The organism is Kutzneria buriramensis, assembly GCF_003387475.1.
Classification (GTDB): Bacteria; Actinomycetota; Actinomycetes; order Mycobacteriales; family Pseudonocardiaceae; genus Kutzneria; species Kutzneria buriramensis.
The window spans coordinates 1-115,343 of the sequence record NZ_QUNO01000013.1 but is presented as its reverse complement, the minus strand read 5'-3'; the positions used below and the strand labels follow the sequence as shown (position 1 = coordinate 115,343).

Sequence of the window (115,343 nt, the reverse complement as noted above, 5' to 3'; positions counted from 1 at the left end):
GGATCGGTGAGCACCCAGGCCTGCACGTCCCGATCCGTGGGCAGCGTCAACGACGCCGCGGCGGCCGGGGTGAGCACCACGTCGCCGAGCGGGCTGATCCGCTGCGTGGCGGGCGTGAGGTCGCCCGGCACCCGGTACGTCGCGACGGGCGTGGACGGGCCGTGCGCGTTGACGAGGCTCCATACCTGCCCGGCCTTGGCGTAGTTGGAACCTTTCGCGTAGGTACCGACGTAGCCGTCGCCGTCGCGGCAGCCGTGTACGTCGAGGATGCCTTCGATGGCCGTGCACGAGGCGACGGCGATGGTGTGGCGGTCCCCGTCGGCATCGAGCGCGCTGACCAGCTGCACCATGCCGACCTGCTTCGCCGCCGGCACCTTGGCCAGGTCGGCGGCGACGCGATCGGCGGCGGCCGGGGTCGTGTCGACGGTGACCCAGCCGTTCGCCGGGGGCTGGTAGTTCTGACCGGAGGTCGCGAGCAGCATGAGCTGCAACGACACAGCGCTGGCCAGCACCACCGCGATGCCGCTGACCACACGGGCCGGCGTGCCGCTGTCGAGCTGCAGCCGGCGGATGGCCAGCTGCCAGGACGGGGCGCCGCCGTGCACGCGGTCCACGACGCGTTCGATCAGCCACGGCAGGATCGCCGGCACGCCGATCAGCAGCGACGAGGCGCCGACGACGATCAGCGTGATCCACGCGTCCGAGAACTGCTGGGCGAAGGGCTTGGCCACCAGCAGCAGGCCGATGCCGACCACGATGAGCCCGAGCCGCCACCACAGCTGCCGGCGGATCGGCCTGGACTCCCGGACGACGCCGAGCGGCTCGATGATCACCCGCCGCAGCGCGAACAGCACGGTGCCGACGGCCAGCGCCGGCACCAGCAGGACGATCACCACCACCAGCGACGCCGACGGCACCACGTCGGTGACGAACGTGCTCCACCCGAGAAGATCGAACTGCGGCGCCAGCTGCCGTAGACCGAGGAACGCCAACGCGCCCACCGCGAGGCCGGCGGCCGCGCCGACCAGCGACTCGGCCGCGGCGACGCGGCGGACCTGACGGTCGCTCGAACCGACCAGCCGCAGCGCGGCCAGCCGCCGGTCGCGCTGCGCGCCGGCGATGCGGCTGCTCACCGAGACGAAGATCAGGATCGGGATGAGCACCGCGACCCCGCCGAGGATCGCCACCACCAGCAGCGTCGGATCGTCCAGGCGCGAGCCGCTGGGCGCGCCGAAGGCGTAGACCCGCTGCGGCGCGGACAGGCCGGGGCCGGTGTCCGGCAGCGGATCGGTGCCGGCGTAGAACATGAGCTCGGCCGGTCCGCGCAGGCCGGCGTCGCCGATCGTGCCGACGATCTTCTGCGGGAAGCGGGGGCGCAGGTTCGGCTGCGTGCGCAGCAGGTCGGCGAGGGCGGGGGAGACCGCGACCTCGTTCGGGCCGGGCAGCGTGCTCAGGCCGGGCGGGACCGGCGAGTCCGGCGCGGTGCCGTGCAGGTAATTGCCGTTGATCGAGACGCCGTGGAACGACATGTCGTCGTAGAAGAGCTGCGTGGGGTGCTTGCCGGCGATCGGAACGGTGCTCGGCGTGCGCGCGGCGATGCGCGCATTGGCGTTGCCCAGCATGTGGCCGACCGACGCGAACAGCAGCAGCACAGTGGTGGCGAGACCGATGCCGATCGTGCCGAGAACCACTCGCGACCACGAGGTCCGGCCGCCCCCGACGGCCAGCCGCACCCCGAGGCCGAAGTCGTGCAGCCACCTCACCGGTTCGCCTCCACTTTCCCAACTATACACTCCGTTTATAGCACGGTCGGAGCAGGTCGGCGAGTCGAGCGCGCAAACACCGCCGGATCGAGTGCGTCCGGCGCAACGTTGTCCGGAATTGTCATAAGGAATTCGGTCAAGTGTTATCGCGTAATCGAAAAATCGTCGGATTTCGCTCGGCTGGAGCACGGCGCGTGGGCGGTTATGGGCCGTAGATTGCGCGAATATCCCTGCCACCTCACCCGTTGGGGGTTCGATCTCCGATGAGTAAATCCGGATTGGGCACGGCGCTCGCGCTCCTGACCGCGGCGGCCCTGTCGATCACCGGCGCCACCGCCGCGGCGGCGAAGGCGCCCGCGAAGACCGGGCCGACCACCGTGGCCTACATCGAGGTCAACAACAACAGCATGGTCAACGTCGGCAAGTACGCGTTGGCCAAGGGCGGCAACGTCTTCGACATCGGCGTGATCTTCGCCGCCAACATCAACTACAACACGTCAACCCGGTCGGCCTACCTGTACTTCAACCCCCAGGTGCAGAGCGTGCTGGACAACGTGGCCACCCAGGTGCGGCCGCTGCAGGCCAAGGGCATCAAGGTGATGCTGTCGATCCTGGGCAACCACCAGGGCGCCGGCTTCGCCAACTTCCCGAGCCAGGCGGCGGCGGCCGCGTTCGCCAAGCAGCTGTCCGACGCCGTCGCCAAGTACGGCCTCGACGGCATCGACTTCGACGACGAGTACGCCGAATACGGCAACAACGGCACCGGACAGCCCAACGCCAGCTCGTTCGTCTACCTCGTCTCGGCGCTGCGGGCGAACATGCCGAACAAGCTCATCTCGCTGTACAACATCGGCCCGGCCGCGGGCAGCCTGTCCTACGGCGGCGTCGACATCACCTCGAAGTTCAACTACGCCTGGAACCCGTACTACGGGACGTGGGGTGTGCCGGCCATCAAGCTGCCGAAGGCCGACCTGTCGCCGGCCGCCGTCGAGATCGGCGGGACGTCCACCAGCACCGCCGCCAGCCTGGCCAAGCAGACCGTTTCGCAGGGCTACGGCGTGTACCTGACGTACAACCTCGACGGCAGCGACCGCCACACGTACATCTCCAGCTTCACGCAGCAGCTGTACGGCAGCGCGGCGGTGTACACCGGCTGATCGTGGGTGGCTCACTCGGCTCCCTGTGCCGAGTGAGCCACGCACGTGCGTTCAGGCGGCGGTGTGGGCGAGCCAGTGGTCGATCAAGGCGCGGTCGCCCGTGACGGTGACGTGCTCGGCGGGGAGGCGGCGGGTCAGCACCAGCAGCAGGTCGGCGACGGGGCCGCTCAGGGCGACGTTCTGCCCGAAACCCGCATTCGGTGTGTCTGGCTGTGCTTGATTTCCGGGGCGAACTCGCGGGCCGTCGGGGGTGCGGGTGAGGAGCCAGCCGGGGGCGTCGGAGGGGTGGAAGGCGAGGGTCTGGCCGGTGCCGTTGAGTTCGGCGATCTCGGGGCGGATGGTCGGCGTCAGCGGGTTGGTGAGCACGTCGAACCACTCGGTGACGGCCTCGGTCGCCAGGTCGGGGGCCACCTCGAACGCCGCGCCGGTGACGAAGGCGGCGTCGGCGTGGTGGACGATCGTGTCGTGGAGCATCCGGCGCAGCCAGAACGCCGCCGGCCCGGGGCCGAAGAACGTCCACACCTGACGGTCGCCGGCGGCCAGCACCGCGTCGGTGAGCCCGTTGGCGCCGTCGGTCAGCCACGCGGACCAGTCCGTGCCGGGATCGGCCTCGAACGGGTCCGGTCTGGGGGACTGCTTGCCGCGGGCGGTCTCCGCCGCCCAGCGGTGGGCCTGGCCGATGTGACCGACGAGCACCCGCAGCGGCCATTCCGGGCAGGTCGGGACCTTGGCCTCCGGGTCCGCGCCGGCCACCGCCTTGGCGAAGTCGGCCGTGACCGTGTGCAGTCCCTCGACGAGTCGTGCGACATCCATGGCCTTACCGTAGAAACTCCACTCGGCTGGAGGTTCGACCGAACGTGACCGGCGACACACTCGGCATCGGCGATCTGGCGCGCCGCACCGGCGTGCCCGTCCGCACGATCCGGTTCTACTGCGACGAGGGAATCCTCGAGCCGCTGCGCAGCGTCGGCGGCCACCGGCGGTTCGACGCGGCGGCGATCGACCGGCTCGGCCTGGTCCGCCGGCTGCGTGGACTCGGCCTGGGCCTGCGGTCGATCACCGACGTCCTCGCCGGCCGGCGTTCCCTCGACGAGGCGGTGGCCGCGGAGCGGGCGGAGCTCGACCGCGAGGTGGCGACGCTGGCCTGGCGGCGCGCCGCGCTCCGTGCCGTCGAGGAGGCCGCGCCGACCGACCGCGGCGCCCGGCTGGACCTGCTGTCCGCCGTCGAGGACGGGTTCTCCGCGCGCGACACCCTCGTTCGGCTCTGGCATCCGATGACCACGGGCCCGATCCCGCCCGACAGCGTCCAGATGTTCCTCGACGTCAGCGCCCCACCGCCGCCGGAGCTGCCGACCCCGGCCCAGGTCGTCGCCTACGCCGAGCTGGTGCTGCTCGCCGCCGACCCCGCGCTGCCCAGCCACCTTCGGGCCAGCACGCTCGTCAACCACGACCGGATCGCCGACCTCGCCGAGCTCCACGCCGCCGTCGGCGACGCCTGCAAGCTGGCGTCCAGGCAGGTCGCGGCCGGTGCACGTCCCAAGGCGGGTCCTGCGCTCGACCGATTCGTCGCGGCACACGCCGCCGCGCTCGGCACCGCTGACAGCCCTCGGTTCCGGCTGGCGCTCAACCGGCGCACCGCCCCGGACCGGGACCCGCGGATCCGCCGCTACTGGCGGCTCGCCGGCCAGATCACCGGCGAGCCCGCGCCGATGGGCGTCACCCACACCTGGCTGCTCGACGCCCTCGACGGCTCGGTGTGACGACTCTCGGCGTTCAGGCAACGGCGGCCGTCTGCGGCGCCGCGCCGGCGTTCGGTGCGGCGATCCCGATCACGAAGGTGGATTTCACGCCGCAGGACCGCACGAATGCGTTGGCGCACTGGACACCCGAGCGGATGAAGCAGCTCGGCGTGGACCCCAGACCGGAAACCCGGCTCGCAGATCGTCAACGCGGCTACCCCGACTCCCATCCGCGGCTGGGGAGCAGGTGATGCACTGCGCCGGCAAGTCCGAAGTGGACAGCCGCGCCACCGATCCGACGGACCCGCAGCTGATCATGCGCCGCGACATGACCGGAGGCCCCTGCCTGGCCGACTTCGATGCCACGACCGGCGTGGGCGTGGTGGTCCCGGTGAACAGCAGCTCCGACCCGCAGGTTCCGGACACCGAGGGAGGAAAGGTGTTCGGCGCGGAGACCAAGGAGCCGCTTGCGCAGGCCGGCCGCGGCTAGCCGGACGTGTCGTCGAACCGGAGCGTGGACGTGATCCGGTAGCGGTCGCCCCGGTACACCGAGCGGGTCACCTCCACCACGCGCCCACCGTCGTCACGGGTGGTCCGCTCGATCTGGAGCAGTGGCGTGTACACCGGCACGTCCAGCAGTTCCGCCTGCTCGGGGTTGGTGAACGACGGCTCGATGCTCTGCACGGCCTCGGCCACCCGCACCCCGAACCGCTCCCGCAGCAGCCGGTAGAAGTTGCCGGACTCCATGTCCGACGGCTCCAGCCCGGGCACGACCGCGGCCGGCAGCTCCAGCCGTTCGATGGCGATGGGCTCGCCGCCGACCAGGCGCACCCGCGTCACGCGCAGCACCGGGTCGCCGGGCTCGAGCTCCAGCCGGGCAGCGGTCGGCGGCAGCGCCGCGTCCACGTCGAAGGTGACGACCCAGCTGGTCCAGTCGCCCTCGGCCGGCGGCGCGGACATGCCGGCGGCCAGCTCCTGGGTGACCTTGTGCGGCCCGGTGAAGGTGCCGCGCCCGCGCTGCCGGACCAGCAGGCCGTCCCGGGTGAGCTCGTCCAGCGCCGCCCGCACGGTCGGCCGGGACACACCCAGCTGCTGGGCCAGCTCTCGCTCGGACGCCAGGCCGGTGCCCGGCCGGGTGTTCTCGATCAGGCTCAGGATGTGCTGGCGGACGACGTCCCGCTTGGGCGAGGACTTGCGGGGGTCGAACTGCTCGGCTGCGGTCACGGTGTGGTCGTCTCGATGCTGGCGGGTAGGGCGTCGATGGCGCGCAGCAGGTCGAGCTGGCCGGCCAGCCGGCGCCGGAAGTCATCGTAGTCGGGCGGCCCGCTGTGCCAGGCCATGTCGGCGAACGCGCAGAGTCGCGGGAACGCCAGCCGCCGCACGTCGTCCGGGGTCGGCGCGAGCTCCGTCCACAGCTGGGCCTGCGTGCCGAGCACCCCGGGCGAGTTCCCGCTGGCCACGGGCAGGCCGCCGGCCAGGGGATCGAACCGGTACACGTCGGCGACCGTGGTGACGATGCCCGACCGGCCGGGCGGTTCGGTCTCGCGGTAGTCGAGGTACGTGGCGCGGTGCGGGGCCATGATCACCTGGTGCCCGCCGCGTACCGCCTGCGCCCCGTGCTCGGCGTCCCGCCACGCGGCCAGCACCAGGCCCGGCGGCAGGCCGCCCGCGTGCTGACCGGCCTCGGCCCAGCAGATCGCCGTCCGCCCCAGGTCACGCAGCGTGTCGCGCATCTGGCCCAGGAACCAGCCGTGCAGCCGTCCCCGGTCGTCGAAGCCCAGCTCGGCGGCCCGGGCCAGCGCCGAGGGCGCGGTCGCCCACTGCGTCGTCGGGCACTCGTCGCCGCCGATGTGGACGTACGGGGACGGGAACACGTCGACGACCTGCCGGAGCACCTCGCGGCAGAACTCCAGCGCGGTGTCGTGCACGCCGAGGATGTCCTCGCTGATGCCCCAGCTCGTCCACACCGGCAGCGGCCGCTCGGGGAAGTTGCCCAACTCCGGGTACGCGGCCAGCGCCGCCCGCACGTGACCGGGCATCTCGATCTCCGGCACGACCGTCACGCCCCGGGCGGCCGCGCACCGCACCAGTTCCCGCAGCTCGGCCTGGGTGTAGTAGCCGCCGTGCGGCACGCCGTCGGCCATGCTCTCCGACCGCCAAGCGCCGACGTCGATCAGCCGCGGCCAGCCGTCGATCTCCATCCGCCAGCCCTGGTCGTCGGTCAGGTGCAGGTGCAGCACGTTGAGCTTGTGCAGCGCCAGCACGTCGACGAACTGGTGCAGGAACTCCAGCGGCATGTGGTGCCGGGCGACGTCGAGCATCACCCCGCGCCACGGCAGCCGCGGCTCGTCCTTGATCCGCAGGCAGGGGAGGTACTCGTCCCGGGCCAGCGCACGCAGCGTCTGCACGCCGTTGAGCAGGCCCTGTTCGCTCGTGGCGGCGAGAAACACCTGGTGCGGCTGGATGTTCAGGTCGTAGCCCTCGACACCGCCGGCGGTCGTCCGCAGCTCCAGCCAGATCGACGGCGCCCCGCTGCCGCCGCGCACGCCGAGGTAGCCGGCGAGCAGGTCGCCGGCGGCCTCGGCGCCGGGGCCGCAGCTGATGCGGAGATCCGGCCGCAGGTAGAACCAGTCCGGCAGCGGCTCGATGTGGTTCGGACGGGGGATGAGCAAGGTCGCAGCTCCTATCCTTTGACCGCGCCGGCGGTCATGCCCTCCACCAGCCGGCGCTGGACCAGGGCGAAGAACACCACCACGGGCAGGGCGAACAGGGTGGACGCGGCGATCAGGCCGCCGTAGTCGGTGCCGGTGCTCGTGCTGAACGACACCAGCCACACCGGCAGCGTGTAGCCGGACTGGTCCTTCATGACCACATAGGCGAACAGAAAGTCGTTCCACGCCGTGATGAACGCGAACACGCTGGTCGCGACGATGCCGGGCAGCACCAGCGGCAGCAGGATCCGGCGGATCACCGTGCCGCGGCCCGCGCCGTCGACCATCGCCGCCTCCTCCAGCTCGACCGGGATGCCGTGCAGGAAGCCGCGCAGCGTCCAGATGGTGAAGGGCAGCACCAGGGCGACGTAGGTGAGTCCGAGACCGAGGAAGGTGTTGAGCAGATGCACGGACTTCAGGCTCAGGAACAGCGGGATCACCAGCGCCGGGACGGGAACCATCTGCACCACGAGCACGCCGATCAGGAAGCCGCGGCGGCCGGGGAAACGGAAGCGGGTCAGGGCCGTCGCGGCGAGGAAGGCGACGACGATCGCCACGGCCACCACTGCGGCGGTGATCAGAACGCTGTTGCCCAGATCCCTGAGGAAGCCGGACTTCGTCACCGCGTCCACGAAGTTGGCCGGGGTGAACGGGAACGGCAGGAACCTCGGCGTGGTGCTGAGGATGTCGCCGTACGGCTTGAACGCGGTGTTCACCATCCAGTACACGGGGAACAGCCACACCACGCAGAACAGCGTGGCGGCGGTGTTACGAGCGATCCTCATATCGTCTCCCCGGAACGGACGAGCCGACGCACGTACACGGCGGTCATCGCGATCAGCAGCACCACCGACACCACGGCGATCGCGCCGCCCTGGCCGAAGGAGTTCTTGCTGAACGCCGTGGTGAACGTCCAGATGCCGAGGGTCGTGGTCCGACCGCTCGGGCCGCCCTGCGTGAGGATCCAGATCTGGTTGAACACGGTGAAGTCCCAGATCACCGACAGGATCGTGACCAGGCCCAGGATCGGCCGCAGGAACGGCAGCGTGATGGTGGTGAAGACGCGTAGCGGCCCCGCCCCGTCGATCGCCGCGGCTTCGTAGTAGGAGCGGGGGATCTGGGTCAGGCCGGCGTGCAGGGTCAGCGCCACGAACGGCACCGACTGCCACACCACCAACAGCCACACCAGCGTGAACGCGGAGAACGCGGACGTGGTCCAGTCGTGCTGGGTGAGGTCGCCGAGCACGCCGACGCGGGTGAGCAGCCAATTCACCACGCCGTACACCGGCTGGAACAGCCACTGCCAGATCAGCGTGGACGCCACGTTCGGGATGGCCCAGGCGGCGATCAGCGCGAACATCACTGCCGCCCGCATGCGGCGGCCGAGCTGCCGCATCAGCAGTGCCACGCCGAGCCCGATGACCAGCGTGCCGATCACCAGCGCGGCGCAGAAACCGATGCTGCGCGCCAGAACCGGGGTCAGGTCCGGGGACTGGAGTACCGCGATGTAGTTCGCCGTGCCGGCCCAGCCGACGACGCCGGTGAACAGGGACCGCAATCCGTAGTCCTGCAACGAGATCAGCACCAGCCGGAGCAGCGGGTAGCCGAGCGTCAGGGCCAGGATCGCGGCCGCCGGGAGCAGCAGCCCGTACGGCAGGAGGGGGCGTCGCCGGCGCCGGGGCGGTGGTTCGGCGCCGGCGACTGTCATCGCCGCTGCTGCCGGCGGCGACGTCTTGAGGGAGGTCCCGAGGTTGATCATCATTGCGACGCGTTCAGGGCTTGGTCGAGGTGGGCGTCGAAGTCCCTGGCCGCGTCCGCCGTCGACTTGCGGCCGGTCGCGATGTCGGCGAAGAACGTGTTGATCGACTTGTCGCTCTCCACGGTCGCCCAGCCGGCGGTGGCCGGCGTCGCGCCGGAGGACTTGGCGGCGGCGAAGAAGGCGGCGCTCAGCGGCGGCAGCGAGGGCGTGACCTGGTCGATGATCTGGGTGGAGACCGGCGTCCAGCCGTCGATGCCGGCGATCGCCGACTTCTGCACGTTCGGGTCGGCGGCCGTCTTCAGGTACTTGAGCGCGAGGTCCTGGTTGTGGGACTTGGCCGCGATGCCGAGGTCCGAGCCGCCGAGGAAAACCGGCTGCGTCCTGCCGGGGGCGGCGCCGGGGAACGGGAAGGTGCCGATGTCGTCCTTGATCGACGGATTGTCCTTGAGGATGGTGTTCACGCTCGTGTCGAGGATCGCGGAGGTGTTGCCCTGGGCGAACATCGCCGCCTGGTCCGGGGCCTTCGTGTCGACGTTGCGCGAGGCCGCGCCGGAGTAGGTGTTCTGGAACTGCTGCCACGCCTTGAGCCCCTGCTGCGCGGCCGGCTTCTCCAGCGCGCCGGTCCACTTAGGACCGTCCTGTGTGGCCAGCTGGCCGCCCGCGTCCCAGACGAACTGCAGTGCGCCGTACCAGTACTGGCCGGGGAAGTTGAAGGCGGAGAACGCCGGGTCGGGGTTGGCCGCCTTGACCTTGTCCAGGTCGGCGGTGAGCTCGGCATACGTGGTCGGCGGTGTCGTGACGCCGGCCTTGGCCCAGATCGACTTGCGGTAGACGACCGCGCGGTTGCCCGCGAACAGCGGCGCCGCGTAGATCTTGCCGTCCACGGTGGCGGGACCGGCAAGTCCCGGCAGCCAGTCCTGACCGGCGGACAGGTCCGCCTTGTGGTCGGTGAGGTCGGCCAGCGCGCCGTTGGCCGCGAACAGCGGGACGTCGGTGTTGCCGATCTCCAGCACGTCCGGGGTGCTGTCCTGGGCCAGCGCGGTGCTGATCTTGGTGTTGATGTTGTCCCACTCCTGGACCTGCACCGTCACCGTGGCCCCGGTGGCCTTCTCGAAGGCCGTGTTGATCGCCGCGACCGCCTTGTCGCTGAGGTCGCCGTCCATCAGCCAGACCGTGATGGCCTTGCCCTGGGCGGAGTTCGTGTCGGCCGGTCCGCCGCACGCGGCGAGGGCGAGGGCGGCGGCCAGGGGTAAGGCGGCGAGGCTGCGTCTGGGCATCGGGGTCCTCCGGGCGGGGAGTGGGGAGGCGGTGGCTCGTTGGCCTGTTGGCGACGGAGAGTTCCGCATGACCATTGGTCATGTCAAGACTCTTGACATCGCGCTTTCGCGGGCTCACCGTGTACGGCAACCGGCTGGCCAATGGGTTACCAAAGGTCAGTCGATGTCGATCGGGGCCGCCACGCGTCGTTCGACCGAGGAGAACCGATGGACCACAGCCCTGCCCGGCCGCGGGTCCGCCGCCGTGCCGTCATCGCCGCGACCGCGGCGGTGTGCGCGGCGGCCAGCCTCTACGCCATCCATCCCGCGCTGGGGGCGACGCCCGCGCTCAGCGTGCAGTACAAGACCTCCACGCCGGCCAGCGCCGGCGAGGCCGAACCCTGGTTCAAGATCGTCAACACCGGGAGCGCGCCGCTCGCGCTGAACCAGGTCACCCTGCGCTACTACTTCACCGCCGACACCACCAGCCCGTACGTCTTCGCGTGCGCGTGGGCGGTCGTCGGCTGCTCATCCATCACCGGCACCATCGGGATGTTGCCGACCCCGACCGCCACCGCCGACCACTACCTCCAGATCAGCTTCAGCGGCGGCTCGGTGGCGGCCGGAGCCGACAGCGGTGACATCCAGCTCCGGCTGTACCGTCAGGACTGGCAGAACGTCAACCAGGCCAACGACTATTCGTTCAACGGGGCGGACACCGGTTACACGGTGAACACCAACGTGGCCGCGTACGTGGGCGGCTCGTTGGCGTTCGGCAGCGCGCCGGCCGGCGGTGGGCCGACCACCACGACCACGACTTCGCCCGGCGGACCGCCGCCGAGCGGGCCGGCGATGTTCGACGACTTCCACTACAGCAGTTCCTCCGACCCGGCGCTGTCGGCTCACGGCTGGAGCGTGCGTACAGGTGCGGGTGGTCCGGGCGTGCAGAACACCTGGTCCGCTGGAGCCATCACGTTCCCGTCCGACTCGAGTGCGGTCGGCGGCAAGGTGATGCAGTTGGAGGCCAAGACCGACGGCACCGCCGGCAACACGACGCAGGCGGAGATCGACACCACCCAGCGGAAGTTCCTCGAAGGCACCTACGCCGCTCGGGTGTACTTCACCGACGCGCCGACCAGTGGTCAGAACGGCGACCACGTCAACGAGACCTTCTACACGATCACGCCGGACGAGTCGCTGTACAGCGAGTTGGACAACGAGTACCTGCCGAACGGCGGCTGGGGTGCGCCCGGGCCCACCTTGTACACGACTACCTGGTACAGCGCCGACGCGATGGACCGGGTCACCCACAACGTGATCTCCAGCCTGGCGGGATGGCACACACTGGTGATGACCGTCGCCGGCGGGGTCGTCACGTACTATGTGGACGGTCAGGTCTACTTCACCAGCAGCGGGAAGTACTACCCGCGGGACAAGATGACCATCGACTTCAACGAGTGGTTCATCGACCTGCCGTTTACCGGGCAGCGGACGTGGGACGAGAAGGTCAACTGGGTGTACTTCAACGGGGGCGGGGCGATGAGCCCGTCCCAGGTGGACAGCGCGGTGTCGGCGTACGAGTCGGCGGGAACCCACTTCACGGACAACGTTCCCGGCTGAGTTGAGGGTGGCGGTGCCGCCGGCGGCACCGCCACCACCCGAACCGGACTAGCGGCGGGGGCCGAACCAGCGGCCCAGCGCCGGCTCCAGCTCTTCCGGGTCGCCGGCCCAACACACGTAGCCGTCCGGGCGGACGAGCATGGGCTCGCCGGCACGGACGCGATCCACGCGGTCGGACCAGAGGTCGGCGACCTTGGCGAACTGGTCGGACGGGTCGAGCAGGAGACCGCGGCCGGTGCGGAGGAACTCGTGCGACGAGGCGGGGGCGGGGCGGCCGACGAGGTGGTGGGAGCCGGGCATGGGATACCGGATGGCCATGCCGGAGAGGACGTCGCCGAGGTGGCGTTGGACGGACGGCAGCCGCGCCAGGTCGGCGAAGACGTCGCGGGCGGCCAGGACGTCCGGGTCGCGGGTGCCGGCCCAGTCCATGAGAAGGCTCTGTGCCTGGACGTTTCGCAGCACGCCGACACCGACCAGGTGGCGCTCGGTGTGATAGGTGTCCAGCAGGTCGGCGGGGGCCCAGCCGTGCACGGCGGCGGCGAGCTTCCAACCGAGGTTGAAGGCGTCCTGCAGGCCGGTGTTCATGCCTTGCGCACCGAGCGGAAGGTGCACGTGGGCGGCGTCGCCCGCGAGGAACACGCGGCCATGCCGGTACTGGGCGACCTGGCGGGCGGCGTTGGTGATGCGGCGGGCGTACACCACCTCCTCCAGCTGGACGGTCGAGCCGAAGACGGTGTCCAGGCCGTCGCGGAGCTCGTCGTCGGTGATGGGGACGTCCCGGGGCAGCGAGCGGTTGGGGCCGCCCAAGGCGAGGCGCAGCAGGGGGCGGCCCTGGGGGTCGGTGCCGAGGGGGAACAGCGCGGCCCAGGTGCCGTCGGCACCCCAGGTGTGCGACATCTTCTGACCGGCACCGCTCAGCCGGACGTCGGCGGCGACGACGGTCATGGTGCCCGGACGGCCGGGGAAGTCGGCGCGCAGCAACGAACGCACGGTGCTGTGGCCACCGTCGGCGGCGACGAGATAGCGGCTGCGGATGGTCGTGCCGTCGGCGAAAGTCGCGGTGACGCCGTCATCGTCCTGGTCCAGGCCGACGAGATCGTGATCGCGGCGGACGTGCAGGCCCTGGGTGGCAAGGTGGTCCTCGAAGAACGCCTCGATCGCCACCTGTGGCACGGAGCGCCACAGGAGGCGGTCCTCGAAGTGGGCGGGCGAGAAGTGGATGCCGGCGAAGTGGCCGGCGCCGGTGGGGTAGTCGCCGGTGGCCAGCAGCGGTTCGAGCAGGCCACGCTGGTCGAGAGCGTCCAGAGTGCGGGCCTGCACGCCGCCGGCCCGCGACAACTCGCTGCGCCGAGGCAGTTTGTCGACCACCACGGCCGCCACCCCCGCCACCAGCAGCTCGCTGGCCGTCATCAGGCCGGTCGGCCCCGCGCCGACGACCAGTACCTCGGTGTCCATGGAAATCCTCCCCTTGGGTTGGTATGGCCAACCCTCGGCTCGGTGGGGTCCACCGAGCCAGAAACGGGGCCGATTGCGGCGATATCCGACGTTCGATACTGTCGCAACGGTGGAATCCGACTACGACGAGCTGGACCGGCAGCTGGTGCACGCCCTCCAGGTCAACGGGCGAGCGCCGTTCAGCCTGATCGGCGAAGTGCTGGGTGTGTCGGATCGCACCATCGCCCGCCGCTACGCCAGGTTGCGGTCGTCCGGCGCGCTACGGGTGATCGGCGCGGTCGACTCGATCGCGCTCGGCGCGATGGACTGGTTCCTCCGGGTCCGCTGCTCGCCGTCGGCGGCCGTCCAGGTTGCGGAGGCGCTGGCGCGGCGACCGGACACGTCCTGGGTGAGCCTGACCTCGGGCGGCACGGAGATCACCTGCACGGTCCGTACGGAGAGCGAAGCCGACAGCGAAACCCTGCTGCTGGCCAAGCTTCCCCGCACCCCGCGCGTGGAGGGCGTCACCGCACACTCCGTGCTGCACGCCTTCTACGGCGGCCCCGACAGCCTGGTCGCCAAGCTCGGGTCGCTCGACGAGGAGGCGATCGAGCGGCTGACGCCGCCGCCGATCGAGCGCCGGCCGGGGCCGGTACGGCTCGATGACGGCGACCGGAAGCTGCTGGCCGCGCTGGCGGCCGACGGCAGGGCCGAGATCGAGCAGTTGGCGACGGTCACGGGCTGGTCGCCGACGACGGTCCGGCGGCGGATGACCGAGCTGCGCGAACGAGGCGTGCTGTACCTGGACATCGACGTCGACGGGCGCATGTTCGGGGTGGGGCCGCGAACCGTGCTCTGGCTGTCGGTCGCCCCGGCGTACCTGACGGAGGCCGGCGAGGCGCTGGCCGCGCACCCGGAGATCGCCTTCGCGGCCGCCACGACCGGCCCGACGAATCTCTGCGCGAGCGTGGTGTGCGCGAACCAGCGCGAGCTCTACCGATACCTGACCACACGGGTGGCGGCGCTGCCCGCGATTGCGCACGTCGAGACAGCGCCCGTGATCAGGACCGTCAAACGGGCGGCTACCGAATCCGTAGCCGTCGCATCATCTTCAGGCTGGAGAGCATCCCCTTGATGTACTTCTCGTAGTCCTGGCCCGGCTTCGCGCCCATGACCTGCTTCTTCAACACGGCCATGTTCTGCACCTCGGTGTACTTGAGCAGGCCCTGATCGCCGTGCCGCACACCGACGCCGGACTTCTTGAAGCCGCCCGACGGCGTGCCCTTGGCGGCGAAAGCCGTGGCGAGGATGTCGTTGATGTTGACGTTGCCGGACTCGATCCGCGCTGCCACCAAGCGCGCGGCGGCGACGTCGCGACCCCAGACGGAGGCGTTGAGGCCGTACTCGGTGTCGTTGGCCAGGGCTACGGCCTCGTCAATCGTACGGTACTTGTGCAGCGCCACCACGGGTCCGAAGGTTTCCGTCACGCCGCACACCATGTCCTGGGTGACGCCCTCGAGGATCGTCGGCTCGAAGAACGCCGGCCCGAGGTCGGGGCGGGGCTTGCCGCCGCAGAGCACGGTGGCGCCCTTGGCCACGGCATCGTCGACATGGGACTTGACGCGCTGCATCTGGTCGACGGAGACGAGCGATCCCATGTCGGGGCCGAAGTCGTAGGCGGCGCGGACGTCCAATGCCTTGGCCTTGGCCAGGAACGCGCTCTTGAACTCGTCGTACCGCGACTCCGGCAGGTAGATCCGCTCGATGTGCATGCAGATCTGGCCGGTGTTGCCGAACGCCCCGAACACCGCGCCCTGCACGGTCTCGGCCATGTCGGCGTCGTCGAGCACGATCATCGGGTTCTTGCCGCCGAGTTCGAGGCAGCAGCCGATGAGGTTGCGGCCGGCCCGCTCGCCGATCACCTTGCCGGTGGCGGTGGAGCCGGTGAACATGACGTAGTTGGCGTGGTCGATGAGCGACGGGCCGACGTCGGGGCCCTCGCCGCACACCACCTGGAACAGGCCCTCGGGAAGCCCGGCCTCCTCCAGCATCTGCACGCCGTACAGCGGCGACAGCGCGGTCTTGTTGTCCGGCTTCAACACCACCCCGTTGCCGGCCATCAGCGCCGGCAGGGCGTCGGAGATGCCGGTGGCGTAAGGGAAGTTCCACGGCGCGATGATGCCGACGACACCTTTGGGCTGCCGGATCTCCGTCGAGTTGGACAGCATCGGCACGGGGCCGCCGCGCCGCTTCGGTGCCAGCAGCCTGGCGGCCCGCTTCAGGTAGTGGCTCATCACCATCGGCGGATCGCAGGTCTCCTCGATCGCCATCCGCCGGTTCTTGCCGCTCTCGACCTGGATCAGGTCGGCGACCGTCCGCGCGTTGTCGACGAAGATCGTGTGGGCCCGCTTGAACACGGCCAGCCGGTCCCGCACCGACGTGGCCGCCCACTTCCGTTGCGCCGCCCGGGAAACCGCGAACGCCCGCGCGACCTCATCGGGCGAGGACTGCGGCAGCTCGACGAGCACCTCGCCGGTGTAGACCTCGGTGAGCGGCCAGGGCGCACGGTCCTGGCCCGGCACGCGGGCGACCAGCCGGCTCAGGAAGGCGTCGGTCACCGTGGCCGGGCGGGTGAGTTCGAGCGGGGTGAGGGTCATGGGTCCGCTCCTTCTCACGTGCCCTGGAGGACGAGTCGCGCGCCCATCTCGCCGATCATGATGCAGGGCGCGTTGGTGTTGCCGCCGGTGATCGACGGCATGATCGATGCGTCGCACACCCGCAGCCCGTCGACGCCGCGGACCTTCAGGTCCGGGCCGACGACCGCGAGCTCGTCGACACCCATCCGGCAGGTGCCGACCCCGTGGTACACCGAGGTGGCGCGGTTGAGGATGGCGTCGCGCAGCGCCTGGCCCTTGAGTTGCGTGCCGGGGTGGATCTCCTCCCTGGCCGCGCCCTGGAACGCCGGCGAGCCGAAGATCTCCCGCACCATCTCGGAGCCCTCGCCGAGCACCTCCAGGTCGCCGGGATCGGCCAGGTACTGGAAGTCGATCAGCGGCGTCGCGGTCGGATCTGCCGACGCCAGGCGGAGCGTGCCGCGGCTGCGCGGGTAGATCAGCGTCGTCAGCACGGTGAGCGCGGGCCGCTTGTCCACGTCGTGCCGGATCGGCGCGTCCTGATTGGGGGAGACGTACGCCCACGGCAGTACCTGGAGCTGGAGGTCGGGGATCCCGTCGGCCTGCGACGTCTTGAGGAACGCGACCGCCTCGAACACCGTGTTGGCCAGGAAACTGGTGCCGGGCCGCGTCAACTCCTTGAGCAGGCCACGCGCGTAGTACGGGCCGGTGCCCCTGTTCCGGCTCGACGTCACGTGATACGTCAGCGCGTGGAACATGTGGTCGTGCAGGTTGTCGCCGACGGGCAGGTCGGCGATCACCGTGATGCCGTTGTCCTTCAGGTGTTCGGCGTGGCCGACGCCGGAGAGCATGAGCAGCTGGGCGGAGCCGATGAAGCCGGCGGCGAGGATGACCTCCTTGCCGGCGCGAACGGAACGCTGCGTGCCGTCGGCGTCGGTGACCTCGACGCCGACCGCGCGTCCGTTCTCGATGATCACCTTCCGCACCAGCACGCGGGACTGGAGCTCCAGCGTGGGCGGCGCGAGATGGTGGATGTAGCCGCGCGAGGCGCTGTAGCGCAGGCCGTGCGCGGCGTTCTGCTGCATCCGGCTGACGCCCTCTTGGGACTCGGCGTTGTAGTCGTCCACGACCGGGCAGCCGAGAGCGCCGGCGGTGGCCTCGACGAACTGGAGCGACGCCTCCTGCGGCATGCTGCTGCGGGTGATCCGGATCGGCCCGCCCGCGCCCCGGAACTCGTTCTCGGCGTCCTCGAAGTCCTCCATCCGCTTGTACGCCGCGTTCACGCTGTCGGCGTCCCAGCCGGTGTTGCCCTCGGCCGCCCAGGCGTCGAAGTTGGCGCGGTTGCCGCGCACGTACACCATGCCGTTGATCGAACTGGAGCCGCCGACCACCTTGCCGCGGGGCACCGGCATTCGCCGATCGAGAACGTGTTTCTGCGGCACCGAGTAGTAGCCCCAGTCGACGAGCTTCTTCAGCTGCGGCACCGCGTGCATCGGGCCGACCAGCCCGGGCTTGCGGACCAGCAGCTGCTCGTCGCTCTTGCCGGCCTCCAGCACGATCACGCTCGCGCCGGACTCCGCCAGGCGGCCCGCGATCGCGGCCCCCGAGCTGCCGGACCCCACGACCACGTAGTCGGCCTCGTTGCCGCGCGGCCTGTTCGCCATGTCCGCTCCTAGCCCGCCACCCGAAAACTGTAACGTGTTCTAGTTCGGACCCCACCGTATTGCCTGATCGCCGGGAAGGCAACGCCCGACTCGTCGAGTACGGTGGGCGGGCGAGCCGGGGAGGGTGGCATGAGCGCGTTCGGGTCCGAGGCGCGGATCGTCCGGGAGATCATCGAGGAGAACCGCTACCTGGTGCTGGCGACGGCGGACGCGGCGGGGCGGCCGTGGAGCTCGCCCGTGTACTTCGCGCACCGGGACTTCACCGAGTTCTTCTGGATCTCCAGGCCCGACACGCAGCACTCCCGCAACATCGAGGTGCGGCCCGAGGTGGGCATCTCGGTCTTCGACTCACAGGTCGCGATCGGCGCCGGCCAGGGCGTGTACATGTCCGGCACGGCCGCGCAGGTCGAGGACGATGCGACCGCGCCCGGCATGGGGGTGTTCTCGCAACGCTCCGTCGGCCACGGCGGGCACGTGTGGACGAGCGAGGACGTGCGCGGCGACAGCGGTATGCGGCTCTACCGGGCGGTTGTCGACTCGCACTGGGTGCTGGCCAAGGACGGCCAGCCGGACTACCGCGTGCCGGCGTCGCTGACGCATGGCGGCCGGTAGCCGTCCACGCGCAGTCCGGTGAAGGCGAGGACGTTCGGCGTCTTGCCGACGAACACCAGCCCCCGCGCCTCGGTCAGCGCCGACGCGAACGAGTAGGCCGGCTGGCCCAGTTCGGGTAGCCAGGTCCACTTGTCCGGGGCGAAGCTGAAGAACCGGCTCACGAGCCGGCCGCCGGTGGACGGGATGCGGGTGAGCCACTTGTCGCCGCCGCTCCAGTGCGACGCCGGCCGCAGCTGGACGTAGAGGTCGTCGGTGGCGCGGTAGGTGAGCCAGAAGCCGGCCGACCGCGACAGGTCGGCCTGCGCGTCGAACTGGTTGCCGAGCCACACGACGATCACGTGCCACTCGGCGTTCAGGAACGTCACCCTTGCGGCGTAACCGTGATCGTCGGGGACGAGCAGGCTGCCGGTCGTCGGCACGGTGGTTCCCTCGCCGGAGGCGAGCCACTGCTGGTACCGATCGATGGACGGGGTGGCGCACTCGCAGCTGGTGGCCGCCGCGGGCGCGGCGGTGAGCACGAGGGCCAGCGCCGCGACGAGAGCGGTGATCAGTTTCGGCATCGTCGCCGAAGCTAGCAGGGCGCGGGACGTCATGGGGTGGCCGCGAATGTCCGATTTTCGACAGGTTCGAGAGTGTGAATGTGTGTTTAGTCTTGACCGACTCTGCTGGATTGCTTAGCTTTCGTGCTGCTTTCCGTGCGAAGTGGCACCCCAGGAGGTCCGTCATGCGCTTACGCCGTCGTCCACCGTCCTGGAGACGATCACTGCTGGCCTTGCTCAGCGGTGTCGCGCTCGCGCTGACCGGCCTCGTGACGGCCGGGGGACCCGTCTCGGCGGCGCCGGCCGCCCGAGCCACGCACACCGTCACGTACGACGGCTACTCGTTCATGATCGACGGCAACCGGACCTACCTGTGGTCCGGCGAGTTCCACTACTACCGGCTGCCCAGCCCGGACCTGTGGCTGGACATCTTCCAGAAGATGAAGGCGGCCGGCTTCAACGCCACCTCGCTGTACTTCGACTGGGGCTACCAGTCCTCGGCGCAGGGCGTGTACGACTACAGCGGCGTCCGCGACATCGACGAAGTCCTGGACATGGCCCAGCGCGCCGGCCTCTACGTGATCGCGCGGCCCGGGCCGTACATCAACGCCGAGGTCGACGGCGGCGGCTTCCCGACCTGGCTGTCCACCACGCCGGGGCACACCCGCTCGGCCGACCCGACCTACCTGGCCTACTCCGACGAGTGGCAGTCGCAGATCGACGGCATCCTCAAGCGCCATCAGCTCACCGACGGCGGCGGCAGCGTGATCGCCTACCAGGTGGAGAACGAGTACTACAACGGCAGCGACGCCGGCCGCGCGTACATGAAGCACCTGGAGGACAAGGCCCGCGCCGACGGCATCACGGTTCCGCTGACCGGCAACAACAACGGCACCTTCAACTCGGGCGCGGCCGCGCTGGACGTGGACGGCCCCGACTCGTACCCGCAGGGCTTCGACTGCTCGAACCCGACCAAGTGGAACGGCGTGCCGGACATCAGCTACGACCACCCGGCCGGAAAGCCTTTGTACACGCCCGAGTTCCAGGGCGGCGCGTTCGACCCGTGGGGCGGGCCGGGCTACGCCAAGTGCGGGCAGCTGATCAACGACCAGTTCGCGAACGTGTTCTACAAGCAGAACATCGCCGCCGGCGCGACCGCGCAGAGCTTCTACATGCTCTACGGCGGCACGTCCTGGGGCTGGAGCGCGATCCCGCAGAACTACACGTCCTACGACTACGGCGCGGCAATCACCGAGAGCCGGCAGCTGGACCCGAAGTACTACGAGGACAAGCTGATCGGCGAGTTCACGCAGTCCGTGGCGCCGCTGACCAAGACCGACGGGCTCGGCTCGGCGACGCTGACGGACCCGGCCCTGACCGACACCGCCCGGATCAACCCGGACACCCGCACGCAGTTCCACACGTTGCGGCACGGCGATTCCACGTCGAACGCCACGGACAACACGCACCTCGCGTTGGACCTCGCCGCGCATTCCGGCTACACGTATGACGACCCGGCGTCCGCCCTGGCGTACACGGGCTCGTGGAGCCATGTCGGCCCCGAGCAGAACTACACCGGCGGCGACTACCAGCACACCGAGTCGTTCTCCGACACGACCGGCGACAGCGTGAGCATTCCCTTCACCGGCCCCGGAATCCGCTGGATCACGTCCAAGGACGGCAACCACGGCATCGCCGACGTCTACCTGGACGGCGCCAAGGTCGGCACCGTGGACCTGTACTCGGCGTCCAAGCAGAACCAGCTGACCGGCTACGAGGTGCGTGGCCTGGCCGCCGGTCCGCACACGCTGAAGATCGTCGTCACCGGGCAGAAGAACCCGTCGGCGTCCGGGACGTTCGTGGTGGTCGACGCGGTCGACCTGCTGTCCGCCGGGACCGCCGACTACTACCCGTCGGTGCCGCAACAGGGCGACATCACTCTGAACGGCCGCGAGTCGAAGATCATCGTCGCCGGCTACGACCTCGGGCAGTCGCACCTGCAGTACTCGACGTCCGAGATCATGACCAACGCCACCATCGGCGGCCAGGACGTCGCGGTGCTGTACGGGGACGCCGGTCAGTCCGGGGAAACCGTGCTGCGGTACGCGAAGCAGCCGACGGTGAAGGTGCTGGACGGCTCCGCCACCAGTGCTTGGGACGCCAGCCGTGGGGATCTTCGACTGGACTACGTCCACAATGGCCTCACGCGGGTGCTGGTCACCGAGCCGGGCGCGCGGCCGCTGCTGCTTCTGCTGGGGGACAAGACAACCGCCGAGACCTTCTGGCGCCAGGACACCGCTTCGGGTCCAGTGCTGGTGCGTGGCACCCATCTGCTGCGGACGGCTACCGCTCACGGCCGCGCGCTGGATCTGACCGGCGACACCGACACCAACGGTGCGGTCGAGGTGTTCAGCACTGCCTCGGACATCACGTGGAACGGCCGCTCGGTGCAGTCCCACGTGACGTCCAGCGGCAGCCGCACGGCGGTGCTGCCGGTGGCCAAGCCGGTGACGTTGCCGGCGCTGACCGACTGGAAGCACCAGCAGGAGTCGCCGGAGAGTCAGCCCGGCTTCGACGACTCGCGCTGGCCGGTCGCGGACAAGATGACCACCAACAGCAGCACCGCGCTGGGCTCGCTGCCGGTGCTGTTCGCCGACGACTACGGCTTCCACACCGGAAACACCTGGTATCGCGGCAGGTTCACCGGTGACGGCACCCAGTCCGGGATCACGCTGTCGTCGCAGAGCGGCGGCAACGCCGGCGCGGTCTCGGTGTGGCTGAACGGGACCTTCGTCGGCAGCTCGACCGACACCCAGCACACCTTCACCTTCCCGGCCGGAGTCGCTCGCAAGGGCGACAACGAGGTGTCGGTGCTGACCGTCGACATGGGACACGACGAGGACTACGGGGCGTCGAATGGGAACAAGGCCGCCCGCGGCCTCATCGGCGCCCGGATCACCGGCTCGCCGCTGACGTCCATCACCTGGCGGTTGCAGGGCGCGAACGGCCTGGACCAGGTGCGGGGGCCGCTCAACACCGGCGGCCTGTACGGCGAGCGCACCGGCGAGTCGCTGCCCGGCTACCCGGACCGCTCGTGGCAGACGGTGTCGTTGCCGGCCAAGGACACCACGCCCGGGGTTTCCTGGTACCGCACCGATGTCCGGCTCGATCTGCCGCGGGGTCAGGACACCTCGGTGGGCATCAACATCACCGACGACCCGTCCCGCCAGTACCGGGCGCTGATCTTCGTCAACGGCTGGCAGATGGGGCAGTACATCAACTACCTCGGGCCCGAGCACAGCTTCCCGATCCCCAACGGCGTGCTCAATCCCAATGGGGACAACACGATCGCCATCGCGGTGTGGGACCTCGACGGCAGCACCGGCGGGCTCGGCCAGGTGTCGCTGACCGACTACGGCAGCTACGCCTCGCCGCTCACCGTGCGGCAGAACTACTCGCCGGGCTACGACCCGCGGAAGTACGCCGTCCCACCGGCGCCGCGCTCGTCGGTTGCCCTGCACGTGCCGGACACCGCGTCCAGCGGCCAGCAGTTCACCGCCACCGCGACCGTCCAGGGATGTGGTCGCGATGTGTCGGCGACTCTGACGGCACCGAGCGGCTGGACCGTCGGTGCGGTCAGCCGCAACGGCGACACCTTCTCGTGGCCGGTGACCGCGACGTCCGGGACGCTGACCCCGGCGGCGTTGAAGGTGACCGCCAAGTGGGGCCGCGAATCCGTCAGCGATGAGCGGATCGTCGGGGCGGTGCCCGCGCCGCCGCCGAGCGGCCAGGTCGCCGTGAGCAGCCTGCCGTTCCTGGCCGCCACCAACGGCTGGGGTCCGGTCGAGCGGGACACCAGCAACGGCGAGGCCGCCGCCGGCGACGGAAAGCCCATCACCGTCGGCGGCGTGGTGTACGCCAAGGGCCTTGGCACCAACGCGGTGAGCGACGTGCAGGTCTACTTGGCCGGCAAGTGCACCCGGTTGACGGGGTTCGTCGGAGTCGACGCCGAGGCCGGCAACAACGGGACGGTGACGTTCGCGGTGGTGGTGGACGGCAAGACACTGGTGACCACGCCCGTGATGAAGGGAGGCCAGCCGGCGGCGGCGATCGACGTGCCGGTGACCGGCGGCCAGGTGCTCGACCTCCAGGTCGGCGACGGCGGCGACGGCAATGGACTGGATCATGCCGACTGGGCGGTGCCCACGCTGACCTGCACCTGAGCCTGTGATTCCATGGTGGCGTGGGGGATGAGAAGCCACGCCGCCGCTGGCTCCGACGTGCACTGTGGATCGGGACGGCCGCCCTCGTGGCGGCCGTCCTGCTCACCGGCACGGGCGTGACCTGGACATACGTCGCCTCCGGCGGGCATCGGTTCGACGTGGCGGATGCCCCCGACGCGCCGGTGGCGGTGGTGTTCGGCGCGGAGACGAAGACCCCGTACCTCACGGGGCGGCTGGAGACCACGATCGCCCTGGTCAAGGCCGGCAAGGTGCGGTCGGTGCTGGTGTCCGGCAACGCCGCGGGGAGCTCCGGCAACGAGACCAGGGCCATGACGTCGTACCTGCTCACCCACGGCGTGCCGATGGCCGAGGTCGTCGTCGATCCGTACGGCGTGGACACGTACGACACCTGCGCCCGCGCCGTGCAGGTGTACGGCCTGCGGCGGGCGTTGCTGGTGACGCAGCCTTACCACCTGCCGCGGGCGGTGTCGCTGTGCCGGAGCCTCGGCATGGACGCCGACGGCGTGAACGCGCAGTGCGCCTGCGGTGGGGTCAACCTGTTCGTGAACGAGGCCCGGGAGTGGTTCGCCACCGTCCTCGCGCTGAAGAATGCGATCTGGCACCGGGCGCCCGGCGTGGCGTCGTTGCCGCACTAGTCGTCGGTACGGTGGGATGCTGGACCCGTGACGGAAGGGCCGGCATGACTATCCGACGCGTCGCCGCACTCGCACTGGCCGCGATTCTGCTGTTGAGCGCCTGCTCGGGCTCGAGTGCCGGGCCGGCGCCGTCGGCCGCCGCGCCGGCGAGCCTCGTCCGGGTGAACCTCACGGTGCCGGCCGGATTGGACACCGCGCCGTTCGACACGCAGCGGCAGGTGCTCGTGCCGCAGGGCTGGACGATGTCGGTGTTCGCGCGGGTGCCGTACGCGCGGCTCGAGGCGTGGGCGCCGGACGGCGACCTGCTCGTGTCGGTCCCGGGGAACGGCACGGTGGTGCGGTTGACGTCCGACGGGAAGCAGTCCGTGCTGCTGAGCGGACTGAACCAGCCGCACGGGCTGACGTTCGTCGGGTCGAAGCTGTACCTCGCCCAGAGCGATCGCGTGGACGTCTACACGTACGCTTCGGGTGTCGCGAAGGATCCGAAGCCGATTCTGACCGGTTTGCCGGATGCCAAGAGCCCGGAGTTGGGCGGTGCTTACGCCCACGCGTTGAAGACCGTCGTGGTGGGGCATGACGGCTCGGTGTACGTGTCCGTCGGTTCGACGGGCAATGTGTCGCCCGACGATCTCACCGCGAATCCCCCGCGGGCGTCGATTCTGCGGGTTCCGCCCGGCGGCGGGCCGGCGGAGCCGTTCGCGGTCGGTGTCCGGAACGGCACCGGGCTGGCGATCGCGCCGGACGGGGCGGTGTGGACGGCCGTGAACAACCGGGACAACATCGCGTATCCGTTCGACCAGCCGTATGGGGGCTCGGACGGGCCGTCGCAGGGGGAGGTGATCCCCGACTACGTGCGTGATCACCCCGTCGAGCCGCTCGCGAAGCTCACCCAGGGGCGCAATCTGGGGTGGCCGTACTGCAATCCCGACGCCGATGTGAATCCCGGCGTGAAGGGCAGCCCGCAGAATCCGTCGAACGTGCCGTTCACGCGGGACGTGGAGACGAACAAGGACGGTTCGAGGCTCGACTGCACCAAGCTGCCGCGGCTGGAGCAGTCGCTCGGCGCGCACTCCGCGCCGTTGGGGATGTCCTTTGTGGATGGTGGACTGCCCGGGGAGTACGCCCACGGGGCGCTGATCGGCGTGCACGGCTCGTGGAACGCCTCGCCGCCGCGGGCGCCGGAGGTGTCGTTCTTCCCGTGGGCGAACGGGGATCTGGGCAAGCAGCAGACCCTGGTCGGGGGCTTCCAGGCCGTCGACGGGTCGCGGTGGGGGCGGCCGGTGGATGCGGTGCTCGGGCCGGATCACGCCGTGTACGTCAGCGACGATCAGGCGGGCGCTATCTACCGGTTGGTGCCGCCGCATTCTTGATCTGCGGCAGGTCGCGGGTGATGGGTCGGAAGCCGACGCCGTAGTACATGGCGCGGGCGGCGGTGTTCGTCGGCTCGCCGGCACAGGCGACGAACATCCGGGTCGCGCCGGCGTTCTTGGCGAGTTGCATGCCGTACAGCTGCAAGGCGGTGCCCAGGCCCTTGCGGCGGAAGTTCTGGTGTGTGCCAACCGGTTCGAACTCGGCCGTTCGCGTCGTTTCGTCGAACCAGGTGATGGCCGATGCGGCGAGGGTGCCGTCGGGGGCCTCGATCAGGACGTGCAGATCGGGGCGGTAGGGCCAGGTCTCCTGGACTTTCGCGAAGGCTTTGTCGGTGAGGCGGGACTTCGGCCACGCGTTCATGTGTGCCTGGACCGCGTCGGTGATCGGGACGTCCGCGGCGGTTCGGAACCGGTAGTTCTCGGGTAGGACGGGTTGCGGCACGTCGGTGAGGTCGCGGGTGTTCCACTGCACCCAGGACTTGTCGTCCTCGTCGAGGGTGTAGCCGTGAGCGGCGACGTGGTTCTGCGCGTGGGTGTCCGCCTGCTGGATCGTCAGGTGTCTTACGACGTCGCCGGCGGTGGCGTCGTACCAGTCGAGGATCTCGGGGAGGAGTTCCGGGTGATCGGGGTGCGTCTGCCAGAGCAGGTTCGCCGTTGTCGTGCCGTCGTGGGGGAGCCATGCCCACCCCCAAGCTGTGAGTTGCCCGTTCGTGTGCCAGAAGCGGTGACGCCAGGAGTGGCCGAGGGCGTCGACGTCCTTGGCCCAGACCCAGGCCAGCTCGCCGATCGTCGCGTCGCCGTTGAGCAGGTCGGGGCGCAGGGCCGTGACCTGCTGGGCGAGGTGCTGCATCTGGCGGAGTTCGGCGGGGCCGAGGTCGGCGGGCATGGGGGGACTGTGGCAGGGGAGGGGGAAACTGTCGAGGGATTTCCTCCGCCCACTAACCGCCGTTCGGCATTCCCGCCGGAGCGGCCGCCAGCGCGGGGAACGTGAAGACATACCCGCCCCCGGGCCCGGACGCCGTCGCGAACGCCTTCCGCGTCCCGGGCTGGATCGCCACATGCGTCACCTTCGGCGCACTCTCCGGGAACACCACCTTGCCGACCTGAACGCCGGCAGCGTTGAACTCCAGCACCTCCCCGGTGCCGTAGACCGCCATGTACACGTTGCCCTGGCCATCCACCGTCAGCGAATCCGCGTACGCATTGGCGCCAAGACTCAGGTACGCCGCCTTGTGCAGCGTGGCCGCCAGTGTCGTCGACGCCGGCGACGACAGCTGCCAGGCGACGTGGTCGAGGGTGCCGGACAGATCCTCGTCGATCCACAACGCGGTGTGGTCGCCGTTCATGGTGATGCCGTTGGGATGGTTCAGGCCGGTCACCGGGGCCTTGGCGCCGTTCGCGTCGACCTGGATGATCCGGCCGGTCGTGTCCTGGTAGTCGGTGACGTACATGGTGCCCGCCGGATCGAACGTCAGGTCGTTGGGCACGAACGGGGTGCCGCCCACCGACGTCAGCACATCGGTCAACGCATGGCTGGCGCGATCGAAGCTGACGACCTTCTGCCCCTTGAGGTCACACAGGTACATCGTCCCGTGCGGGTCGAAGCCGATGCAGTTGAGCATGCTGGTCGAATCGGTGTACAGGGTGCTGACCTTGCGGGTGGCCAGGTCCAGACCCATCAGCTTCGGCTCACCGGGCGACGCCGTGGTGTTGACGAAGTAGAAGTGCCCGTCCTTGTCGAAGGCGGCGCCTTCCAGGCTGGTGCCGAACGGCCCGGAGCCGGGACCGGCGACGGTGGCGAACAACTGCGCGGTGGTGTCGTACGACCCGACCGCCACGGTCGGCGCCCCCTGGCTGACGCCGACCCACACCGACCCGGCCACCACGCAGCTGATCGCGACGGCCAACCACTTCGCGCGCGCCGAAACAGTCATGGCCCGCACCATGGCACACCGCCCACACGGGCAAGGGCAGTTCGACACGAAAGGCCCGGCTCTACCTACGAAATGACGTCGTCCCCACTACGCCGAGGAGTTGCAGCCGCTGGGCGGTTTCGCCGCCGACCCGGGGCGAGTACCAGACACGCCGGTGCCGGCCGTCCTCGCCGAGGAGTTGCAGCCGCTGGGCGGTTTCGCCGCCGACCCGGGGCGAGTACCAGACACGCCGGTGCCGGCCGTCCTCGCTGAGCATGCCGGTGCACTCCAGCTCGATGAGCCCGACGCTGGGGTGCAGCACCTGATGCTCGCCGGACCGCCGAACCCGCACCGCGGCGGAGTCCCACAGATCGGAGAATTCGATGCTACGGCTACGAAGTCGCGAGATGAACCGGGTGACACGCTGGTATCGGCCGCTCGCGGCTCGCAGATCGGCGACGTAGAAACGGGACACGCCCGGTTGGGCGTCGACCGGGTAGCGCGCACGGGCCGCTGGGTCGAGGGACCACCGGCAGACCTGGCTGTCGTCGGGCCCGCCACCCGACAGCGGCTCGTCGAGCAGGGCGACGGCGAGGTCGTTCTGGGCCACCAGCTCGAAAAGGTCGGTGAACAGCTGCGCCGGCACGTCCCCGAGCTTGCCCAGCAGGTCGAGCATCGCCGCCTCGACGCGGGCGGTCACGCCGTCGTGCTGTACCGGCAGTCCGGCTCGGGCATCGCCCGGCCGCAGATCGCCACCGGGAAGGCCTGGGGCGCCCTCGGCCTCGGCTTCAGCTCGCGGGGCGTCGCCGGCGCGGCGGCACGGTTCCCCGAGTTCTTCAACGCCCTGGCCGCCGCCACCGACGGCAAGGTGGTGCCCGCCCCCGGCGGGGTCCTGCTCCGCGACGAGCGGGGCGTGATCGTCGGCTCGACACCGGCGGGCGCAGCGCCGTCGAGGGCTTCGCCGGCTGCGCAGCTCGTACCCGCCTTTCTGATCTCGTAACCGCCCTCAAGTCTCTGACCTGCACAAATGCAACTATAAACTGTATGTATACTCCGAGTGTATAGCTGGCGGTGCGGCACTCGGGAGGCACGATGAGCCAGGCAACGCTCGACGTTCGAACACCGGTGCGGGGCGCTCCGCCCTGGCCCGCCCCGACGCGGACGGCCTGGCCGGGCGTCGTCGCGGTGGCGGTGGGCGTGTTGGTCACGCTGATCGCCTGCGCATCGCGCTACGGCTACTACCGCGACGAGTTGTACTTCCGGATGCTGAGCGCGCACCCCGCGGTCGGCTACGTCGACCAGCCGCCACTGACGCCGCTGCTCGCCGGCCTCTCGACGCACCTCCTCGGCGACACGCCGGTAGGCATCAGGGTGCCGGCCGCGCTGTGCGCCGCGGCGGTGGTCATCCTCACCGCGATGATTACCGCGGAGCTGGGCGGCTCGACGCGAGCGCAGGTCGTCGCCGCCCTGGGCGCGGCCGGCTCGTCCTTCGTCCTGCTGGTCGGGCACACCCTGCTCACGTCGAGCCTCGACCTCGTCGCTTGGGAGGTCGTCACGCTGTTCGTGCTGCGCGCGCTGCTCCGCAGGGCCGGCCGCTGGTGGGTCTTCGCCGGCATTGCGGTCGGACTCGCGCTGTACAACAAGTACCTGGTGCTGCTCCTGTGCGGCGGCCTGTTGGTCGGCCTGGCCCTCGTCGGACCGCGCCGGCTGCTCGTCAACCGTTGGCTGCTCGCGGCGGTGGCCATCGCGCTGGTAATCGGCGCGCCCAACATCATCTACCAGGCGACGCACGGCTGGCCCCAGCTCAGCATGGCCAAAGCGCTCAGCGCCGACGGCAACGGCGACCGCAACCGACTCTTCCTGCTGCCGGGACAGCTGGCCGTGCTGGGCCTGCCGCTGGCGCCGATCTGGCTGGCCGGCCTGGTCGGCTTGCTCCGCCGCCCTGGGTGGCGGCCGGTCCGTGCGGTGGCCGTGAGCTACCCGGTCGTGCTTGCGGTCGTCTTCGTGACCGGCGGCCGCCTGGACTACCCGGCGGCGCTGGTGCTGGTGCTGTTCGCCGCCGGCTGCGTCCAGCTGGACTCGTTCCGGCGGCGCACGGTCGGCTGGGCGCTGGCCCTGAATGCGGCGATCTCCGTGGTGCTGATGCTGCCCGTGGTGCCGGCGTCGCTGGTGGCGCGGACGCCGATCCCGGTCGTCGACATCGAGACCCGGGACAGCATGGGCTGGCCCGATCTCGCACGTCAGGTGGCCGGCGTGGTGTCGGCGCTGCCGCCGGACCAGCGGCAGTCGGCGGTGCTGCTGGCCCAGGACTACGGCGAGGCCGGCGCCCTCGCGCGCTGGCAGCACGAGTACGGCCTGCCCGATGTGTACAGCGGGCACAACGAGTTGGCGACCTGGATGCCGCCGTCGTCGGCGAACATCGTTGTGGCGGTGGGGATCCGCCCCGAGCTGCTGGCCCCGGGCTTCGCCCGCTGCACGACGGTCGGCGCCGTCCAGATGGGGTCGGACGTCGTCAACCAGGCCCAGCGCGACCCGATCGTCGTGTGCGAGGGGCTGACGATGTCATGGCCGCAGCTGTGGCCGCGACTCACGCACCTGGGATGAGCACGGTGCGTTCCGTGCTGCGCCACGCGTTCTCGACGTCCGTCAGCGGTACCGGTTTCGCGTCGATCTGGAGTTTCCCGTTGCCGATTTCCTCGATGAGGGCGGGAAGTTCGGCGAGGTATTCGCGCTTGCCGAGGGAGCCCTGGCCGCTGCCGACGATCTGCAACCGCGCGGCGCGCAGCGCGGCGGACGGGATCGGCGCGGTGGCACCGGCGACGGCGCCGATCTGGACCCAGGACAGCGGCCGGCCGCGGTCGGGGCGGGCGGTGATCAGGGCGGTCATGGCGTCGGCGGCGGGCTGGCCCCAGACGAAGTCCAGCACCACGTCGACATCGGCGGCGACCTTGCCGAGTTGGTCGGCGTCGGCCAGCGAAACCGTGTCGGTGGCGGGGAGTTCGGCGAGGCGCCGGCGATCGCGGCCGGCGGCGACGACACTGTCCGCGCCGAGCAGCTTGGCGACCTGCACGGCCATCCGGCCGGCGTTGCCGGTGGCGCCGAGGATCAGCACGTGCTGGCCCGGCTTGCTCTCGATCCGCCGGCGCAGCGCCATCCACGACGCCAGCGCGGGATTCGCGGCGGCGGCAACCGAGACGGGGTCGGCGCCCTCGGGTAGCGCGATGCTGCGGCTGACGTCGATCACCGTCTGCTCGGCCATCGAGCCGACGGTCGTGTCGCCGAGCAGGAAGTAGCGCAGCGTCCCGTCCGCGCAGCGGCCGACGCCGTCGACGCCGGGCACGAACGGCAGTTCGCCGGTGCTGGTGTAGTGCGTGCCGTCGGCCTGCGACCGCACACGCGGGTGCAACCCGGCGGCGAGCACGTCGACCAGCTGCTCGTGCGGGCCGGCGGCGGTCGGCATGGGGAAGTCGGCGTAGCGCGGCGGCTGGTCGAATGCGGTGACAACAGCGGCTTTCATGGTGGTCCCCCCGTCGCAGGTAGTTTGTAGTACCATCTAAATTAGTTGGTACTACCACCGAAGTCAACTAGGCTGTCGCCATGTCGGAAACGGAAGCCGGGACGCGTTCGCTGCAGCCGGACGAGCTGGTCGACACGCTGGTGCAGAGCGCCTTCGCGACGATGGGCGTGCTGAACCGCATCTGCGCCGAGCACGATCTGTCGCTGACCCTGCTGCGTGTGCTGGCGATCCTCTGGGACCGCCGGCTGCGGGTCACGGCGCTCGCCGACTACCTCGGGCTCGACAAGTCGAGCACGACCGGAATGGTCGGCCGCGCGGAGAAACGCGGCCTGCTCAGGCGCGCCCCGAGTCCGCACGACGGCCGCGCCGTCGACGTCTTCATCACGCCGGCCGGGGCCGAGTTGGCCGAACGCATCCGCTCCGACGTCGCACGGGCGCTCGCGCCCATGACCGACGAGCTGACCCACGCCGAACAGCGCCGCCTGCAGGCGCTCCTCCAGCGCGTGACGCCGTGATCACCATCTCGTGTGACTTGGCGGGCCCCGGAACGCGCGTTGAACAGTCGCCGAACGCGTTCACACGCAAGGGTTTCGGCCGCGCCCGAGAGTGGACATAGCCGCCAATAGGGATCTTCGGATTCACAGAACGGTCAGTGCACTGTCAATTGCGGAAGGTTGGCCCGGCGGCGGAACGTGAATACCGTTCAGGCGGACCAGCCGCAGTACCTCTCAGGTTTCACTGCGGCGTTTTCCCCTGCACACAAGGAGGATCTGTGCGCGCCAACCACCGACCGCACATGACCTGGACGAAGCGCCTCACCCTGGCCGCGACGACCCTGACCGCCATGCTGGGCCTGGCCGTCGTCACCACGCCGGCCGCCCAGGCGACGGTGTACAGCTCCTGCCACATCTCCGGCTGCTCGGCCGCCGCGTCGGCCAACTCGACCTGGTCGGACATGGGCTACCCCAGCCAGCGCGGGTGGTACGACTGGCCGAACGGCCAGTGCAGCTACGCCGGCGGCACGTACTACAACGACGACAACCAGCTGCCCAGCGGCGATTCCTTCCAGGAGTTCGACGTCTACCCGCGCTCCTGCGGCGCGCACCGGGACGCGGCGCGCATCGTCGTCGACATGGACTCCGGCCAGGTGTGGTTCTCGCCGGACCACTACAGCGACTTCTACGCGCTCTGAGCAAAGCCCGGAGCCCCCGTGCCACCTCGGTGGCACGGGGGCTCCGCGTCGGTCAGCCCTTGGCGGCCAGCGCCGGGGCGCGGTCGAAGACGCTGACCACGTGCGCGATCTTGCCGTCCTTCACGGTGATGTACTCCATGCCGCGGAAGTCCTTGGCGAACGGCGTTTCCACCACGTAGACGGTGGCCGCGTGCTCCTCGTCGGCCAGCACGTCGATCAGCTCGCCGCTGACGAGCGCCGTTACGAACGGCGTCAGGAAGTTGCGGTAGCCCTCGGCGCCGGTGATCCGGCCGCTCGGGGCCTCGCACACGATGTCGTCGGCGATGAAGCTCAGCGCCTTCTCGGCGTCGCCGGCGAGCCAGGCGCGGGCGTACTCGGTGGCGATGGTGCTGGCAGTGGTCATGACAGGTGGTTCCTTCCACGTTCGGTGCCTGACGAGGACCACCTTGGCGTGGCTATATGACATCCTGTGTCATATACGTATGAGATCCGACCGGCTGCTCTCGATCCTGCTGCTCCTGCAGACCCACGGGCAGCTGCCCGCCGCGGATCTCGCCGAGCGCCTCGAGGTCTCGGTCCGCACGATCATGCGTGACGTCGAGGCGCTGTCCACCTCGGGCGTGCCCGTCTACACCGTCCGCGGCCCGCAGGGCGGCATCGCGCTGCTGCCCGGCTACCGGACCGATGTCACCGGACTGACCGCCGAGGAGTCAAAAGCCCTTTTTGTCCTGCTTTCCGGCTCGGCTCACGCCGATCTCGGGCTGGGGCAGGCCCTCGGCTCCGCGCTGCGCAAGGTCATGGCGGCGCTGCCCGCGCCGCACCGGCCCGACGCCGATCTGACCAGCCGCCGCATCCTCATCGACCCCGTGCGCTGGCTCGGCAATTCGGGGCAGCTCGATCTGACCCCGTTCCAGGAGGCCGTGTTCGGTGACCGGCGACTGCGGCTGCGGTATCGGCGCGGGCGGGACAACAGCGTGCGGACCTACATCCTCGACCCGTACGGGCTGGTCAACAAGGCGGGCGTCTGGTACCTGGTCGCCGACCACGAGGGCGAGCCCCGCCTCTTCCGCACGGACCGGACCCGATCCGCGATTGTCCTCAACGAACAAGTGCAGCGTCGTCCCGGCGTAGAACTTGCGGCGGTGTGGGACATCCTGCGCCGGGCCATCGACGAGGTGCCCAAGCCGCTGGCCGTCACCGTGCGCGTCCGCGACGAGATCCTGGCGATGTTCCTCCGCGTGCAGGCCACCGACCTCGCGCCCGTCGACCCGAGGCCGGCCGACGGGCCGGGATGGACGGTGGTCGAGCTGAGCTTCCGGTCGCCGCTCGCCGCCCAGGCGTTGCTGGCCTTCAGCGCCGACGTGGAAGTCGTTGCCCCGCAAGAACTTCGCGGTTACCTGGCGGAGAAGGCGGCGGCGACCGTCGCCCTCTACGGCTGAGGGTTCGGCGGGGCCGCGCGGGCGGGCCAACCCCCGCAGGCGGCCCGCCCGCGCGCCACAATCGTATATTATAGTTAACCGCTGTTTATTGACATCGGTTTTGTCCGACATCCGTTAGTAGGGTGCGGCGGGACGGTTAACATCGCATCCCTGCGACGAGGGGAGGGACCGTGGATGTGAGCAGCGAGGGCGCGCCCCTGCCGGAATCCGCGCTGGCCCGTCGGCTGAACCAGCTGTTCGACACCACGATCAAGTCCCTGGACCGGCGCGGCCGTCCGGTGCGGTACTCCACGCCCGAGGTGGCGCGGGCGATCACCGACGACCCGACGCACAACGTGTCCATCTCCCGGGTGACGCTGTGGAAGGTGCGCGAGGGCCGGGCCAATCCGACCATGGAGAAGGTCCGCGCGATCGCCAAGTTCTTCGACGACCACCGCCCCGACGGCGCGTCCCGGGTCACCGCGGCCTGGCTGCTGGCCGAGGCCGACGACGCCGCCGGGCAGCGCCCGGAGGAACTGCCGGAGCGGGCCGAGCAGGTGCGCAAGATCGCCATGCGGGCCGGCCGGATGAGCCCGGAACGGCTGCGCATGCTGGTGGAGATGATCGAGGTGATCGATCCGGACGGCGACGGGGAGCCCCGGCCGCCGGACGGCGACCACGGTCCGTGACCGCCGACGAGTAGACAACACGGGATGGGGAGCCGAGGTAAGCCTCATGGGTCCATGGGCACGGCGCCGTCGGACGAAGGAGTCCGTCGCGAGCGAGCGTGAGCTGCGGCGACGCTGTCGGCGGCTGCTGCGCGAGCTCGACATCCAGCCGCCGCTGGACATCCGCGACTTCTGCGCGCGGCTGGCGAAGCTGCGCGGCAGACCCATCAAGCTGGTGCCGTACCCGATCTGGGCCGACGGCCCGTTCGGCGTGTGGCTCAAGGCCGAGCGCACCGACTACATCTTCTACCAGCGCGACACCACCGAGTCGCACCAGCGGCACATCATCCTGCACGAGGTCGGGCACCTGCTCGCCGACCACCCGTCCGACGACGAGGGCGGCGACCTGAGCGAGGTGCTCGGGCTGCCCGACGGGCAGCTGCCGGTCATCGCCGGCCGCGCGCGCTACCGCACCTCCTACGACGACCAGGAGGAGCGGGAGGCGGAGACCATCGCCACCATCATCCTGGAGTGGGCGGCGGTGCTCGACGCCGCCGGGATTCCGCCGACGTCCGGGCCGACCGAGGCCGTGGACGCGGCGCTGAGCGACCGGTTGGGGTGGCTGTGAACCCGGACGGCCTGGTGGCCATCAACGTCGTCGTCGGCCTGTGGAAGGCGTCGCAGCTGGTCCGGTCGCCGCACCGGATCCAGCTGCGCTGGGTCGTCGCGTGTTTCTGCATCTCCACCACCGCGTTCGCGGTGGCTCCACTGACCGGGGCCGGCCAGTGGGGCAGCGTCTCGGGCGCGGGCCCGATGGTGTGGATGTGGCTCACCTACTCGCTGATGCTGTCGATGCTGTACTGCCTGATCGGCGTGTTCGTGTACTCCGCCGGGCAGGGGCGGCCGGCGTTCCGGCAGGCCGTGCGGGAGGCCGTGGTGCTGACGGTCACGCTGATCGTGCTGACGGTGCTGGCATCCACCGTTCCCTCGTCGCTGGCCCCGGCGGACTATCCGCAGACGACACTGATCTGGTTCCGGTTGGTGGCCAACGCCTACTGCTTCTACGGGATCGTGGTCTGCGTCGTGCAGATGCGCCGCTACGCGCGGCTGGCCCGACCCTGGCTGGCGTGGGGGCTGATCGTCGCGGCGGGCGGCCTGGTGCTCATCGGGATCGGCGCCGGCCTCGTCGCCACGACGATGGTGCTGCGCCTGTTCGGTCTGCCGGACTGGCTGGTCATGCCGCAGGCCGGCGTGCTGGCCGGCAATCTCCTGTACCTCGCGGGAATCGTGGCCCCGGGCGCCCAGGTCCGGTCGGCCGCGGCGAGGGTGTGGTGGCGGCACCTGCGCGACTACCACCGGATGCGTCCACTGTGGACGATGTTGCACCAGGCCTTCCCGGAGGAGACGCTCGGCCGGGTGCCGGCCAGCCGGTGGGGCGACACGCTGAGCCTGCGGGCGGTGAATCGCCGCTTCTACCGCCGGGTCATCGAATGCCGTGACGGATTGGTGCGCGCCAGCGGCTGGCTCACCGTCGACAGTGACCAGACCGAGCCGGCGGCCGTCGCGGCGTGGCTGCGGGAGGCGCTGGCCGCCGGCCCGAGGGGCGATGCCGACGGGCTCACCGCTCACCCCGTCGCGATGCCGACCGAGGGCGGTCTCGAGGCCGACGTCCGCGAACTCGTTGCCCTGTCCAGGGAACTGCGCTGAGATGATCTGCTCCGGGGCGGCGCCGCCCGGTGGGGCGGCGCCACGGTCTCACGGGGCCACGAGCTGGATCTCGCGGTGCAGCTTGCCGTCGACGTCGGGGTAGAGGCTGACCTCGCCGTCGATCCAGCGGACGAGGATCGCGTTGCCGCGGCCGGCGGTGACGGTCGCGTCGGTCCACAGCCCGTTCGGCGCCTCGACCTGGTGCTCCTGGCCGAGCCCGGCGCTGGCGACGTCGCCATAGATGGTGAACTCGCCGTCGACCCAGCGCACCAGCAGGTCCGGAGTGCCGGAGCCGACCCAGTTGCCGCCGGAGATCGACCGCGCGTTGGTCCAGGTTCCGTTGGGCGCGGCGAGTTGGCGCTCCGAGTGGATGCCGTTGGCGGCGATGCCCTGGTACAGCGTGGTTTCGCCGTCGTTCCAGACGACGACGAGGTCACCGCCCAGCCCGGCGATGTACGAGGCGTGGTCGCGCCAGAGGGCGTTGGGCGCGGCGAGCTGCACCTCGTTGGCGAAGCCGCCCTTGCTGGCCGAGCCGTAGTACGTGACCTCGCCGTCGTCCCACGTCACGACCACGCCGTTGTTCACGGTGGCGAGGCCCTTGGCGTGCGTCCAGATCGTGCCGGGCTTGGCCAGCTGCGTCTCGCCGACGAACGGCTTCTGCGGATCGGTGGTGGATCCGCCCTGGTAGAGCGTCACCTCGCCGTCGCTCCACTTGACGATCGTGTCGAGCTGGGCGCTGCCGGTGAAGTCGCCGCTGGTGATCAGGTCCGCGTGCTTCCACAGCGGGCCGTCGCCGAGCGGGTAGCCCAGGTTGCCGTTGCCTGGCGGCACCGCGGCGGCGATCGCCTTGTCGTACAACGCCTTCACGCGGCTGTCGAAGCGGACGCTGTAGTTGCGGGGATCGCTGGCCGGCAGGTTCTGGCCCTTGCCGCCGATCACGCCGATCAGGTCCCGGCCGCCGACGATCCACGGGCCGCCGCTGAAGCCACTGGGAATCCCGGTGCACTGGAGGGTTTCCCAGTACTCGCCGTCCTTGGACACCGTGCTGTCGCCGACGTACGGCTTGTCCTGGTAGCCCTGCCCGCCGGACGGGTAGCCGAACACCGAGACCGGCGACGGCAGCGTCTGGTCGATCTTGAGGTTCAGCGACGCGCCGGTCACCTCGGCGACGTTCTTGCCGTTGCGGGGCTGGAGCACGATGAAGGCGTAGTCGTACGGCGAGCCGGCGCCGTCGATGTCGTGGCTGGTGTTCCAGCCGGGGTCGATGTAGGTCGCGGCCGACTCCCATGTGCCGTAAGGGGCCTGGCCGTCGTGGTAGCCGGGCGTGAAGTACACGCGGGACTTGCCGGCCACGCAGTGCGCGGCGGTGACGATCACGTTGCCCTTCGGGCTGGCGACGATGCTCGCCGAGCAGAAGTGGTTGGTGGGGGTGGGGCCCGCCGAGAGCGCCCCGATCTCCGGTCGCGGACTCGCGACGACGGTGTGTGGCGGGGTCGCCGCGGCGGCGACGCCCGAGGGCAGCAGGGCCGCCAGCGCGACGGCCGCTGCCCACTGGATCTTCGACATGGGCGCGAGGCTACGACGTGACCGTGTCGACGCGCGGCGGTTTTGCAGGTACCGGCAGCGCGACTGTGAGCGTCACTCCCATTGCCGCCACCGCCGGGCGTCCGTCGCGAACCGGACGCCCGGCGTTAACGTTACCGTCCTGTGAATGCGACCCGTGCATGTTCCCGTGAATTGGGACGGCGTTCGGCCGTACTTGCGGGACCTTTTTCGGGGTTGTGATGTGGATCGCACTCCGTATTTTCCAGGGCAATTCGGCCGATCGGGTGACCCTTGGGCCGATCGGCTAGCGGGCCTTCATTTCCTCGACGCGGTCGAGCCAGTCGGTCACGAGCGCGTGGAAAAGCGGCTCGTTGTCGACGGGAAGGCCGTGATCGGCCCGGTCAATGACGGCCATGGTGGCCCGCGGGAAGTTCTCCAGCACGCGCCAGGCGTCGCGATAACCGGCGATCGTGTCCTGCCTTCCGGTCAGCACGAGCGCCGGCCGATCGAACGGAACGGGCATTTCGGTCACGTCGAAGGAGAATCCGTACCGGCTCGGGTCGCCGCCGATCGCGTCCAGGAACGGCTCGTCCGCCCTGGCCAGCGCGGGCAGGATCTTGTCCCGCAGCGCCGCGCCGGCGGCCCGCACGTAGCGCGGGGTCTGCACCAGCGCACCCGCCGCGACCTCGGCGTCAGCCGGGTCGAGCGTGGCCACGAAGTCGGGGTCGGCCAGCAGCGTCCGCTGGGCGGGCAGGTCGCGGGCGCCGCGGTCCATCTCCACCACCGGCACCCGTAGCAGCAGCCCGTCCACCAGTTCCGGCCGGCGGTGCACCACGCCCATCGCCAGGTAGCCGCCGGCCGAGGTGCCGGCCAGCGTCACCGGACCGTCGGGGGAGACGTGCTCGATGAACCGCAGCACGACCTCGAGGAAGTCGTCCTGGCTCTTGATCCAGTCGCGCGCCGGCGTCGCGCCCATGCCCGGCAGGTCGGGGTAGATCCGCCGCCAGCCCGGACGGCCCGCGAACACCGGCTCGTAGTCGGTCGCCTCATAGCCGTGGTCCATGCCCCAGCCGTGCAGCAGGACGATCGGCCGGCCTTCGCCGTGGGTCTCGTAGTTCACGGCGAGGTCGTCGAGTTGGAAATGCATTGTTGCGGTCCTTCGTCGTCGGGTTGTCACCACAGGTGCGCGATCGGGAACGGCCTGTAGTCATACTAGGTTGTTCGCCGGTTGGGAATGCCTGGTTGGTCCTTGTGTGGACAACTGAAAGTCGCGAGTATCTTGGTGCTCGCGACAGAGAACTGTCGAATAACGGGGGTTTCGGCAGCATGATGGTACTGGGGAACGTTGCTTTCGTGGCGGCGCCGGATGGCGTCGTCGCCGAGCATGTCTCGATTTGGGGGAGACGTGATCGACTACACTCTGGGGACGTCCGAATCGCACGATTCGGATCTCACACTGGACGACACGGCGGCGGTCGTCTATCGGTGTTTCGTCGCCGGGCCGGCGAGCGTGCGTGACTGCGCCGCGACGACCGGACTGGACGCGGCGACGGTCGGCGAGCAGGTCCTCGCGCTGGAGCGCTGGAACCTGCTGCGCCGGAGCACCGACGGCGAGGCGGTGCGGTGGGAGGCCGTGCCGCCGGAGATCGCGGCCGCGAGCATGCTGCGGCCGATGCGCACGCTGCGGGACCGGGTCACCGACGCCACCGACGGCCTGACCCGCACGCTGGGCATGCTGGTGGCCAACTACCGCGCCGCGGCGCGGGACGTGCCGGTGACAGATCTGTTGCCGGCCGGCCGGGAGACGTTCGCGGACGCCGACTCCGCCCGGCAGCGGCTCACCGAGCTGGCCGCGGCCACGGAGTTCCTGGTGCTCAGCATGAGCACCTCGGCCGACACGCTCGACGTGCTCACCGACGACCCCGAGCTGGACGAGGCGCTGATCGGGCGCGGGGTCGACTACCGGGTGCTGTGGCCGCACGCGATCCGGCGAAGACCGCGGGCAGCCGACCAACTGGCCCGGCTCGCCGAGGGCGGGGCCCAGGTCCGCACGGCCGCGGCCGTGCCGTACCGGGCGGTGGTGCTGGACCGGTCCTCGGTGTTCGTGGCGGTCGGGCCGGGCGGCGTGCTGGTCCGCGACCCGATGGTGATCGAGCTGGTCGAGCGGACGTTCTGGCACAGCTGGGAGACCGCGCTGCCGGTGCGCGACGGCACGGGCGAGGACGAGCTCATCGAGGACATCGAGCGCACGATCCTCGCCGGCCTGGCCGAGGGCCGGACCGACGAGGCGATCGCGCGCAAGCTGAGCATCTCCACCCGGACGCTGCGCCGCTACCTGAGCCTGCTCAGCGAGCGCCTGGGCGTGGAGACGCGGTTCCAGCTGGGGGCTCGGTCGGCCGCGCTGTCCAGGCTGCTGGACGCGCAGGTCGACGCGTGAGGCCGGGGTGGGCCTCACGCCGCCTGAAGTCGGGCGGCCAGCTCGGCGACCGCGTCGCCGAGGCTGCGCTCGAACAGCAGGCGGAGGCTGAGGCCCGCCCCGTACCGGTCGGCGATCCGCTCGTTGAGCCGCAGCGCGAGCATGGAGTGCCCGCCGAGGTCGAGGAAGTTGTCCTCCAACGACACGTCCGACTCGTCGAGCAGCTCCACCACCCACGCGTGCGTGCTGTCCCGCAGTTCGGTCTCGATCACCGGTCACGCTCCCTGTTCCCGCGACCGGGCGATCTTCGCCCGGTCGAGCTTTCCGTTGACGGTCCTCGGCAGCTCGTCGATCTCCTGGTACGCCGAGGGATGCATGTACGAGGGCAGCAGCGCCTTGACGTGCGCACGCAGCTCCCGGTGCTTGACCGGGTCGGTCGTCGGCAGGTATGCGCACACCAGCCGGAGGTCGCCGTCGCCGAAGTCGTGCACGAAGGCCACCGCCTCCGTGACGCCTTCGTGCGAGCGGACCGCCTCCTCGATGTCGCCGAGTTCGATGCGATGACCGCGCAGCTTCACCTGAAGGTCCTTGCGGCCGTGGTACTCCAGCGTGCCGTCCGGCCGTTGGGCGACGAGGTCGCCGGAGCGGTAGCAGGCCGGGCCGCCGGGGACGGCCGGGCCGAACCGCTCGGCGGTCAGCTCGGGACGGTCGAGGTAGCGGCCGGCCACCTGCGGTCCGGTCAGCCACAACTCGCCGACCTCGCCCGCCGCGACCGGCGTGCCGTCGTCATCGACGACGAGGGCCTCGAAGCCCGGCAGCGGCCGCCCGATCGGCGAGCCCGTGTCGTCGAGGTCGTCGGCGGTGAGCTCGTGGAACGTCGTGTGCACAGTGGTCTCGGTGATGCCGTACATGTTGACCAGCCGCGGATTCTTGACGCCGTGGCGCGCCACCCAGTCCGACAGCGTCCTGGGCAGCAGCTTCTCGCCGCCGAAGACGACGTAGCGCAGTCCCGACAGCGTGATGTCCCGGCGCTGCGCGGTGGCGGCCAGTGAAGCGAAGGCGGTCGGCGTCTGGTTGAGCACCGTCACCTCGTTCGCCACGAGCACGTCCACCACCGCGGCGGGGTCGCGGGCCGTCCAGTGCGGCAGCACCACCAGGCCGGCGCCGGTGGACAGGGCGCCCCAGATCTCCCAGACGGAGAAGTCGAACGCCACTGAGTGGAACAGCAGCCAGCGGTCGTCGCGGTCGAACTCGAACAGCGGCGCCGTCGCGTCCAGCAACGCAACCACATTGCCGTGCCGGATCGGGACACCCTTGGGGGTGCCGGTCGTGCCGGACGTGTAGATCACGTACGCGACGTCCTCAGTGGACACCTCCGCGTCGACCGGGGCCGCCGGCCGTGAGGCCAGCGCCGCAAGGGTTTCGGTGTCCAGGTGCGGAAGATTCGTGTCTGTCTCAGACAGATCGCCGACGAACGCCACCGCACCCGCGTCGGCCAGCACGAACTCGCTGCGGGAGCGCGGGTTTCGGATGTCCAGCGGCACATAGGCCGCACCGCACTTCACGATGCCGAGGATGGCGGCGACCACGTCCGCGCATGGCGCCAGTCGCAGCGCGACCCGGTCGCCGGGGCGAACCCCGTTGTCCCGCAACCACTGCGCGATGCCGTTCGACCATTCGTCCAAGCGGCCGTAGGTGTGTTCCGTGTCCTCGTAGACGAGCGCGACACGGTCCGGATTGGCTCTGACGCTGCGGTCGAACACCTCGACCAGGGTCGTCGCGTGCACGGTTGTCGGCCTTTCTCCCGGGTACGGCTCAATAATGCCGGCCGCGCCGCCGCCGCGACGCCGTTGGCCGGATGCGGAAGCGCCGTGGCCGAACCCGGACACCCATCCCGCTGGACTCGCGGGTTTCGCTCGACTTCACTTGCGGCAGGACAGATCCAGCCACCCCGTACTCGACCCAGGAGGGCGTGCGCCGACGTGAAGACGTACCTGACGGTGTTGCGAATCGCCGACTACCGCAAACTGTGGATCGGCGCGGTGGTGAGCCTGCTCGGCGACGGCGCCAGCTGGACGGCGTTGGCCTGGCTGGGAGTTTCCCGGGGCGGCGCCGAGGCGCTGACCGTGCTGGGCGTGTGCTACACCGCGCCGATCATCGTCGGCGGCCTGCTCGCCGGCAAGCTCGTGGACCGCTTCTCCCGCCGGAACCTGCTGGTGCTGGACAGTGTCGTGCGCGGCGGCGCGATGGCGGCCATCCCGATCCTCGCGCTGACCGGAAGCCTCCAGCTGTGGCACGCCTACGTGGTGGCCGCCGTCTACGGCCTGTTCAAGATCCTGCCGATCGGCATCGTGCCCGCGGTGCTGCCGGAACTGGTGCCGGAGGACAAGCTGCCGACGGCCATCGCCATGGAGGCGATCGCCACCGGCGCGGCCGGCCTGATCGGCCCGGCGATCGGCGGCGCGCTGATTCCCCTTGTGGGAGTTCAGGGTGTGCTGGCCATCGACGCCGCCAGCTACCTGGCGTTCGCGCTGTTCGTGCTGAGCATGAAGGCCAAGCTGCCGCGGCCGGTGGCCGACGCCGGCAGCGGCGCCAAGCGCGGCTCCTGGGGGCCGGTGCTGGCGTTCCTGCGCGGCGACCGCGTGATGGTCGTGATCACGGTGGCGTTCACCGCGTTCAACGTGGCCATGGGCATGCTGATCGTGACCCAGCCGTGGTTGGCGCACGAGAAGCTGGCCGGCGGCGCGACCATGCTCGGCCTGCTGGTGGGCGTGCTGGCCGGGGCGGAGATGCTGGGCTCGCTGATCGCCGGCGCGATCAAGCCGGCGGTGCGGCCGATGGTCCGCATCGGCTCGCTGCAACTCGTCGCCGGCGGCGGGCTTCTTCTGCTGCTGGGCGCGAATCCGGTGCTGGTGCTGATCGGCCAGGTCGTCTGCGGCGCGCCGGCCGCGCTGCTGACCGTGTCCTCCCAGACCGTGCGCTACAAGCGGACGCCCGAGGAGCTGCGAGCCCGCACCATGACCCTGATGCGGACGCTGATGCTCGGCGCGGTGCCGGTCGGCTCGGTGATCGCCGGCCCGCTGCTGGCCGCCGGCCAGTACAGCGGCATGGTCGTGCTGATGGCCGTGATCGCCGGCGCGCCCGGCCTGCTGAGCCTGCTGATCGTGCCGTCCGCGGTGGTCAACCGCCCCGAAGTCGCGGCCGCGGCCGCAGCTTAGGGGATGTCCCGTGAATCACGACCGCGACAGCCGCGCCGACGCGGCCCCTGACGACACCGCGAAAACGTCCGAATACGCCCGGTATGAGGCCGTTTTCGCAGCGCCGCCAGGAACCACCTCGATCCCGACTCTCATCGACCACGATCCACGGGACACCCCCTAAACCCGGAGAAACAACGATGACCACGTTGTCCCCGTTCCGTTTCCTGCCCGGCCTGGACGACTACCTAGACGCGCTGCGCACCTACCTGCCCGGCGCGGAGGTCCCGGTGCTGGGCGACCCCGGCGAGCCGCACGAGGCCGTCGCCGACATCAGCACCGCCGCCATGAGCCGCCCGGTCGACCAGCACGGCGACGTGCTCGTGGCCTGGCGCACCGGGTCCAAGGCGGCCGAGGTCGGCGCCGCGCTGGCCACCTGTGTCGGCGGCAGCGGCGTCGAGCTGACCGATCCCGGGGACATCGGCCCGGCCAGCGGCGACGCCCGCTACATCGTCTACATCGGACTCGCCGAGGAGATCGACGAGCGGTCGCTGATCCGCGTGCACGACAGCCTGTGGGAGCACCGGTCGCGCGGCGAGGGTGGGCACCTGGGCCTGGTCGTCGGCGAGGACCTGGACGACCTGAGCTGGCTGATCGCCAAGGGATTGGCGATGCCGCACCGGATCCGGCCGGCCGAGGAGCACGTCCGGATCTGGCCGGCGGTGCAGAAGACGCCCAAGCGCTACGGCACCGGCACCTGGGTGCTCCAGGAGGAGGCGCGCGCTGAGCGGATCCGGCCGCTGCTGCTGGACTCCTACACCGCCGCGGTGTCGGTGATCGCCCACGGCCGCGACGACGTCGTGCACTTCAACGACACGGTGATCTGCCCGATCGGCCCGATCCAGATCGACGTGCACTCGGCCGCCGCCTCGCACGCGCCGGTCTGTGCCTTCACGGGGCACTGCTACCGGCCGGAAGTGTCCACCGAGGACGTGATCAAGTCGGGGCGGATCGTGGCCGACGCGGTGTTCACCAACTCGTGCATGGGCATGCGGGTCAACGAAGGCCTCTACCCGTCGGACTACCTGCTGCCGCACGGGTTCGTGCGCGGCATCGCGGCGGCGTACCTGTCGACCGGGCAGGTGATCAACGGCCTGCTCAAGCTCAACGACGTCTTCCACACCGCGTGCGCCACCGGCCGCAGCCTCGGCGAGGCGGCGACGCTGATCAACGATCACCTCCGCTACGAGCGGGTGGACCTGCCGTACTACTCGCTGCTCGGGCTGCCCTGGCTGACCGTCGCCGAGGCCGGCGACGACAACCCGTGGCAGGACTACCTTGTCGTGGAAGGTAAAGACCGCGCGGACAGCGGCGGCATCCGGGCCGCGGCGGTCGCGCTCGCGGCCGAAGAGGCACGCGGCTCCAGCGCGCACGTGATCCAGGTGTCGCCGCGCGGGGCGGCGGTGCTGAAGGGTGCCGTCACGGAGCACCTCGACGAGGAGAAGGTGCCCGCGCTCAAGGCGTCGTTGCAGGCCATGGGCCGCGCGATGACCAGCCTGGAGGACGTGCCGTTCACCGGGTTGAAGTACTCGCGGCAGGGCAACATGCTCGTCAACGTCCGCGATCAGGTGGCGTCGGTGGCGGCGTCGCTGCACGGGGCCGCGCTGACCGGTGACGTGGCGCGGATCCGCCGCCGGATCAGTGCCATCGCGACCGGCGTGGAGCGGGCCGAACTGACGCTGGCCGAGGCGGTCTTCGAGCGCGGCGTGCAGAGTTTCCAGCACTACAACGACATCTGGGGCGAGACGCTCGAACTGCACGCGCCCGTGCTGACCGACGAGGAATGCCCCTACTGCGAACGGCTTCTGGTGCAGCAGGGGGCGACGCACCCGATCATCGAGCGGATCGGCCGCGACGCGCGGGTCTGCCCCCGGTGCGGCATGATCCGCGACGCGGACAGCCGGTCGCCGGTGTCGGACATGGTGGTCGAGACCGCCGAGCTGTGGCACGTCGGCGAATCGCCGTCGATCCGGCTGCGGTTCAAGGTGGCCGGCGACGCGACGAAGGTGGCGGCCGGGGTGTTCATGGCCAACGCCGCCAAGAACGGCATGGCGTTCCCGCAGCCCAAGTTCGTCGACCTCGACGCGCAGGGGTGGGGCGAGCTGGCGGTGCGGATCGACGTGCCGCAAGAGGCTCGCAAGCATCAGGAGTACGTCCGGGGTCTGGTCGTCGCCGAGGGGACGATCTCGCTGATGACCAGGCCGGTATGGGTGCGTCCGGGAAGGGGGGAGTGACGATGTCCGAGAGCACACCGGCCTCCTACGCGCAGGAAGGCCTCTGGCTGCTGGAGCAGGTCGGCGCCGGCGCGGCCGTGAACAACCTGCCGATGGCGTGGCGCGTGCAGGGCGAGTTCGACGTCGAGGCGTTCGAGGCGGCGCTGAACCTGGTCGCCACGCGCAATCCGGTGCTGTTGACCGAGCCGCGCTGGGACGACGAGACGAACTCGTTGGTGTCACGACAGGTCCACACCGAGCTGCCGGTGCATTTCCGGCGGACCGGCGAGCAGCGGGCCTATGCCGAGCTGCGCGACGAGGCGTTGCGGCCGTTCCCGGCCGGCACCCCCTTGGTGCGGGCGCACGTCTGGGACCTCGGCATGGAATCCCTGGTGCTGCTGGTGTTGAGCCACCTGGTGTTCGACGGCGGCTCCGAGGCGTCGTTCTTCGCCGAGCTCGACCACGCCTACCGCCACGTCACCATCGGCACCGAGCTGCCCGACGCGCCGGAGCCCTTCGACCGCTTCGCCAAATACCAGCGTGACCGGTTCCAGGGCCAGGACGACCGCATCGCCGGCATCGCCGTGCGGCGGCCGGTGCCGCAGCCGGTGGCGTTGCCGAGCACGGTCGATGGCAAGGTGCCGGCGGATGCCACCGAGGGCGTGCGCCACTACGCGCACCTCGACGGCGAGGCGATGGACCGGATCCGTCGGCTGGGTCGCCAGCACGGCGCGTCCGAGGTCATGGTGCTGCTGACGGCGTTCTTCGCGACGACGGCCCGGTTGAGCGGCCAGGAGTCGTGCAGCGTCCTGATGCCGTACGCGAACCGTGCGCAGTCCTGGGCCGGCAACGTGATCGGGCCCTGCCTGAACAGCCTCTACATCACGGTCGAAACCACCCTGGACAAGAGCTTCGCGGAGCTGATCGACACCGTTCGCGGCGCGAGCCTGGACGCGTACGAGACGCACGACGTGCCGGCGGAGGCCTTGCGCGCCAAGTGGGCGGAGGCCGGCGCGGAGCCGCGCACGAACCTGATGCTCAACGTGTTCGCCGACGCACGCCCCGAGCTGACGCTGGCCGGCTGCACGACGGTCAGGCTGAGCTGGGAGCAGGTGCCGGTGCGATCGCGGGCCGACCTGTGCCTCTACGGCTGGCCCGAGGACGACGGTCTGCGGCTGGAGTTCCTGTACCGCACGGCCGCCCTCACGGAGGCGGACGTCGCCTCGCTCGCGGCGTCGATGACCGGGCTGCTGGCGGCGGCGCTGGACGACCCGGACCGGTCCGTGCGTTCGCTGCCGATGGACCGGTCCTTCGACACGGCGGAAATGCTTGCCGGGGAGCTGATCGCGAGCCCGCAACTGTCCGTTGTGGACCAGGTGTGGGCGGCGGCGTCGAACTGGCCCGAAGAGATCGCCATCGACGCCCCCGAGGGCGAGTGGACCTATCGGGACCTCGTCACCCTCGCCGACCGCTGCGCCGCCGGGCTGCTGGAACGCGGCCTCGACCCCGGCGATGTCGTTGCGGTGCCCGGGACCTACGACCGCGACGTCGTGGTGGCCGCGCTCGGCGTGCTACGCGCCGGCGGCGTGCTGCTCCTGTTGCAGTCCGACCTGCCGGACGCCCGGCTGGCGGCCATCCGCGCGGCGGCCAGACCGGCGCTGGAGATCACCGACCCGCCGTTCGGTGAGTCCGAAGTGGATGTTCCCATCGGGCAGGACGATCCCGCGTACATCTTCTTCACCTCGGGCAGCACGGGCGTGCCGAAGGGTGTGCTCGGCCGGCACGGCGGCCTGGGGCACTTCCTGGCCTGGGAGCGCGGACTCCTCGACGCGGAGCCCGGCGACCGGCTGGGCTGGCGGACCAACCTCGGCTTCGACGTGGTGCTGCGGGACCTGTTCCTGCCCCTGGTGTCCGGCGCGACGCTGGTCGTGCCGCGGCCGGCCGACCTGGACGACCCGGTGAGCACCCTGGCCTGGCTGGACCGCGAGGCCATCACCCTGCTGCACATCACCCCGAGCCTGTCGGAGCTGCTGTCCGACCCGGCCACCGCGACGAGACTCCCGGCCCTGCGCGCCGCGATGTTCGCGGGCGAGCCCCTGACGGACAAGGCCGTCGACCGCTGGCGCGCCAACGTCAGCCCCCGGGCCCGGGTGGTCAACCTCTACGGACCCACCGAGACGACCCTGGCCAAGTGCTGGTTCGACGTGCCGGCGACACCCTCCCCGGGTGTCCAGCCCATCGGCCGGACGCAGCCGGAGACCCAGGTGGCGATCCTCGGCCCGGACGGCACGCCGGCCGGCGTGGGGGAGCCCGGCGAGATCGTCATCCGGACGCCGCACCGATCGCTGGGCTATCTGAGCGGGAACGCCTTCCGCCGCAACCCGTTCGGCGACGACCTGCTCTACCACAGCGGCGACCTCGGCCGCCGCCGACCGGACGGCCTGCTGGAGATCCTCGGCCGCGCCGACGACGAGGTGAAGGTGCACGGCGTGCGGGTGCAGCCAGCCGAGGTGACCGCCGCGCTGCGCGGCCACCCGGACGTCGAGCAGGCGGTCGTGGTGAAGGCCCCGGACGGGCACGGTCTCGTCGCCTACGTCGTGCCGAAGCCGGGCGTGACGCTGTCGCCACCGGCGGTCCTCCGGCACGTCGCCGCCACGCTGCCGCCGGCCTTCGTGCCGGGACAGCTGGTGGAGCTGGAACGGCTTCCGCTGCTGTCCAACGGAAAGGTGGACAAGCGGTCGCTGCCGGCCCCGCCGGTGCGGACCCGCGCCGTCACCACCGAGCCCCGGACGCCGGCCGAACACACCGTCGTGGCGGTCTTCCGCGAGGTCCTCGGCCTGGACGAGGTCGGCGCCGACGACGGGTTCGTCGAGCTCGGCGGCCACTCGCTGCTGGCAATGCGTGCCTCCGCCCTGCTGCGCCGGCGCTTCGGCGTCCGGGTGCCGGCGACGGCCGTGCTGCAACGGTCGACGCCCACGGCGCTGGCGGCCTGGCTCACCGAGCAGGCCCCGGCGGTGGCCGCCACAGCCGTCCAAAAGGACGAGCCCTACCAGGCGGGTCTCGGCCAGGAACGCATGTTCTTCCTGGAGGAGCTCACCGCCGCCGAACCGGGCGTCTACAACATCCCCTGGTGCTTCCGGCTGACCGGTGCACTCGACCGGAGCCGCCTCGAATCGGCGGTGGTCAAGGTCGTCGAGCGGCACGCTCCGCTGCGCACGGGATTCCAGCCCACCGTGGACGGCCTACTCGCCGAGCCGCACCCGGCGAGCGAGGTCTTCGACTTCCGGACCGCGGCACTGGACGGCCCGGAGGCGCTGCCCGACTTCGTGCAGCGCGAGCTCACCCGGCCCCTCGACCTGCGCGCCGGCCAGTGCCTGCGCGCGACGCTGGTCGAACTCGGCGCCGACGACTTCGCCCTCGTGCTGATCGTGCACCACGTCGCTGCCGACGGCTGGTCGCTGTCGGTGCTCCAGAACGAGCTTTCGGCGCTGTACCAAGGCACTGAGCTGCCGCCGGCGGCGAACTACGCCGACTTCGCAACCCGGCAGCGGGAGCTGCCGTCCAACCTGGCCGGCGTCGCCGAGCACCTGCAAGGCGCGCCCGAACGCTACGGCCTGCCCACCGACCGGCCGCGGGGCAGCCGACAGACCTTCCGCGGGGACCGGGTGACCCTCGACCTGCCGGCGGGCCTGCGGGAGGCGGCGAGACGACGTGCGGTGACCCCGTTCGCGCTGATCGCCGCCGCCTACGCGGCCGCGCTCGCGGCCCGGGGCGCCGACACCGAGATCGTGCTCGGCGCGGCCGTGGCCAACCGGCCGGAGCCCGAGCACCAGGACCTGATCGGCTGCTTCATCAACTCCGTGCCGCTGCGGATCGCGCTGCCGGCCAGCGGCCTGGTCGAGGACCTGATCACCGTCACGGCGGCCGAGGCGCAGCGCGCGCTGACCGACGCGGACGTGCCGTTCGAGAGGCTGCTCGGTGAGCTGGGCGTGCCGCGCACGGTCAGCTTCCCGCCGGTGTTCCAGGCGATGCTGGTGATGCAGCAGGCCGAGCCGGCGACGCTGCGGCTGCCGGGCGTCGAGGTCACCGAGATCGCCGACGTGCGGCCCACGGCCAAGACCGACCTGAGCCTGATCGCGCTGCTCGACGGCCACCTCACCCTGGAGTACAACACCGACCTGTTCGACCGGGCCACCGCGGAGAGCCTGCTCCGGCACATCGAGTACCTGCTGCTGAACCTCGACGGCCGGTTCGACACGGCCCCGCCGTGGGAGCAGGCGCAGGAGCTGGCGGCCGCCGCCGGCCCGATGGTCCCGACCAGCGACGACACGCTGCTGACGTGGATCCGCCGCACGGCCGCGGAGCACCCGGACGCGCCGGCGGTCGCCTTCGGCGACACGACGCTGACGTATCGGCGGCTGCTGGAGCTGGCCGACGTTCACGGCCGGCGGCTGCGTGAGGCCGGCGTGCAGACCGGCGAGCTGGTCGCGGTGCAGATGGAGCGGTCGGCGGAGCTGGTGGTCGCGCTGCTCGGCGTGCTGGCGGCCGGCGCGGCGTACCTGCCGCTGGACACCGCCGCGCCGGTCGAGCGGCTGGCGATGATCACCGCCACGGCCGGCGTCCAGGTCACATTGACCGCCGACGACATCGACCTGGCGGCGGAACCCGTTGCGCCGCTGGACATCTCGGTGCCGAAGGGCGAGGCGGCGTACTGCATCTTCACCTCCGGCTCCACCGGCGCGCCGAAGGGCGTGGTGGTCGGACACGAGGCGATCGTGAACCGGCTGCGGTGGATGCAGGACGCGTACCGGCTCGACGGCTCGGACGTGGTGCTGCAGAAGACCCCGTACACCTTCGACGTGTCGGTGTGGGAGTTCTTCCTGCCGCTGCTGGCCGGTGCGAAGCTCGTGATGGCCAAGCCCGGCGGCCACCGCGACCCCGGTTACCTGATCGACGAGATCCGCCGCGAGGGCGTCACGGTCCTGCACTTCGTGCCGCCGATGCTGGCCGCGCTGCTGGAACAGCCCGGCGCGGCGGCGGTCGCCGACACCGTGCGGCTGGTGGTGTGCAGCGGCGAGGCGCTGGAGGCCGGCACCCGCGACCGTTTCTACGAGGTCATGGGCGTCGGGCCGCGGCTGGAGAACCTGTACGGGCCGACCGAGGCCGCGGTGGACGTCTCCCGCTACAGCTGCCGACCCGGCGACGGCCCGGTGGTGCCGATCGGCTGGCCCATCGACAACATCCAGCTGCACGTCTTGGACCGCGCCATGCGCCAGGTGCCCACCGGCGGCGTCGGCGAGCTGCACATCGGCGGCATCGGCCTGGCCCACGGCTACGTCGGCCGGCCCGACCTGACCGCCGACCGGTTCGTGCCCGACCCGTTCGGCCGCGGCCGGCTCTACCGCACCGGCGACCTGGTCCGCCGGCGGGCCGACGGGGCGCTGGAATACCTGGGGCGCACCGACTTCCAGGTCAAGATCCGCGGCGTGCGGATCGAGCTCGGCGAGATCGAGGCGCGGCTGGTGGCCCAGCCGGAGGTCGCGGACGCGGTCGTCGTCGTGAACGAGGGCGCCGGCGGCGGCAAGGAGCTCATCGGCTACGTCACGTCACGGTCCGATGTGGACGGTGATGCGCTGATCGACCGACTGCGGCTGGTGCTGCCGGACTACATGTGCCCGGCTCTTGTCGTCGTGCTGGAGGAGTTCCCGCTCGGCACGACCGGCAAGGTGGACCGTCGCGCGCTGCCCGACCCGGCCGGCCTGCGCCCGCGAACCTCGACCTATCGCGAACCCGGCACCGAGTCGGAGCGGGCGGTCGCGCAGGTGTGGTCGGACGTGCTCAAGGCGACCGACCCGGTCGGCCTGGACGACAACTTCTTCGCGCTGGGCGGGGACTCGCTCAGCGCGGTCCGGGTCGTCGGCGTCGCCGCCGAACGAGGCTGGAAGCTCGCGCTCGACGCCGTCTTCGCCGCCCGCACGCTGGGCGAGCTGGCGGCGTCGGCACTCCGACAGGAAGCGGCCGATGCCAGGCCGCGCAACGACTTCGCCATGCTCAGCGCGGCCGACCTGGCCCTGCTCGACCGGCTCTGAGGGGAACCCGGAATGACGAGTACCACCACCCGGCGCGGGGTCACCGACGCCTACCCGCTCTCCCGACTCCAGGCGGGCATGATCTACCACGCCGAGCTGGCCGGCGACGCGTCCTACTACCACGACATCTACTCGCTGCGGGTGCACGGCCCGTGGGACGAGGACGCGTTCCGCCACGCGCTGCACGGCCTGGTCGCCGCGCACGAGACGCTACGAACCTCCTTCGAGCTGACCAAGTTCAGCGAGCCGCTGCAACTCGTGCACGCCGAGGCCGAGGTCCCGTTCGAGGTCATCGACCTGCGCGGCCACCAGGACCTCGACGGGACGCTGGAACGCTGGCGGCGGACGGAGGTCGGCAACGCGTTCGACCTCAGCAGCGCCCCGCTGTTCCGGTTCGTCGTGCACCTGGTCGGCGAGAACGAGTTCCACTTCTGGTGGAGCTTCCACCACGCGATCATGGACGGCTGGAGCCTGCACTCGGCCGTCGCCGAGCTCTTCGCCGGCTACGCGGCGGCTCGCCAGGGCCGGGACCCGCAGTTCGCCACGCCGCGCACCCGGTTCCGCGACTTCGTCGCCCTGGAGCTGGACGCGCTGGACGACGAGGACGCCGAGGAGTTCTGGCAGGGCGAGCTGGCCGGCGCCGAGCCCGCGCTGCTGCCGACCCCGACCAAGCGCGCGGACGCCATCGGCACCGTCGAGGTGAGCTGGCACGACGCGCCCGACAAGACGGTCGTCGGCGTCACCGAGCTGGCCGAGCGGCTGCGCGTCCCCGTGCGGACCGTGCTGCTGGCGGCGCACCTGCGCGTGTCGGCGGCGCTGCTCGGCCGGCACGACGTGATCACCGGCGTGATCGGCAACGGCCGCCCCGAGACCAGCGACGCCGAGCAGGTCAAGGGCCTGTTCATCGGCACCTACCCGTTCCGCCTGGAACTGGCCGACTCCTGGAGCGGGTTCGTCGCCTCGGTGTTCGCCAAGGAGACGGCGATCCTGCCGCACCGCCGGTACCCGCTGGCGGCGATGGTCGAGCACACCGGCTGGAACCCGTTCGACATCGTCTTCGACTTCCGGCGGTTCCGCAGCTACGAGGGCCTGTCCAGCCAGGACGACCTGTCCTTCGACATCGGCGCCTACTACGAGCACACCAACTTCCCGATCACCTCCGGCTTCGTGATGACCCCGGACGGCTCCTCGCTGCGGCTCCAGATCCGCTACGACGCCGGGCGCTTCGACCCGGCCGACGTGGACCGGATCAGCCGCGGCTACCTGGCCGTGCTGGAGCGGATCGCCACCGACCCGGAGTCCTCGGTGGTGGCGACCTCGGCGCTGGCCGACGAGGACCTCGACGCCCTGGCCGCGCACGCCGCCGGTCCCAAGCTGGCGCTGGACGGTCCGGCCGGCCTGTACCAGCGCATCGAGACCGGCTCGGAGCTGGCGGTGCGCGCGGTCGACGGCGAGCTCGACTACGACGAGCTGCACGACCTCGCCGGCCGCATCGGCGGCTACCTGGCCGCGGCGGGCGTGAAGCGCGGCGACCCGGTCGGCGTGTGTATGAACCGGAACCGCCTGCTGCTGCCGGCTCTGCTGGGCGTGCTGCGGATCGGCGCGAACTACGTGCCGCTCGACCCGGAGTACCCGATCGACCGGCTGCGGTACATCGCCGAGCACAGCGAGTCGGCGGTGCTGCTGTACGACGAGGCGTCCGCCGCCGTCGCCGCCGAGCTGAAGCCGCAGGCGCTGTCCGTGGAGGCGGCGGCCGAGCACGACGGCGCCGCCGCGCCGGTCGAGGTGTCCGGCGACGACATCGCGTACACGATCTACACCTCCGGTTCCACGGGTCTGCCCAAGGGCGTGCAGGTGCGCCACCGGGCCGTGATCAACCTGCTGGAGTCGCTGGGCGAGGTGCTCGACGCCGACGAGGACATGGTGCACCTGGCCACCACCTCGATCAGCTTCGACATCCACGTCAACGAGGTGTTCCTGCCGCTGATCCGCGGCGGCTCGGTGCTGCTGGCCGCCCGCGAGCAGGTCTCCGACGGCACGGAGCTCCGCTCGCTCATCGAGTCCGAGCCGGGGCTGGCCGCCCAGGGGCCGCCGGCGATGTGGCGGATGCTGCTCGACGCCGGCTGGCGCCCGTACGGCATGAGCCACGTGCTCTGCGGCGGCGAGGCGTTCCCCCGCGAGCTCGCCGACCGGCTCACCGCCGACGGCGTGCCGGTGTGGAACGTCTACGGGCCGACGGAGACCACCGTGTGGTCGGCCGTGCAGCGGGTCGCGGCGACCGGCTCGATGGTGCCGATCGGCCGCCCGCTCGGCAACACCACCATGTGGATCCTGGACAAGCAGATGGCGCCGGTGTTCCCGGGCGTGCCCGGCGAGCTGCACATCGGCGGCGACGGCGTGGCCCGCGCCTACCACCGGCGGCCCGACCTGACCGCGGACCGGTTCGTGCCGGATCCCTTCTCCGGCAACGGTTCCCGGCTCTACCGGACCGGCGACCTGGTGCGGACGCTGGACGACGGCACGTACGAGTACCTGGAGCGGGTCGACCTCCAGGTGAAGGTGCGCGGCTACCGGATCGAGCTGGAGGAGATCGAGGCCCGCATCGACACCCACCCGGACGTGTCGATGGGTGTCGCGGCCGCCCCGATGGGGTCCGACGGCGAGCGCATCCTCGTCGGCTACGTCGTCGCTCGCAACGAGATCGACGGCGCCAAGCTGCGGGAGTGGTGCTCGCAGGCGCTGCCGCACTACATGGTGCCGCAGGCCTGGGTGTTCCTCGACGAGCTGCCGAAGACCCCGAACGGCAAGGTCGACCGCAAGGCGCTGCCGGCCATCGGCGGCGAGGCCAGCGTCGGCGGCGACACCACCGAGCCCGGCACCGAGACCGAGCGGGTGCTGGCCGAGATCTGGCGCGAGGTGCTGGAGCTGCCGGCCGTCGGCGTGCACGCCAACTTCTTCGACCTGGGCGGGCATTCGCTGCGGGCGCTGCGCGTCGTGCTGAAGGTGCGCGAGCGGCTCCAGGTCGAGCTGCCGGTCGCCGCGATGATCCACGCCAGCACGATCCACCGGCTGGCGGCGCTGATCGACCGGGACAAGCCCGGGCAGAACCCGTTGGTGATGCCGCTCAACGAGACCGGCCGCCCGACGTTGTTCCTGTTCCACCCCCTCGGCGGCCACGTCTTCGGCTACGCGCCGCTCAGCCGCGAGCTGGACGGCAAGGTCACCGTGCAGGCGGTGCGGGCCTCGGGCATGGAGCCGGGCGAGCCGCTGCGCGACTCGCTGGCCGACCTGGTCGACGCCTACCTGACCGAGCTGCGGGCCATCCAGCCGCACGGCCCGTACAACCTGGCCGGCTGGTGCATGGGCGCGTCGGTGGCCGTGGAGACCGCGCGTCGGCTCCGGTCCGAGGGGGAGCAGGTGGACTTCCTCGGGCTGATCGTGGCCAACCCGTTCGACCCGGCGCCGCGCATCCTGCTCAACGACTCGACGGCGCTGGTGCAGCACATGCTCGGCGAGGGTCTCGACCTCGACTACGACGAGCTGGCCGCGCTGGGTGACACCGACCGGCAGGTGGACTACGTGCTCAACCGCGGCTCCAGCCGGGCGGACGTGTCCAGTGTGGACGACGCCAAGCGGCTGCTCGCGGTGTACCAGGCCAACGCGCGGGCGATCACCGCCCGCACGCTGCCCGACTACGACGGCGAGGCGCACGTGTTCGTGCTACCCGCCGAGAACCCGACGCCGCCGGACATGGGCTGGTCCAAGATCCTCACCGGCCCGGTCCGCCAGCACGAACTGCCCGGCGGGGCGACGACATTCCTCGACCCCGACCAGGTCAGCCAGCTCGCCGCGATCCTCGCGGCCGAAGTGGGGAGCGCCCGATGAGCACCGAACTGTTCGCCGTCGTCCGCAACGACGAGGAGCAGCACTCCGTCTGGTTCGCCGGGCGGCAGGTCCCGGCCGGCTGGTGGCCCGTCGGCTTCGAGGGCAGCCGGCAGGAGTGCCTCGACCACATCGCCCAGATCTGGACGGATCTGCGGCCGCTCAGCCTCCGGAGCGCTCAGTGATCACCGTCTACACCACCTGCCCGTCCTCGCACGAGATCACGCCGGAGGCGTTCCGGCGGCGGATCGTGGACGTGGCGCGGTGGACCGAGGACGCCGACTGCCGGGGTCTGCTGGTGTACACCGACAACACGCTGGTGGACCCGTGGGCGACGGCGCAGGCGATGATCGCCGCCACCGAGCGGCTGGTGCCGCTGGTGGCCGTGCAGCCGCTGTACATGCACCCGTACAGCGTGGCCCGCATGATCAGCAGCATCGCCTTCCTGTACGGCCGGTCGGTCGACCTCAACCTGGTCACCGGCGGGTTCGCCGGGCACCTGCGGGAGCTCGGCGACCTGATCGACCACGACGAGCGCTACGACCGGCTCGTCGAGTACGCCAAGATCGTCAAGAAGCTGCTGGTCGGCAAGCGGCCGGTGACCCACCTGGGCCGGCACTACAGTCTCAATGCGGCGTCGATCGAGCCGGCGATGGATCCCGCGCTGATGCCGGGAATCCTGGTGTCCGGCACCTCCGAGGCGTGTGAGAGGGCCCAGGAGGCGTTGGGGGCCACCAGGCTCGCCTACCCGCGGGCCGTCGACACCTACGACGCCTCAGCGCAACCCTTGGCCGGCAACGGAATTCGGCTCGGCATCATCGCGCGGGACAGCGCCGTCGACGCCTGGCGGATCGCGCACGAGCGCTTCCCGTCCGACGAGCTGGGGGAGCAGCTGCACCGCGTCGCCGCCGAGCAGGTCGAATCCCAGTGGCACATCGGCCTTTCCCGGGACGCCCTTTCCTCCACGGGACCGCTCGGCTGCTACTGGCTGCACCCGTTCAAGGTCTACAAGACGTTCTGTCCGTACCTGGTCGGCACCTACGAGGACGTGGCCGCGCTCCTGGCGCGGTACTTCGACCTCGGCGTGCGCACGATCGTGCTCGACGTGCCGCGTGAAGCCGACGACCTGCACCACGCCCGGACCGCCCTGCGGCTGGCCGAACAGCTCGCCGCGAACCCCGTCCCCAGTTAGGAGAAACCATGGTCAAGAGCACCGTCATCGGTGCCGTGGCCGCCGTCCTCGCCACGCTGTGTCCCCCCGGGCAGTCCGTGCACTACGGCGGCACCCTCACCCTCGCCGGCAGCGCCGACATCGACCACCTCGACACCGCCAGCGGCTACTACGGCCCCACCTTCGTCCTGGAGCGCGCCTACTCGCGGCAGCTGGTGACCGCGCCGGCCAGCCGGGACGTGTCGCAGGCCTCCGCCATCGTGGCCGACATCGCCGCCGAGGTGCCGACGCAGGCCAACGGCGGCGTCAGCAAGGACGGCAAGACCTACACGTTCCACATCAAGCCGGGCGTGGACTGGGACGCGCCGTCCGGCCGCCGGCAGGTGACCGCGCAGGACGAGGTGCTCGGCATCAAGCGGCTGTGCAACCCGGCGGTCGGCGCCGGCGCGTTGCAGTACTTCACCGACACCATCGTCGGCATGAAGGCCTTCTGCGACGGGTTCGCGAAGGTGACCCCGGACATCCCGTCCATCGCGAGGTACATCCAGGGCAACACCATCGCCGGCGTGCGGGCGGTCAACGACCGCACGGTGGTGTTCCAGCTGGTGCAGGCCATCCCGGACTTCCTGGACATCATGGCGCTGACGTTCGCCTCGCCGGCGCCGCGTGAGTACCTGAAGTACCTGCCGGACAGCGCCGACTTCCGGCAGCACGTGATCTCCGACGGCCCGTACCGGATCACCGGCTACACCGCCAACAAGGAGATCACCCTGGGCCGCAACCCCGCCTGGAACCCGCGGACCGACCAGGTGCGCAAGGCCTACGTCGACGGCATCCACGTCGAGGAGGGCCTGAACCAGCAGCAGACCTTCGACGCCATCACCGGCGGCGCGGCCGACAGCCAGTGGGACGTGCCGCCGCCGTCGGCCCAGCTGGGCGCGCTGGCCGCCGCGCACGACCCGCGGCTGGAGGTCATGGACGTCGGCCTGCTGGAGCCGTACGTGGCGATCAACATCATCAGCCCCAACAACAACGGCGCCACCAGCAACGTGCTGGTGCGGCAGGCGCTGGAGTACGCGGTGAACAAGGCCGACGAGATCAACGTCATCGGCGGCCCGAACATCGCCCAGACCACGTGCCAGATCCTGGCCCCGTCCAGCGGCGCGTACCAGCCGTTCTGCCTGTACCCCAGCACGAACGACCAGGGCGACCCGGACAAGGCAAAGCAGCTGCTGGCCCAGGCCGGCTACCCGAACGGCCTGACCCTGAAGATGATCCACGGTGACGCCGGCACCCAGCCCGCCGTCGCGAAGTCGCTCCAGACCGCGCTGGCCCGCGCCGGCATCACCCTGCAGCTGACCCAGGTGCCGCGCAGCGACTTCTACCCGAAGTACATGTCCAACGCCGACTACGCCCGCCAGGGCGCGTGGGACATCGCCGCCGTCAACTGGCGTCCGGACTGGCTGGGCGACAACGCCCGGACGTACCTGAGTCCGCTGCTGGACGGCTCCGGCTACACCGCCAACTCGCCGACCTTCGGCAACGACTACGGGTTCTACAACAGCTCGGTCACCAACGGCCTGCTCCAGCAGGCGTTCTCCAGCCCGGACCGGACCACGGCCAACAACCTGTTCCACCAGGCCGAGGTGCAGGCGCTGACCGACGCCGCGGTGATCCCGATGGGCCACCAGTTCGCCGTGTACCTGCACACCACGGCCCTGCACAACGCCAACTGGTACCCCAACGGGGTGATCGACCCGACCAACGTCTGGCTCGACCCGAAGCACTGACGACCGTCGCGTGCGGCCTCCGCCTCGGGCGGGGGCCGCACGCGGGTGTTCGATCAGCCCTGGAGCGCCAGAGCGTGGCTGCCCAGCGGGGCGACACCGCCGTAGGTCTGCGGGCCGCCGGCCGAGATCGCGGTGACACCGAAGAGAATCGGCACCGGAGTCGAGCGGGTGGTGGTCGTGCCGTCCCCGACGTTGCCGTACCGGTTGTCGCCCCACGCCTGAACCGTGCCGGCGGTCTGCAACGCCAGGCCGTACCCGTCGCCGGCCGAGACCGTGGCGACGCCGGTCAGCCCCGTGACGACGCCGGGAGTCGACCGGTTGCCGCCACCGCCGTTGCCGAGCTCGCTGAAGCCGTTGCTGCCCCACGACCGCGCGGTGCCGTCGCTCAGCGCGGCCAGGCTGAAGTAGCTGCCGCCGGAGATCGCCTTCACCCCGGTCAACCCCGACACCGGCACCGGCGTGAGCCGGTCGGTGGTGGTGCCGTCGCCGAGTTCGCCGTCGTAGTTGAAGCCCCAGGCGCGGACGGTGCCGTCGGCCAGCAACGCCAGGCTGAACCAGTTGCCGGCGGAGATCGCCTTGACGCCGGTCAGGCCGGCCACGGTGACCGGCGTGGACCGGGGTGTGGTGGTGCCGTCGCCGAGCTGGCCGGCGCTGTTGTGACCCCATGCACGTACGGTGCCGTTCGACAGCAGCGCCAGGCTGAAGCTGTCGCCGGCCGACACGGCCGTCACCCCCGTCAACCCAGGCACCGTGACCGGGGAGAGCCGGGTCGTCGTGGTGCCGTCACCGAGGGCGCCGTCGAAGTTGTCGCCCCAAGCGCGCACGGTTCCGTCACGCATCAACGCCAGGCTGTGCGACCGGCCGCCGGCGACCGATTTCACGCCGGTGAGGCCCGGCAGACTCACCGGTGTCGGCCTGGCGGTGGTGGTGCCGTCGCCGAGCTGGCCGTGGCTGTTGGCGCCCCAGACCCGCACCGTGCCGTCGGGCATCACCGCCAGACTGTGGTTCTCACCGGCGGCGATCGCGACCGCGGCGGCCGCCCCGGGCACCGCCGTCGGCGTCGAGGCGCCGAAACCGCCGTCGTTGCCCCAGGTCTGCACGCTGGTCACGGCCGGCGCCGCCGTCGCCACCGAGGCGACGGACGCCGACAGCGCCACCCCCAGCGAGATCACCAGCACGGACCGGAGCCCGCCCCCATAACGCCCACTCATCGCAGTGGTCTCCCCTCGTCGAATTCCGTGGGGGGAGATTAGTGAGCAACCGTCACAATCCCGTCACTCCGCTGCCCTTTGACGCGAGGCTGGCTCATGGGTCGGGGCGGGCTGCCACGCGCCGGAGTGCGCACCGAGGTCGAGCCGCCCCGAATTTACGATTCGGTAATACGCGGCGTCCCGTCGAATACGTCGACCCTTGAGGCACGTTGATCCGGTCGGCGGCGTGACCGATTCCGCGTATTCGGATACATCGGGTCACGCCGTTCACTCGCTCAGCCCAAGGGGTGCAGTTGGCGCGCGCCGCGAATGCCCGGAGAATTCTCATGATGCTCTGAGGTGCGCCGGGCGAGATCGCCCTGCGGCGCCAGGCTCGGGCAGTCGGGCAGCTCCGTGCACGGACATCGCATGGCGCTGTCGAGCAGCTCGGAAAGATCGTTCAGCCGCCGGATCTGGTCCTGGATCTCCTGCCGCCGCAGCCGCGCCAGCTCCCGCCAGGTGCCGTCCTGACCTGGGGTTCCGTTGAGCAGCTCGGCGATCTCGGCCAGGCTGAACCCGACGCTCTGGCACACCTTGATCACCGACAGCCGGTGCAGGATCGAGAGCGGGTAATGGCGGCGGCCGCCGACCTTCACGCCCTCGCTGATCAGCCCGCAGCGCTCGTAGTAGCGCAGCGCGGAGGAGGCCAGCCCGGACTGTCGGGAGATCTTGTCTATGGACACCAACTCGTTGTTCAAGGCTCCCCCTTGACTTGAAGTCGACTTGAGCGAGGAGACTACGTCCAGCGATAAGCGGGAGTCCAGACTCTTGACGGGACAACTAGACCGCCGAACGTGCTAAGGGGATTTCCGGGCACATCCCATTTCGGACCTGGGGAGGACCAGATGACGAACGTTCTGAAGAAGGCCTACGACGCCACCTGGGGCAAGTACGTCTTCGCCGGCATGTACGACAAGTTCCTCGCCAAGGTCGAGGCCGCGGGGCTCGCCGACAAGCGGCACGAGTTCCTCAAGCCCGCGTACGGCAAGACGGTCGAGCTGGGCACCGGCACCGGCCTGAACCTGGCGCACTATCCCGATGCGGTCACCGAGCTGGTGCTCACCGAGCCGTACCCGCACATGGTGGCCAAGCTGGAGGAGAAGATCCGGAACTACCCGAAGCGGGTGCAGCTGACCGTCGCCGGCGCGGAGAAGCTGCCGTTCGCCGACGCGAGCATCGACACCGTCGCCGCGGCGATGATCCTCTGCACGGTCAGAGACCCCGGGCCGGCCCTGGCCGAGATCCGGCGGGTGCTCAAGCCCGGCGGGCAGTACCTGTTCCTGGAGCACGTGCGCAACGCCGACCCGCGGGTCGCCCGCAAGCAGGACATCATCCAGAAGGGCTGGTACTGGTTCGGCAACGAGTGCCACTGCAACCGCCCCACCGTGCAGACCCTGCGGGACTCGTCGTTCGACATCGAGGACCTCCAGGAGACGAAGATGCCCGGGGCGTGGGAGTTCATCGAGGCGATGGTGATCGGCCGCGCCGTGCGGCCGATCACCGACAAGACGTCGCCCGCGACGGTGTCGGTCGGCAAGTCCGATGGATGCGGCTGCTGATCGGGCAGGTGCGACGGCGGTGGCTCGTGCGGGGACGCTGGCCCCGCACGAGCCGCGAGCCGCCTCGGACGCGAGGGGGTGAATCGTGAGCGCGTCGCTGCTGCCGATCGACCGGGTCGCGGAGGCGGCCGCCGTCTCGGCTTCCGCCTTGCGGTACTACGAAAGTCGCGGCCTGATCGCCGAAGGGGTGCGGATCGGCGGGCGGCGGCACTACGCGCCTGCGGTGCTGCACCGGCTGTCGGTGATCCGAACGCTGCGGATCATCGGGTTCAGCCTCACCGACATCGAACGGCTGCTGACGCCGGTGGGGGAGTGGCGCGGGGCGATCGCGGCCCGGCGCGGGCAGGTCGAGGAGCAGATCCGGCAGCTGCGCGAGCTGGTGGCCGAGCTGGACGCCGATCTGACGTGAACCGGGAGTGCGGTGCACACCGACAATACGGGGCGGGTGACACATCATGGGACTCGTGGTGGACGGCGCGGGGGCGCCACCGGAAGCCGGCGTGCGGACCCGGCGGTTCCGAGTGGTCTCGGGATGTGTCGAGTGCGCGAGCGATCTGACGCCGCTGCAACGGTTTCCCGGCGTCCGTGAGGTACGGATGCTGGCGGCCACCGGCACGCTGGCCATCGACGCGGAGTCCACTGTGGATGACCGCGCGCTGGTGCGCACCGCCGCGGCCTCCGGTCTCACGCTGGAACCGGAGCAGCGGGTCGCCCGGACCCGGTGGTGGCTCCGGCCAGAACTGGTGTTCCTCGCCATCGCGGCACTGCTTCTGGTCATCGGCGAGACGACCGAGCGGATCACCGGCTCGGACACCGTCGCGGCACCGGTGGCGCTGGGGTCCATCGCGATCGGCATCGTCTACCCACTGCGCACCGCGTGGACGATGGCCCGCAGCAAACGCTTCTCCCTCAACGTGCTGCTGATCGTCGCGGTCGCCGGCGCGATCCCGCTGGGGCGGGCGACCGAGGCCGACTGCGTGGTGGTGATCTTCTCGCTCGGCGTCGTGCTCGAGAGCTACGTCGCCGACAAGGCCCGCAAGTCGATCCAGCGGCTGATGGATCTGAGCCCGCAACGGGCCGAGCGGCTCAATCCCGACGGCACGGCCAAAACCGTCGGCGTCGAGGAGTTGGCCGTCGGCGACATCGTTCTGGTGCGCCCGGGTTCGCGAGTGCCCACCGACGGCGAGGTCACCGAGGGGTCGTCGTGGATCGACGCGTCGGCCATCACCGGTGAGTCGATGCCCGTCGAGGCCGTCACGGGCGTTGCCGTGTACGGCGGCACCCTCAACGGGCCGGCGGTGCTCCGCGTCCGCGTGGCGACGCCGTTCCAGGACACAGTGCTGGCGCGGGTGATCCGCGAGGTGGAGCAGGCCCAGCAGAACAAGGGGCGGGCGCAGCGGTTCGCCGACCGCTTCGGCGCCGTCTACACGCCGCTGATGATCGTCGCGGCGATCGGGGTGGCCGTCGCGGGACCGCTGCTGTTCGGGCTGCCGGCCGGCGAGGCGTTCTACCGCGCGCTGGTGGTGCTGATCGTGTCCTGCTCCTGCTCGCTGGTGTTGTCGGTGCCGGTGAGCGTCGTCGCCTCCGTCGCCCGGGCCGCCCGGGACGGCGTGCTCATCAAGGGTGGCGCCTACCTCGAACGGCTCGCAGCGGTGCGGGCGGTGGCCTTCGACAAGACCGGCACGCTCACCGCCGGCCGGCCCGTGCTGACGGCACTCCGACCGCTCGAAACCTTTACGGAAAAACAACTTCTAGAACTTGCGGCCACCGTCGAGGCCGGTGCCACGCACCCCATCGCCGACGCCGTCGTACGGGCGGCCCGCGACCGCGGCATCGTCGTCCGACCGGCGGCGGACGTGCGGGTCGTCCCCGGCGTCGGTGCCGAGGCGACGGTCGACGGGGCCCTGGTCAGTGTCGGTCGCGTTGCCGAACTGGACGAGCGAGCCGCCGCCGTGCTCGGTGAGATCGAGGAGGCCGGGGCGACGCCGGTGGCCGTGCGACGGGACGGTGAGCTGCTCGGGTTGCTGGGCGTCGCCGACGAGTTGCGGCCGGACGCGCGGGTCGCCGTCGAGGGAATCCGCGCGTTGGGTGTCACCCACACGGTCATGCTCACCGGCGACCGCACGCGGGTCGCACGTGCGATCGCGGACCGTCTCGGTATCGAGACCGTCAAGGCGGAGCTGATGCCGGCGGACAAGAAGGACGCGGTGAGCCTGGCGCGGGCGGAGTTCGGCGCCGTCGCGATGGTCGGCGACGGCACGAACGACGCGCCCGCGCTGGCCGCGGCCGATGTGGCGGTCGTGATGGGCGCCGCCGGCACGGATGTCGCCCTGGAGACGGCCGACGTCGCGCTGATGGCCGACGACCTGACCAAGCTGCCGTACACGATCGCGCTGGCCCAGCGCGCCCGGCGGGTCATCGCGCAGAACGTGACGCTGTCGATCGTCGCCATCGCCGTGCTGGCGGTCGCGGCGATGACCGGAGCCTTCACGCTGACCGAGGGCGTCCTCCTCAACGAGGCGTACGCGCTGCTGATCATCGGAAACGGGCTGCGGCTGCTCAGCGGCCGGCCGCTGCCACGGTTCGTCGCACCGAAACCCGAATCCCCGTGCGAGTGCTGCGTGACCGAGAACGTCAACCGATAGGGCGACAGCGCGGCGGGGCCCGGCGTCGACCGCCGGCGCCCCGCCTAGGCTCGGGGCCATGGTTTTACGTTCCATCGTCCTGTTCGCGCTGTCCGCCGTCACCGAGATCGGCGGCTCCTGGCTGGTCTGGCAGGGCCTGCGGGAGCACCGCGGCCTGCTGTGGATCGCCGGCGGACTGCTCAGCCTCGCCCTGTACGGCTTCGTCGCCACCCTCCAGCCCGACATGAACTTCGGCCGGGTGCTCGCCGCGTACGGCGGCGTCTTCATCGTCGGCTCGCTGCTCTGGGGCGTGGTGTTCGACGGCTTCCGGCCGGACCGCTGGGACGTCGTCGGCGCGGTGATCTGCCTGGTCGGCGTCGCGGTCATCATGCTCGGGCCGGACCGGGCCGCCTCGGCCGCCGCGGAAACGCCGGTCACGCATCAGGACACGCGCCAATTCTGACGTATACCAATTGAAGGCGACTTCAAGTCAAGCCCCCTGCTCCCGTCGCCGACAACCATTCCGCCGTTCCGGTTCATTTTCCGTACATGGGATGTTCGCGTGTTAGGTTCAACTCCCACTGGGGACGGCGAATCGCATTTCGACCGAGCGGCGTAATCGCGGGAGAAGTGGCACTCGCTCATATTCGCGGCTCGCTCCGAGCTTCTGACCAGTACGGCACCGGCCAGGACGCGCCTGTCTCCTCCGCAATCAGTGGTCAGGAGGCAGGAGTTGTCGACGAACGAAAACGCCGTGTCGCTGTTCCCGGGCCGGAGCCGGCTCCCCGTGACGTCCTCGTGGTGGGCCTCGGTGCTCATCGCCACCGGCGGCGCGCTGATGGTCGTCGTCTCGCTGGGCGCGATGGCCGGCGACATCGGCACCGTGTCGATCTGGGTCTGGATCGGCACCGCCGTCATCGGCGGCCTCCAGTGCGCGCTGGTCGCCGAGCTCGCCGCCCGGTTCCCGGAGCGGGCCGGCGGCACCGCGCAGTTCGCCTTCCGCGCCGTCCCCAACGGGTCGCCGACGCTGGGCGCGCTATCGGCCTGGTGCTACTGGTTCGCCTGGACGCCGGGCATCGCCGTCAACCTCATCCTGGCCGCCACCTATTTGCGCGACCTGCTGTGGCCCGGCGTCAACCCGGTCGTGCTGGCGCTCGTGATCGGCGCGGCGCTGTACATGATCACCGCGATGGGCCTGAAGCTCTCCACGGCGGTCAACGCCGGCCTGGCCCTCGTCGCCGTGGCGGTGCTGGTGATCATCCTGGTCGGCCCGCTGCTGCACCCCGCCGCCTTCGACGTCGCACGCCTCGCGCCGGCGCTGCCGGCCGCCGCCCCGCAGACCTTCGGCGGCGTGACCGCGCTGCTGCTCAAGTGGGGCTTCGTCGCGACCTGGTCCTCGTACGCCGCGGAGATGGCGTCCACGGTGTGCGCCGAGATCCGCAAGCCGGAGCGGTACATGGGCCGCGTCATGTCGCTGTCGGCGATCATCTGCCTGGTCGCGTTCGCGGCCGTCCCGGTGGCGCTGTTCGGCCTGGTCGGGCTGACCGGCATCGAGGCCGACCCGCTGGAGGCCTTCGCCAGCGCCGGCGGCGCGCTCCTCGGCCCGGCCGGCAAGCTCATCGTCGGCCTCGGCCTGGCCGCCGTGCTGGTCCTCGGCGCCGAGACGTTCGTCATCGGCTCGTCGCGGACGGTGTACCAGATGGCCCAGGACGGCCATCTGCCCACGTTCTTCGCCCGCATCAACCGCCGCGGCGCCCCGGTCGGCTCGATCGCCCTGGACGCCACGGTGATCACCATCATGCTGGTCGTGTTCGGCACCGACGTGGTCAACGTGGTGGCGGCGGCGAACTTCGGCTACCTCATCGTGTTCGTGCTGCTGCCGATCGCCTACCTGGTGCTGCGCCGACGCCCCGAGGGCCGCGCGGGCAGCTTCCGGCTGCCACGGGCGGCGGCCGCGCTGGCGATCGTGCTGGCGGTGTTCAACCTGGTGCTGCTGGTGTTCGGCGGCCTGCAGTGGGGCGCATCGGTGACGCTGATCGGGCTCGGTGTGAGCCTCGTGATCATCCCCGTGTCGCTGCTGACCCGCCGCCGGCGGGCGCGCGTGGTGCCGGTCGCGGCGCCGGTGGCCGCGTCGACGAGATGACGGAATTTCGCCGTTGACTTGAAGTCGTGTTCAACGGCGACACTGGTGGGGAGACAATTTCTCCCTTTCCGGGGAATGGGGTGGGAACGGCATGGCGCGGCTCAGTCGGCGGTTATTGTTCACCGTTCAGGCGGATCAACCGGAACCGGCCGGGGACGACATGTTCCCGCGCGAGGTCCGCCCGCCGGTCATGCGCACGCTCTGGCTCGGTCTGCTGGTCGCGCTGGCTTTCCTCATCGGCGTCATCGTTCTGGTGTGGGGGATCTGTGGAGTCTGACCGCCGGCGGGTGCCGCTCGTGCTCCAGGCCAGCAACGCCGAATGCGGCCTGGCCTGCCTCGCGATGATTCTCGGCGGTTTCGGGCACGAGACCTCGGTGCGGGAATTGCGCGAGACGTTCACCCCGGGCCGGGACGGCACCAGCGCCGGCGCGATCGTGCGGGCGGCCCGCGCCCTCGGGCTGGAGGCGGCCGGCTACCCGGCCGACGCCGTCGACGGGCTGGCCCTGCCGGCGGTGGTCCACTGGCAGAACAACCACTTCGTGGTGGTCGAGCGGATCACCACCCGGTCGGTGCGCATCGTCGACCCGGCGGTCGGCCGGCGCACGCTCACGCCGGCGGAGTTCCGTGCCGGGCTGGGCAAGGTGGCGATGACCTTCCGTCCGGGCGAGTCGTTCGCCCGGACGAAGGCGGCGGTGGAGCCGTTCTGGTCCAGCTACCTCAAGTCGCTGCTGAGCCTGCCCGGCACGATGCGGCTGCTGGCGCAGGTCCTGGCCGTGACGGTGGTCGCCCAGTTCCTCGTGGTGGTCATGCCGATCTCCGCGGAGATGGCCGTCGACGAGATCGAGCAGTTCCGTACGACACCCCTGCTGGAACTGCTCGGTCTCGGCGTCGCCGCGGTGACGGTCTCGCAGCTGGTGACCGGCCTGCTGCGGTCGTCCCTGCTGGTGTTCCTCCAGGGACGCCTGGACTCCACGGCGCTGGTCCGGTTCACCGGCCACCTGCTGCGCCTGCCGCTGCGGTACTTCGAGCAGCGCAGCACCGGCGACATCATGACCCGGTTCGCCAGCATCGCCGTGATCCGGGAGTTGATGACGAGCCAGACGCTGGGCTCGCTGCTGGACGCGGTGCTGGTGCTGTCCTACATCGCCCTGCTGGCGCTGTTCGACCCGGTGGTCGCGGTGGTGGTCGCGGGCATCGTGATCGTCGTGATTCTGTTGCTGTGCCTGACGACCCGCCCGGTTCGCGAACGCATGGCCGCCGACCTCGCCGCGCAGGCGCACACCCAGGGCAACCTGGTCGAGGCGCTGGAGGGCATCACCACCATCAAGGCGCTGGCGGCCGAGGAGCGGGCCCTCAGCCAGATCGCCGACCTCGTGCGTGGCTGGATGAAGGCGACGCTCCGGCGGAGCTACCTGGCGTCGGTCATCGAGTCCTGCACGGGCGCGCTGCGGCTGCTGACGCCGATGCTGGTGCTGTGGCTGTGCGCGAGCCGCGTGCTGGACGGCGCGATGACCGCGGGCACGATGGTCGCCGTCATCTGGCTCTCCTCCTCGATCGTCTCGCCGCTGGCGACGGTCGTGTCCAACGGGCAGCGGCTGCAACTCGCCGGCGCGCAGCTGCAACGCCTCGCCGACGTCTGGGACACCGCGCCGGAACGGGCGCCGAAGGACGCCGTCCACGCGGAACTGCGCGGCAACGTCGACGTCGACGAGGTCGGCTTCCGCTACGACACGTACAGCAATGCCGTGCTGGACAAGGTCTCCGTGGCCATCCGGCCCGGGCAGCGGGTGGCGATCGTCGGCGCGACCGGCTCCGGCAAGACCACCCTCGGCATGCTGCTGCTCGGCCTGTACCAGCCGACCGCCGGCCGGATCCGGTTCGACGGCGTGCCGGTGGAATCCTTCGACCCACGGGAGTTGCGCCGGCAGATCGGCGCGGTGCTCCAGGAGCCGTTCGTGTTCTCCGGCTCCATCCTCGACAACATCACCGTCTACGACGACATCCCGGTCGCCGACATCGAGCGCGCCGCCCGACTGGCCTGCCTGCACGACGAGATCATGGCCATGCCCAACCGGTATGCCACCCAGCTCGCCCAGCGCGGCACCGGCCTGTCCGGCGGGCAGCGGCAGCGGCTGGCGCTGGCCCGAGCGGTCGTGCGCAAGCCGGCGGTGCTCCTGCTCGACGAGGCGACCAGCCACCTCGACGCGGCCACCGAGGCCCGCATCCACGCCAACCTGGCGGACCTGCCGTGCGTGCAGATCGTCATCGCCCACCGGCTCAGCACCGTGCGCGACGCCGACCAGATCCTCGTGCTCGACGGCGGCCGGATCGCCGAAGCCGGCAAACACGACGAACTCGTTGCCCAGGGCGGAAAGTACGCGCATCTGGTCGCCGCCCAGGTGGCTCCCCGGTCCCCGAACGGCAACGGCCGGTCGGCAGCACTATCCAGAAAGGAAGTGACTACATGGACACCCAGCCCGTGATCGAGCTGACCGAGGCCCAGCTCGACGAGGTCTTCGGCGGCGCCGGCAGCGTGGTCTGCGACCAGACCGCCGTCTCCCCGTGTGCCATCTGCGTCGGCGACTGAGCCCGCAGCTCGTGGATTCCCGCAGGTGAGGGGCGGGTCGGCGACAGCCGGCCCGCCCCTCACCGTTGCTTCTACAGGCCTGTCAAATGTCAACGCGGCGCTACCCGTCGACCGATGCTGGCGGATTTCCCTTGGCACGCGGATGATTCCGCCCGATCACGCTCTTGGCATGTCGTGCGATCCCCGCCCTGTTCGACAACGACAGGAGTGCCATGTCCAGATCGATCCGCAGCAGAGTCCTCACCCTCGCCGTCGCCGCCCTGGCCTCGCTGACGGCTTTCACCACGCCGGCGACCGCCGCCCGCGCCGCGGTGTCGCTGAACCAGGTCAGCACCGACCCCTATTCCGACGCCCAGGCCCAGCATTCGACCGAAGTGGAGCCGGACACCTTCAGCTTCGGCAACACCATCGTCGGCACGTTCCAGGTCGGCCGGGTGACCGGCGGCGGCGCGTCCAACATCGGCTGGACCACGTCCACCGACGGCGGCCAGACGTGGGCGCGCGGCTTCCTGCCGGGCACCACCGCCAACACCGGCGGCCCCTACGGTCAGGTCAGCGACGCCTCGGTCGCCTACGACGCCAAGGACAACGTCTGGATGATCTCCTGGCTGGGGATCGCCGCGTCCGGCGCCGTGGACGTGGAGCTGAGCCGTTCCACCGACGCCAAGACGTGGGGCAACCCGGTCGCCGTGTCGGCCACCGGCACCTTCTTCGACAAGAACTGGACGGTCTGCGACGACCATCCGGCCAGCCCGTTCTACGGCCACTGCTACACCGAGTACGACGACGCCAACGCCGGCGACGCCGAGCACATGCGGACCTCCACCGACGGCGGCCTGACCTGGGGCAGCCAGCTCAGCCCGGCCGACAACCCCAGCGGCCTGGGCGGCCAGCCGGTCGTGCAGCCCAACGGGACCGTGGTCGTGCCGTTCTCCAGTGCCAGCGCCAACGCCGAGCGGTCGTTCGTGTCCACCAACGGCGGCGCGAGTTGGGGTTCCAGCGTGCAGATCGCGACCGTCAGCCACCACCCCGTCGCCGGGTTGGAGGACAACGACTTCGGGCCGCTGGACACGCTGCGGGAGAGCCCGCTGCCGTCGGCGGAGATCGACTCCGCCGGCAAGGTCTACGTGGTGTGGGCGGACTGCCGGTTCCGCTCCGGCTGCCCCAGCAACGACATCATCATGTCCACGTCGACCAACGGCACGTCGTGGAGCGCGCCGGCCCGGCTGCCGATCGACGCCGCCACCAGCACCGCCGACCACTTCACGCCCGGCATCGGCGTGGATCCGTCCAGTTCGGGCGGCACCGCCCGGATCGGCGTGACGTACTACTACTACCCGCAGGCCAACTGCACGGACACCACCTGCCAGCTCAACGCCGCGTTCGTGTCGTCCGCCGACGGCGGCACCACGTGGTCGGCGCCGACCCAGCTCGCCGGGCCGATGACGTTGGCGTGGCTGCCGAACACCTCGCAGGGCCGCATGTTCGGCGACTACATCTCCACGTCCGTGCTCGCCGGCGGCAACGCCGTCACGGTCATCCCGGTGGCGCACGCGCCCAGCGGCTCCACGTTCGACGTCGGGATGTACGCGACCATCGGCGGCCTGCCGATCGGCGGCGGCAACGGCGGCAACACCGTCACGGTCACCAACCCCGGCAATCAGACCGGCACCGTCGGCACCGCGACCTCCTTGCAGATCGCGGCTTCCGACTCGGCCTCCGGCCAGACCCTGACCTACTCCGCCACCGGCCTGCCGGCCGGCCTGTCCATCAACTCCGGCACCGGCCTGATCTCCGGCACGCCCACCACCGCCGGGACGGGCACCGTCACGGTGACCGCCACCGACACCACCAACGCCAGCGGGAGCGCCACCTTCACGTGGACGATCAACCCCGTTGGCGGCGGATGTCCCAGCCCGGGCCAGAAACTGGGGAACCCCGGCTTCGAGTCCGGCAACACGACCTGGACCGCGACCCCCGCCGTGATCGGCCAGAACGGTCCGTCCGAACCCGCGCGCACCGGTAGCTGGGACGCGTGGCTCGACGGTTACGGCAGCACGCACACCGACACCCTGACCCAGTCGGTCACCATCCCGGCCGGCTGCCACGCCAGCCTGTCGTTCTGGCTGCACATCGACACCGCCGAGACCACCACGACCACCCAGGTCGACAAGCTGACCGTCAAGGCCGGCACGACGACCCTGGCCACGTTCTCCAACCTGAACAAGAACACCGGTTACGCGCAGCAGACGTTCGACGTCTCCTCGCTCGCCGGCCAGACCGTCACCATCAGCTTCTCCGGCACCGAGAACAACTCGCGGCAGACGTCGTTCGTCATCGACGACACGGCGCTCACCGCGAGCTGACCGACAGGGGAGCCCGCCCGCCCGGCGCGGGCGGGCTCCTCCGGAATGGACTCAATAGTACAATCGATTCCGTGCTCACGAAGAAGGGGGCCGCGACCCGGCAGCGGATCGTGGACGCCGCGGCGGCCGAGATCCGCGAGCGCGGCGTGGCGGTGGTGACGCTGGAGGACGTGTGCCGGCGCAGCGGCACCGGCAAGGGCCAGCTGTTCCACTACTTCCCGGAGGGAAGGGAGGAGCTGCTGGTGGCGGTCGCCCAGCGCGAGGCCGACCGCGTGCTCGAGGACCAGCAGCCGTACCTGGGGGAGCTCACGTCCTGGTCGGCGTGGCGGCAGTGGCGGGACGCGGTGGTGGAGCGGTACCGGCGGCAGGGCACGAACTGCCCGCTCGGGGCGCTGATCACCGAGATCGACCGGCACACACCGGCGGCGCAGGCGGTGACCCGCGAGCTGCTCAGGCAGTGGCAGCGGCAGGTCGAGGTGGGCATCGAGCAGATGCAGGCGAACGGCCACATCCGCGCGGGACTCGACGCCAAGGCGGCTTCGTCGGCGGTGCTCGCGGCGATCCAGGGCGGGGTGGCGATCCTGATGGCCACCGGCTCGTCGCAGCACCTGGAGTCGGCATTGGACTTCTGCCTGGACCACCTCGCGGCCGCCTGATACCGGACACGGCCGTCCCGATCTGTGGTGTCGGGACGGAACCGGCCTCCGTTCGCTGCCCCTTTGATCGGCGCGACCGTGCCCGGGACCCTTGGCGCGCAATGATTACCGCCACGATCACCACCAGTGCGCGGTCGAAGGAAGCTCAGTTGAACAGTTCGCCGAAGAACATCCTGCTGGTGCACGGCGCCTGGCACGGCGCGTGGTGCTGGGACGAGCTCACGCCCCACCTGGAGCGCCACGGCTGGCGTGTCTTCACCGTCGACCTGCCGAGCACGTGGAGCGATCCCGAGGTCGGCATGTACGACGACGCCGAGGTGGTGGGGGAGGCACTGGGCGCGATCGACGGCCCGGTGACGGTGCTCGGGCACTCCTACGGCGGCGTGCCGATGTCCGAGGCCGCCGAGACCGCGCCGAACGTGGAGCGGCTCATCTACCTGGCGGCGCAGATGCTGGAGGTGGGGGAGGCCCTCGTGACGCCGCTGGGCGGTCCCTGGTTCCCGGCGGACTGGCGGATGGTGCCGGTGCCCGACCAGATCACCGACGCCGCTTACTTCGACGTGCCAACGGAATTGGCCGCCGCGACCACCGCCCGGCTGCGGCCGCAGAGCGCCCGGGCGTTCACGGACGCGCAGACCCGCGCGTCGTGGCAGAAGCTGCCGTCGGCGCTGATCGCGTGCGACGACGACCGGAACATCCCGGAGGTCTTCATCAAGCGCGCGATCGACGACGAGATGCCCACGCTGGTGCGGCGCCTGCCCGGCGGCCACTCGCCGTTTCTGGCCCGGCCGGCGGAGTTGGCGGACGTGATCGACGAGGTGGCCGCGGCGCTATAGCGGGGTTCCGGCCAGCCAGCGCTCCCAGAGCGCCGGATCGCCCTCGACCCGGACGCCGGCCCGGTCGGCGGGCAGCCGGCGCACGAGCGCCAGCAGCACATCGACGGCCCGACCGCTCACGGTGAGGTCGCCGGCGCGGTGACCGGTGCGGACCCAGAGTCCGCCGGCCTCGCCGGTGACGGCCCACTCGTGCGGCGCGTCGGTGATCCGGACCGCCATGGTCACGCCCATCGCGAGCGGCAGCGGTTCCTCGAACACCTCGTCGGCGGCATTGCCCAGCCACTCGTCGATCGCGTCGGCCGCGAGCTCCGGCCGCACGTCGAAGCGCAGGCCGCGGGCCAGGGTGGCGTCGGCCCGGTGCACGATCGTCTCGTGCAGCCGGCGCCGCACCCACCAGCGCGCCGGCCGCGGCCCGAGGACCGTCCACACGGGAGTGTCGAGGCCGGCGTCGGCGACGGCGTCGAGCAGGATGCGCGCGCCTTCCCACGGCCAGCGGACGGCCTCGGCGGTGTCGGCCGGCAGCACGCCGTCCGGGATCGTCCCGGCGTCGAGGTAGCTACCGTCGCGGACGATCCGCGCCGCCCACCGGTGTCCCCGGCCGACGTGCTCGGCCAGCTGGCCGAAAGTCCACTCCGGACACGTCGGCACGCCGCCGCGCAGGTCCGCGCCTCGGATCAGGCTGCCGAACAGGTCGCTCTGGTCGAGGAGTTCCGTCGCGTAGTTCATCGCGGACGGACGCTACGGCCGGCGCCCGTCCGTGCGCATCGGGCCACGGTCGGAGCGGCCGTCATACCTCCGGCTGAGGGTTCGCCGAGTTCTGTACTTGCTGGTCCATTTTTTCTTCGGCAGGCTCGATCGCAGTCGGAGGAAAGGATTCCCAATGGATCTCCAGTTGGGCGGGAAGCGCGCCCTCGTCACCGGATCCAGCTCGGGGCTGGGCGAGGCCATCGCCACGCGGCTGGCCGCCGAAGGGGCCTCGGTGGTCGTGCACGGCCGCGACCACGCCCGAACCGTCGCCGTGGCCAAGGCGATCCGCGACGCGGGCGGCGACGCCTCGCACGTGCTCGGCGACCTGGGCACCGATCGCGGCGCCGACGAGGTGCACGCGGCCGCCGGGCCGGTGGACATCCTCGTCAACAACATCGGCACGTACGACCCGAGCCTCGGGTGGACCACCACGTCGGCCCAGGACTGGGCCGACATCTACAACGTCAACGTGCTGACCGGCGTGCGGATGATCCAGCGACTCGTGCCGGCGATGCGCGAGCGCGGCTGGGGGCGGGTGATCCAGATCGGCAGCGTCCTCGGCGCCGTGCCGGCCGCCTCGCAGCCGCACTACGCCGCCACGAACGGGGCCCGCAACGCGCTGGCCAAGTCCCTGGCCCGGGAGCTGAAGCACACCGGCGTCACCTCGAACGCCGTCGCGGCCGGCGGCATCCTCACCCCGGCCAGTGTGCCGCGGCTGGTGGAACTCGGCCGCCAGCACGGGTTCGGCGACACGTGGGAGGAGGTCGAGCCCCGCCTGGTCGAGGCCCTCGCGCCCAACGACGTCGGCCGCATCGGCCGGCCCGAGGAGTACGCCGCCCTCGTCGCCTACCTGGCCAGCCCGCTGTCCGCCTACGTCACCGGCGCCGTGCTGGCCGCGGACGGCGGCTGGTACGGCTGAGACCCGGGACGGCGATCGGGATGCGCCGTCCCGGGAACTGCGCAGGTACCCACTGGCGGTCGCCTTACACCGATCGGGTTCGTGCTCACACCTTGTGACGTGCGAGACACCGCCGCGCGTTCGGTAAATCACCGCCGCGCAAGCTGGTCCGAGGCACGCCGCCGGCGCTCAAGGAGCGCGACCGACTCGTCGCCATCGAGCAGCTCGCGAAGGGTCTGTACGAGGTGGACCAGGGCGTCGAAAGCCGGTCAGCGCACGACGATGTGGTGCTCGCCCAACGGCCGCAGCTCGCCGATCACCGGCGCACCGGGGATCTCGCCGGCGAGCAGCAGGCCGCCGGACGTCTGGGCGTCGGCGAGCAGCAACGCCTCGTCCTCGCCGATGGCGTCGAGGTCGGCGTGCGGGCGGACCCAGTCGAGGTTACGTTTCGTGCCTCCGCTGACGTAGCCGTCGGCCAGCGCCTCGCGAGCACCCTCGACGTACGTGACCGCAGCGGAGTTGATCACTGCCGTCACGCCGCTGGCCCGCGCGAGCTTGTAGAGATGGCCCAGCAGGCCGAATCCGGTGACGTCGGTGGCGCACGTGATGCCCGCGTTCAGCGCCGCCTCGGCGGCGCCGGCGTTGAGGATGGTCATCACGTCGATCGCGGCCGCGAACCGCTCGCCGGTGGCCTTGTGCCGGGAGTTGAGCACGCCGATGCCCAGGGGTTTGGTCAGTGACAAGGGAATCCCGGGCCGGCCGGCGTCGTTGCGCATGAGCCGGTCGGGGTGGGCGGTGCCGGTCACGGCGAGGCCGTACTTCGGCTCGGGGTCGTCGATGCTGTGCCCGCCGGCGAGGAAGCAGCCGGCGGCGGTGCAGACGTCCATGCCGCCGCGCAGGACCTCCGCGGTGAGGTCGATCGGCAGCGTGTCCCTTGGCCAGCCCAGGAGATTGACCGCCACGACCGGCGTGCCGCCCATCGCGTACACGTCGGAGAGCGCGTTGGCGGCGGCGATGCGGCCCCAGTCATACGGATCGTCCACCACCGGCGTGAAGAAGTCGGTGGTGGCGACGACGGCGAGGTCGTCACGGATCCGCACCACCGCCGCGTCGTCGCCGTCGTCCAGGCCGACGATCAGGTCGTCGCCGGCCTTGCCGGTCAGGCCGCGAACCACGTCCTCCAGCTCGCCGGGCGGGATCTTGCACGCGCAGCCGCCGCCGTGGGCGTACTGGGTCAGTCGCAGGCTCACGCACTCATCCTGCGCGAGCACGGCGGCTTTGGCAGGATGAGCGGCATGGTCAAGGGAGGCGTACCCGGCCTGGTGGCCGGCGCGGTCTTCAAAACCGTTGAGCGGCAGGCACTGTCGCTGGCGGGTTCGATTCCCGTCCGTCTCCGCCATGTCTGACCCACGTAATGACGACCCTAGGCGTCGCATCGCCCGCACCGACGCGCTGCTGGCCCATCCGGCGCTGGTCAAGACGGCGGCGGAGCTCGGCCACGAGCTGGTGAAAGCCCGGGTCGTCGCCGCGCAGGAGCGGGCTCGCCGCGGCGAGATCGCTCCCGAGGCCGTGCTCGACGACGTGCTGGCTTCCTTGCCGCGCACGGCTTCCTCGCTGCACCCGGTGCTGAACGCCACCGGCGTGGTCGTGCACACCAACCTCGGCCGGGCGCCGCTGTCGGACGCCGCGGTTGCGGCCGTCGCCGACGCCGCCGGCAGCACGGACGTGGAGTTCGACCTTGCCACTGGGGCGCGGGCCCGGCGCGGGCGTGGAGCGTTGGAGGCGTTGGCCTCGGCGGTTCCCGCGGCCGGCGCGGTGCACGTCGTCAACAACAACGCGGCGGCACTGCTGCTGTGCGCACTCGCCCTCGCCCAGGGCCGGGAGATCGTGATCAGCCGCGGCGAGCTGGTCGAGATCGGCGACGGCTTCCGCATCCCCGAGCTGCTGGCGTCGACCGGGGCCAGGCTGCGGGAGGTCGGCACGACGAACCGCACCCACCGCGCCGACTACGCGGCCGCGATCGGCCCGGACACCGCGTTCGTGCTGAAGGTCCATCCCTCCAACTTCGAAGTTCGCGGCTTCACCAGCGCGGTCGCCATCGGCGATCTGACCGGGCTCGGGGTGCCGGTGATCGTGGACGTCGGATCCGGGCTGCTGGCGCCGCATCCGCTGCTCCCGGACGAACCGGACGTCGCCACGGCGTTGCACGCCGGCGCCGCGCTGGTCACGGCCAGTGGCGACAAGTTGCTCGGCGGCCCGCAGGCGGGCCTGCTGTTCGGCGAGGCGTCGCTGGTGGAGCGGCTGCGGCGGCATCCGTCCGCCCGGGCGCTGCGGGTGGACAAGCTCACCCTGGCCGCGCTGGAGGCGACCCTGCGGGGCCCGACACCGCCGGTGCTCAAGGCCTTGGAGGCCGACGCCGGCCAGCTGATGGCCCGGGCCGAGCGGATCGCGGCCGCGCTGACCGGCATCGACGCCGTTGCCGTCGAATCCGCCGCCGCCGTCGGTGGCGGCGGGGCCCCCGGCGTCGAGCTGCCGAGCGCGGCCGTCAGCCTGCCCGAAAGCTTCGCCGCCGCCTTGCGCGCGAGGGCCGTCGTCGGACGGGTGGAGCGCGGCCGCTGCCTGCTCGACCTGCGCACGATCCCCGAGGACCGCGACGGCGACCTGATCGAGGCCGTGCGCCGATGCACGTGATCGCCACTGCCGGTCACGTCGACCACGGCAAGTCGACGCTGGTCCGGGCGCTGACCGGGATGGAGCCGGACCGCTGGGCGGAGGAGCGCCGCCGGGGCCTGACCATCGACCTGGGCTTCGCCTGGACGGGCGACATCGCCTTCGTCGACGTGCCGGGACACGAGCGGTTCGTGCCGAACATGCTCGCCGGCATCGGGCCGGTGCCGGCGGCGCTGCTGGTGGTCGCGGCGGACGAGGGCTGGATGCCGCAGACCGCCGAGCACGTGGCGGCGCTGGACGCGCTCGGCGTCCGGCACGGGCTGCTCGCCGTGACCAAGGCGGACCGGGCGGATCCCGCACCGGTGCGGGCCGACGTCCTCAACCGCCTTGCCGGCACCTCGCTCGCGGGCATCCCGTCGCTGCCCGTCAGCGGGCAGACCGGCGGGGGAGTGCCCGAGCTGCTCGACGCCCTGACCCGCCTGGCGTCGAGGCTGCCGACGCCCGATATCGCGGCGGATGTCCGGTTGTGGGTGGACCGGTCGTTCACGATTCGAGGTGCCGGCACGGTCGTCACCGGGACGCTGGCCGCCGGCACGATTCGCGTCGGCGACGAACTCGCGCTGCCCGACGGCCGGTCCGTGCAGGTGCGCGGGCTGCAATCGCTGGGCACGGACCGCGACGTCGTCACGGCAACCGCCCGGGTCGCGGTCAACCTCCGCGGCATGGACCGTGAGGAGATCCGCCGTGGCGAGGCACTCCTCACGCCCGGGGCGTGGCGTCGCACGGCGGAGATCGACGTCCGGCTGCGGTCGCCGGGCAAGGTGCATCAGAACCTGGTGCTGCACCTGGGATCGGCGGCCGTACCGGTGCGGGTCCGGCTGCTCGACGACGTTCACGCGCGGATCGCGCTCACAACGCCGCTTCCCCTGCGTACCGGCGATCGAGGCCTGCTGCGCGACCCCGGCGAGCACCGCATCGCCGCCGGCTTCGACGTCCTGGAGGTCTGGCCGCCGCCGCTGACCCGCCGCGGCGCGGCCGCCGCCCGCGCCCGGGAGCTGAACCGCCCGCTCGACCACCTGGCCGGCCGCGGCTTCGTGCCGGCGGCCGACGCGGCCGCGATGGGGTGGCCCGACCAGGGCAGACGCGTCAGTCAGTGGCTGGTCCACCCCGAGCACTGGCGCGATCTCGGTGACCGTGCGAAGGAGACGGTCAGCGCCTGGCTCGCGGAGCACCCGCTGGCGGCCGAGATGCCGGCGGAGGCGCTGCGACGTCGGCTGGACCTGCCGTCGCTGGAGCTCGTCCCCGCGCTGATCGACCGCCTCGGCCGGGCACCCGAGGCGCTGCCGGCCGCGGTCGAGCAGGGTCTCCGCAAAGTGGAGCGGGATCTCGCCGAGGCCCCGTTCCGTGCGCCGGAAGCCGACCAGCTGCACGCCCTGGGCCTGGGCAAACGCGAGCTCGCCGCCGCCGTGCGGGCCGGCCGGCTGACCCAGATCGCCGACGGCGTCGTCCTCGGACCGGGCGTCCACGACGCCGCCGCGAAGGTGCTGGCCGGGCTGCCGAGCCCGTTCACGGTGAGTGAGGCCCGGCGGGCGCTGGACACCACCCGTCGAGTCGCGGTCCCGCTGTTGGAGGAGTTGGATCGAACCGGCCGGACCCGCCGGCTGCCGGACACCCGGCGCGAAGTGATCGGTTTACCCGGTGGGAAGCCGGGTACTTGCCCGTCACCAGGGAGGTGACCGCGTGGGCGTGCGGCGGTGGATCGAGGGCTGGCCGGTGTACCGGCAGGCCACCCAGGGCGACCTCCTGGGCCGGGGTGCGGCGGCCAAGAGCGACGGCAGCGCCCGCATCGAGGCCCGCACGCACAGCGCCGACCGGGTCGTGAAGTCGATCTGCCCGTACTGCGCGGTCGGCTGCGGCCAGCAGATCTACGTCAAGGACGAGAAGGTCGTCCAGATCGAGGGCGACCCGGACTCGCCGGTCAGCCGCGGGCGGTTGTGCCCCAAGGGATCGGCCAGCAAGCAGCTGGTCACCGGGTCGGCCCGTACGAACAAGGTGCTGTACCGCCGGCCGCACGGCACGGACTGGGAGCAGCTCGACCTCGACACCGCCATGGACATGATCGCCGACCGGGTGCTGAAGTCCCGTCGCGACGGCTGGCAGTGGGAGGTCGACGGCAAGCGGACCCGCCGCACGCTGGGCGTCGCCAGCCTCGGCGGGGCGACCCTGGACAACGAGGAGAACTACCTTCTCAAGAAGCTGTTCACCGCGCTCGGGGCGATCCAGATCGAGAACCAGGCCCGTATTTGACACTCCGCCACGGTTCCCGGTCTGGGGACCTCCTTCGGTCGCGGCGGCGCCACGACGTTCCAGCAGGACCTCCAGAACTCCGACTGCATCCTCATCGAGGGCTCGAACATGGCCGAGTGCCACCCGGTCGGGTTCCAGTGGGTGATGGAGGCCAAGGCCCGCGGGGCCAAGGTGATCCACGTCGACCCGCGGTTCACGCGCACCAGCGCCATGGCGGACCTGCACGTCCCGCTGCGCGCCGGCACCGACATCGCGTTCCTCGGCGCCCTGGTGAACCACGTGCTGACCGAGGAGAAGTACTTCCGCGAGTACATGGTGGCCTACACCAACGCGGCCGCGATCGTCGGCGAGGACTTCGTCGACACCGAGGACCTGGACGGGGTGTTCTCCGGGCTGGACCCGGAGTCGCGCAACTACGACGTGAACACGTGGCAGTACGAGGGAACCGAGGTGCAGGCCGCCTCCGGCGAGCGTGACCTGGAGTACGAGGACAAGGTGTCCTCGGCCGGGCGCGGCGAGGCCCACGGCTCCGGCGGCGCCGCCGTCGACCAGCCCGAAACCGACAAGACGCTGCAACACCCGCGCTGCGTGTTCCAGATCCTCAAGCGCCACTTCGCCCGCTACACACCGGAAACCGTCGAGCAGATCTGCGGCATCCCGCCGGACAAGTTCCGGCAGGTGGCCGAGCTGCTCACCGCCAACTCCGGCCGCGACCGGACCACCGCGTTCGTCTACTCGGTCGGCTGGACCCAGCACACCGTCGGCGTGCAGTACATCCGCACGGCGTCGATCCTCCAGAGCCTGCTGGGCAACATGGGCCGTCCCGGCGGCGGCATTCTCGCGCTGCGCGGACACGCCTCCATCCAGGGCTCCACCGACATCCCGACGCTGTTCAACATCCTGCCCGGCTACATCCCCATGCCGCACGCGCACGGCAACGAGGACCTGGACAAGTTCATCGAGGCCGAGTCCGTGGACAAGGGTTTCTGGGCGGAGATGCGGTCGTACCTGGTCAGCATGCTCAAGTCGTGGTGGGGGCCGGCGGCCAGGGCGGACAACGACTTCTGCTTCGACTACCTGCCGCGGCTGACCGGCAGCCACAGCACGTACGAGACGGTGATGGCACAGCTGGCCGGCGACTGCAAGGGCTACTTCGTGCTGGGGGAGAACCCGGCCGTCGGCTCGTCCAACGCCAAGTTGCAGCGACTGGGCATGGCCGAGCTGGACTGGTTGGTGGTGCGGGACTTCTCGCTCATCGAGTCGGCCACGTGGTGGAAGGACGGGCCGGAGATCGACTCCGGCGAGCTGCGCACCGAGGACATCGGCACCGAGGTGTTCTTCATGCCGGCCGCCGCGCACACCGAGAAGGACGGCAGCTTCACCAACACGCAGCGGATGTTGCAGTGGCACCACCAGGCCGTCGAGCCGCCCGGCGACGCCCGCAGCGAGCTGTGGTTCACCTACCACCTCGGCCGGATCATCCGCGAGAAGCTGGCGGGCTCCACCGACGAGGCCGACCGGCCGATACTGGACCTGACCTGGGACTACCCGTGCAAGGGCGCCATCGCGGAGCCGGACGCCGAGGCGGTGCTGGCCGAGATCAACGGCTTCGGCCCCGATGGGAAGCCGCTGTCCTCCTACCTGGAGCTCAAGGACGACGGCTCCACCATGTGCGGCTGCTGGATCTACTGCGGCGTCTACGCCGACGGCGAGAACCAGGCCGCCCGGCGCAAACCGGGAGCGCACCAGAGCTGGGTGGCGCCCGAGTGGGGTTGGGCGTGGCCGGCGAACCGCCGGATCCTGTACAACCGCGCGTCCGCCGATCCGGACGGAAAGCCTTGGAGCGAACGCAAGACGCTGGTGTGGTGGGACGCCGAGGAGAGGAAGTGGAAGGGGCACGATGTGCCCGACTTCGTCCCCGACAAGGCGCCGGACTACCAGCCGCCCGAGGGCGCCCGCGGCGCCGAGGCGCTGTCCGGCACCGACGCGTTCGTCATGCAGGCCGACGGCAAGGCCTGGCTGTACGCGCCGGCCGGCCTGACCGACGGGCCGCTGCCGACGCACTACGAGCCGCAGGACTCGCCGTTCGAGAACCTGCTGTACCAGCAGCAGCGCAACCCGGTGCGGCAGGTCAAGCCGTTCAAGCATCCCGACAACCGGATGCACCCGATCGGCTCGGACGTGTTCCCTTACGTCGCAACGACCTATCGCCTCACCGAGCACCACACCGCCGGCGGCATGAGCCGGTGGCTGCCGTACCTGTCCGAGCTGCAGCCGGAGATGTTCTGCGAGGTGTCGCCCGAACTGGCCGCCGAGCGCGGGTTGGAGCACATGGGCTGGGCGACGATCGTCACCGCGCGCGGCGCGATCGAGGCGCGGGTGATGGTCACCGAGCGGATGACGCCGCTGACCGTGCAGGGCCGGCAGCTGCACCAGGTCGGGCTGCCGTATCACTGGGGCCCCAACGGGTACAGCGTCGGCGACGCCGCCAACGAGCTGGCTTCGATCAGTCTGGACCCGAACACGCACATCCAGGAGGTGAAGGCGTTGTCCTGCGACGTGCGGCCGGGACGGCGGCCGACCGGCAAGGCGCGGCTGGAGCTGGTGCGGGAGTACCAGCGGCGGGCCGGCATCACCGAAGACACCGGCATGGAGCCGTAGGACCCGGGGGAATGGACATGGACACTCCGCGGATGGGCTTCTTCACCGACACCTCGGTGTGCATCGGCTGCAAGGCGTGCGAGGTGGCGTGCAAGGAGTGGAACCTCGTGCCGGAGGATGGCCTCAACCTGACCGGCATGTCGTACGACAACACGGTCGGGCTGAGCGCCGACACCTGGCGGCACGTGGCCTTCATCGAGCAGCGCAAGCCCGTGGAGAACCCGGACGCGCTGGCCATGGCCGCCGGCGGCGATCTCCAGTGGCTGATGGCCTCCGACGTGTGCAAGCACTGCACGCATGCCGGCTGCCTGGACGTCTGCCCGACGGGTTCCTTGTTCCGCACCGAGTTCGGCACCGTCGTGGTGCAGGAGGACATCTGCAACGGTTGCGGCTACTGCGTTCCGGCCTGCCCGTACGGCGTGATCGACCGGCGTGAGGAGGACGGCCGCGCCTGGAAGTGCACGCTGTGCTACGACCGTATCAGCGGCGGCCAGGAACCGGCCTGTGCCAAGGCATGTCCGACCGATTCGATCCAGTTCGGTCCGTTGGACGAACTCCGTGAGCGGGCCGCCCTGCGCGTCTCGGAGCTGCAGGGCGCCGGCGTCACCGAGGCTCGTCTGTACGGCGAGGATCCCACCGACGGCGTCGGCGGCGACGGCGCGTTCTTCCTGCTGCTGGCCGAGCCCGAGGTGTACGGCCTGCCGCCCGATCCCGTTGTGCCCACCCGGGATCTCGGCACCATGTGGCGTCAGGTCGGGCTCGCCGCCCTCACCGCCGTCGCCGGTGTCGCCTTGGCGTTCGGGGTGGGGCGATGAGCCGGCGTGGCGAGCGGCCCATGGTGCCGGAGGCGGAGTTCACCTCGTACTACGGGCAGCCGATCATCAATCCGCCGGTGTGGGAGCCGCTCGACATCGCCGGCTACCTGTTCCTCGGCGGCCTCGCCGGCATGTCGTCGCTGGTCGCCGTCGGTTCCGACGCCACCGGCCGGCTCGCCCTGGCCCGTGTCGCCAAGACCGGCGCGGTCGCCGCCGCCGGCCTGTCGCTCGTCGCCCTCGTGCACGACCTGGGCCGCCCCGCGCGGTTCCTGAACATGCTGCGGGTGTTCAAGGTGACGTCGCCCATGAGCGTCGGCTCGTGGCTGCTCGCCGCGTACGTCCCCGCCGCCGGCGTCTCGGCCCTGTCGGCCTGGTCCGGCCGCCTGCCCCGGATCGGCGGTCTCGCCACCGCTGCCGCCGCCCTGCTCGGTTCCGGCGTCGCCACGTACACCGCCGCGTTGATCACCGACACCTCCGTCCCGGCTTGGCACGAAGGCCACCGGGAGATGCCGTTCGTGTTCGTCGGCTCCGCCGCCACTGCCGCCGGCGGTCTCGGCCTGCTGGCCGCCCCCGTCGCCGAAACCGTGCCCGCCCGCAACCTTGCCGTCGGCGGCGTCGCCGTCGAGCTGCTGGCGTTCGAACGGATGCGTAAGCGCATGGGCATGGTCGCCGAGTCCTTCGACACCCCCAAGGCCAAGCCGTTCATCCGGGCCGCCCAGGGCCTCGCCCTAGCTGGCGCCGTCGGCGCCCTGGTCGGCCGCCGAAGCCGCCTGGTCAGCGCCCTCTCCGGCGCGGCTCTGCTGGCCGCCTCCGCCGCCACCCGGTGGGGCATCTTCCACGCCGGCATGGCCTCCGCCGAGGACCCCAAATACACCGTCGTGCCCCAGCGTCAGCGCACAGTCACGCCCACCGCCTAGTGGAAGTGTTGCATACTGCAACGGTGTCGGGGCGAAGCACGATGGAATGACCGTTCTCCAAAGGTGGCGGTAAGCGCTTCCGATGCGCATGTCGCCCCGGCGGCGCGTGGCAGACGGGGCCAGGTCCACATCCCTTGGCGCCGCGGTCACTGGGTGGTGGGGCGGAGCGGGGCACCCGACGGGACTGACGGCGCAACCGCTGGCGGCCAGCACCCCCGCCGGCAAAACAGGCACCCAACCTCCGCAACGTTGGTGATCACCACCGAACCGGACGTAAGGTTGCGGCGTGTATGACCGTGACAGACCGGCGACGACCGCGTGACCACGCCGACCCGCCCCGCCCGGCCCGCGATCCTCACTGTCGACGACGACCCGGGGGTGTCCCGGGCGGTCGCCCGCGACCTGCGCCGTCGTTACGGCGACCAGCACCGCGTGATCCGCGCCGAGTCCGGCCGCCAAGCCCTGGACACGCTGCGCGAGATGACGCTGCGTGGCGAGCTGGTCGCGGTGCTGGTGGCCGACTACCGGATGCCGGACATGAACGGCATCGAGTTCCTCGAGCAGGCGATGGACCTGTACCCGGACGCCCGCCGCGTGCTGCTCACGGCGTACGCCGACACGGGCGCGGCCATCGACGCGATCAACGTGGTCGACCTCGACCACTACCTGCTCAAGCCGTGGGACCCGCCGGAGGAGAAGCTGTACCCGGTGGTCGACTCCCTGCTCGACGCGTGGGCGACGGCAGACCACCGCCGAGAGCCGGAGACCAAGGTCGTCGGCCACCAGTGGTCGGCCCGCTCCTCCGAGGTGCGGGAGTTCCTCGCCCGCAATCAGGTGCCCTACCGCTGGTACCAGGTCGACGAGCCGGAGGGCGAGCGCCTGCTCACGGCGGCCGGCGCGGACGGGCGGACCCTGCCGGTGGTCATCACCACGACGGGTGACGCCCTGGTGGCGCCGACCGACGCGGAACTGGCCAACCGTGTCGGCTTGAGCACCAAGCCGTCCGAACGGTTCTACGACCTGGCGATCGTCGGCGGCGGTCCGGCCGGCCTCGGCGCGGCCGTCTACGGCGCCTCCGAGGGCCTGCGCACGGTGTTGATCGAGCGCACGGCCACCGGCGGGCAGGCCGGCCAGAGCTCCCGGATCGAGAACTACCTGGGCTTCCCGGACGGCGTGTCCGGCGCGCAGCTGGCCGATCGGGCCCGCCGGCAGGCGACCCGCTTCGGCGCGGAGCTGATCACCACTCGCGACGTCGTCGGCGTCGAGGTGAACGGCTCGGCCCGCACGGTGCGCTTCGCCGACGGCGACGCGGTCGACGCGCACGCGGTGATCCTGGCCACGGGCGTGTCCTACCGGCAGCTCGCCGCGCCCGGCCTGGACGAGTTCACCGGCCGCGGCGTGTACTACGGGTCGGCGCTGACCGAGGCGACCAACTGCTCCAAGCAGGACATCTTCATCGTCGGCGGCGCGAACTCGGCGGGCCAGGCGGCGGTGTACCTGTCGCGGACGGCCCGGTCGGTGACGATCGTCGTCCGCGCGGACTCGCTGACCCAGTCGATGTCGCACTACCTGATCCAGCAGATCGCGGCCATCCCGAACATCTCGGTGCTGACGTGCACCGAGGTCGTGGAGGCGCACGGCGGCGACCACCTGGAGAAGATCACCCTGCGGCACAACGACACCGGCACGCGGGAGGTGGTCGACGCCTCCTTCCTGTTCGCGTTCATCGGCGCGGCGCCGCGCACCGACTGGCTGGACGGCGTGATCGCCCGCGACGAGCGCGGCTTCGTCGTCGCCGGACCGGACCTCGCGGTCGGCACGGCGCTGCGCGACTGGCCGCTGGACCGCCAGCCCTACCACCTGGAGACCAACGTGCCGGGCGTGTTCGTCGCCGGCGACGTACGCTGCGATTCGGGCAAGCGGGTCGCCTCCGCGGTCGGGGAGGGTGCCATGGCGGTCATGCTGGTGCACCGATACCTGGAGCGGACATGACCGACGCCGGACGTCTGCCGTGCGACATCGACGAGCTGCGCACGCTATTCCTGTTCGAGAAGCTGGACGCCGAGCAGCTGGAGTGGCTGTGCCTGCACGGCCACATCGAGCACTTCGAGCCCGGCCCGGTCTACCACGAGGGTGACCCGGCGACCTGCTTCTACGTGATGATCGAGGGCGGCCTCGCGCTGTCCCGGCGGGTCGGCGCGGAGGACGTGGAGATCAGCCGCACCACCCATCGCGGCGTGTACGCCGGCGCGTGGCGGGCGTTCCTCGGCGACCGCGTGCCGCAGACGTACGACAACTCGATGCGGGTGACCGCGCCGTCGCGGTTCTTCGTGCTGGACGCCGTGCTGTTCGAGCAGCTCATGCGGGAGTGGTTCCCGATGGCGCTGCACATGCTGGAGGGCCTGTTCTTCGGCATGCAGAACACCCAGCAGGCGGTCGGGCAGCGGGAGCGGCTGCTGGCGCTGGGGTCGCTGTCCGCGGGCCTGACCCACGAGCTGAACAACCCGGCCGCCGCGGCCGTCCGCGCCACCGCCACGCTGCGGGAGCGGGTCGCCGGCATGCGGCACAAGCTGGGCATCATCGCCGCCGGCCCGTACGACCGGGTGGTGCTGGAGAAACTGATCCAGCTCCAGGAGCAGGCCGTCGAGCAGGTGGCCAAGGCGCGGCCGCTGGAACCGCTGGAGGCCGCCGACCTGGAGGACGAGCTCGGCGACTGGTTCGAGGCGCACGACATCGCCGGCGGGTGGGACCTCGCGCCGACGTTCGTACAGGCCGGGCTGGACGTGGCCTGGCTGGAGACGGTGGCCCGCACCGTGGACGACTCGATCCTCGAGGGCGCGGTCCGGTGGCTGAACTACACCATCGAGACCGAGCTGCTGATGTCCGAGATCGAGGACTCGACCACGCGGGTGTCCACCCTGGTCGCGGCGGCCAAGCAGTACTCGCAGCTGGACCGGGCGCCGTTCCGCCCGGTCGACGTGCACGAGCTGCTGGACAGCACGCTGCTGATGCTGGGCCGCAAGATCGGCGACGGCGTCACCGTCGTCAAGGACTACGACCACGACCTGCCCGAGGTGCCGGTCTACGCCGCCGAGCTCAACCAGGTGTGGACGAACCTGATCGACAACGCCGTCGACGCGATGGGCGGCGCCGGCACGCTGACCGTGCGCACGGCCCGGGAGAACGACCGGCTGCTGGTCGAGATCCGGGACACCGGGCCGGGCATCCCGGCGGAGATCAAGGGCCGGATCTTCGAGCCGTTCTTCACCACCAAGCCGGTCGGCTCCGGCACCGGGCTGGGCCTGGACATCTCGTGGCGCATCGTGGTCAACAAGCACCACGGTGACCTGTCCGTCGAGTCCGTGCCCGGCGACACCCGGTTCCGGGTGCGCATTCCCCTCACCGCCCAGGAGGCAACCTCATGACCGTGCCGGGAATCGACCCGACGGCCGCGCCGAGCGGCACCGGCTGCGTAGAGTGCGACGCGGCCGGCGGTTGGTGGGTGCACCTGCGGCGGTGCGCCGAGTGCGGCCACATCGGGTGCTGCGATTCGTCCCCGGCCCAGCACGCCAGCGCGCACGCCGCGGCGAGCGGCCACCCGTTCATCCAGAGCTTCGAGCCGGGCGAGGGGTGGTTCTGGAACTACCAGACCGAGGAGTTCTACGACGGTCCGCGGCTGGCCGACCCGCAGCACCGTCCCGTGGACGCCACGGTGCCGGGCCCGGCCGACCGCGTGCCGGAGGACTGGCGCAGCCACGTGCACTGAATCCGTGAATCCCTCGTAGCCGGGACTGATGCTGCTCCATCCCGGTGGTGTCACGCCATTTGCGTGAGCGCGGGCGACCCGTCCCGACACACTGCCGATGATCGAGGTCGACGGCGTGAGGGGACGCGATGGATGACACGGGGACCGGATACGCGCCGGACGGGGACCGGGTCCGGGACGTGGTCCGTGACGTCGTGGCCGCGGTCGCGCCGGAGGAACTGGTCGTCGTGGAGGGCCTGGCGGAGTTCGACGACGACACGGTGGTGCGGCGTCTCGGGCAGGGCGGCAAGCGTGATCCGCTCGGGTTCGGCTGGGGCGACGCGGCGGCGATGGTGACGCCGGTGGTGTGGCTGATCCTGGACGCGGCGGCGAAGAAGGCGGCCGGCACGGCGGTGGACGGCGCGGTGAGCGGGACGAAGACGTTGCTGCGCAAGGCCTTCCGCAAGAGGGAGAAGGAGGCGGTGCTGCCGCCGCCGACCGACGATCGGGTCGCGGAGCTGCGCCAGCAGGTGCTGGACGCGGCGCTGGAGCAGGGCCTGGCGCCGGCGCGGGCGGTGGAGATCGCCGACGCGGTGGCGAAACGGCTGAAGCGCACCGGTTCGGACGGCGCGGCGGGCTGATGGCCGCCTCGTCCCGGTTCGACGAGCGGGTGCTGGGCGCGGGCACCACGGTGCGGTTCGCGCTGCTGGCGGTGCTGCTGTTGGTGGCCAGCGGATCGATGATGCGGGACGTCGTCGCCGGCCTCAGCGGGGCGGCGGGCGTCGGCTGCGAGCTGGCCGCCGGGGCGGACCCGGATTCGGGCATACTTCAGATCGAACTCGTTATCGTGCAACAGAAGCAGGCCTACGACGAGTGCATGGCGCACTACCAGCCGGGGCCGCCCTGGTGGCTGGTCGTGGCCTGGCCGTTGCTGGTGCTGGTCGTGGCCGGCGTGCTGTTCCTGCTCACGCCGCGCTGGAAGGTGCGTCGGCGCCGGCTGAAGGCGCTCGATCACGACGTCGCGCGGCGGCTGATCGAGGAAGCGGCGCTCACCGCCGGCCTCTCGGACGTGCCGCGGGTCGTGGTCGATCGCACGTCGATCGCCGGCGGGGCAGTGGTGTTCGGCAGCAGCCGCCGGCCGACGGTGTGCATCCACAGTGGACTGTTGGTGCGCGCGACCACGGACCCCGACCGGTTCCGGGCGGTGCTGCTGCACGAACTGGCCCACATCCGCCACGGCGACGTCACCCTCACCTATGCGACTGTCGCGCTGTGGCGGGCTTTTCTCGGCGCGGTTCTGATTCCCTACGCGGTCTGGGCGGTGACCGCGCTCGTGCAGGGCTTCTCCTCCTCGTGGTGGAGCAGCGACGAGCCGTTCGGGCTGCGCGAGGTTCTGCTGGTGGTCTTCCTGGTCGCGCTGCTGTACCTGGCGCGATCGGATGTCCTGCGCAGCAGGGAGATCCACGCCGACCTGGCCGCGGCACGCTGGGGCGCGGCCGAACGGGCCTGGGACATCCCGTCGCCGCGCCCCACCGGCCGGTTCCGCCGGTTGCTCGGCCAGTTCGCGGAGCTGTGGCGGACGCATCCGCGATGGGACCTGCGGCAGGACGCGATGACCGACCCGGCGGTGCTGTTCGGCGTCCGCGCGTTGCCGATGTTCCTGACCGGCGTCGCCGCCACGCTGATCAACTCGCAGCTGCGGTCGGACGTGGAGGCCGCTTTGGCCCGTGACGGCCTGGTCAGCGGCTGGCTGGACCAGGCGCTGCCGCTGGCCGCCGCCGGCCTGGTCGTCGGCGTGGCCGGGTTCGCGCTGTGGCGGGCGGTGGCGCACGCCGTGCTGACGTCCCGCCGGGTGCCCTCCGGCGTGCGAGCCGGGCTGTGGCTGGGAGCCGGCATGGCCGCCGGCGAGCTGGCCCTGAACCAGGTCGCCGTTACGGAATGGCTGCCGCCGCACCCGGAGGCCCTGCTGCTCGTGGTGCTCGCCGGCGCCGGGGTGTTCTGGTGGATCGGGCAGGCCGCGTACCTGTGGACGACGACCTGGCGCGGGGCGTCGATCCGGCCGGCGACGGTGGCGTGCCTGGCCACGGCCGGGCTGGCGCTCTCGTCGTGGTTCCTGTGGTGGCGCAGCGACGGAATCCTCTACACGAACGGCTGGCCGTTCGGCATCGAACAGAGTCAGTTCATTCTCGCCGCTGGTGTCGGCGGTCCGGTCGCCGCCCACGAGGACCTGCTGGCCGCGGTCGCGGTGGGCATTCCGATCGTGCAGGGCTTCACCGATCCCGCGCTGGTGCTCACCGCCGTGGGCGCGTTGTGGATCGTGCCGCTGCTGGCGTGGACGATCCGTCCCGCCGACGGCGCGCCGCGCTGGCTGCGCGCGGCGGTTCAGGACGTCCGGGGCGCGTCGACGTCGGACACCTCGCTGCCCCGGCTGCGGCGCGTGCTCCTCCCGGGGGTGCTGGCCGGGGTGGCGGCGTGGATCGCCGTCGCGGTCGTGCAGGCGTACCTGCACACCTGGCGTCCGGTACCGGCGAGCGCCAACGAGATGTACATGCTGATCTACCTCACGTGGGTGCTGGTGGCGGTGGTCGCTGCCGTGGTGGTGGCCGCGGCGGTCGCCGGCGTGCGGGCGACGCGGCATCGGCTGCTGACCACGCTCATCGCGGCGGAAACCGCCGCGGTGGTGGGCTTCGCGGGCATGCTCGTGCTGATGTCGGTCGACGGCTGCATCGGCCCGTTGAGCACGTTGGAATCCAGCTGTGGCTGGCATTCCACCGGCACCACGTTCGCCGTCGACTTCGTGCTGACGCCGGTGTCCGTGGTCGGCGCCATCGCCGCCGTCATCGCGGCGGCGATCGGGACACTGCGCCGGTCCACCGACGAACGAGCGCTGTCGACCAGCCGCACGTTGACGGGCCGCCGCGCAGTCGTCGGCACCCTGGGCACGGTTGCCGTCGTGGTCGCGGCGATCGGCATCGTGCAGTGGACCGGCCGGCAGTCGCAGGACTCCAGCATCGACGTGGCTCAGCTGTTCCACACCGCCGCCGACCTACCTGTCAGCGACCGAACTCGAGCCGCGCAGGCCTACGCGTGGTTCGCCTACGGAGGCGAGGACGTCAACGTGCGTCTCGACGGCGTGGAGGGCCGCTACCTGAAGGTGCTGAACAACGCCGGATCCGACGTCTCGCCGCTGCTGCCCGTCTGCGTCGAGTTCGGCCGGCTCGCGGCGGACGCCGACCGCCTCTTCCGGGTGCCCGACGCGCAGGCGCAGACGCAGTGGCGCGACTTCATCACCCAGCTCGGGCAGGGCAGCAAGGACTGCCGGGACGCCATCAAGCAGCAGGGGCCGGAGTCCTTGCTGCTCCACGCGCTCGACGAGTTCGACGGCGCCGAGCAGTCGGCCAACGCGGTGTTGGCCCGGCTGGAGCAGCTGATGGGCCGCCGCTGATCCTCACCCGCACGGCGGTTGGTAGTCGCGGCCCGGCAGGTACTGGTCCCACTGCTGGCGGCTGATCGGATCGCCCACGCTGGCGCAGATCTCGGTGACGAGGTGCGCGGGATCGGTGTCCCAGAGATCCACGCCGGCGCTGGCCCGCGAGATCGCCAGCGTCCGGCCGTCCGGGCTGATGGCCAGCGCGTAGAAGCCGAAGCTCTCGGCCGGCAGGTAGAACTGCCGGGTGGGACTGTCCGGATTGGACACGTCCCACATCTCGGGGCGCTCCAGCGTGTCCGTGCCGTTGGCGAAGCTGGCGATCAGGGCGAGCTGCTTGCCGTCGGGGCTGAACGCCAGCGGGCCGTAGCCGGGCTGCTCGCCGATGCCGACCTGGGTCGGCGTGCCGACCGGCCGGTGCTGGTCGACGTGCCACAGTCGCAGTGTGCCCGTGCTGTCGAACACCGCGAGCACGGAACCGTCCGGGCTGTACGCGAAGTCGGCGTGCACGCCCGACGGCAACCGCTGCTGCCACAACTGCCTGGGGTGAGCGGGATCGCTCACGTCGTAGCCGCGCAGGTCCATCCAGGTTGCCGCGCCGGTCTTGCCGGGATCGTTCTCCAGCACGGACACGGTGAACGTCGCCCCGTCCGGCGAGAACGCGAACGACCACGCCTCCACCGGCAACTGGGCGATCTGCTTGGGGTGCCCGGGATCGGCGACGTTGTAGAGCCGCACGGAGTTCGGTGCGACGTTCCCCGCGGCCAGGCCGTTGATGTCGGAGACCGCCAGGATCGGCTTGGTGGGGCTGAAGGCCAGCGCGCCGATGCCGTTGTCCAGCACGTCGATCGTGCCCACCGCCGAGCCGCCCGGGCTGCTGGTGCGGCGCAGGGCCACGCCGTAGTGCTGGCCGTCGGGGTAGAGCTCGGGCGCGGCCAGCAGCCGGCCGTCGGAGCTGAGCGCGATTCCGTTGGCGGTGAACAGATCGGGAGCCGGGATCGCCGCGGTCCTGGTCGGTGCGGACGGGTCGGTCACGTCCCAGATGGTGGTCACCCCGACGCCCTGCATGGCGATGAGCTGCTTCTTGCCGGCGGCCCTGTAGGCGAGCTGGCCGCCGGTGCCGGGGATCTCCGGCACGAGGCCCTTGGCCCCCGGCTGGTCGGGTTCGGCGACGTCCGACACGGTCACGCCGGTGTCGGTCGCCTGCAACACCTGATCGCCCTTGGGGCTGAAGACTGCGGCCCCGGCCGGGATGTCCATGCGGTCGGAGCTCGTCTCCGCGTCGGTCGATCCGAAGTCGGGACTCGTCCGGTACCGCAGCATGTGCCACTTCTTGTCACACACGGCGACGACATGGCCGGACCGCGGGCTGAAGGCGACCGAGGTCATCTTGTCGAGGCAGCTGTCGACGTGCGGGGCGATGTCGGAAACCTCGCTGGCGTACGGGATTCGCACCGGCGCCCGGGGATCGTCCATCTTCCACACGCTCGGGAATCCCGTCGCCGGCGTGTCGGCGTCGGGCTTGCCCGGGATCGCCAGGAACATCCCGGTCCGGTCGAAGGCGGCGCGATGCAGCGGATGCCCACCGGCGTCGCTGTCGAAGGGCACGACGGTGCCCTTCCTGAGCTGCGCCGGGCGGGCGGGATCGCTGACGTCCCACAGCTGGAGCACGCCGTCGACGCTCGTGCTGGCCATCAGGCCGCGCTTGGGCGAGACGGCGATGGAGTCGACCGCCGCGGTGTGCACCTTGAGGGGCGGCAGCACCTTGGGCGCATCGCGGTTGACGATGTCCAGGGCGAGGATGTCGCCGCTGTTCAGGCCCGCGAACAGGGTGTTGCCGTCCGGGGTGACGGCGAGCGAGGTCACGGTGGCGGGCACCGGCAGCGCGACACGCGGCCTGGGGTGGGCGAGGTCGGTGATGGTCCACAGCCGCAGCACGCCCGAACCCTTTTGCGGGTCCGTGCTGTCGAAGGCGGCGAGCAGCGTGCCGTCGCCGCTGATCGCCGTCGGGCCGCTGCGGAGGCCGCCGATCCGTCCTGACGCGCCGTGGCCGCGCAGCGTGATCCCGTCGCCCGTGGGCAGCGCCAGCACCTGGCCGTCGGCGTCGGGCACGATGTCCTTCACCGTCTCGCCGTCGTCGATCGTGCCGGGGCTGCGCTGGCTGGCCAGCACCGCGTCACGGCCGACGCCCGGGTTGATCCGGTACGACAGCAGGCTCAGCTGCTTGGCCAGGCCGGGATGCTTGGACCGCAGGGTCTCGGCCTGGGCCGCCAGGTGCCGCGCGAGGTCGCTGTCCTCCGCTCGCGCCGCCTCGGCGTGGAACGCGGCGGCGCCGACCAGCGCGATCGGGGCCAGCAGCGCGAGGACGGCGAGGGCGGCCACCACGAGCCGGCGGCGTCCGTGGTCGCGGCGGTCCCGGCGCCAGGAGGCGTCCATCAAAGCGGCGGATCCCGGTTCGAGCTCCGCGTCGGCGGACTCCGCCGCCCGGTGGGCGGTTGCCTTGAGCCGGTTTCCCTTGTACAGCAAGGAAGGGTCGCGGTCGGCACGTTCCCAGGCCTCGGCGTCGGCGGCCAGCCGCCGCCGGGCGTGCCGCCAGTCCCGGTCGGCGTCCACCCACTCGGCCAGCCGGGGCCAGTGCCGCGGCAGGACTTCGTGCGCGACGCGGACCGTGTCGCCGTCCACGGTGAGCAGCCCGGCCTCGGTGAACCGGTCGATCACCGGCTCGGCGGCATCGTCCAGGAGCGCCGCGAGCTCGACCGGCCGGGCGGTGTCGGGACCCTGGTCGCCGACCTGCACGAGGCGGGGCAGGATGCGCCGCACCGCCGCCTGCCCGGCCGCGTCCAGCTCCCCGTACGCCTGCTCGGCCGAGGTCGCGATGGCGTTCTCGACGCCGCCCGCGGCGCGGTAGCCGGCGACGGTCAGCCGGTCGCCCTCGCGCCGCTGCCAGGTCGCCCGCAAGGCGTGGGCCAACGCCGGCAGCTCGGCCGCCTCCGCCAGGATCGCCTCGGTGAGGCGGGGTTCCAGCTCCGCCGGTCCCTCGATGGCGGCGCGGAGCTCGTCCTGCGTCATGGGTTCGACGAGCACCTGGTTGTCCCGCAGCGCCGTGCGTAGTTCCGGGAAGGCGGCGGCCTGGGCGTAGAAGTCGGCCCGCAGCGCCAGAACGACCCGGCAGTCCGGCACAGTGGTGATCTTCTGCACGAATTCCGCGCGCTCGTGCGGATCGGTGCAGCGGGTGAACAACTCCTCCAGTTGGTCGACCACCACGATCGGCTGGCCGGCCACCGCGCCCAGGGCTCGGAGCGGATTCGCGCCCGGCGTCAGGCAGACATGCGGCTCCGGCAGCGCCGGCAGCAGTCCGGCGTGCAGGAGTGAGGTCTTGCCCGAGCCGGCCGGTCCGACCAGCGTCAACGGGGTGTCGCCGAGCCGCGCCAGCAGCCGTTCGGTCATCTCCTGACGCCCGAAGAACAGGCCGGCGTCGGCGATCCCGAACGGTCGCAGGCCGGGGTACGGGCAGCGATCGGGCGCGGGTTCGGGCGGAGGCGGCGCGTCGAACGGCACCGCCGGATTCGTCGCGAGCACGACGTTGCCGCCGGCCTGCCGGCGGGGGAGCGGCAGATTCTGCTCGCGCATCGCTCGGAACATCGCGTCGTACACCGCGTCCGGCGTCAGCAGGTGTGGCGCGGCGGGGTCGCCGCGGAGGAACAGGTCGATCAAGGCCCCAGTGAACGCCGTGTGCGCACCGTTCGGGGCGAGAGTCAGCGGTCCCGCCGACGTGATGACGTACGGACCGTGCGCGGCCTCCGCTGTCGCCGCACTGTCGGGCGGCAGGAAGCAATCCAGCGTCACGAGCACCGTGGCCGCCCCACCGGCGGCCAGCGCCTGCGACAGCGAACCGACCGAGAGTGCTTGGTATTCGGTCAAATCCGGCAGCGGATCGCCGGTGTCGGCGGCTGCCAGGCACAGTCGCCCACCGGTGCCGATCACCGCGTAGCCGACGAAGTGGACCCACAGCACCGATACCGCCTGCCGCGCCTCCTCGCCGATGACGGCCGCCATCGTGCGGACATCCGGTGGATCCAGCACCACTCCAGGGTTGACGCCGAGCCGCTGGGTCAGCGCCGCGCTCAGGTCATGAGCGCTCCGCGCGATCGCCAGTACGGAACCGTCGCGCGCGGAACTGGCGATGACCAGCACCCGAACGCCTTCGCCGGACATGTCGGTCATATGCAGTCGAGGCGGTGGGCCCCGTCCCCCTTGTCGGTGAGAGGTCTGGTCACCTCACACAGTGGCGGGGCGGTGGCGCCGGTGCAGGAGGTTCCCACGGTTTCCACCGAACGGACGCATCAGTTCGGCAATGGCAGCACGAGTCGCGGCTCGGCGATGGTGTGGTCGGCACGCGGGGGCTTGACGGCCGTGCCGATGGCGAAGAACTCGGTGGTGTGCCCGGGCCGGCGGTGGGGGAGCGACAGCAGCTGCACGCCGCCGATGCTCTCGGCCTCCTCATCGGCACCGGCGAGTGGATCAGCGATGTGGTTCGGCAGACGTCAGCCGGGGGCGTTGTGGAAGTAGGCGAGCTCCTGTGTGCGGTCGGCGATGCGCCAGCCGTTCTCGGTGCGGACGAACCGGTCGATGTACCAGAGGCCCACGAACAGCACGCGGCCGCCCTCGAGCACCATCGGGTTGTGGCACATGGTCCGCCCGGTGGCGGTGTCCCCGGCCAGCTCGATCTTGCTGGGGGCGATCAGGTGCTGCGAGACGGTGAAGTTCGCCAGGGCCTTCGCCAGGAACGCCTTGATCGCGGGCAGGTCGCCGTGCGCCCCGCCGGTGGCGCGGAAGTCGATGGTGGCGTCCGGGGTGAAGATCACGTCGAGCGCGTCCCACTCCCGGCGGTCGACCGCGTGGCTGTAGTCCACCAGCAGGTCCTGGATCTCCAGTCGGTCCGACAGCTCCCGGAGCGATTTGGTCATCCCACGCCTCTCACCGGCCGCGATTAACGTGTCACCTTGTCACGATAATCGCAGCCGGGGCGCTCGGGAGGCAAGGGACCGTCAGGAGTCCAGCTCCGCCAGGACGACGGCCGGGGCGACCTGGTCGATCGACTCGACGACCAGGACCCCCACGGCCGTGCGCAGGTGCGTGCCCACCCGAACCCGCACGGTGCGCCAGCGCCGGAACACCATCGTCATCGAACCGTCGGCGATCCCATCCAGGACGGCGCGCTTGATGAGCATGGCGCCTAGTGTGCGACCTCCAGGTAGTCCAGGTTGGGTGTGCCGCCGGCGTCGGCGGAAGTGAGCCGGATCGTGTTCGTGCCGGCGTTCAAGGGCACGGTCGCGGTGGCATCCGCCCAGGTGTCCCAGGACGCCGTGGGAGCGAAGGACAAGGTGCCGGCCGCGGCCCCGTTGACGGTCAGGGTCGCCGTGCGGGTGGTGGTCGTGCCATTGGCGTACCGGAACGTGAGGGTGACGTCGCCCGAGAAGCCCTGCACGCCGGTCCACTCCATGGACGAACCGGTGGCATTGGTGGTGTTGCAGAAGCCGGTGCCCGAGTAGCCGGTGTGGTTGGAGTCGATGGTGCCCTGGCAGGCGCCGTTCTCCGCCTCGTACCGGTCGGCGGCCGGCGGGGTCGCGGCGCCGACGTAGTTGGACCCGATCCACGAGTCGTCGATCCGCAGCAGCTTGTAGTGCGTGGAATCGCTGGACGCGGCCCAGGTGCTGTCGACCTCCAGCTTCACGTACCGCGCGCTGGTGGTGGGCAGGTCGATGAACTGCACGCCGCGGTGGCTGGGCAGCGTTCCGCTGGCCACCGCGCTGCCCCAGTCGGTGCCGTTGGCCGACACGAACACCTTGTACGCCTTGATCCGCGCCGACTGCTCGGTGGCCGACCGGGCGTAGCTGACCGAGTCCTCACGCTGGTTGATCGCCAGATACTGCACCGGCTTGGAGGAACCGAGGTTGTAGGTCAGCGACACCGGCAGCGTCTTGTTGTTGTCCCAGTACGTCAGGTAGCTGCCGTCGGCCGCGACGGAGGCGGCGTGCCCGCTGGCCGAGGCGGTGGCGCTCATGGTGTAGGTCGACGCCGGGTAGATGCCGCTGCGGCCGTTGGTGTCGACCTGGAACACGGTGTCGTACGGGTCCCAGCCGGACAGGCCGGTCAGCGTCAGATAGCCGTTGCCCTGGGTGAAGGAGACGGACGCGCCGGTGCGGAAGTTGGTCACCTTCGCGACCTGGTACCCGTTGTCGCGGATCTTGAGCGTGCTGCCGGACGGCTTGGTCAGCACGTGCACGAACTGGAGGTCGGGGTTGGTCTTGCTGATCGTGGTGACGCCCTGCGAGCCGTCGTTCCAGAAGCCGGGCTGGAGGCCGCCGTACATGTAGCCGCCGCCCTCGGTGCCGGTGACCGAGCCCCAGATCTGGTCCAGGTAGCCGTTGAGGAAGTTGTTGTAGTCCAGCTGTTTGCTCGGGAACTTGCCGTTGACCATGGCGGTCTCGTCCATCAGCGACTTGATCGACGAGCCGGCGTTGGCGATGTAGCGGCCGACGTTGAGCCCCTTGTCGACGGTGGAGTCGGTGCCGGTGTACCACCAGGCACCGGTGTCGGGCAGCTTGTAGTCGGCCTCGATCAGCCGCGGCGCCGCCGTCCACACCGCCTGCGGGTAGTCGTAGGCCGGGGTCATGCCGGTCTTCTGCTCGTTGCTGACCATGTCCATGATCGGCGTGTCTTCGTTGTTGTTGCTGAGCGTGTAGTTCGGCCGCTTGGCCTGGATCTGCTGGTAGAGGTTGTGGTCCAGCCAGTACTGGCTGTCGTTGTCGATCCAGAACCCGCCCAGGTCCGGGTAGCGGTCCATGACCTCGAGGAAGTTGTCGTAGCTGAACTCGCCGAAGCCGTTGTTGGTGGTCAGGTCGACCTTGTGCCCGGCGTATTTGGAGAAGCCGGCCGAGTCGAGCCAGTCCTTGCCGGCCGGCAGCCCCTCGTTGTGCCACTGCGGGTCGTTGGTCATGTACAGGATCGTGCGCATGCCCGCCTTCTTGGTGGCGGCGATCAGCTCACCGAGGAAGTCGCGGGTGGTGTGGCAGCTGCCCGGGATCGCCGACGGCCACGGCCGCGCGTAGCCGAGGCGGCTGTGGAACGTGGCGAGCACGATGTACTGCGCGTGCAGCTTCTTGGCCTCGGTGACCCAGTAGTCGGCGCTCCAGCCGCCCTTGGTCACGTCGGACTCCCAGGCGCCGCAGTCGGTGTGGGCGGGGGAGGTGCGTTCACCCCAGTGCAGGAACAGGCCCGCGGTGGACGCGCGCAGGAAGTCCTGCCGGGGGTTCTGCAGGTCGGCGTTCGCCGACGGCGCCGCCACCACCAGTCCCGCCGCGACCAGCATCGCGGCTCCATAGGCAAGCAGTCGCCTCAGGCGGCCCATCGTGACCTCCGCAATCACGTGTCAGCGCCGGCGGACGCGGTCGCGCGTCGCCGACTACCACGCGGCGGGGTGGCGGTCGATAGATCGGATGTGTTGGGGCCGAAACGCCGATGTCGGAGATGACGATCCGGGCTGGACCGCTTGCCAAACCGGCCTTCCGGGTGTCCAACGGGTCGTGCCGAGCGCACGCGAGCGTAGGAGTGATCCGACCTTCATGTCAATCGCCCGGCGAATCGGGGCCCGGGGCCGATCCGGTCGATGTCCTGATACGTGGGATTGGTGTCCTGCGGACAACCGGTGCGAACGGGCGGTCGGGGGCAGCATGGAGGCATGTCAAAGGTCATCGCGGGCGTGGAGGTCCCCTGGACGGAGGCGGCCGCCGAGGCGTCCCGGCGCATCCTGGAGACGGCCGGCCCGCTCATCCACGGGCACTCCCGCCGCGTCTTCTTCTTCGGCCAGCTGCACGCGGAGCGGCTGGGCATCAAGCCCGACCCGGACCTGCTGTACCTGGCCGCGATGTTCCACGACGCCGGCCTGCACACGCCGTACTCCGACGCGGTGCAGCGGTTCGAGGTCGACGGGGCGGACCACGGGCGGAAGTTCCTGCTGGAGCACGGTTTCTCCGCCGCGGCCGTGGACACCGTGTGGACGGCGATCGCCCTGCACACCACGCCAGGCATCCCCGGCCGGATGGGCCCGGAGATCGCCGCCATCCACCTCGGCGTGCTCACCGACGTCGCTGGTGTCGGCCTGGACGACCTGGACCCCGATCAGGTGAAGGAGATCCTGGCCGTGCACCCGCGGGGCGATTTCAAGAACGAGTTCCTGCGGTCCTACTTCGAGGGGCTGCGGGACCGCCCCGAGACTACGATCGGAACCGTGAATGCAGACGTCGTATCGCACTTCATGCCCGGATTTCGGCCCTCGACCTCCGTCGAGCGCATCCTTGACGCACCATGGCTGAGCTGACGATGCGAGCGATCGTCGTACGGGATCGTGACGCCGGCGTCGGCGGCCTGACGCTGACCGACCTGTCGTATCCGCATGCTGCCGAGAACGACGTGATCGTGCGGGTGCACGCCGCCGGCTTCACGCCCGGCGAGCTCGACTGGCCCGCCACCTGGACCGACCGAGCCGGCCGTGACCGCACGCCCGGCGTTCCCGGGCACGAGCTGTCCGGCGTCGTCGTCGAGCTGGGCTACGGCACCACCGGCCTCACCGTCGGCCAGCGGGTGTTCGGCCTGACCGACTGGACCCGCAACGGTTCCCTCGCCGAGTACACGGCCGTCGAGGCCCGCAACCTCGCGCCGCTGGCCGCCGACATCGACCACACCGTGGCGGCGGCGCTGCCGATCTCCGGGCTGACCGCGTGGCAGGGCCTGTTCGACCACGCCCGGCTCACCGTCGGCCAGACCGTCCTGATCCTCGGCGCCGCCGGCGGTGTCGGCTCGATCGCCGTCCAACTCGCGCGGGAGGCAGGAGCCCGGGTGATCGGCAGCGGCCGGTCCGACGACCGGGATGTCGTGCTCGGCCTTGGCGCACATGAGTTTCTGGACGTCGACGCCCTGTCGGGGGCCGGCGAGGTCGACGTGGTGTTCGACGTCATCGGCGGCGACATCCTGGAGCGGGCAACCGCGCTGGTACGCCCCGGCGGCACCCTCGTCACCATTGCCGCACCGCCTACCGCGCAACCGAAGGACGGCCGTGCCGTGTTCTTCGTCGTCGAACCCGACCGCGCCCGGCTGGCGGACCTCGCTCAGCGGGTCCGCGAGGGCCGCCTGAGGCCCATCGTCGGCGACGTCCGGCCGCTCGCGGAGACCGCCGCCGCGTTCGCCCGCCACCGCCGCACGCCCGGCAAGACGATCATCCAGGTCACTTGAGGCGTTCGCGCAGCCCGGCCGCCATGCCGGCGATGGTGGCGAAGTCGAAGAACTCACCGAGGGTCTCGGCGAGCCGCCGGTGTCTGACCGGCGCCAGCCGGAGCCGGAGCAGCACCCTCGTTCCCGAACCGGCCGGGCGCAGCGTGATCGACCAGCTGACCAGGGTGTGGCCGCGGCGCGAGGTGTAGACCAGCGACCGCGGAGGATCGACGGCCGCGACCTCGAACGTCTCGTCGCGGCCGCCGTAGTCGGGAATCACGTCGCCGACGCGCAGGTTCGTCCAGCGGGGGTCCAGCCGTCGCAGCGCACGCCGCCGCGGCGGCAGCAGACGCTCGACGCGGCGGGGGAGATACCAGCCGGCGCGGCGTTTGCCGAGTTGGGCCAGCCACGGCCACACCGCCTCCGGCGGCGCCTCGACGGTGAAGCCGCGGTCCATCACGACGTCGGCGGGGGCCACGAGGTCGTCGCCGGGGCGGGGCTCGGCACGTTCCGCGAGCGTGGCTCGGACCCGCATCGACCGCTCCCTTCGCTGTTCGGCTCGACGGCGTCCCGGCGGGCCTGTCAAGCCTGGTCGACTCTCACAGTTTCGCAGGCAGGACACGCAGAACATGGGCAATATCATCATCCGGCACTGGCTGCGGGGAACTCAGGGGCCGGGGTTGACTGGCCAACTTCCAGGGCGAGGGCCGCGCCGCCGCGGTGCACCGGCGGCGTGCGGTGCTCCGGCTGTGACCCGAATCGTTCAGACCGGTGGCTATGGGCCGGGTCGGCCAATGTCAGCTTTAGGGCTGGTTCAGCGGCGGTGGCTACGTTGTGGCACAGCCGATTCGTCCGGCAGCCAGGTGTAGCCAAGCAAAGGGGACCGACTGATGACCGTGCGGACCAGCGGAGTGCGACTACCGGCCGCGGTGACGGCAGTGCTCTCCGAGCTGTCCTCGTTCGCCATCAGCAAGCTGGTGGCACCGCCGTTCGCGCCGGCGAAGGATGATCCCCGGTTGGCCGATCCGGCCAATTCCCTGGTACTGGTCGACCTCGCCGAGAAGTTGCTCAAGTACGAGTCGAACAACAAGGACTTCACCGGGGAGAGCCCGACGGTGAACGACCACGCCGAGGTCGAGTACGAGTTCTTTGACGCCAAGGGCGACAAGATCGGCCAGAGCAAGGGCGTCGGCCAGATGCTCTACCAGCGCGAGGACGGCGGGTTCGTGGCCTACTTCGGCGAGGAGATCCGGCTGCGGGACGGCAACGTCATCCGCACCGGCGGCCTCATCGACGACGCCCGGCTGACCGCGGGCGAGCAGGCGACCATCACGGCGGTGGGCGTCGCGGGCCCCTTCCGCGGCGCGGTCGGATTCCGGCAGTTCCGGCCGGTGGTCCCGCACAAGGAATACGCGTCCGCGATCGTGCTCTATCGTCGCTGATCCGATTCGCGGCAGGGCGGTGGCCGGGAGATCCGGCCACCGCCCTTGTCGTTGTGCGGCCAGGCGTCGGAACCCGCGCCAGCTCGGCATCCCTGACCGCACCACGCGGGAGTAGGCTGCCCGCGGCAAGGGGTACCTGCGTATTGCTGGGTCGGCTGTCCTTCAGCGCTCACTGCCCAGGTCCTACTGGGACGGCCTCGGTCTGTCGGGACTGCACGGTAGTTGGCGCGGGCTCAGGACCATGGCTCGACGAACCGCCGGATGCGGGCCCGCATGTCCGGTGGTTCGGGAGGAGGGCCGGGCGACCCGACCCTCCTATTCGATCACGCGGTGAGTTCGGCGCGGAGGTAGCGCGCCAGCGCGGCCGGAGTCGGGTGGTCGTAGATGGCGATCGGCGGCAGGTCCACGCCGGCTTCGGTCTTGAGCCGGTTGCTCAGTTCCAGCGCGGTGAACGAGGAGAAACCCAGGTCGATCAGGCTGTGTTCACCGTCGATCCGCTTCGGTGACGCACCGAGGACGGCGGCCACGTGCCGGCACAGCAGGTCGAGCAGCAGGGTCTCCTGTTCCGCGGCCGGTGCGGCGACAACTTTCCGCAGCCACGACGAGTCGGCGGGCTCGGGCGGGACGGGCACTTCGACGCGATTCGTGGCGCGCCAGTCCGACAGCGCCGGCCACAGCCGCGCCAGCGCGGCCCGCAGCGGTCCGTCGAGGCCGAGGGTGTCGGCGAGTTCGGTGCTGTCGGGCTGGTCCAGCGCGGCGAGGAACCGGCCTTCCGCCGATGACGTGCGCACGCCGAGTGCGGACTGGTCCAGCCAGTAGCGGTCGGACTGGAAGGGATAGGTGGGCAGGTCCAGCCGATAGCGCACGGGGCCGATGCGCCAGTCGACCCGCGTCCCCCGCGCGTGCAGCGCGCCGATGGCGGTGGCCACGGTCGTCAGCTCCGACCGGTCCGGGCGCAGAACCGGCGCGAACACCGGGTCGGGGGTGGCGCCGGTGAGACACTGCGCGCCGAGACCGGACAGGGTCGCGTCCGGGCCGAGTTCGACGAAGCGGTTCGCGCCCAGCCCTTCCAGCAGCCGCATGCCGTCCAGGAAGCGGACGCCGCCGCGAAGATGGGCTGTCCAGTAGTCCGGCGACGCGAGCTGCGCGGCGCCGGCCAAGCCGCCGGTCACGTTGGACACCAGTGGAATCCGTGGCGGCGCGAAGCTGAGCTTGCCGGCGACCGCACGGAAGATGTCCAGCACGCCGTCCATGTGCGGCGAGTGGAACGCGTGACTGACCCGCAGACGGCGTGCCTTCACGCCCTGCGCGCGCAGATCGGCGACCAGTCGTCGGACGGCCTCGGCGTCCCCGGACACCACCGTCGACCGTGGACCGTTGACGGCCGCGACGGACACCAGGTGCTCCTGACCGGCCAGCAGCGGCGCGACGATGTCCTCGCCCGCCTGAACGGACACCATGGCCCCGCCGCCGGGTGCGGCCTGCATCAGCTTGCCCCTGGCCGCGACCAGAACGGCCGCGTCGGCCAGGCCGAGGACGCCCGCCGCGTGCGCCGCGGCCAACTCGCCGATGGAATGGCCGATGAGGTAGTCCGGGGTGACGCCGAAGGACCGCACCAACCGGTACAGGGCGGTTTCCACGGCGAACAGCGCGGCCTGGGTGAACGCGGTCTGGTCGAGCAGGGCGGCGTCGGCGTGTCCGGGCTCGGCGAAGATCACGTTCCTTATCGGTCGATCGAGGAACGGGTCCAGGTGCGCGCACACCTCGTCCAACGCCCGCGCGAACACCGGTTCGCTCGCGTAGAGCTCGCGCCCCATGCCCAGTCGCTGGCTGCCCTGTCCGGTGAACAGGAAGGCCGTCGCCCCGGGCCGGGGTTCGCCCCGGACCACGGTGGCGGCGGCCGCGCCGTCCGCCACCGCGGCGAGGCCGGCCAACGCCTCGGCGCGGTCGGCGGCGGCCAGCACCGCCCGGTACCTGAACTCGGCCCGCCCGGTGATGAGCGCGGCGCCGATGTCCCCGAGCGGGACGTCGGGATTCGCCGTGACGTATTCGGACAGTCGAGCGGCCTGCCGGCGCAGGGCTTGCTCGGTGCGAGCGGACAACACCAACGGCAGAATCGCCGGCCTCGAGGTCTCCTCGGGCGTCTCGGCCGGCGCCTGTTCCAGGATGACGTGCGCGTTGGTGCCGCTGATGCCGAACGAGGACACCGCGGCGCGCCTCGGCCGATCCACCTCGGGCCAGTCGACCGCGTCGGTCAGCAGCTCGACCTCGCCGGCCGACCAGTCCACGTGCCCGGACGGCGCGTCCACGTGCAGTGTCTTCGGCACGATGCCGTGCCGCATGGCCAGGATCAGCTTGATCACGCCGGCCACGCCGGCCGCGGCCTGGGTGTGGCCGATGTTCGACTTCACCGAACCGAGCAGCAGCGGGAGCGGTCGGTCCCGGCCGTAGGTCGCCAGCAACGCCTGGGCCTCGATCGGATCGCCCAGCGTCGTGCCGGTGCCGTGCGCCTCGACGACGTCCACATCGGACGGATCGAGCTCGGCGTCGGCCAGCGCCGCGCCGATGACCCGTTGCTGGGCCGGCCCGTTCGGCGCGGTCAGGCCGTTGCTGGCGCCGTCGGCGTTCATCGCGGAGCCCCGGATCACCGCCAGCACGGGATGGCCGTTGCGCCGCGCGTCGGAAAGCCGTTCCACCACCAGCTGGCCGACGCCTTCGGCGAAGCCGGTGCCGTCGGCCGCCGCGGCGAAGGCCCGGCAGCGGCCGTCCGGGGACAGCCCGCGCTGCCGGCTGAACTCCACCAGCAGCGCCGGATTGGCCATCACGGTCGCGCCGCCGGCCAGGGCCAGGTCGCACTCGCCGGTGCGCAGCGCCCGGACGGCCAGGTGCAGGGCGACCAGCGACGAGGAACAGGCCGTGTCCACGGTGAGTGTTGGCCCCTCGAAGCCGAACGTGTAGGCGATCCGGCCGGACGCGATGCTGGCCGCGTTGCCGGTGAGCAGGTAGCCGTCGAGGCCGGCGGGCGGCGGTGCGGACAGCGGCACGTACTCCTGCCCGACCAGGCCGGCGAACACGCCGGTCCGGCTTCCGCGCAGCGTGTGCGGCGGGATGCCGGCCCGTTCCAGCGCCTCCCAGCTGGTGGTCAGCAGCAGCCGCTGCTGCGGATCAAGGGCCAGCGCCTCACGGGGCGTGATGCCGAAGAACTCGGCGTCGAACTCGTCCGCGTCGGTCAGGAACCCGCCGGACCTGGTGTAGCTGGTGCCGCTGTGGTCCGGATCGGGATCGTAGAGACCGGCCAGATCCCAGCCGCGGTCCTTCGGGAGTTCGGTGATCGCGTCCACGCCGTCGGCCACCAGCCGCCACAGGTCCGCCGGGGTGCGCACGCCACCCGGGAACCGGCACGCCATGCCGATGACGGCGATCGGCTCGTGCCGCGCCGTCTCCAGCTCGCGCAGCCGTTCGCGGGTGCCTCGCAGGTCCTCGGCGACCCGTCGCAGGTAGTCGACGAGCTTGTCCCGGTCCGCATCGTGTTCCGACATGGCCACTCCTACCGATCGGACAGTCGCCCGATTTCGTTGTCGATGAAGTCGAAGATCTCCTGGGCCGACACCCGGTCGGCCGGTGCGGGCGGGGCGGTTTCGAGCCGGTCCAGGTCGGTGACCAGCCGGCGCAGCCGCGTGGCGATCTCGGTGCGCGTCGCGTCGTCCGGCCTGATACCGGACAGCGCGCGGTCCAGCCGGTCGAGTTCGGCCAGCACCTCGTCGGTATCGGACGGAGCCGGTTCGAGCACCAGCTCGGTGCCCAGCCGACCGGCCAGCGCCTCCGCCGTCGGGTAGTCGAAGATCAGAGTGGGTGCCAGCCGCAGGCCGGTCGCCGCGCTGAGCCGGTTGCGCAGCTCGACCGCGGTCAACGAGTCGAAACCCAGTTCCTTGAACGTCCGATCCGGGTCGACCGCCTGCGCGCCGGCATGGCCGAGCACGGTGGCCGCCTGCTCGCGGACCAGGTCGACGAGTGCCGCCGCCCGATCCGGGTCGGCGAGTCCGGCCAGGCGGCGGAGCAGCTTGTCCTCGTCGACCGCCGCCTCGGCGGCGCGCGGCACGGCGGTTGCCGCCAAACTGCGGAACAGCGGCCCCGCGTCGCGCAGCGCGGCCGGATCCAGCCCGCTGGCGACCAGCCCGGCTCGCTCCGCCGCCACCGCGCTGTCGAACAGGCGCAGGGCCTGTTCGTCGCCCAGCGGAACCAGTCCGGCCCGGCGCAGGCGATCGCGCTCGGCCCGGTCGAGCCGGGCGGTGATCCCGCTGGCGCGTGCCCACAGCCCCCATGCGATCGAGGTCGCCGGCAGGCCGAGCGATCGGCGGTGCTCGGCGAGTGCGTCGAGGAAGGTGTTGGCCGCGGCGTAGTTGCCCTGCCCGGCCCCGCCGAACACGCCGGCCACCGAGGAGAACAGCACGAACGCGGCCAGGTCGAGGTGCCGGGTGAGCTCGTGCAGATGCCAGGCCGCGTCCACCTTCGGCCGCAGCACGGCGGCAAGCCGCTCCGGGGTGAGCGAGTCGAGCACGCCGTCGTCGATCACGCCTGCGGTGTGCACCACGGCGGTGAGCGGGTGCGCCTGACCGACCCTGGCCAGCAGACCGAGCACACCGTCCCGTGTGGACACATCGGCCGCGGCGACGTCGACCCGTGCGCCCAACTCCGTCAGCTCCGTCACCAGCTCGTCGATGCCGGCGGCGGCCGGGCCGCCGCGGCTGGCCAGGAGCAGATGCCGGACACCGTGTGCGGTGACGAGGTGCCGCGCGGTGCTGGCGGCAAGGGCCCCGGTGCCGCCGGTGATCAGCACGGTGCCGTTCGGGTCGAGTTCGTGGGGAATGGTCAGCAACACCTTGCCGATGTGCTTGGCCTGACTGAGGAACCGGAACGCGTCCGGTGCCTGGCGCACGTCCCAGGCGGTGTGCGGGGACGGCCGCAGCGCACCGCGTTCGAACAGCGCGAGCAGTTCGGTCAGCATCTGCTGGATGCGGTCCGGGCCAGCGTCCATCAGCTCGAAGAACCGGTAGGCGACCCCGGGGTGCTCGGCCGCGACCCGATCCGGATCGCGGATGTCCGCCTTGCCCATCTCGACGAATCGCCCGCCCGGCCCGAGCAGCCCCAGCGAGGCGTCCACGAACTCCTTGGTCAGCGAGTTCAGCACCACGTCGACGGCGCCGAACCGGTTGGCGAAGTCCAGCGTCCGCGACGACGCGATCCGGTCGTCGGCCAGGCCCAGCTCCCGCAGCACCGGCCACTTGCCGGGGCTGGCCGTGCCGTACACGTCGGCGCCAAGGTGCCGGGCCAGCTGCACGGCCGCCATGCCCACGCCGCCGGTGGCCGCGTGCACCAGGATCGACTCGCCCGGACGGAGTTCGGCCAGGTCGACGAGGCTGTAGTACGCGGTGAGCCACACGGCGGGGACCACCGCCGCCTGCGCGAAACTCCACTGGTCGGGCATCCGGCCGACCAGCCGGTGATCGGTCGCCGCGACCGGGCCGATCGCGCCGGGGAACAGCCCGAACACCCGGTCGCCGACGGACAGCCCGGCCGCGTCGGGACCGACCTCGGTCACGACGCCCGCGCCTTCGCTGCCCAGCAGGATCTCGCCCGGGTACATGCCCAGCGCGAACAGCACGTCCCGGAAGTTCAGGCCGGCCGCGCGGATCGCCACCCGGATCTGACCGGCGCCCAGCGGCTGTTCCTCGATCTCCTGGAGCGCGAGGTGCTCCAGGGTGCCCCGGCCGTCCAGGCCGAGCCGCCAGGCGTCGGCGGCGGGTGCGATCAGGCCGCCGTGCGCGCGCCGGGACAGCCGGGTTGCGTGCAGCGCGCCGTCCCGGACGGCCAGCACGGGCTCGTCGCTCGCCAGCGCCGCCGGCAACGCCGCGGCGGAGTCACGGATGCCGATGTCCAGCAGAGTGATCCGGCCCGGATGCTCGGCCTGGGCGGACCGGACCAGGCCTCGAACCGCGGCGGCGGCGAGATCCCGGACCGGATCCCCGCCCACCACGCCGACCGCGTCGCGGGTCAGCACCACCAATCGGCTCGCGGCGAACCGCTCGTCGGCGAGCCACCGTTGCAGCACATCGAGCACCCGACCGGTCAGTCGGTGCGTCGCCACGTCGAGCGGCAGCTCGGGGTCGCCGGCGACCGACAGGACGACAACCTCGGCCGGGTCGTCGAGCTGATCGGCCGGCAGCACGTCGGCCAGGCCGAACGGGTCGCCGCCGATGAGCTGGATCCGTGCCGGCGGCGGATTGTCGACAACGGGAAGCACCGACCAGTCGACTTGGTACAGGCCGTCGGGCGTGGTCCGGTGCAGCGCGGTGAGTTGGGCCTTGTCGAGCGGCCGGACGGTGAGCGCGTCCGCGGTCAGGACCGGGGCGCCGCTCGGATCGGCGACGAGCAGCGCGACGGTGTCCGCCCCGGCCGGCGTGATCCGGACCCGCAGCGCGGTCGTGCCGACCGCGTGCAGAGTCACCCCGGTCCAGGAGAACGGCAGCCCGGCCGAGTCGAGGGCGCCGAGGCCGAGCCCGTGCAGGACGGCGTCCAGCAGGGCCGGGTGGATGACGAACTCGGAGGCGTCCGCCCGCTGCTCGGCCGGAAGCGTGATCTCGCCGAAGATCTCGTCGCCGCGTCGCCAGCCCGTCTGGAAGCCCTGGAAGGCGGGCCCGTACTGGAATCCGACGGCCGCGAATCCCGCGTACAGCCCGCCGGTGTCGACGTGGTCGGCACCGGCCGGCGGCCAGTTGGCCAGCGTTTCGCGGATTGGCTCCGACGTCGGGCTCAGCCGACCCGTCGCGTTGGTGGTCCACGGTGTCGGGTCGAGTGGGTCGTCCGCGCGGTGCGGCCGGGAATGCACCGCCACCGTGCGGAATCCGCGTTCGTCCGCTTGGTTGACGGCGACCTGGAGATCGATCGCCCCGTGCTCGGGCAGCAGGAGCGGCGCGGCGAGCACGAGTTCGTCGATCCGGTCGCAGCCGACCCGCTGGCCGGCCTGGAGCGCCAGTTCGACGAATCCCGTTCCTGGGAACAGCACCGCGCCGCCGACCGCATGCCCGGCCAGCCACGGGTGCGTGCGCAGCGCGATCCGCCCGGTCAACAGGAACCCGTCGCCGTCGGCCGGCCGGATCACGGCGCCGAGCAACGGGTGTCGCAGCGCGCCGAGACCCAGGTCGCCGGCGTCGCCGACGACAGCCGGTGCGTCCAGCCAGAACCGCTTGTGCTGGAACGCGTAGGTGGGCAGTTCGACCACGGGCTGGTCGCCGAACACCGGCGCCCAGTTCACGGCCACTCCGTGTACGTGGGCCGAGGCGATCGCGCCGACGAACGTCTCGACCTCGGGTCGGTTCTTGCGCTGGGCCGGGATGAGGACGGTGTCGTCGTCGAGGATGGCATCGACCAGTGGGGTGAGCACGGCATCGGGCCCGATCTCCAGGTACGTGCGCACACCCAGTTCGTGCAGGGTCTGGATGCCGTCCGCGAACCGCACGGTCTCGCGCACCTGCCGCACCCAGTAGTCCGGCGAGTCGAGCGACGCGCCCGGGTCCACGGTGGACACGATGGGGATGCGCGGCGCGTGGAAGGTGAGTCCGGCGGCCACCGCGGCGAATTCGGCCAGCATCGGTTCCATCAGCGGTGAGTGGAACGCGTGGCTGACCCGCAGCCATCGACTGTCCACATCGGTCAGTCCGGCCGCGATGTCGGCGAGTTCCTCGGCGTCGCCGGACAGCACCACCGCGTTCGGCCCGTTGATCGCCGCGATCGACACCCGATCGCCCAGATGCTCCGCGACCCGCTCCGGCCTGCATCGCACGGCGAGCATGGCGCCGCCGGTCGGGAGGGCTTGCATGAGTCGGGCTCGTGTTGTGACGAGGGTGGCGGCGTCGGTGAGGTTCAGTATGCCGGCGATGTGTGCGGCGGCGATTTCGCCGATGGAGTGGCCGATGAGGTGGTCGGGGGTGATGCCGAAGGATTGGACGAGGTGGTGCAGGGCTACTTGGTACGCGAAGAGCGCCGGCTGGGTGTACCGGGTCTGGTTGACGAGGTCGGTGTCGTGGATGGCCTCGGTGATCGGGAGGCCGAGGGCCGTGCACACCTCGTCGAAGGCCGTGGCGAAGGTGGGGTACGTGTCGTGGAGCCGTTGGCCCATGCCCTGTCGTTGGCTGCCCTGGCCGGTGAACAGGAACGCGATCCGGCCGGGCGCGCCGGCCCGGGCCCGAATGATGTTCGGTGCGCTGGTGCCGTTCGCCAGGGCGCTCAGGCCGGCCAGGGCCTCGTCCCGGTCGGCCGCGACGACCGCGGCCCGCTGCGGCAGACCGGCTCGGCTGGTGACCAGGGTGCGGCCGATGGCGGCCAGGTCGGCGTCCGGGTTCGTGACCAGGTGCGCGTGCAGCACGGCCGCCTGCCCGGCCAGTGGCCCGCGGGCCGTGAGCACCAGCGGCACCGGCCCGTCCACCGCGGCGGGGATTGGGTCCTCACCTGGCGGCGCGGCTTCGATGATGACGTGCGCGTTGGTGCCGCTGATGCCGAACGCGGACACCCCGGCCCGGCGCGGGTGATCGGTCTGCGGCCAGGGCGTCGGCTCGGTCAGCAGGTCGATCGATCCCGACGTCCAGTCCACCCGCTCGGACGGCGCGTCGACGTGCAGGGTCTTCGGCAGGATCCCGTGCCGCATGGCCATGATCATCTTGATCACGCCGCCCACCGCCGCCGCGGCCTGCGTGTGGCCGATGTTGGACTTGAGCGAGCCGAGCAGCAGCGGTCGCTCGCGATCCTGGCCGTACGTGGCGAGCAGCGCCTGGGCCTCGATGGGGTCGCCGAGGGTGGTGCCGGTGCCGTGCGCCTCGACGGCGTCCACATCGGACGGACCGAGCCCGGCCGAGGCCAGCGCGGCACGGATCACGCGTTGCTGGGACGGGCCGTTCGGCGCGGTCAGGCCGTTGCTGGCGCCGTCGGAGTTGACGGCCGAGCCCCGGACGATCGCCAGCACCGGATGGCCGTTGCGCCGGGCGTCGCTCAGGCGCTCCACCACCAGCTGGCCCACGCCCTCGGAGAAGCCGGTGCCATCGGCGGAATCCGCGAACGCGCGACACCGGCCGTCCGGCGACAGCCCGCGCTGCCGGCTGAAGTCCAGCAACAGATGCGGAGTCGCCATCACGGTGACCCCGCCGGCCAGCGCGAGATCGCACTCGCCGTTGCGCAGCGCCTGCGCGGCCAGGTGCAGCGCGACGACCGAGGAGGAACAGGCGGTGTCCACGGTCAGGGCGGGCCCGACCAGTCCGAACGCGTAGGCGACGCGGCCCGACGCCACGCTGTTGGCGTTGCCGGTGCCGAGGTAGCCTTCGAAGCCCGCCGGCGTGTTGTTCTCCAGCCGGGCCCAGTAGTCGTTCACGTTGACCCCGGTGAACACGGCGGTTCGACTGCCCTGCAACGAAAGCGGGTCGATGCCGGCGCGTTCCACCGCCTCCCACGCGGTTTCCAGCAGCAGCCGCTGCTGCGGGTCGGTGGCCATCGCCTCCCGCGGATTGATGCCGAAGAAGTCGGCGTCGAACTGGTCGGCGTCGTACAGGAACCCGCCGTTTCGGGTGTATACGGTGCCCTGGTGGTCCGGATCGGGGTGGTAGAGCTCATCCAGCCGCCAGCCGCGGTTGGCGGGGAACTCGCCGATCGCGTCCACACCGTCGATCAGCAGCTGCCACAGGTCCTCGGGCGAGCGCACGCCGCCCGGATACCGGCACGCCATGCCGACAACGGCGATCGGCTCATCGACCGGTGTCACCCGCGCCGCCGTCCGTGCGGTGACCGGTTCGCCGCCGATCTCGGCACTGAGGTGACCGGCCAGGGCGGCCGGCGTGGGGTGATCGAACACCAGGGTCGCCGGCAGCCGCAGGCCGGTGGCCGCAGCCAGCCGGCCGCGCAGCTCCACCGCGGTCAGCGAGTCGAAGCCGATTTCACGGAACGACCGCCCCGACTCGATCTCCTCGGTCCCGTCGTACTTCAACACCGCGGCCGCCGTCCGACGGATCACGTCCAGCAGTGCGGTGACGCGCTCCGCGTCGGGCAGGCCGGCGAGCCGGTCGGTCGGCCCGGCAGCCTCGGCGTCCGCGGCCGTCCGCCGCATCGGGACGGGTGCCGTGCGCGGGGCCGGCTCGGGTGCGACGACCAGTCGGCCGAGGTCGACGGGACGCAGGGCCAGCGTCTCGACCTCAGCGACCGGAGCACCGGTCGGGTCCGCGATGGTCACGGCGACCGTGTCCGGCCCGATCGGCGACACCCGCACCCGCACGGCGCGTGCGCCCACCGCGTGCAGCGCCACCCCGGTCCAGGCGAACGGCAGTGCCACCGGCGAACTCGGGTCGGACCGCTCGCCGACGGTGGCGGCGGCGAGTACCTGAACGGCCGCGTCGAGCAGCGCGGGATGCAGCCCGAAGCCGGCCACGCCCACCTCGTCCGGCAGGCGCGCTTCGCCGTACAGGTCGGCGCCGACCCGCCACAGCGCCCGCAGGCCGTGGTAGCTCGGCCCGTAGCCGATCCCGAGATCGGCCAGCCGGTCGTAGAATCCGGCCAGATTCACCGGTTGTGCGTCGGCCGGTGGCCAGACCGCCAGGCCCTCCGGTTCTTGTGCCCCAGTGGCAAGGTAGCCAGTGGCAAGGTAGCCAGTGGCAAGGTAGCCGGTGGCGTGCCGGGTCCAGTCCTCACCGTGCCGGGCATGCACCGCGAACTCGCGCCGCCCCGTGCCGTCGGGCTCGGCCACCGTGACCTGCACATCGACTCCGTCGGCCGGCAGCGCCAGCGGCGCCACCACGAGCAGCTCCTCGATCCGGTCGCTGCCAACCTGATCGGCGGCGCGCAGCGCCAGTTCGACGAACGTGGGCGCGCTGACCAGCGTGGTGTCGCCGACACTGTGTTCGGCCACCCAGGGCTGATGCCGGGGCGCCAGGTGGCCGGTGAGCAGCGTTCCGGCGCCGTCGGCCAGCCGGATGCTGGCGCCGAGCAGAGCGTGTTCGGTGGCGGTCAGGCCGAGATCGGCCGTGTCGGCGGCCGCCTCCCGCGCGTCCAGCCAGTGCCTGCGGTGCTGGAACGGGTAGGTCGGTAGGTCCAGATGGCGGCCCGGTCCGGTACCGAACACCGTGCGCCAGTCCACGGTCGCCCCGTGGGTGTACGCGGTGGCAAGCGAGGTGAGAAAGCGGGTCCGGCCGCCCTCGTCTCGACGCAGCGATCCGGTCGCCAGCGCCGTTTCGCCGATGTCGGCCTCGTCCAGCGACTCCTGCACGCTGACCGTCAGCACCGGGTGCGGACTGGTCTCCACGAACAGCCGGTGGCCGCGTTCGATCAGGTGCCCGACGGTGTCGGCGAAGCGGACCGTGGCGCGCAGGTTGCGGAACCAGTACTCGGCGTCGAGACCAGTGGTGTCCACCTCCCTCGCGGTGACCGTGGAGTAGAACGGCACCTCGGCCCGGCTGGGCGTGATGTCGGTGAGCACGTCGAGCAGGTGTTCGCGCAGCGGCTCGACCTCGGCCGAGTGCGATGCGTAGTCCACCGGGATGACCCGGGCCCGGATGCCGTCCGACTGGCAGCCGGCCACGAACCGCGCGAGGGCGTCCGCGTCACCGGAGATGACGGTCGACTGTGGACCGTTGACGGCGGCCACGCTCAGTTCCGCCCCGATCCGCGCCGCGGCCCGGTCGGCCGGCAGCGCCACCGAGGCCATCCCGCCCGTCCCCGCGATCCGGCGGATCGCCTTGCTGCGCAACGCGACCACCTTCGCGGCATCGGCCAGCGACAGCGCGCCGGACACGTAGGCGGCCGCGATCTCGCCCTGGGAGTGGCCCACCACGGCGGCCGGTCGAACGCCGTGCGAGCGCCACAGCTCGGCCAGCGACACCATCACCGCGAACAGCGCGGGCTGAACCACATCGACCCGCTCCAGCGACGGCGCGTCGCCCGTGCCGCAGATCAGGTCGAGCAGCGACCAGTCCACGTGCGGCGCCAGCGCCTCGGCGCAGGCGTGCAGCTGCGCGGCGAACACCGGCGACGTTTCCAGCAGCTCCCGGGCCATGCCCGGCCACTGCGAACCCTGGCCGGGAAAGACGAACACCACCGGCCCGGACTCGGCCACAGCCGGCGGCACCACGGTGGCGGCACTCTCCCCGGCGGCCAGTGCGGCCAGCCCGGCGGCCAGCTCCTCGGCGTTGGCGCCGATCACGGCCGCCCGGTGGGGAAGGGCCGCCCGCTCGGTCGACAGCGCCCGGCCGAGCTCGGCGGCCGCCACGTCCGGCTCGGCCAGCACGAACTCACGCAGCCGCGCCGCCTGGTCGGCCAGCGCGGTCGCGGACCGGGCCGACACCAGCAGCGGCACGGCGCCAATCGAATCGCCGGCGTCGATCGGAGCAGCGTCAACGGGATCGGCGGCGGGTGCCTCTTCCAGGATCAGGTGGGCGTTGGTGCCGCCGACCCCGAACCCCGACACCCCGGCCCGCCGTGGCCGGTCACCGGCCGGCCAGGCGACCGGCTCGGTGAGCAGCGACACCGCTCCGGCCGACCAGTCCACCTGCGGTGACGGCTGTTCGACGTGCAGTGTCCTGGGCAGAACCCCGTGCCGCAGCGCCTCGACCAGCTTGATCACGCTGGCCGCGCCGGCGGCGGCCTGGGTGTGGCCGATGTTGGACTTGATCGAGCCGAGCAGCAGGGGTTGTTCGCGGTTCTGGCCGTAGGTGGCGAGTAGGGCGTGGGCTTCGATGGGGTCGCCGAGGGTGGTACCGGTGCCGTGGGCCTCGACGGCGTCCACATCGGACGGTCGCAGCCCGGCCGCGGCGAGTGCGGCGCGGATCACGCGTTGCTGCGAAGGCCCGTTCGGCGCGGTCAGCTGACTGCTCCGGCCGTCCTGGTTGACCGCGGAACCCCGGATCACCGCCAGCACGGGATGGCCGTTGCGCCGGGCGTCGGACAGCCGTTCCAGCGCGAGAATGCCGACGCCTTCGGCCCAGCCGGTGCCGTCCGCGCCGGCCCCGAAGGCCTTGCACCGCCCGTCCGGGGACAGGCCCCGCTGCCGGCTGAACTCGATGAACGTGTTCGGCGTCGCCATCACCGTGACGCCGCCGGCCAGCGCCAGCTCGCACTCGTCGTTGCGGAGGGCCTGGGCGGCGAGGTGCATGGCGACCAGTGATGACGAGCAGGCGGTGTCGACACTGACCGCCGGACCGGTCAGGCCGAAGGTGTAGGACACGCGACCGGATGCGACGCTGCCGGCACTCCCGGTGCCGAGGTATCCCTCGAAGCCGTCCGGTGTGCGGCCGAGCAGGCGCAACGCGTAGTCGTCGTACATGATCCCGGTGAAGACGCCGGTTCGGCTGCCGTGCAACGAAAGCGGGTCGATGCCGGCGCGTTCCACCGCCTCCCAGGAGGTTTCCAGCAGCAGCCGCTGCTGCGGGTCGATCGCCGCCGCCTCGCGTGGGTTGATCCCGAAGAACGCGGCGTCGAACTGGTCGGCGTCGTGCAGGAAGCCGCCGGCGCGGGTGTAGACCTTGCCGGGCCGGTCCGGATCGGGGTCGTAGAGCTCGTCGAGCGGCCAGCCGCGATTGGTCGGGAACTCGGAGATCGCGTCGACGCCGCCGTCGACGAGCCGCCAGAGATCCGCCGGGGTGCGCACCCCGCCGGGGAAGCGGCAGGCCATGCCGATGATCGCGATGGGCTCGCCGGCGCGGGTTTCCACGTCCCGCAGGCGCTGTCGCGTCTTCTGCAGGTCACCGGTCACCCGGCGGAGGTAGTCCCGCAGCTTGTCCTCGTTGCTCGTCATGCGATGTCGTCCGTCCCCCGGAACCGGTCAGGAGATGCCCAGTTCGTTGTCGATGAAGTCGAACAGTTCGTCGTCGGAGGTGGCGCTCAGCGTCGAGTCCACGGTGTCGATCCGCGCCGGTTGCGCCGCTGGCGACAGCAGTTCGGCGAGGTGGTCGGCCAGTTCACCGGGCGTGGGATAGTCGAAGGTCAGCGTGGTTTCCAGCCGCAGTCCGGTGATCTCGTGCAGCTGGTTGCGCAGTTCCACCGCCGTCAACGAGTCGAAGCCGAGGTCGAGCAGGCCGCTGCGGTCGTCGATGCTCGCGGGCGAGGCGTGTCCGAGCACCGCCGCGATGCGGGCCCGCACCTCGTCCCGCACGGTCTCCCGCACCTGCTCGGATGTCATGCCGGCCAACCGATCCGTGAGGGAGTCGGCGGCGGTCGCCGGACTTTCCCTGGCCGGCAACAACTTCCGGAACAGCGCGGGGCGTCCGGTCAGCCCGGACAGGTCGAACACGGTCGGCACCAGCACCGGCTCCGGCCGGCCCAGGGCCGCGTCGAACAGCGCCAGCCCCTGGGCCGTGGACATGGGCACGATGCCGGTCCGCCCGATCCGGCCGAGGTCGGTGTGGGTGAGGGTGGTGGCCATGCCGGTGTGCCAGAGTCCCCAGTTGAGGGTGGTGGCGGGGAGTCCGTGGTGGTGTCGGTG

At 71.1% G+C, this 115,343-nt stretch carries 83 protein-coding genes and 1 tRNA gene (1 of these 84 running past the window's edge); 51 read left to right on the top strand and 33 right to left on the bottom strand.

Translation table 11 applies throughout. The features are described 5' to 3' along the window. On the bottom strand, nt 1-1,763 hold the 5' portion of the coding sequence (locus BCF44_RS34185) for an FtsX-like permease family protein (protein WP_116178586.1). Its footprint begins 502 nt before the window's first position; the window shows 1,763 of its 2,265 coding nt (coding positions 1-1,763); its start codon is at nt 1,761-1,763; its stop codon lies off the left edge, out of view. Nucleotides 1,764-2,026: 263 nt separating this feature from the next. Between BCF44_RS34185 and BCF44_RS34180 the strand changes: the two genes are divergently transcribed. Beyond that, nucleotides 2,027-2,920, top strand: a complete 894-nt coding sequence (locus BCF44_RS34180) for an endo-beta-N-acetylglucosaminidase H (RefSeq protein ID WP_116178585.1) — start codon at nt 2,027-2,029, stop codon at nt 2,918-2,920. Between the two features lie 51 nt (nt 2,921-2,971). Here the strand turns inward: BCF44_RS34180 and BCF44_RS34175 are convergent, their stop codons facing one another. Then, a complete protein-coding gene (locus tag BCF44_RS34175) occupies nt 2,972-3,733 on the bottom strand; it encodes a maleylpyruvate isomerase family mycothiol-dependent enzyme (protein ID WP_116178584.1) in 762 nt (253 codons plus the stop codon). Nucleotides 3,734-3,777: 44 nt separating this feature from the next. Between BCF44_RS34175 and BCF44_RS34170 the strand changes: the two genes are divergently transcribed. Further along, complete coding sequence (locus tag BCF44_RS34170) at nt 3,778-4,680, top strand: MerR family transcriptional regulator (RefSeq protein WP_116178583.1); 903 nt, start codon at nt 3,778-3,780, stop codon at nt 4,678-4,680. Between the two features lie 229 nt (nt 4,681-4,909). Further along, nucleotides 4,910-5,149, top strand: coding sequence for a hypothetical protein (locus BCF44_RS34160; protein ID WP_116178581.1), 240 nt, complete (start codon nt 4,910-4,912; stop codon nt 5,147-5,149). On the opposite strand, the gene BCF44_RS34155 is transcribed toward BCF44_RS34160, so the two are convergent. Genes BCF44_RS34155 through BCF44_RS34135 form a run of 5 tightly spaced genes read right to left on the bottom strand, consistent with a single transcriptional unit; the run spans nt 5,146 to nt 10,406 of the window. Next, the gene (locus BCF44_RS34155; RefSeq protein ID WP_116178580.1) at nt 5,146-5,883 is read right to left on the bottom strand and encodes a GntR family transcriptional regulator; all 738 of its coding nucleotides are present in this window, start codon (nt 5,881-5,883) and stop codon (nt 5,146-5,148) included. The two genes, BCF44_RS34160 and BCF44_RS34155, sit on opposite strands and share 4 nt — an antisense overlap. Next, the gene (locus tag BCF44_RS34150) at nt 5,880-7,331 is read right to left on the bottom strand and encodes a beta-N-acetylhexosaminidase (protein WP_246015906.1); all 1,452 of its coding nucleotides are present in this window, start codon (nt 7,329-7,331) and stop codon (nt 5,880-5,882) included. The genes BCF44_RS34155 and BCF44_RS34150 overlap by 4 nt, the downstream gene beginning before the upstream one ends. An 11-nt stretch (nt 7,332-7,342) precedes the next feature. Then, entirely contained in the window at nt 7,343-8,155 is an 813-nt protein-coding gene (locus BCF44_RS34145) for a carbohydrate ABC transporter permease (protein ID WP_116178579.1), read from the bottom strand. Next, nucleotides 8,152-9,078, bottom strand: a complete 927-nt coding sequence (locus BCF44_RS34140; RefSeq protein WP_116178809.1) for a carbohydrate ABC transporter permease — start codon at nt 9,076-9,078, stop codon at nt 8,152-8,154. The genes BCF44_RS34145 and BCF44_RS34140 overlap by 4 nt, the downstream gene beginning before the upstream one ends. 50 nt (nt 9,079-9,128) lie before the next feature. Beyond that, nucleotides 9,129-10,406 (bottom strand): extracellular solute-binding protein, encoded by a 1,278-nt coding sequence (locus BCF44_RS34135; protein WP_116178578.1) that lies wholly within the window; start codon nt 10,404-10,406, stop codon nt 9,129-9,131. 207 nt (nt 10,407-10,613) lie between these two features. On the opposite strand from BCF44_RS34135, the gene BCF44_RS34130 reads away from it, so the two are divergent. Beyond that, on the top strand, nt 10,614-12,005 hold the full coding sequence (locus BCF44_RS34130) for a cellulose binding domain-containing protein (protein WP_116178577.1): 1,392 nt from the start codon (nt 10,614-10,616) through the stop codon (nt 12,003-12,005). Nucleotides 12,006-12,053: 48 nt separating this feature from the next. Here the strand turns inward: BCF44_RS34130 and BCF44_RS34125 are convergent, their stop codons facing one another. Next, complete coding sequence (locus BCF44_RS34125; RefSeq protein ID WP_116178576.1) at nt 12,054-13,460, bottom strand: FAD-dependent monooxygenase; 1,407 nt, start codon at nt 13,458-13,460, stop codon at nt 12,054-12,056. Between the two features lie 109 nt (nt 13,461-13,569). Here BCF44_RS34125 and BCF44_RS34120 point away from each other — a divergent pair, with 109 nt between their 5' ends. Further along, entirely contained in the window at nt 13,570-14,574 is a 1,005-nt protein-coding gene (locus tag BCF44_RS34120) for an Lrp/AsnC family transcriptional regulator (protein ID WP_116178575.1), read from the top strand. Here the strand turns inward: BCF44_RS34120 and BCF44_RS34115 are convergent. Both BCF44_RS34115 and BCF44_RS34110 read right to left on the bottom strand, forming a co-directional pair. After that, nucleotides 14,522-16,096 carry a succinic semialdehyde dehydrogenase gene (locus BCF44_RS34115; RefSeq protein ID WP_116178574.1) on the bottom strand — a complete coding sequence of 525 codons (1,575 nt, stop codon included), beginning with the start codon at nt 16,094-16,096 and terminating at the stop codon, nt 14,522-14,524. The two genes, BCF44_RS34120 and BCF44_RS34115, sit on opposite strands and share 53 nt — an antisense overlap. A gap of 14 nt (nt 16,097-16,110) precedes the next feature. Next, nucleotides 16,111-17,736, bottom strand: coding sequence for a GMC family oxidoreductase (locus BCF44_RS34110; RefSeq protein ID WP_116178573.1), 1,626 nt, complete (start codon nt 17,734-17,736; stop codon nt 16,111-16,113). Nucleotides 17,737-17,865: 129 nt separating this feature from the next. Between BCF44_RS34110 and BCF44_RS34105 the strand changes: the two genes are divergently transcribed. Beyond that, complete coding sequence (locus BCF44_RS34105) at nt 17,866-18,348, top strand: pyridoxamine 5'-phosphate oxidase family protein (protein WP_116178572.1); 483 nt, start codon at nt 17,866-17,868, stop codon at nt 18,346-18,348. On the opposite strand, the gene BCF44_RS34100 is transcribed toward BCF44_RS34105, so the two are convergent. Beyond that, nucleotides 18,309-18,908 carry a hypothetical protein gene (locus BCF44_RS34100; protein WP_116178808.1) on the bottom strand — a complete coding sequence of 200 codons (600 nt, stop codon included), beginning with the start codon at nt 18,906-18,908 and terminating at the stop codon, nt 18,309-18,311. The two genes, BCF44_RS34105 and BCF44_RS34100, sit on opposite strands and share 40 nt — an antisense overlap. A gap of 164 nt (nt 18,909-19,072) precedes the next feature. Between BCF44_RS34100 and BCF44_RS34095 the strand changes: the two genes are divergently transcribed. From BCF44_RS34095 to BCF44_RS34085, 3 genes are read left to right on the top strand one after another with little or no spacing between them, the layout of a single operon-like run. Next, nucleotides 19,073-23,110: a beta-galactosidase gene (locus tag BCF44_RS34095; protein WP_116178571.1), complete on the top strand. Its 4,038-nt coding sequence runs from the start codon at nt 19,073-19,075 to the stop codon at nt 23,108-23,110. A gap of 20 nt (nt 23,111-23,130) precedes the next feature. Then, complete coding sequence (locus tag BCF44_RS34090; RefSeq protein ID WP_116178570.1) at nt 23,131-23,766, top strand: SanA/YdcF family protein; 636 nt, start codon at nt 23,131-23,133, stop codon at nt 23,764-23,766. 44 nt (nt 23,767-23,810) lie between these two features. Then, nucleotides 23,811-25,136 carry a PQQ-dependent sugar dehydrogenase gene (locus tag BCF44_RS34085; RefSeq protein ID WP_116178569.1) on the top strand — a complete coding sequence of 442 codons (1,326 nt, stop codon included), beginning with the start codon at nt 23,811-23,813 and terminating at the stop codon, nt 25,134-25,136. Here the strand turns inward: BCF44_RS34085 and BCF44_RS34080 are convergent. The 3 genes from BCF44_RS34080 to BCF44_RS57935 form a co-directional block, all read right to left on the bottom strand. Continuing rightward, entirely contained in the window at nt 25,105-26,022 is a 918-nt protein-coding gene (locus BCF44_RS34080) for a GNAT family N-acetyltransferase (protein ID WP_116178568.1), read from the bottom strand. The two genes, BCF44_RS34085 and BCF44_RS34080, sit on opposite strands and share 32 nt — an antisense overlap. 52 nt (nt 26,023-26,074) lie before the next feature. Further along, nucleotides 26,075-27,070, bottom strand: a complete 996-nt coding sequence (locus tag BCF44_RS34075; protein ID WP_147328729.1) for an SMP-30/gluconolactonase/LRE family protein — start codon at nt 27,068-27,070, stop codon at nt 26,075-26,077. Nucleotides 27,071-27,131: 61 nt separating this feature from the next. After that, on the bottom strand, nt 27,132-27,749 hold the full coding sequence (locus BCF44_RS57935; protein WP_246015904.1) for an MmyB family transcriptional regulator: 618 nt from the start codon (nt 27,747-27,749) through the stop codon (nt 27,132-27,134). Between BCF44_RS57935 and BCF44_RS34065 the strand changes: the two genes are divergently transcribed. Then, a complete protein-coding gene (locus BCF44_RS34065; protein WP_246015946.1) occupies nt 27,651-28,049 on the top strand; it encodes a GlcG/HbpS family heme-binding protein in 399 nt (132 codons plus the stop codon). The two genes, BCF44_RS57935 and BCF44_RS34065, sit on opposite strands and share 99 nt — an antisense overlap. A 92-nt stretch (nt 28,050-28,141) precedes the next feature. Continuing rightward, nucleotides 28,142-29,653, top strand: coding sequence for a glycosyltransferase family 39 protein (locus tag BCF44_RS34060; protein ID WP_116178564.1), 1,512 nt, complete (start codon nt 28,142-28,144; stop codon nt 29,651-29,653). On the opposite strand, the gene BCF44_RS34055 is transcribed toward BCF44_RS34060, so the two are convergent. Further along, complete coding sequence (locus BCF44_RS34055) at nt 29,637-30,566, bottom strand: quinone oxidoreductase family protein (protein WP_116178563.1); 930 nt, start codon at nt 30,564-30,566, stop codon at nt 29,637-29,639. The genes BCF44_RS34060 and BCF44_RS34055 overlap by 17 nt on opposite strands. 80 nt (nt 30,567-30,646) lie before the next feature. Here BCF44_RS34055 and BCF44_RS34050 point away from each other — a divergent pair, with 80 nt between their 5' ends. Then, nucleotides 30,647-31,081, top strand: a complete 435-nt coding sequence (locus BCF44_RS34050) for a MarR family winged helix-turn-helix transcriptional regulator (RefSeq protein ID WP_116178562.1) — start codon at nt 30,647-30,649, stop codon at nt 31,079-31,081. 281 nt (nt 31,082-31,362) lie between these two features. Further along, nucleotides 31,363-31,758 carry a ribonuclease domain-containing protein gene (locus BCF44_RS34045; protein ID WP_116178561.1) on the top strand — a complete coding sequence of 132 codons (396 nt, stop codon included), beginning with the start codon at nt 31,363-31,365 and terminating at the stop codon, nt 31,756-31,758. Nucleotides 31,759-31,810: 52 nt separating this feature from the next. On the opposite strand, the gene BCF44_RS34040 is transcribed toward BCF44_RS34045, so the two are convergent. After that, on the bottom strand, nt 31,811-32,161 hold the full coding sequence (locus BCF44_RS34040) for a nuclear transport factor 2 family protein (protein WP_116178560.1): 351 nt from the start codon (nt 32,159-32,161) through the stop codon (nt 31,811-31,813). A gap of 79 nt (nt 32,162-32,240) precedes the next feature. Between BCF44_RS34040 and BCF44_RS34035 the strand changes: the two genes are divergently transcribed. The 4 genes from BCF44_RS34035 (at nt 32,241) to BCF44_RS34020 (ending at nt 35,551) form a co-directional block, all read left to right on the top strand. Continuing rightward, on the top strand, nt 32,241-33,197 hold the full coding sequence (locus BCF44_RS34035) for a helix-turn-helix transcriptional regulator (RefSeq protein WP_116178559.1): 957 nt from the start codon (nt 32,241-32,243) through the stop codon (nt 33,195-33,197). Nucleotides 33,198-33,367: 170 nt separating this feature from the next. Continuing rightward, entirely contained in the window at nt 33,368-33,865 is a 498-nt protein-coding gene (locus BCF44_RS34030) for a hypothetical protein (protein ID WP_116178558.1), read from the top strand. 46 nt (nt 33,866-33,911) lie between these two features. Beyond that, complete coding sequence (locus tag BCF44_RS34025) at nt 33,912-34,472, top strand: zinc metalloprotease (RefSeq protein WP_116178557.1); 561 nt, start codon at nt 33,912-33,914, stop codon at nt 34,470-34,472. Beyond that, nucleotides 34,469-35,551 (top strand): MAB_1171c family putative transporter, encoded by a 1,083-nt coding sequence (locus tag BCF44_RS34020; RefSeq protein WP_116178556.1) that lies wholly within the window; start codon nt 34,469-34,471, stop codon nt 35,549-35,551. The genes BCF44_RS34025 and BCF44_RS34020 overlap by 4 nt, the downstream gene beginning before the upstream one ends. A gap of 48 nt (nt 35,552-35,599) precedes the next feature. On the opposite strand, the gene BCF44_RS34015 is transcribed toward BCF44_RS34020, so the two are convergent. Both BCF44_RS34015 and BCF44_RS34010 read right to left on the bottom strand, forming a co-directional pair. After that, nucleotides 35,600-37,117 carry a trypsin-like serine peptidase gene (locus BCF44_RS34015; protein WP_116178555.1) on the bottom strand — a complete coding sequence of 506 codons (1,518 nt, stop codon included), beginning with the start codon at nt 37,115-37,117 and terminating at the stop codon, nt 35,600-35,602. A 283-nt stretch (nt 37,118-37,400) separates the two neighbouring features. Then, a complete protein-coding gene (locus tag BCF44_RS34010) occupies nt 37,401-38,243 on the bottom strand; it encodes an alpha/beta fold hydrolase (protein WP_116178554.1) in 843 nt (280 codons plus the stop codon). A 258-nt stretch (nt 38,244-38,501) separates the two neighbouring features. On the opposite strand from BCF44_RS34010, the gene BCF44_RS34005 reads away from it, so the two are divergent. After that, nucleotides 38,502-39,533 (top strand): helix-turn-helix transcriptional regulator, encoded by a 1,032-nt coding sequence (locus BCF44_RS34005; RefSeq protein WP_170217890.1) that lies wholly within the window; start codon nt 38,502-38,504, stop codon nt 39,531-39,533. 14 nt (nt 39,534-39,547) lie between these two features. Here BCF44_RS34005 and BCF44_RS34000 read toward each other — a convergent pair whose 3' ends face one another. Together BCF44_RS34000 and BCF44_RS33995 are read right to left on the bottom strand one after the other, a co-directional pair. Further along, nucleotides 39,548-39,784 (bottom strand): phosphopantetheine-binding protein, encoded by a 237-nt coding sequence (locus BCF44_RS34000; protein WP_116178552.1) that lies wholly within the window; start codon nt 39,782-39,784, stop codon nt 39,548-39,550. Nucleotides 39,785-39,787: 3 nt separating this feature from the next. Next, entirely contained in the window at nt 39,788-41,299 is a 1,512-nt protein-coding gene (locus tag BCF44_RS33995; RefSeq protein ID WP_170217889.1) for an amino acid adenylation domain-containing protein, read from the bottom strand. A gap of 195 nt (nt 41,300-41,494) precedes the next feature. Here BCF44_RS33995 and BCF44_RS33990 point away from each other — a divergent pair, with 195 nt between their 5' ends. The 7 genes from BCF44_RS33990 to BCF44_RS33965 all read left to right on the top strand — a co-directional run bounded on the left by BCF44_RS33990 (nt 41,495) and on the right by BCF44_RS33965 (nt 57,914). Next, a complete protein-coding gene (locus BCF44_RS33990) occupies nt 41,495-42,730 on the top strand; it encodes an MFS transporter (RefSeq protein ID WP_170217888.1) in 1,236 nt (411 codons plus the stop codon). 179 nt (nt 42,731-42,909) lie between these two features. Then, on the top strand, nt 42,910-45,003 hold the full coding sequence (locus BCF44_RS55865) for a hypothetical protein (RefSeq protein ID WP_170217887.1): 2,094 nt from the start codon (nt 42,910-42,912) through the stop codon (nt 45,001-45,003). A 2-nt stretch (nt 45,004-45,005) separates the two neighbouring features. Then, nucleotides 45,006-51,071 carry a non-ribosomal peptide synthetase gene (locus BCF44_RS33985; protein WP_170217886.1) on the top strand — a complete coding sequence of 2,022 codons (6,066 nt, stop codon included), beginning with the start codon at nt 45,006-45,008 and terminating at the stop codon, nt 51,069-51,071. A 12-nt stretch (nt 51,072-51,083) separates the two neighbouring features. Further along, nucleotides 51,084-54,956: an amino acid adenylation domain-containing protein gene (locus BCF44_RS33980; RefSeq protein WP_116178549.1), complete on the top strand. Its 3,873-nt coding sequence runs from the start codon at nt 51,084-51,086 to the stop codon at nt 54,954-54,956. Next, the gene (locus BCF44_RS33975) at nt 54,953-55,138 is read left to right on the top strand and encodes an MbtH family protein (RefSeq protein WP_116178548.1); all 186 of its coding nucleotides are present in this window, start codon (nt 54,953-54,955) and stop codon (nt 55,136-55,138) included. Before BCF44_RS33980 ends, BCF44_RS33975 begins: the two co-directional genes overlap by 4 nt. Next, nucleotides 55,135-56,145: an LLM class flavin-dependent oxidoreductase gene (locus BCF44_RS33970; protein ID WP_211353330.1), complete on the top strand. Its 1,011-nt coding sequence runs from the start codon at nt 55,135-55,137 to the stop codon at nt 56,143-56,145. The genes BCF44_RS33975 and BCF44_RS33970 overlap by 4 nt, the downstream gene beginning before the upstream one ends. 8 nt (nt 56,146-56,153) lie before the next feature. Continuing rightward, nucleotides 56,154-57,914, top strand: coding sequence for an ABC transporter substrate-binding protein (locus BCF44_RS33965; protein WP_116178547.1), 1,761 nt, complete (start codon nt 56,154-56,156; stop codon nt 57,912-57,914). Between the two features lie 53 nt (nt 57,915-57,967). Here the strand turns inward: BCF44_RS33965 and BCF44_RS33960 are convergent, their stop codons facing one another. Both BCF44_RS33960 and BCF44_RS33955 read right to left on the bottom strand, forming a co-directional pair. Next, nucleotides 57,968-59,125: an RCC1 domain-containing protein gene (locus BCF44_RS33960; RefSeq protein WP_116178546.1), complete on the bottom strand. Its 1,158-nt coding sequence runs from the start codon at nt 59,123-59,125 to the stop codon at nt 57,968-57,970. 275 nt (nt 59,126-59,400) lie between these two features. After that, entirely contained in the window at nt 59,401-59,862 is a 462-nt protein-coding gene (locus BCF44_RS33955; RefSeq protein WP_170217885.1) for a MerR family transcriptional regulator, read from the bottom strand. 147 nt (nt 59,863-60,009) lie between these two features. Between BCF44_RS33955 and BCF44_RS33950 the strand changes: the two genes are divergently transcribed. From BCF44_RS33950 to BCF44_RS33910, 11 genes are all read left to right on the top strand, one after another. Next, the gene (locus BCF44_RS33950; protein WP_116178544.1) at nt 60,010-60,723 is read left to right on the top strand and encodes a class I SAM-dependent methyltransferase; all 714 of its coding nucleotides are present in this window, start codon (nt 60,010-60,012) and stop codon (nt 60,721-60,723) included. Nucleotides 60,724-60,808: 85 nt separating this feature from the next. After that, nucleotides 60,809-61,132 (top strand): MerR family transcriptional regulator, encoded by a 324-nt coding sequence (locus tag BCF44_RS33945; RefSeq protein WP_170217884.1) that lies wholly within the window; start codon nt 60,809-60,811, stop codon nt 61,130-61,132. A 46-nt stretch (nt 61,133-61,178) separates the two neighbouring features. Continuing rightward, a complete protein-coding gene (locus BCF44_RS33940) occupies nt 61,179-63,368 on the top strand; it encodes a heavy metal translocating P-type ATPase (RefSeq protein WP_116178542.1) in 2,190 nt (729 codons plus the stop codon). Between the two features lie 58 nt (nt 63,369-63,426). After that, the gene (locus tag BCF44_RS33935) at nt 63,427-63,810 is read left to right on the top strand and encodes a YnfA family protein (RefSeq protein WP_116178541.1); all 384 of its coding nucleotides are present in this window, start codon (nt 63,427-63,429) and stop codon (nt 63,808-63,810) included. 270 nt (nt 63,811-64,080) lie between these two features. Then, the gene (locus BCF44_RS33930; RefSeq protein WP_147328726.1) at nt 64,081-65,490 is read left to right on the top strand and encodes an APC family permease; all 1,410 of its coding nucleotides are present in this window, start codon (nt 64,081-64,083) and stop codon (nt 65,488-65,490) included. A gap of 91 nt (nt 65,491-65,581) precedes the next feature. Further along, nucleotides 65,582-65,767, top strand: a complete 186-nt coding sequence (locus BCF44_RS55860; RefSeq protein ID WP_170217883.1) for a hypothetical protein — start codon at nt 65,582-65,584, stop codon at nt 65,765-65,767. Further along, a complete protein-coding gene (locus BCF44_RS33925) occupies nt 65,757-67,973 on the top strand; it encodes a peptidase domain-containing ABC transporter (RefSeq protein WP_170217882.1) in 2,217 nt (738 codons plus the stop codon). The genes BCF44_RS55860 and BCF44_RS33925 overlap by 11 nt, the downstream gene beginning before the upstream one ends. Then, nucleotides 67,955-68,077: a hypothetical protein gene (locus BCF44_RS58675; RefSeq protein ID WP_281283170.1), complete on the top strand. Its 123-nt coding sequence runs from the start codon at nt 67,955-67,957 to the stop codon at nt 68,075-68,077. Before BCF44_RS33925 ends, BCF44_RS58675 begins: the two co-directional genes overlap by 19 nt. Nucleotides 68,078-68,289: 212 nt before the next feature. After that, nucleotides 68,290-70,443 carry a sialidase family protein gene (locus BCF44_RS33920; protein WP_116178538.1) on the top strand — a complete coding sequence of 718 codons (2,154 nt, stop codon included), beginning with the start codon at nt 68,290-68,292 and terminating at the stop codon, nt 70,441-70,443. A gap of 71 nt (nt 70,444-70,514) precedes the next feature. Then, on the top strand, nt 70,515-71,099 hold the full coding sequence (locus BCF44_RS33915) for a TetR/AcrR family transcriptional regulator (protein WP_116178537.1): 585 nt from the start codon (nt 70,515-70,517) through the stop codon (nt 71,097-71,099). 149 nt (nt 71,100-71,248) lie between these two features. After that, nucleotides 71,249-71,935, top strand: a complete 687-nt coding sequence (locus BCF44_RS33910) for an alpha/beta fold hydrolase (RefSeq protein ID WP_170217881.1) — start codon at nt 71,249-71,251, stop codon at nt 71,933-71,935. Here the strand turns inward: BCF44_RS33910 and BCF44_RS33905 are convergent. Further along, nucleotides 71,930-72,661 (bottom strand): maleylpyruvate isomerase family mycothiol-dependent enzyme, encoded by a 732-nt coding sequence (locus BCF44_RS33905; protein WP_116178535.1) that lies wholly within the window; start codon nt 72,659-72,661, stop codon nt 71,930-71,932. The genes BCF44_RS33910 and BCF44_RS33905 overlap by 6 nt on opposite strands. A 154-nt stretch (nt 72,662-72,815) precedes the next feature. Here BCF44_RS33905 and BCF44_RS33900 point away from each other — a divergent pair, with 154 nt between their 5' ends. Next, entirely contained in the window at nt 72,816-73,601 is a 786-nt protein-coding gene (locus BCF44_RS33900; RefSeq protein WP_116178534.1) for an SDR family NAD(P)-dependent oxidoreductase, read from the top strand. A 248-nt stretch (nt 73,602-73,849) separates the two neighbouring features. Here BCF44_RS33900 and selD read toward each other — a convergent pair whose 3' ends face one another. Further along, entirely contained in the window at nt 73,850-74,830 is a 981-nt protein-coding gene (selD, locus tag BCF44_RS33895; protein WP_116178533.1) for a selenide, water dikinase SelD, read from the bottom strand. A gap of 54 nt (nt 74,831-74,884) precedes the next feature. Here selD and BCF44_RS33890 point away from each other — a divergent pair. The 11 genes from BCF44_RS33890 to BCF44_RS33840 all read left to right on the top strand — a co-directional run bounded on the left by BCF44_RS33890 (nt 74,885) and on the right by BCF44_RS33840 (nt 90,140). Further along, nucleotides 74,885-74,979 (top strand) — tRNA-Sec (locus tag BCF44_RS33890). Continuing rightward, nucleotides 74,979-76,271: an L-seryl-tRNA(Sec) selenium transferase gene (selA, locus tag BCF44_RS33885; RefSeq protein ID WP_116178532.1), complete on the top strand. Its 1,293-nt coding sequence runs from the start codon at nt 74,979-74,981 to the stop codon at nt 76,269-76,271. The genes BCF44_RS33890 and selA overlap by 1 nt, the downstream gene beginning before the upstream one ends. Next, a complete protein-coding gene (gene selB, locus BCF44_RS33880) occupies nt 76,262-77,986 on the top strand; it encodes a selenocysteine-specific translation elongation factor (protein ID WP_116178531.1) in 1,725 nt (574 codons plus the stop codon). Before selA ends, selB begins: the two co-directional genes overlap by 10 nt. A 4-nt stretch (nt 77,987-77,990) precedes the next feature. Beyond that, the gene (gene fdh / locus BCF44_RS33875) at nt 77,991-81,218 is read left to right on the top strand and encodes a formate dehydrogenase (protein WP_116178530.1); all 3,228 of its coding nucleotides are present in this window, start codon (nt 77,991-77,993) and stop codon (nt 81,216-81,218) included. Between the two features lie 11 nt (nt 81,219-81,229). Then, on the top strand, nt 81,230-82,033 hold the full coding sequence (locus tag BCF44_RS33870; RefSeq protein WP_116178529.1) for a 4Fe-4S dicluster domain-containing protein: 804 nt from the start codon (nt 81,230-81,232) through the stop codon (nt 82,031-82,033). Further along, on the top strand, nt 82,030-82,950 hold the full coding sequence (gene nrfD / locus BCF44_RS33865) for an NrfD/PsrC family molybdoenzyme membrane anchor subunit (protein ID WP_116178528.1): 921 nt from the start codon (nt 82,030-82,032) through the stop codon (nt 82,948-82,950). The genes BCF44_RS33870 and nrfD overlap by 4 nt, the downstream gene beginning before the upstream one ends. A gap of 318 nt (nt 82,951-83,268) precedes the next feature. After that, nucleotides 83,269-84,942 carry an NAD(P)/FAD-dependent oxidoreductase gene (locus tag BCF44_RS33860; RefSeq protein ID WP_116178527.1) on the top strand — a complete coding sequence of 558 codons (1,674 nt, stop codon included), beginning with the start codon at nt 83,269-83,271 and terminating at the stop codon, nt 84,940-84,942. Beyond that, nucleotides 84,939-86,375, top strand: a complete 1,437-nt coding sequence (locus tag BCF44_RS33855) for an ATP-binding protein (protein WP_116178526.1) — start codon at nt 84,939-84,941, stop codon at nt 86,373-86,375. The genes BCF44_RS33860 and BCF44_RS33855 overlap by 4 nt, the downstream gene beginning before the upstream one ends. Beyond that, nucleotides 86,372-86,716: a UBP-type zinc finger domain-containing protein gene (locus tag BCF44_RS33850; RefSeq protein WP_116178525.1), complete on the top strand. Its 345-nt coding sequence runs from the start codon at nt 86,372-86,374 to the stop codon at nt 86,714-86,716. Before BCF44_RS33855 ends, BCF44_RS33850 begins: the two co-directional genes overlap by 4 nt. Before the next feature lie 128 nt (nt 86,717-86,844). After that, a complete protein-coding gene (locus tag BCF44_RS33845; protein WP_116178524.1) occupies nt 86,845-87,336 on the top strand; it encodes a hypothetical protein in 492 nt (163 codons plus the stop codon). Next, complete coding sequence (locus tag BCF44_RS33840) at nt 87,336-90,140, top strand: M56 family metallopeptidase (RefSeq protein WP_116178523.1); 2,805 nt, start codon at nt 87,336-87,338, stop codon at nt 90,138-90,140. Before BCF44_RS33845 ends, BCF44_RS33840 begins: the two co-directional genes overlap by 1 nt. A gap of 3 nt (nt 90,141-90,143) precedes the next feature. On the opposite strand, the gene BCF44_RS33835 is transcribed toward BCF44_RS33840, so the two are convergent. From BCF44_RS33835 to BCF44_RS33820, 5 genes are all read right to left on the bottom strand, one after another. Continuing rightward, nucleotides 90,144-94,346 carry an nSTAND1 domain-containing NTPase gene (locus tag BCF44_RS33835; RefSeq protein WP_116178522.1) on the bottom strand — a complete coding sequence of 1,401 codons (4,203 nt, stop codon included), beginning with the start codon at nt 94,344-94,346 and terminating at the stop codon, nt 90,144-90,146. Between the two features lie 119 nt (nt 94,347-94,465). Beyond that, the gene (locus BCF44_RS58670; RefSeq protein ID WP_281283169.1) at nt 94,466-94,600 is read right to left on the bottom strand and encodes a hypothetical protein; all 135 of its coding nucleotides are present in this window, start codon (nt 94,598-94,600) and stop codon (nt 94,466-94,468) included. Between the two features lie 66 nt (nt 94,601-94,666). Beyond that, nucleotides 94,667-95,089 (bottom strand): nuclear transport factor 2 family protein, encoded by a 423-nt coding sequence (locus tag BCF44_RS33830; protein ID WP_116178521.1) that lies wholly within the window; start codon nt 95,087-95,089, stop codon nt 94,667-94,669. A gap of 81 nt (nt 95,090-95,170) precedes the next feature. Further along, nucleotides 95,171-95,353 carry a hypothetical protein gene (locus tag BCF44_RS33825; protein ID WP_116178520.1) on the bottom strand — a complete coding sequence of 61 codons (183 nt, stop codon included), beginning with the start codon at nt 95,351-95,353 and terminating at the stop codon, nt 95,171-95,173. A gap of 5 nt (nt 95,354-95,358) precedes the next feature. Continuing rightward, complete coding sequence (locus BCF44_RS33820) at nt 95,359-97,494, bottom strand: carbohydrate-binding protein (protein ID WP_246015900.1); 2,136 nt, start codon at nt 97,492-97,494, stop codon at nt 95,359-95,361. Nucleotides 97,495-97,863: 369 nt separating this feature from the next. On the opposite strand from BCF44_RS33820, the gene BCF44_RS33815 reads away from it, so the two are divergent. Both BCF44_RS33815 and BCF44_RS33810 read left to right on the top strand, forming a co-directional pair. Beyond that, nucleotides 97,864-98,502, top strand: coding sequence for an HD domain-containing protein (locus BCF44_RS33815; RefSeq protein WP_116178519.1), 639 nt, complete (start codon nt 97,864-97,866; stop codon nt 98,500-98,502). A 2-nt stretch (nt 98,503-98,504) separates the two neighbouring features. Beyond that, a complete protein-coding gene (locus BCF44_RS33810) occupies nt 98,505-99,413 on the top strand; it encodes an NADP-dependent oxidoreductase (protein ID WP_116178518.1) in 909 nt (302 codons plus the stop codon). On the opposite strand, the gene BCF44_RS33805 is transcribed toward BCF44_RS33810, so the two are convergent. Then, entirely contained in the window at nt 99,406-99,927 is a 522-nt protein-coding gene (locus BCF44_RS33805; protein ID WP_116178517.1) for an SRPBCC family protein, read from the bottom strand. The genes BCF44_RS33810 and BCF44_RS33805 overlap by 8 nt on opposite strands. 355 nt (nt 99,928-100,282) lie before the next feature. Between BCF44_RS33805 and BCF44_RS33800 the strand changes: the two genes are divergently transcribed. After that, nucleotides 100,283-100,834: an allene oxide cyclase barrel-like domain-containing protein gene (locus tag BCF44_RS33800; protein ID WP_211353329.1), complete on the top strand. Its 552-nt coding sequence runs from the start codon at nt 100,283-100,285 to the stop codon at nt 100,832-100,834. A gap of 323 nt (nt 100,835-101,157) precedes the next feature. On the opposite strand, the gene BCF44_RS33795 is transcribed toward BCF44_RS33800, so the two are convergent. The 3 genes from BCF44_RS33795 to BCF44_RS55840 form a co-directional block, all read right to left on the bottom strand. Further along, nucleotides 101,158-104,379, bottom strand: a complete 3,222-nt coding sequence (locus BCF44_RS33795) for a type I polyketide synthase (RefSeq protein ID WP_425460103.1) — start codon at nt 104,377-104,379, stop codon at nt 101,158-101,160. A gap of 2 nt (nt 104,380-104,381) precedes the next feature. Further along, the gene (locus BCF44_RS57930; RefSeq protein ID WP_116178516.1) at nt 104,382-114,656 is read right to left on the bottom strand and encodes a type I polyketide synthase; all 10,275 of its coding nucleotides are present in this window, start codon (nt 114,654-114,656) and stop codon (nt 104,382-104,384) included. Between the two features lie 27 nt (nt 114,657-114,683). Continuing rightward, on the bottom strand, nt 114,684-115,343 hold a 660-nt coding region (locus BCF44_RS55840), incomplete at its 5' end, for an acyl carrier protein (RefSeq protein WP_170217879.1).

Coding starts and splice junctions, on each gene's coding strand:
- BCF44_RS34180 (WP_116178585.1), top strand. CDS start 2,027: ATGAGTAAATCCGGATTGGGCACGGCGCTCGCGCTCCTGACCGCGGCG.
- BCF44_RS34175 (WP_116178584.1), bottom strand. CDS start 3,733: ATGGATGTCGCACGACTCGTCGAGGGACTGCACACGGTCACGGCCGAC.
- BCF44_RS34160 (WP_116178581.1), top strand. CDS start 4,910: ATGCACTGCGCCGGCAAGTCCGAAGTGGACAGCCGCGCCACCGATCCG.
- BCF44_RS34145 (WP_116178579.1), bottom strand. CDS start 8,155: ATGAGGATCGCTCGTAACACCGCCGCCACGCTGTTCTGCGTGGTGTGG.
- BCF44_RS34140 (WP_116178809.1), bottom strand. CDS start 9,078: ATGACAGTCGCCGGCGCCGAACCACCGCCCCGGCGCCGGCGACGCCCC.
- BCF44_RS34135 (WP_116178578.1), bottom strand. CDS start 10,406: ATGCCCAGACGCAGCCTCGCCGCCTTACCCCTGGCCGCCGCCCTCGCC.
- BCF44_RS34130 (WP_116178577.1), top strand. CDS start 10,614: ATGGACCACAGCCCTGCCCGGCCGCGGGTCCGCCGCCGTGCCGTCATC.
- BCF44_RS34125 (WP_116178576.1), bottom strand. CDS start 13,460: ATGGACACCGAGGTACTGGTCGTCGGCGCGGGGCCGACCGGCCTGATG.
- BCF44_RS34115 (WP_116178574.1), bottom strand. CDS start 16,096: ATGACCCTCACCCCGCTCGAACTCACCCGCCCGGCCACGGTGACCGAC.
- BCF44_RS34110 (WP_116178573.1), bottom strand. CDS start 17,736: ATGGCGAACAGGCCGCGCGGCAACGAGGCCGACTACGTGGTCGTGGGG.
- BCF44_RS34105 (WP_116178572.1), top strand. CDS start 17,866: ATGAGCGCGTTCGGGTCCGAGGCGCGGATCGTCCGGGAGATCATCGAG.
- BCF44_RS34100 (WP_116178808.1), bottom strand. CDS start 18,908: ATGCCGAAACTGATCACCGCTCTCGTCGCGGCGCTGGCCCTCGTGCTC.
- BCF44_RS34095 (WP_116178571.1), top strand. CDS start 19,073: ATGCGCTTACGCCGTCGTCCACCGTCCTGGAGACGATCACTGCTGGCC.
- BCF44_RS34085 (WP_116178569.1), top strand. CDS start 23,811: ATGACTATCCGACGCGTCGCCGCACTCGCACTGGCCGCGATTCTGCTG.
- BCF44_RS34080 (WP_116178568.1), bottom strand. CDS start 26,022: ATGCCCGCCGACCTCGGCCCCGCCGAACTCCGCCAGATGCAGCACCTC.
- BCF44_RS34075 (WP_147328729.1), bottom strand. CDS start 27,070: ATGACTGTTTCGGCGCGCGCGAAGTGGTTGGCCGTCGCGATCAGCTGC.
- BCF44_RS34060 (WP_116178564.1), top strand. CDS start 28,142: ATGAGCCAGGCAACGCTCGACGTTCGAACACCGGTGCGGGGCGCTCCG.
- BCF44_RS34055 (WP_116178563.1), bottom strand. CDS start 30,566: ATGAAAGCCGCTGTTGTCACCGCATTCGACCAGCCGCCGCGCTACGCC.
- BCF44_RS34050 (WP_116178562.1), top strand. CDS start 30,647: ATGTCGGAAACGGAAGCCGGGACGCGTTCGCTGCAGCCGGACGAGCTG.
- BCF44_RS34045 (WP_116178561.1), top strand. CDS start 31,363: ATGACCTGGACGAAGCGCCTCACCCTGGCCGCGACGACCCTGACCGCC.
- BCF44_RS34040 (WP_116178560.1), bottom strand. CDS start 32,161: ATGACCACTGCCAGCACCATCGCCACCGAGTACGCCCGCGCCTGGCTC.
- BCF44_RS34035 (WP_116178559.1), top strand. CDS start 32,241: ATGAGATCCGACCGGCTGCTCTCGATCCTGCTGCTCCTGCAGACCCAC.
- BCF44_RS34025 (WP_116178557.1), top strand. CDS start 33,912: ATGGGTCCATGGGCACGGCGCCGTCGGACGAAGGAGTCCGTCGCGAGC.
- BCF44_RS34015 (WP_116178555.1), bottom strand. CDS start 37,117: ATGTCGAAGATCCAGTGGGCAGCGGCCGTCGCGCTGGCGGCCCTGCTG.
- BCF44_RS34010 (WP_116178554.1), bottom strand. CDS start 38,243: ATGCATTTCCAACTCGACGACCTCGCCGTGAACTACGAGACCCACGGC.
- BCF44_RS55865 (WP_170217887.1), top strand. CDS start 42,910: ATGACCACGTTGTCCCCGTTCCGTTTCCTGCCCGGCCTGGACGACTAC.
- BCF44_RS33985 (WP_170217886.1), top strand. CDS start 45,006: ATGTCCGAGAGCACACCGGCCTCCTACGCGCAGGAAGGCCTCTGGCTG.
- BCF44_RS33980 (WP_116178549.1), top strand. CDS start 51,084: ATGACGAGTACCACCACCCGGCGCGGGGTCACCGACGCCTACCCGCTC.
- BCF44_RS33975 (WP_116178548.1), top strand. CDS start 54,953: ATGAGCACCGAACTGTTCGCCGTCGTCCGCAACGACGAGGAGCAGCAC.
- BCF44_RS33965 (WP_116178547.1), top strand. CDS start 56,154: ATGGTCAAGAGCACCGTCATCGGTGCCGTGGCCGCCGTCCTCGCCACG.
- BCF44_RS33960 (WP_116178546.1), bottom strand. CDS start 59,125: ATGAGTGGGCGTTATGGGGGCGGGCTCCGGTCCGTGCTGGTGATCTCG.
- BCF44_RS33950 (WP_116178544.1), top strand. CDS start 60,010: ATGACGAACGTTCTGAAGAAGGCCTACGACGCCACCTGGGGCAAGTAC.
- BCF44_RS33940 (WP_116178542.1), top strand. CDS start 61,179: ATGGGACTCGTGGTGGACGGCGCGGGGGCGCCACCGGAAGCCGGCGTG.
- BCF44_RS33935 (WP_116178541.1), top strand. CDS start 63,427: ATGGTTTTACGTTCCATCGTCCTGTTCGCGCTGTCCGCCGTCACCGAG.
- BCF44_RS55860 (WP_170217883.1), top strand. CDS start 65,582: ATGGCGCGGCTCAGTCGGCGGTTATTGTTCACCGTTCAGGCGGATCAA.
- BCF44_RS58675 (WP_281283170.1), top strand. CDS start 67,955: ATGGACACCCAGCCCGTGATCGAGCTGACCGAGGCCCAGCTCGACGAG.
- BCF44_RS33920 (WP_116178538.1), top strand. CDS start 68,290: ATGTCCAGATCGATCCGCAGCAGAGTCCTCACCCTCGCCGTCGCCGCC.
- BCF44_RS33905 (WP_116178535.1), bottom strand. CDS start 72,661: ATGAACTACGCGACGGAACTCCTCGACCAGAGCGACCTGTTCGGCAGC.
- BCF44_RS33900 (WP_116178534.1), top strand. CDS start 72,816: ATGGATCTCCAGTTGGGCGGGAAGCGCGCCCTCGTCACCGGATCCAGC.
- selA (WP_116178532.1), top strand. CDS start 74,979: ATGTCTGACCCACGTAATGACGACCCTAGGCGTCGCATCGCCCGCACC.
- selB (WP_116178531.1), top strand. CDS start 76,262: ATGCACGTGATCGCCACTGCCGGTCACGTCGACCACGGCAAGTCGACG.
- BCF44_RS33870 (WP_116178529.1), top strand. CDS start 81,230: ATGGACATGGACACTCCGCGGATGGGCTTCTTCACCGACACCTCGGTG.
- nrfD (WP_116178528.1), top strand. CDS start 82,030: ATGAGCCGGCGTGGCGAGCGGCCCATGGTGCCGGAGGCGGAGTTCACC.
- BCF44_RS33855 (WP_116178526.1), top strand. CDS start 84,939: ATGACCGACGCCGGACGTCTGCCGTGCGACATCGACGAGCTGCGCACG.
- BCF44_RS33850 (WP_116178525.1), top strand. CDS start 86,372: ATGACCGTGCCGGGAATCGACCCGACGGCCGCGCCGAGCGGCACCGGC.
- BCF44_RS33845 (WP_116178524.1), top strand. CDS start 86,845: ATGGATGACACGGGGACCGGATACGCGCCGGACGGGGACCGGGTCCGG.
- BCF44_RS33840 (WP_116178523.1), top strand. CDS start 87,336: ATGGCCGCCTCGTCCCGGTTCGACGAGCGGGTGCTGGGCGCGGGCACC.
- BCF44_RS33835 (WP_116178522.1), bottom strand. CDS start 94,346: ATGACCGACATGTCCGGCGAAGGCGTTCGGGTGCTGGTCATCGCCAGT.
- BCF44_RS33830 (WP_116178521.1), bottom strand. CDS start 95,089: ATGACCAAATCGCTCCGGGAGCTGTCGGACCGACTGGAGATCCAGGAC.
- BCF44_RS33825 (WP_116178520.1), bottom strand. CDS start 95,353: ATGCTCATCAAGCGCGCCGTCCTGGATGGGATCGCCGACGGTTCGATG.
- BCF44_RS33820 (WP_246015900.1), bottom strand. CDS start 97,494: ATGCTGGTCGCGGCGGGACTGGTGGTGGCGGCGCCGTCGGCGAACGCC.
- BCF44_RS33815 (WP_116178519.1), top strand. CDS start 97,864: ATGTCAAAGGTCATCGCGGGCGTGGAGGTCCCCTGGACGGAGGCGGCC.
- BCF44_RS33810 (WP_116178518.1), top strand. CDS start 98,505: ATGCGAGCGATCGTCGTACGGGATCGTGACGCCGGCGTCGGCGGCCTG.
- BCF44_RS33805 (WP_116178517.1), bottom strand. CDS start 99,927: ATGCGGGTCCGAGCCACGCTCGCGGAACGTGCCGAGCCCCGCCCCGGC.
- BCF44_RS33800 (WP_211353329.1), top strand. CDS start 100,283: ATGACCGTGCGGACCAGCGGAGTGCGACTACCGGCCGCGGTGACGGCA.
- BCF44_RS57930 (WP_116178516.1), bottom strand. CDS start 114,656: ATGACGAGCAACGAGGACAAGCTGCGGGACTACCTCCGCCGGGTGACC.